Source organism: Halomonas llamarensis (genome assembly GCF_023555005.1).
GTDB lineage: Bacteria > Pseudomonadota > Gammaproteobacteria > Pseudomonadales > Halomonadaceae > Vreelandella > Vreelandella llamarensis.
The window spans coordinates 1-114901 of the sequence record NZ_JAMJPJ010000005.1; the positions used below are offsets into that span (position 1 = coordinate 1).

The 114901-nt window shown below is 56.5% G+C and carries 109 protein-coding genes and 1 tRNA gene; 70 read left to right on the forward strand and 40 right to left on the reverse strand.

Annotated features, from left to right (window positions below):
• Positions 1-94 precede the first annotated feature (94 nt).
• Positions 95-502: a hypothetical protein gene (locus tag M8006_RS04800; RefSeq protein WP_250080329.1), complete on the reverse strand. Its 408-nt coding sequence runs from the start codon at positions 500-502 to the stop codon at positions 95-97.
• A 275-nt stretch (positions 503-777) separates the two neighbouring features.
• Entirely contained in the window at positions 778-969 is a 192-nt protein-coding gene (locus tag M8006_RS04805; RefSeq protein WP_250080330.1) for a hypothetical protein, read from the reverse strand.
• A gap of 491 nt (positions 970-1460) precedes the next feature.
• Here M8006_RS04805 and M8006_RS04810 point away from each other — a divergent pair, with 491 nt between their 5' ends.
• From M8006_RS04810 to M8006_RS04825, 4 genes are all read left to right on the forward strand, one after another.
• Complete coding sequence (locus M8006_RS04810) at positions 1461-2198, forward strand: Crp/Fnr family transcriptional regulator (protein ID WP_250080331.1); 738 nt, start codon at positions 1461-1463, stop codon at positions 2196-2198.
• 136 nt (positions 2199-2334) lie between these two features.
• Positions 2335-2910, forward strand: coding sequence for a molybdenum cofactor biosynthesis protein B (gene moaB / locus M8006_RS04815; protein ID WP_250080332.1), 576 nt, complete (start codon positions 2335-2337; stop codon positions 2908-2910).
• Positions 2907-3995, forward strand: a complete 1089-nt coding sequence (locus M8006_RS04820) for a molybdopterin molybdotransferase MoeA (protein WP_250080333.1) — start codon at positions 2907-2909, stop codon at positions 3993-3995. The genes moaB and M8006_RS04820 overlap by 4 nt, the downstream gene beginning before the upstream one ends.
• Before the next feature lie 9 nt (positions 3996-4004).
• On the forward strand, positions 4005-4154 hold the full coding sequence (locus M8006_RS04825) for a hypothetical protein (RefSeq protein WP_347709741.1): 150 nt from the start codon (positions 4005-4007) through the stop codon (positions 4152-4154).
• A gap of 270 nt (positions 4155-4424) precedes the next feature.
• Here the strand turns inward: M8006_RS04825 and M8006_RS04830 are convergent.
• A tRNA-Met gene (locus tag M8006_RS04830) sits at positions 4425-4501 on the reverse strand.
• Positions 4502-4788: 287 nt separating this feature from the next.
• On the opposite strand from M8006_RS04830, the gene phbB reads away from it, so the two are divergent.
• The gene (gene phbB, locus M8006_RS04835; protein ID WP_250080335.1) at positions 4789-5535 is read left to right on the forward strand and encodes an acetoacetyl-CoA reductase; all 747 of its coding nucleotides are present in this window, start codon (positions 4789-4791) and stop codon (positions 5533-5535) included.
• A gap of 135 nt (positions 5536-5670) precedes the next feature.
• Here the strand turns inward: phbB and M8006_RS04840 are convergent, their stop codons facing one another.
• Positions 5671-8487 (reverse strand): DUF349 domain-containing protein, encoded by a 2817-nt coding sequence (locus M8006_RS04840; RefSeq protein ID WP_250080336.1) that lies wholly within the window; start codon positions 8485-8487, stop codon positions 5671-5673.
• Positions 8488-8742: 255 nt separating this feature from the next.
• Between M8006_RS04840 and minC the strand changes: the two genes are divergently transcribed.
• From minC to sbcB, 4 genes are all read left to right on the forward strand, one after another.
• Positions 8743-9492, forward strand: a complete 750-nt coding sequence (minC, locus tag M8006_RS04845; protein WP_250080337.1) for a septum site-determining protein MinC — start codon at positions 8743-8745, stop codon at positions 9490-9492.
• 262 nt (positions 9493-9754) lie between these two features.
• A complete protein-coding gene (gene minD / locus M8006_RS04850) occupies positions 9755-10573 on the forward strand; it encodes a septum site-determining protein MinD (protein ID WP_250080338.1) in 819 nt (272 codons plus the stop codon).
• A complete protein-coding gene (minE, locus tag M8006_RS04855; protein ID WP_250080339.1) occupies positions 10570-10821 on the forward strand; it encodes a cell division topological specificity factor MinE in 252 nt (83 codons plus the stop codon). The genes minD and minE overlap by 4 nt, the downstream gene beginning before the upstream one ends.
• Positions 10822-10924: 103 nt before the next feature.
• Positions 10925-12424 carry an exodeoxyribonuclease I gene (gene sbcB, locus M8006_RS04860; RefSeq protein WP_250080340.1) on the forward strand — a complete coding sequence of 500 codons (1500 nt, stop codon included), beginning with the start codon at positions 10925-10927 and terminating at the stop codon, positions 12422-12424.
• Positions 12425-12455: 31 nt separating this feature from the next.
• Here sbcB and M8006_RS04865 read toward each other — a convergent pair whose 3' ends face one another.
• Together M8006_RS04865 and M8006_RS04870 are read right to left on the reverse strand one after the other, a co-directional pair.
• On the reverse strand, positions 12456-15350 hold the full coding sequence (locus tag M8006_RS04865) for an insulinase family protein (RefSeq protein WP_250080341.1): 2895 nt from the start codon (positions 15348-15350) through the stop codon (positions 12456-12458).
• Between the two features lie 9 nt (positions 15351-15359).
• On the reverse strand, positions 15360-16034 hold the full coding sequence (locus M8006_RS04870; RefSeq protein ID WP_250080342.1) for an SOS response-associated peptidase: 675 nt from the start codon (positions 16032-16034) through the stop codon (positions 15360-15362).
• Between the two features lie 188 nt (positions 16035-16222).
• Here M8006_RS04870 and M8006_RS04875 point away from each other — a divergent pair, with 188 nt between their 5' ends.
• Together M8006_RS04875 and M8006_RS04880 are read left to right on the forward strand one after the other, a co-directional pair.
• Positions 16223-16837: a TetR/AcrR family transcriptional regulator gene (locus M8006_RS04875; RefSeq protein WP_250080343.1), complete on the forward strand. Its 615-nt coding sequence runs from the start codon at positions 16223-16225 to the stop codon at positions 16835-16837.
• Between the two features lie 53 nt (positions 16838-16890).
• On the forward strand, positions 16891-17493 hold the full coding sequence (locus M8006_RS04880) for a 1-acyl-sn-glycerol-3-phosphate acyltransferase (protein ID WP_250080471.1): 603 nt from the start codon (positions 16891-16893) through the stop codon (positions 17491-17493).
• Positions 17494-17510: 17 nt separating this feature from the next.
• Here M8006_RS04880 and M8006_RS04885 read toward each other — a convergent pair whose 3' ends face one another.
• Positions 17511-18785 carry an HlyC/CorC family transporter gene (locus M8006_RS04885; protein ID WP_250080344.1) on the reverse strand — a complete coding sequence of 425 codons (1275 nt, stop codon included), beginning with the start codon at positions 18783-18785 and terminating at the stop codon, positions 17511-17513.
• A gap of 96 nt (positions 18786-18881) precedes the next feature.
• Positions 18882-19679 (reverse strand): cytochrome C assembly family protein, encoded by a 798-nt coding sequence (locus M8006_RS04890; RefSeq protein WP_250080345.1) that lies wholly within the window; start codon positions 19677-19679, stop codon positions 18882-18884.
• Between the two features lie 229 nt (positions 19680-19908).
• Between M8006_RS04890 and ffh the strand changes: the two genes are divergently transcribed.
• From ffh to M8006_RS04945, 11 genes are all read left to right on the forward strand, one after another.
• Positions 19909-21309 (forward strand): signal recognition particle protein, encoded by a 1401-nt coding sequence (gene ffh / locus M8006_RS04895; protein WP_250080346.1) that lies wholly within the window; start codon positions 19909-19911, stop codon positions 21307-21309.
• Between the two features lie 259 nt (positions 21310-21568).
• A complete protein-coding gene (gene rpsP, locus M8006_RS04900; RefSeq protein WP_250080347.1) occupies positions 21569-21817 on the forward strand; it encodes a 30S ribosomal protein S16 in 249 nt (82 codons plus the stop codon).
• 45 nt (positions 21818-21862) lie between these two features.
• Positions 21863-22408 carry a ribosome maturation factor RimM gene (gene rimM / locus M8006_RS04905; protein ID WP_250080348.1) on the forward strand — a complete coding sequence of 182 codons (546 nt, stop codon included), beginning with the start codon at positions 21863-21865 and terminating at the stop codon, positions 22406-22408.
• 77 nt (positions 22409-22485) lie between these two features.
• Complete coding sequence (gene trmD / locus M8006_RS04910) at positions 22486-23247, forward strand: tRNA (guanosine(37)-N1)-methyltransferase TrmD (protein ID WP_250080472.1); 762 nt, start codon at positions 22486-22488, stop codon at positions 23245-23247.
• A 169-nt stretch (positions 23248-23416) separates the two neighbouring features.
• Positions 23417-23773 (forward strand): 50S ribosomal protein L19, encoded by a 357-nt coding sequence (rplS, locus tag M8006_RS04915; protein ID WP_250080349.1) that lies wholly within the window; start codon positions 23417-23419, stop codon positions 23771-23773.
• A gap of 130 nt (positions 23774-23903) precedes the next feature.
• A complete protein-coding gene (gene xerD, locus M8006_RS04920; protein ID WP_250080350.1) occupies positions 23904-24785 on the forward strand; it encodes a site-specific tyrosine recombinase XerD in 882 nt (293 codons plus the stop codon).
• 7 nt (positions 24786-24792) lie between these two features.
• Positions 24793-25530 carry a DsbC family protein gene (locus M8006_RS04925; protein WP_250080351.1) on the forward strand — a complete coding sequence of 246 codons (738 nt, stop codon included), beginning with the start codon at positions 24793-24795 and terminating at the stop codon, positions 25528-25530.
• 98 nt (positions 25531-25628) lie between these two features.
• Positions 25629-26945, forward strand: coding sequence for a homoserine dehydrogenase (locus M8006_RS04930; protein ID WP_250080352.1), 1317 nt, complete (start codon positions 25629-25631; stop codon positions 26943-26945).
• A 15-nt stretch (positions 26946-26960) separates the two neighbouring features.
• Positions 26961-28349, forward strand: coding sequence for a threonine synthase (gene thrC, locus M8006_RS04935; protein WP_250080353.1), 1389 nt, complete (start codon positions 26961-26963; stop codon positions 28347-28349).
• Positions 28350-28359: 10 nt separating this feature from the next.
• The gene (locus tag M8006_RS04940; RefSeq protein WP_250080354.1) at positions 28360-30159 is read left to right on the forward strand and encodes a single-stranded-DNA-specific exonuclease RecJ; all 1800 of its coding nucleotides are present in this window, start codon (positions 28360-28362) and stop codon (positions 30157-30159) included.
• A 41-nt stretch (positions 30160-30200) separates the two neighbouring features.
• The gene (locus M8006_RS04945) at positions 30201-30818 is read left to right on the forward strand and encodes a YitT family protein (RefSeq protein ID WP_250080355.1); all 618 of its coding nucleotides are present in this window, start codon (positions 30201-30203) and stop codon (positions 30816-30818) included.
• 51 nt (positions 30819-30869) lie between these two features.
• Here M8006_RS04945 and M8006_RS04950 read toward each other — a convergent pair whose 3' ends face one another.
• From M8006_RS04950 to M8006_RS04965, 4 genes are all read right to left on the reverse strand, one after another.
• Entirely contained in the window at positions 30870-31259 is a 390-nt protein-coding gene (locus tag M8006_RS04950; RefSeq protein WP_250080356.1) for a type II toxin-antitoxin system VapC family toxin, read from the reverse strand.
• Positions 31256-31468, reverse strand: coding sequence for a type II toxin-antitoxin system VapB family antitoxin (locus M8006_RS04955; protein ID WP_250080357.1), 213 nt, complete (start codon positions 31466-31468; stop codon positions 31256-31258). The genes M8006_RS04950 and M8006_RS04955 overlap by 4 nt, the downstream gene beginning before the upstream one ends.
• Before the next feature lie 179 nt (positions 31469-31647).
• Positions 31648-34212: a heavy metal translocating P-type ATPase gene (locus M8006_RS04960; RefSeq protein ID WP_250080358.1), complete on the reverse strand. Its 2565-nt coding sequence runs from the start codon at positions 34210-34212 to the stop codon at positions 31648-31650.
• A complete protein-coding gene (locus M8006_RS04965) occupies positions 34209-34640 on the reverse strand; it encodes a MerR family transcriptional regulator (RefSeq protein WP_250080359.1) in 432 nt (143 codons plus the stop codon). The genes M8006_RS04960 and M8006_RS04965 overlap by 4 nt, the downstream gene beginning before the upstream one ends.
• Before the next feature lie 270 nt (positions 34641-34910).
• Here M8006_RS04965 and M8006_RS04970 point away from each other — a divergent pair, with 270 nt between their 5' ends.
• From M8006_RS04970 to M8006_RS05005, 8 genes are all read left to right on the forward strand, one after another.
• Positions 34911-36260: an OmpP1/FadL family transporter gene (locus tag M8006_RS04970; RefSeq protein WP_250080360.1), complete on the forward strand. Its 1350-nt coding sequence runs from the start codon at positions 34911-34913 to the stop codon at positions 36258-36260.
• A gap of 127 nt (positions 36261-36387) precedes the next feature.
• Positions 36388-37486, forward strand: a protein-coding gene (prfB, locus tag M8006_RS04975; protein WP_347709742.1) for a peptide chain release factor 2 whose coding sequence is annotated in 2 segments (ribosomal slippage) — positions 36388-36462 and positions 36464-37486 — 1098 coding nt in all. Because the reading frame shifts where the segments join, the coding sequence is not laid out codon by codon here.
• Positions 37487-37544: 58 nt separating this feature from the next.
• Positions 37545-39056 carry a lysine--tRNA ligase gene (lysS, locus tag M8006_RS04980; protein WP_250080361.1) on the forward strand — a complete coding sequence of 504 codons (1512 nt, stop codon included), beginning with the start codon at positions 37545-37547 and terminating at the stop codon, positions 39054-39056.
• A 72-nt stretch (positions 39057-39128) separates the two neighbouring features.
• The gene (locus M8006_RS04985) at positions 39129-39515 is read left to right on the forward strand and encodes a hypothetical protein (protein WP_250080362.1); all 387 of its coding nucleotides are present in this window, start codon (positions 39129-39131) and stop codon (positions 39513-39515) included.
• 94 nt (positions 39516-39609) lie between these two features.
• Positions 39610-41004 (forward strand): MFS transporter, encoded by a 1395-nt coding sequence (locus M8006_RS04990; RefSeq protein ID WP_250080363.1) that lies wholly within the window; start codon positions 39610-39612, stop codon positions 41002-41004.
• Positions 41005-41052: 48 nt separating this feature from the next.
• Positions 41053-41361 (forward strand): BolA family protein, encoded by a 309-nt coding sequence (locus M8006_RS04995; protein WP_250080364.1) that lies wholly within the window; start codon positions 41053-41055, stop codon positions 41359-41361.
• Entirely contained in the window at positions 41358-42149 is a 792-nt protein-coding gene (locus M8006_RS05000) for a hypothetical protein (protein WP_250080365.1), read from the forward strand. Before M8006_RS04995 ends, M8006_RS05000 begins: the two co-directional genes overlap by 4 nt.
• A 31-nt stretch (positions 42150-42180) precedes the next feature.
• Positions 42181-42681: a GNAT family N-acetyltransferase gene (locus M8006_RS05005; RefSeq protein WP_250080366.1), complete on the forward strand. Its 501-nt coding sequence runs from the start codon at positions 42181-42183 to the stop codon at positions 42679-42681.
• 23 nt (positions 42682-42704) lie between these two features.
• On the opposite strand, the gene zapB is transcribed toward M8006_RS05005, so the two are convergent.
• Together zapB and rsmD are read right to left on the reverse strand one after the other, a co-directional pair.
• Positions 42705-42899 (reverse strand): cell division protein ZapB, encoded by a 195-nt coding sequence (gene zapB, locus M8006_RS05010; protein ID WP_250080367.1) that lies wholly within the window; start codon positions 42897-42899, stop codon positions 42705-42707.
• Between the two features lie 58 nt (positions 42900-42957).
• Entirely contained in the window at positions 42958-43584 is a 627-nt protein-coding gene (gene rsmD, locus M8006_RS05015; RefSeq protein WP_250080368.1) for a 16S rRNA (guanine(966)-N(2))-methyltransferase RsmD, read from the reverse strand.
• 90 nt (positions 43585-43674) lie between these two features.
• On the opposite strand from rsmD, the gene ftsY reads away from it, so the two are divergent.
• The 4 genes from ftsY to rpoH all read left to right on the forward strand — a co-directional run bounded on the left by ftsY (position 43675) and on the right by rpoH (position 47637).
• Positions 43675-44949, forward strand: coding sequence for a signal recognition particle-docking protein FtsY (gene ftsY, locus M8006_RS05020; RefSeq protein WP_250080369.1), 1275 nt, complete (start codon positions 43675-43677; stop codon positions 44947-44949).
• Positions 44946-45614 (forward strand): cell division ATP-binding protein FtsE, encoded by a 669-nt coding sequence (ftsE, locus tag M8006_RS05025; protein WP_250080370.1) that lies wholly within the window; start codon positions 44946-44948, stop codon positions 45612-45614. Before ftsY ends, ftsE begins: the two co-directional genes overlap by 4 nt.
• Entirely contained in the window at positions 45611-46591 is a 981-nt protein-coding gene (ftsX, locus tag M8006_RS05030; RefSeq protein ID WP_250080371.1) for a permease-like cell division protein FtsX, read from the forward strand. Before ftsE ends, ftsX begins: the two co-directional genes overlap by 4 nt.
• Positions 46592-46767: 176 nt before the next feature.
• The gene (gene rpoH / locus M8006_RS05035) at positions 46768-47637 is read left to right on the forward strand and encodes an RNA polymerase sigma factor RpoH (protein WP_250080372.1); all 870 of its coding nucleotides are present in this window, start codon (positions 46768-46770) and stop codon (positions 47635-47637) included.
• A 52-nt stretch (positions 47638-47689) separates the two neighbouring features.
• Here the strand turns inward: rpoH and slmA are convergent, their stop codons facing one another.
• The 5 genes from slmA to coaBC all read right to left on the reverse strand — a co-directional run bounded on the left by slmA (position 47690) and on the right by coaBC (position 52450).
• Complete coding sequence (gene slmA, locus M8006_RS05040) at positions 47690-48298, reverse strand: nucleoid occlusion factor SlmA (RefSeq protein ID WP_250080373.1); 609 nt, start codon at positions 48296-48298, stop codon at positions 47690-47692.
• An 18-nt stretch (positions 48299-48316) separates the two neighbouring features.
• Positions 48317-49216, reverse strand: a complete 900-nt coding sequence (gene argB, locus M8006_RS05045) for an acetylglutamate kinase (RefSeq protein WP_250080374.1) — start codon at positions 49214-49216, stop codon at positions 48317-48319.
• A gap of 47 nt (positions 49217-49263) precedes the next feature.
• Complete coding sequence (locus M8006_RS05050; protein WP_250080375.1) at positions 49264-50652, reverse strand: phosphomannomutase/phosphoglucomutase; 1389 nt, start codon at positions 50650-50652, stop codon at positions 49264-49266.
• Positions 50653-50733: 81 nt separating this feature from the next.
• The gene (dut, locus tag M8006_RS05055) at positions 50734-51198 is read right to left on the reverse strand and encodes a dUTP diphosphatase (protein ID WP_250080376.1); all 465 of its coding nucleotides are present in this window, start codon (positions 51196-51198) and stop codon (positions 50734-50736) included.
• A 25-nt stretch (positions 51199-51223) separates the two neighbouring features.
• Entirely contained in the window at positions 51224-52450 is a 1227-nt protein-coding gene (gene coaBC / locus M8006_RS05060; protein ID WP_250080377.1) for a bifunctional phosphopantothenoylcysteine decarboxylase/phosphopantothenate--cysteine ligase CoaBC, read from the reverse strand.
• 144 nt (positions 52451-52594) lie between these two features.
• Here coaBC and radC point away from each other — a divergent pair, with 144 nt between their 5' ends.
• The 6 genes from radC to ald all read left to right on the forward strand — a co-directional run bounded on the left by radC (position 52595) and on the right by ald (position 57505).
• Complete coding sequence (gene radC, locus M8006_RS05065; protein ID WP_250080378.1) at positions 52595-53269, forward strand: RadC family protein; 675 nt, start codon at positions 52595-52597, stop codon at positions 53267-53269.
• 297 nt (positions 53270-53566) lie between these two features.
• Complete coding sequence (rpmB, locus tag M8006_RS05070; RefSeq protein ID WP_250080379.1) at positions 53567-53803, forward strand: 50S ribosomal protein L28; 237 nt, start codon at positions 53567-53569, stop codon at positions 53801-53803.
• A gap of 41 nt (positions 53804-53844) precedes the next feature.
• On the forward strand, positions 53845-54000 hold the full coding sequence (gene rpmG / locus M8006_RS05075; protein WP_009098622.1) for a 50S ribosomal protein L33: 156 nt from the start codon (positions 53845-53847) through the stop codon (positions 53998-54000).
• Positions 54001-54146: 146 nt separating this feature from the next.
• Positions 54147-54974, forward strand: coding sequence for a bifunctional DNA-formamidopyrimidine glycosylase/DNA-(apurinic or apyrimidinic site) lyase (mutM, locus tag M8006_RS05080; RefSeq protein WP_250080380.1), 828 nt, complete (start codon positions 54147-54149; stop codon positions 54972-54974).
• A 37-nt stretch (positions 54975-55011) separates the two neighbouring features.
• Complete coding sequence (locus M8006_RS05085; protein ID WP_250080381.1) at positions 55012-56202, forward strand: class I SAM-dependent rRNA methyltransferase; 1191 nt, start codon at positions 55012-55014, stop codon at positions 56200-56202.
• Between the two features lie 187 nt (positions 56203-56389).
• Positions 56390-57505, forward strand: a complete 1116-nt coding sequence (gene ald / locus M8006_RS05090; protein ID WP_250080382.1) for an alanine dehydrogenase — start codon at positions 56390-56392, stop codon at positions 57503-57505.
• Between the two features lie 22 nt (positions 57506-57527).
• On the opposite strand, the gene M8006_RS05095 is transcribed toward ald, so the two are convergent.
• On the reverse strand, positions 57528-57776 hold the full coding sequence (locus M8006_RS05095; protein WP_250080383.1) for a SlyX family protein: 249 nt from the start codon (positions 57774-57776) through the stop codon (positions 57528-57530).
• Positions 57777-57911: 135 nt separating this feature from the next.
• Between M8006_RS05095 and M8006_RS18140 the strand changes: the two genes are divergently transcribed.
• Positions 57912-58463 carry a cold-shock protein gene (locus tag M8006_RS18140; RefSeq protein WP_284046936.1) on the forward strand — a complete coding sequence of 184 codons (552 nt, stop codon included), beginning with the start codon at positions 57912-57914 and terminating at the stop codon, positions 58461-58463.
• A gap of 88 nt (positions 58464-58551) precedes the next feature.
• On the opposite strand, the gene M8006_RS05105 is transcribed toward M8006_RS18140, so the two are convergent.
• From M8006_RS05105 to map, 7 genes are all read right to left on the reverse strand, one after another.
• Positions 58552-58938, reverse strand: a complete 387-nt coding sequence (locus M8006_RS05105; RefSeq protein WP_250080384.1) for a hypothetical protein — start codon at positions 58936-58938, stop codon at positions 58552-58554.
• Positions 58938-60122, reverse strand: coding sequence for a succinyl-diaminopimelate desuccinylase (gene dapE, locus M8006_RS05110; protein WP_250080385.1), 1185 nt, complete (start codon positions 60120-60122; stop codon positions 58938-58940). Before dapE ends, M8006_RS05105 begins: the two co-directional genes overlap by 1 nt.
• On the reverse strand, positions 60109-61134 hold the full coding sequence (gene dapD, locus M8006_RS05115; protein ID WP_250080386.1) for a 2,3,4,5-tetrahydropyridine-2,6-dicarboxylate N-succinyltransferase: 1026 nt from the start codon (positions 61132-61134) through the stop codon (positions 60109-60111). The genes dapE and dapD overlap by 14 nt, the downstream gene beginning before the upstream one ends.
• Positions 61135-61204: 70 nt before the next feature.
• Positions 61205-61543 carry a Spx/MgsR family RNA polymerase-binding regulatory protein gene (locus M8006_RS05120; protein WP_250080387.1) on the reverse strand — a complete coding sequence of 113 codons (339 nt, stop codon included), beginning with the start codon at positions 61541-61543 and terminating at the stop codon, positions 61205-61207.
• Positions 61544-61665: 122 nt separating this feature from the next.
• A complete protein-coding gene (dapC, locus tag M8006_RS05125; RefSeq protein ID WP_250080388.1) occupies positions 61666-62862 on the reverse strand; it encodes a succinyldiaminopimelate transaminase in 1197 nt (398 codons plus the stop codon).
• A 107-nt stretch (positions 62863-62969) separates the two neighbouring features.
• Positions 62970-65645, reverse strand: coding sequence for a [protein-PII] uridylyltransferase (locus tag M8006_RS05130; RefSeq protein ID WP_250080389.1), 2676 nt, complete (start codon positions 65643-65645; stop codon positions 62970-62972).
• Between the two features lie 34 nt (positions 65646-65679).
• On the reverse strand, positions 65680-66471 hold the full coding sequence (map, locus tag M8006_RS05135) for a type I methionyl aminopeptidase (RefSeq protein ID WP_250080390.1): 792 nt from the start codon (positions 66469-66471) through the stop codon (positions 65680-65682).
• A gap of 380 nt (positions 66472-66851) precedes the next feature.
• Here map and rpsB point away from each other — a divergent pair, with 380 nt between their 5' ends.
• The 19 genes from rpsB (at position 66852) to tilS (ending at position 88934) form a co-directional block, all read left to right on the forward strand.
• Complete coding sequence (gene rpsB / locus M8006_RS05140; RefSeq protein ID WP_250080391.1) at positions 66852-67601, forward strand: 30S ribosomal protein S2; 750 nt, start codon at positions 66852-66854, stop codon at positions 67599-67601.
• Positions 67602-67729: 128 nt separating this feature from the next.
• Entirely contained in the window at positions 67730-68599 is an 870-nt protein-coding gene (gene tsf, locus M8006_RS05145; RefSeq protein WP_250080392.1) for a translation elongation factor Ts, read from the forward strand.
• A gap of 202 nt (positions 68600-68801) precedes the next feature.
• On the forward strand, positions 68802-69587 hold the full coding sequence (gene pyrH, locus M8006_RS05150; RefSeq protein WP_250080393.1) for a UMP kinase: 786 nt from the start codon (positions 68802-68804) through the stop codon (positions 69585-69587).
• Between the two features lies 1 nt (position 69588).
• On the forward strand, positions 69589-70146 hold the full coding sequence (gene frr, locus M8006_RS05155; protein ID WP_250080394.1) for a ribosome recycling factor: 558 nt from the start codon (positions 69589-69591) through the stop codon (positions 70144-70146).
• Positions 70147-70230: 84 nt separating this feature from the next.
• Complete coding sequence (gene uppS, locus M8006_RS05160) at positions 70231-71085, forward strand: polyprenyl diphosphate synthase (protein WP_250080395.1); 855 nt, start codon at positions 70231-70233, stop codon at positions 71083-71085.
• Positions 71078-71884: a phosphatidate cytidylyltransferase gene (locus M8006_RS05165; protein ID WP_250080396.1), complete on the forward strand. Its 807-nt coding sequence runs from the start codon at positions 71078-71080 to the stop codon at positions 71882-71884. The genes uppS and M8006_RS05165 overlap by 8 nt, the downstream gene beginning before the upstream one ends.
• On the forward strand, positions 71881-73071 hold the full coding sequence (ispC, locus tag M8006_RS05170) for a 1-deoxy-D-xylulose-5-phosphate reductoisomerase (RefSeq protein WP_250080397.1): 1191 nt from the start codon (positions 71881-71883) through the stop codon (positions 73069-73071). Before M8006_RS05165 ends, ispC begins: the two co-directional genes overlap by 4 nt.
• Positions 73072-73156: 85 nt before the next feature.
• Entirely contained in the window at positions 73157-74515 is a 1359-nt protein-coding gene (gene rseP, locus M8006_RS05175; protein WP_250080398.1) for an RIP metalloprotease RseP, read from the forward strand.
• 99 nt (positions 74516-74614) lie between these two features.
• A complete protein-coding gene (gene bamA, locus M8006_RS05180; protein ID WP_284046937.1) occupies positions 74615-76966 on the forward strand; it encodes an outer membrane protein assembly factor BamA in 2352 nt (783 codons plus the stop codon).
• 112 nt (positions 76967-77078) lie between these two features.
• Entirely contained in the window at positions 77079-77579 is a 501-nt protein-coding gene (locus tag M8006_RS05185) for an OmpH/Skp family outer membrane protein (protein ID WP_250080399.1), read from the forward strand.
• 85 nt (positions 77580-77664) lie between these two features.
• Positions 77665-78702, forward strand: a complete 1038-nt coding sequence (gene lpxD / locus M8006_RS05190; RefSeq protein WP_250080400.1) for a UDP-3-O-(3-hydroxymyristoyl)glucosamine N-acyltransferase — start codon at positions 77665-77667, stop codon at positions 78700-78702.
• A gap of 133 nt (positions 78703-78835) precedes the next feature.
• The gene (gene fabZ / locus M8006_RS05195) at positions 78836-79279 is read left to right on the forward strand and encodes a 3-hydroxyacyl-ACP dehydratase FabZ (RefSeq protein WP_250080401.1); all 444 of its coding nucleotides are present in this window, start codon (positions 78836-78838) and stop codon (positions 79277-79279) included.
• Positions 79276-80043 carry an acyl-ACP--UDP-N-acetylglucosamine O-acyltransferase gene (lpxA, locus tag M8006_RS05200; protein ID WP_250080402.1) on the forward strand — a complete coding sequence of 256 codons (768 nt, stop codon included), beginning with the start codon at positions 79276-79278 and terminating at the stop codon, positions 80041-80043. The genes fabZ and lpxA overlap by 4 nt, the downstream gene beginning before the upstream one ends.
• Before the next feature lie 12 nt (positions 80044-80055).
• A complete protein-coding gene (gene lpxB, locus M8006_RS05205) occupies positions 80056-81225 on the forward strand; it encodes a lipid-A-disaccharide synthase (RefSeq protein WP_250080403.1) in 1170 nt (389 codons plus the stop codon).
• Complete coding sequence (gene rnhB / locus M8006_RS05210) at positions 81222-81839, forward strand: ribonuclease HII (RefSeq protein WP_250080404.1); 618 nt, start codon at positions 81222-81224, stop codon at positions 81837-81839. Before lpxB ends, rnhB begins: the two co-directional genes overlap by 4 nt.
• A 42-nt stretch (positions 81840-81881) precedes the next feature.
• Positions 81882-85382, forward strand: coding sequence for a DNA polymerase III subunit alpha (gene dnaE / locus M8006_RS05215; protein ID WP_250080405.1), 3501 nt, complete (start codon positions 81882-81884; stop codon positions 85380-85382).
• Positions 85383-85393: 11 nt separating this feature from the next.
• The gene (locus M8006_RS05220; protein WP_250080406.1) at positions 85394-86518 is read left to right on the forward strand and encodes a cyclic nucleotide-binding domain-containing protein; all 1125 of its coding nucleotides are present in this window, start codon (positions 85394-85396) and stop codon (positions 86516-86518) included.
• Between the two features lie 180 nt (positions 86519-86698).
• Positions 86699-87655, forward strand: coding sequence for an acetyl-CoA carboxylase carboxyl transferase subunit alpha (accA, locus tag M8006_RS05225; RefSeq protein WP_250080407.1), 957 nt, complete (start codon positions 86699-86701; stop codon positions 87653-87655).
• Complete coding sequence (tilS, locus tag M8006_RS05230) at positions 87636-88934, forward strand: tRNA lysidine(34) synthetase TilS (protein WP_250080408.1); 1299 nt, start codon at positions 87636-87638, stop codon at positions 88932-88934. Before accA ends, tilS begins: the two co-directional genes overlap by 20 nt.
• Before the next feature lie 17 nt (positions 88935-88951).
• Here tilS and ppx read toward each other — a convergent pair whose 3' ends face one another.
• The gene (gene ppx, locus M8006_RS05235) at positions 88952-90499 is read right to left on the reverse strand and encodes an exopolyphosphatase (RefSeq protein ID WP_250080409.1); all 1548 of its coding nucleotides are present in this window, start codon (positions 90497-90499) and stop codon (positions 88952-88954) included.
• A 449-nt stretch (positions 90500-90948) separates the two neighbouring features.
• Between ppx and rho the strand changes: the two genes are divergently transcribed.
• From rho to M8006_RS05275, 9 genes are all read left to right on the forward strand, one after another.
• On the forward strand, positions 90949-92208 hold the full coding sequence (gene rho / locus M8006_RS05240; protein ID WP_179929941.1) for a transcription termination factor Rho: 1260 nt from the start codon (positions 90949-90951) through the stop codon (positions 92206-92208).
• Positions 92209-92248: 40 nt separating this feature from the next.
• On the forward strand, positions 92249-93748 hold the full coding sequence (ubiD, locus tag M8006_RS05245) for a 4-hydroxy-3-polyprenylbenzoate decarboxylase (protein WP_250080410.1): 1500 nt from the start codon (positions 92249-92251) through the stop codon (positions 93746-93748).
• Between the two features lie 34 nt (positions 93749-93782).
• Positions 93783-94517, forward strand: coding sequence for an NAD(P)H-flavin reductase (locus M8006_RS05250; RefSeq protein WP_250080411.1), 735 nt, complete (start codon positions 93783-93785; stop codon positions 94515-94517).
• A gap of 148 nt (positions 94518-94665) precedes the next feature.
• Positions 94666-94791 (forward strand): hypothetical protein, encoded by a 126-nt coding sequence (locus tag M8006_RS18145; RefSeq protein WP_284046938.1) that lies wholly within the window; start codon positions 94666-94668, stop codon positions 94789-94791.
• Between the two features lie 603 nt (positions 94792-95394).
• Entirely contained in the window at positions 95395-96486 is a 1092-nt protein-coding gene (locus tag M8006_RS05255; protein ID WP_284046939.1) for a 3-deoxy-7-phosphoheptulonate synthase, read from the forward strand.
• A 110-nt stretch (positions 96487-96596) separates the two neighbouring features.
• Positions 96597-97112 carry a DUF3087 family protein gene (locus M8006_RS05260; RefSeq protein WP_250080412.1) on the forward strand — a complete coding sequence of 172 codons (516 nt, stop codon included), beginning with the start codon at positions 96597-96599 and terminating at the stop codon, positions 97110-97112.
• Positions 97113-97153: 41 nt separating this feature from the next.
• Entirely contained in the window at positions 97154-97885 is a 732-nt protein-coding gene (locus M8006_RS05265; RefSeq protein ID WP_250080413.1) for an MliC family protein, read from the forward strand.
• 404 nt (positions 97886-98289) lie between these two features.
• Positions 98290-98730, forward strand: a complete 441-nt coding sequence (gloA, locus tag M8006_RS05270) for a lactoylglutathione lyase (protein ID WP_250080414.1) — start codon at positions 98290-98292, stop codon at positions 98728-98730.
• A gap of 23 nt (positions 98731-98753) precedes the next feature.
• The gene (locus M8006_RS05275; RefSeq protein ID WP_250080415.1) at positions 98754-99215 is read left to right on the forward strand and encodes an META domain-containing protein; all 462 of its coding nucleotides are present in this window, start codon (positions 98754-98756) and stop codon (positions 99213-99215) included.
• A 19-nt stretch (positions 99216-99234) separates the two neighbouring features.
• On the opposite strand, the gene M8006_RS05280 is transcribed toward M8006_RS05275, so the two are convergent.
• Together M8006_RS05280 and M8006_RS05285 are read right to left on the reverse strand one after the other, a co-directional pair.
• Positions 99235-100374, reverse strand: a complete 1140-nt coding sequence (locus M8006_RS05280; RefSeq protein ID WP_250080416.1) for an FAD-dependent oxidoreductase — start codon at positions 100372-100374, stop codon at positions 99235-99237.
• A 30-nt stretch (positions 100375-100404) separates the two neighbouring features.
• Positions 100405-101799: a GGDEF domain-containing protein gene (locus M8006_RS05285; RefSeq protein ID WP_250080417.1), complete on the reverse strand. Its 1395-nt coding sequence runs from the start codon at positions 101797-101799 to the stop codon at positions 100405-100407.
• A 149-nt stretch (positions 101800-101948) separates the two neighbouring features.
• Between M8006_RS05285 and M8006_RS05290 the strand changes: the two genes are divergently transcribed.
• Positions 101949-102359: a transcriptional regulator gene (locus M8006_RS05290; protein WP_250080418.1), complete on the forward strand. Its 411-nt coding sequence runs from the start codon at positions 101949-101951 to the stop codon at positions 102357-102359.
• A 23-nt stretch (positions 102360-102382) separates the two neighbouring features.
• Here M8006_RS05290 and M8006_RS05295 read toward each other — a convergent pair whose 3' ends face one another.
• The 10 genes from M8006_RS05295 to M8006_RS05340 all read right to left on the reverse strand — a co-directional run bounded on the left by M8006_RS05295 (position 102383) and on the right by M8006_RS05340 (position 114860).
• On the reverse strand, positions 102383-104530 hold the full coding sequence (locus M8006_RS05295) for a dihydrolipoyl dehydrogenase family protein (RefSeq protein ID WP_250080419.1): 2148 nt from the start codon (positions 104528-104530) through the stop codon (positions 102383-102385).
• A 70-nt stretch (positions 104531-104600) separates the two neighbouring features.
• Positions 104601-105236: a TIGR04282 family arsenosugar biosynthesis glycosyltransferase gene (locus tag M8006_RS05300; protein ID WP_250080420.1), complete on the reverse strand. Its 636-nt coding sequence runs from the start codon at positions 105234-105236 to the stop codon at positions 104601-104603.
• On the reverse strand, positions 105226-105948 hold the full coding sequence (locus tag M8006_RS05305) for a TIGR04283 family arsenosugar biosynthesis glycosyltransferase (RefSeq protein WP_250080421.1): 723 nt from the start codon (positions 105946-105948) through the stop codon (positions 105226-105228). The genes M8006_RS05300 and M8006_RS05305 overlap by 11 nt, the downstream gene beginning before the upstream one ends.
• A complete protein-coding gene (locus M8006_RS05310) occupies positions 105935-106567 on the reverse strand; it encodes an ATP-binding cassette domain-containing protein (RefSeq protein WP_250080422.1) in 633 nt (210 codons plus the stop codon). The genes M8006_RS05305 and M8006_RS05310 overlap by 14 nt, the downstream gene beginning before the upstream one ends.
• Positions 106564-108246, reverse strand: a complete 1683-nt coding sequence (locus M8006_RS05315) for an ABC transporter permease (protein WP_250080423.1) — start codon at positions 108244-108246, stop codon at positions 106564-106566. Before M8006_RS05315 ends, M8006_RS05310 begins: the two co-directional genes overlap by 4 nt.
• Before the next feature lie 3 nt (positions 108247-108249).
• The gene (locus tag M8006_RS05320) at positions 108250-109467 is read right to left on the reverse strand and encodes an ABC transporter substrate-binding protein (RefSeq protein ID WP_250080424.1); all 1218 of its coding nucleotides are present in this window, start codon (positions 109465-109467) and stop codon (positions 108250-108252) included.
• 61 nt (positions 109468-109528) lie between these two features.
• Complete coding sequence (locus tag M8006_RS05325; protein ID WP_250080425.1) at positions 109529-110563, reverse strand: aminoglycoside phosphotransferase family protein; 1035 nt, start codon at positions 110561-110563, stop codon at positions 109529-109531.
• A 141-nt stretch (positions 110564-110704) separates the two neighbouring features.
• Positions 110705-111781: a TauD/TfdA dioxygenase family protein gene (locus tag M8006_RS05330; RefSeq protein ID WP_250080426.1), complete on the reverse strand. Its 1077-nt coding sequence runs from the start codon at positions 111779-111781 to the stop codon at positions 110705-110707.
• A gap of 234 nt (positions 111782-112015) precedes the next feature.
• Complete coding sequence (locus tag M8006_RS05335; protein ID WP_250080427.1) at positions 112016-113119, reverse strand: ABC transporter substrate-binding protein; 1104 nt, start codon at positions 113117-113119, stop codon at positions 112016-112018.
• A complete protein-coding gene (locus M8006_RS05340; protein WP_250080428.1) occupies positions 113109-114860 on the reverse strand; it encodes a chloride channel protein in 1752 nt (583 codons plus the stop codon). Before M8006_RS05340 ends, M8006_RS05335 begins: the two co-directional genes overlap by 11 nt.
• Positions 114861-114901: the final 41 nt, after the last annotated feature.

Here is a 114901-nt window from a genome sequence, read left to right on the forward strand (position 1 = left end):
TGAGGCTGGACATCTGCTGCAAGACCGTATTGACTATTTCCATGAAAGCCTGTGCTCGGGTGGTGATGTTGTCAGAGACCCCATTATCTGAGCATCAGGCTTTCTTTAAAACTGTCCGAACCATTGTTGGATGAAGCGTTATAAATTCTGCATTGCTTGGTTTATTCCCGGTGATGTACAAGGGCACACGTTCATAGCCGCCAGCAGGGTAGCGAGCACGCACCGCAGGCTGAGTATCTAAAGGCTCAATCAGGCGACGAAAGTGCGTATGCTCCGGTGGGTCCATTGCGTTAGGTACGGAGAGGTGGCGGCTAGCTGCGTTGCTGAACGTTTTATGATCATGAATCACCCGCACCATATCGTTATGACAAAAGAGCGACCATTGCAGATAGTCGCTGAATGCGACTGAAAAACGGTGGCGCATGGCGTCATAAGCAGCGATTTGATCACGTTGAACGTTATCATCACGAGGGTCCCAGTCTTGTGGTCTAGGGTCGGTCATGCTTGCTCCTTTGGCTATTTTATTGCGCCGGATAAGCAAACCAAATATCACCTCATGATATATTGATGCGAGTCACCGTATGTAAGAATCGCTATGATCGACCACAGTAAGGTATTCAATACGCTAACCGGAGACGGTGGCGCGCGTTAATACGCACCACATAGCCAATTTTTATCAAAGTGGGGCCAAGTATGACTAATACATGCGTAAACACTTGAAGTAGTAAGCCAAGATAGCTATTCCATACATAGCCCCCCCTAGCACACCTGTAGCCGTTACGCTAACTCTTCGACAGTAGCCCACTTACGTCCGTTTAAACCACGTAAATGGAGCAATAACTGATATTGCAACGAGGTAAGCGCGTGGCGCTGACAAATATCTTCACTGTGGCGTAAAAAACAGCGCAGTTGATAGCGAAACTGAGACAGTTGTTGGAAATCTTGCTTATGTAGGGAAGTCGTCTGCATTTTCGTCACTCCAATAAAGTTACCCATATAACTCGGCTGGTAGGAGGGCGCTCTCAAGCACTCTCTCAAGCTCTCTCTTAAAAGCTCTCTCGACGGATATTGTAAACGACCGTTGCAAAGTCTATCTCCTAAGGGGTAGCGAGGGGTTATATAGAGGTAACCAGGCAGAAATCGGGCGTTTAATCACCCAGAATTGATTTTCAAGATGCCTGTACTTGAAGTGATTACTTTCCTTCAAAAAGCCTGGATATCGACCATGTGTCATTTCATTGACCGGGTAGATTTGTTTCAGCAAAGCGCGCGAGTCCTTTGCATAATTTATGCGGACGTGGCCAATCAAGTCCGTCAAAGCCTCCACGAACAGGCAGCCTAGTGCGGCCTTCGCCACTACTTGCGGGTGTTTGAAGCTGATAGTGGCATTAAAGCGTAGCGCTTGACGATTAAAGTGGCGGGGCTTTGATGCAATGACTTTGCAGAAAAAGGATACGCTGATGAAGACGGCACAACCGCCCAGTTCCTCGCTTGAATTGCTCTGCCAGCCATACCAGCTTAATGAGCTGCTGGGTGGCGTCCCGTGGCTAAGTGACCTGACCAAGGCAGAGCGAACCGAACTGCTATCGCAAAGCAGAGTGGCGTGCATCGAAGATGACGAGTGGCTTTTTCACCAAGACACACCCGCCGAATGGCTCTATATCGTGATTAAGGGCTTGGTGCGCTTGGTGAGGGCCGCGCGGGACGGAAGCCAAGCCACTATCCGCCATGTCGAGCGCGGCGGCACGCTCGGTGAGCTGAGTATGGTCTCTAATCTCGGCAACTACCTGTACTCCGCAGAAGCGAAACGCATGACGCACGTGATCGTTCTTCCCGCTGCCGCGTGTCGTCAAGTGCTTGATGCGTATCCCGCCTGCCGCGCTGAGTTTATGAGCCGGCTGGCACTGGAGCTTACTGATCGTTTGGAGGATTTGGCGCTTGTCACTCAGTGCGATGCCATGGCACGTCTGGTGAGTTACCTTCTTCGACAAATGCCCCGTGGTCGGGTGCGAACGCCGTACACGCTGCGTCTTTCGTTGCCCAAAATCTGGTTAGCGGATCAGCTGTCGATGACGCCGGAAACGTTGTCGAGGATGCTAGCTAAGCTTCGCGATCAACAGATGATCGAGACAAGCCGACAACGTTTAACGGTTCTCGATGAGCCCGGCTTGCGACGTTTACTCGCCGCCAGCGAGTAAACGCTAGTCGACGTCACGCTCTTCAATTGGCAGATAGTACTTAAAGAGACAAGAGCAAAGTTTGGCTTTTGTATTAAACAACGTTCCCTTTATATGCCGCTACCCGACTTGCGGGTGGTGAGAAAGGAGTTATCTTATGGCTCACGCCAACACGCCCTTTATCCCCTTAGGCATTGCTCTGCTAACCGTCTCTGATACCCGTGGTTTTAATGAGGATGACAGCGGCGACCTACTGGCCAGTCGCCTCACCGAGGTAGGTCATGAATTGGTCGAGCGGCATATCGTGCCAGACGATGTCTATCGGATTCGCGCAGAGGTTTCAACGTGGGTAGTGCGTGATGATATCCATGTGGTGATGGTTAACGGTGGCACGGGCTTCACGCCTCGTGACACTACACCCGAAGCGTTGGCGCCATTGTTCGATAAAGTCATTGATGGCTATGGTGAGCTATTTCGGCAACTATCGTGGTCAAGCATTGCCACCTCCACTATTCAATCTCGTGCTGTGGCTGGGCTAATTGATCGCACGCTGGTCTTTGCCATGCCAGGCTCCCCTAAGGCATGTGCTACCGCTTGGGATGGCATCCTAGCGGCTCAGCTTGATGCTAGCACCAGGCCCTGCAATTTCGTGGCCATGGTGATTCCGGATGCTGGACGCTGTGCTAGCCGTTTTCCGGCAGACAATTCTATTGCTTCTGAGGCTGAGGCATGAGCTGCTGCGCTGGTAGTATTTCCTCACCTCTTCTTGATTTCTTTGATGCCCGCGAGAGAATGGTAGCGGCAGCACGCCCTGTCTCCTGCAACGAAAAGGTGGAGCTGAGCCAAGCCGTCGGTAGGGTATTGGTTGACGACGTGTTCGCCACCCTCGATATGCCCGGTATCGACAACAGCGCCATGGACGGCTATGCCCTGCGTCTGAATGAGATCTGCGAGGATGGCTTACCGGTGGAGCTGCGCGTCCCTGCAGGAGCAGAGGTTTTGTCTCTACCAGCAATGAGCTGCGCCAGAATCTTCACAGGGGCACCGGTGCCACTTGGAGCCGATGTTGTCATACCGCAAGAGCGTGTCCGTCTGGATGCCGATGAGCGTGTGCACATTGAAGGTGAGTTCGCCAAAGGTGCTAACATTCGTCGTCGTGGAGAGGATACCTGTGAAGGCGATATACTGTTATCTGCTGGAACACGCTTAAATGCGGCAGCTATCGCTTTGCTGGCAAGTCACGGAATGGGTGAGGTTGACGTTTTACGACGCCTGAAAGTAGCGCTGATTTCTACGGGAAACGAGCTGATCGAGCCGGGCGCAACGCGTGTGCCGGGCCAAGTTTATGACAGTAACCGCGCCATGTTGAAAGCACTATTGATGCAGTCTTCCTGTGACGTGCTCGATTTGGGGGTGACCGCTGATAGTGTGACTGAACTCCAACAGACCTTTACCCAGGCTCGTGACGAAGCCGATTTGGTTGTATGTACTGGAGGCATTTCGGTGGGTGAAGAAGATCACGCCCGCCCAGTGTTGGAGAGGCTTGGTGGCGTTTCCTTTCATGGTGTCGCCATCAAACCCGGTAAGCCATTCACCCTAGGTTACCTGGGCGACTCTCCTGAAGCCGGTATCCCGTTCGTTGGTTTGCCGTGCAACCCCGTCGCTTCGCTGGTAGGCTGGCAATTGCTGGCTTTGCCGTTGGTGCACGGTTGCCAGGGACGTATCCCGGCCGAGTTACAGCAGTTTCCTGTCGCAGCGGGCTTTTCCAGGCAAGGACCTCAAGGGCGACGTGAGTTACTGCGCGTGGTGCTCGACTAGTATTCCGGGGTGCCGGTTGCCTATCTAGCGGGTGGGCAGGGGTCGCATATGCTCAGTGCTGCGAGTAAGTCCCAAGGATATCTGATGATTGATGCTAACCAGGATGTGGAAGAAGGCGATGCCTATTTATATTGCCCTGTCGCCCAGTTTCTTGATTAAGCTTAGGCGGCCAACGCTTTCGCGGTAGGTAATCAGTAACAAGCCGTTAAGTGGTGTCCTATCATGCTGGAGTTTCAAGATAAACGTGGGCAGGCGCAAAAAAGATTAAACGGCTAGTGCTAGTTGCTTGAAGGTCACAAGGAAAAATGGCGGAGGAAAGCAGAGATGTGCATGTGTCACATATACGTCAGATAGGTATCACAACAAATTAGCATGCTAAAGACGAAAAAAAGGCAGACCAGTAAATTACTGATCTGCCTCTTAAAATATTGGTAGCGGGGACCGGATTTGAACCGATGACCTTCGGGTTATGAGCCCGACGAGCTACCAGACTGCTCCACCCCGCATCAACGTGTTGCGTATACTACGCTTTTTTTACGTTGCGTCAAGACATAATTCGAAACCTTTGCCTTATATTCGTATGTGCCATCATGCTGCAACATGTCTGCATCGACGCTATGCTGATATAACAAAGGCATAGTGTTAGCTTACAGCAACACGTTTTGTTGACGGCATGTATGAGTAAATGCAAATACGCTTGCCGTTGATGCTTTGGCGCAGTCGCGCCTTTTCATAGATGGTTTGTGAAACACGAATGTGATCCAAGCCATGTGTCATATCAGGGAGGTAGTCTATGGCCAATCAAGCCCCCGTCGCCTGGGTAACTGGTGGAACTGGTGGTATCGGGACAGCAATTTGCCGCACGTTGGCGGATGCCGGTTACCAGGTTGTGGCGGGTTATCACAATCCCGACAAAGCCAAAACCTGGCTGGAAACGCAAAAAACCGACGGTTACGATAACATTGCGCTTTCCGGTGTTGAGCTATCTGACTTTGATGCGTGCCTTAACGGTGCGCGAGACATTGAGAGTCAGCATGGCCCAATCACTGTGCTGGTAAACTGTGCGGGGATTACCCGAGACGGCACATTGAAGAAAATGTCGCACGAACAGTGGAGCGAGGTAATCGATACCAACCTTAATAGTGTTTTCAATACCTGTCGCAGCGTCATTGAGAGCATGTTGGAGCACGGTTACGGTCGCATTATCAATATCTCTTCTATTAACGGTCGGAAAGGTCAGTTTGGACAGGTGAACTACGCCGCGGCCAAAGCGGGCATGCACGGCCTTACCATGTCGTTGGCACAAGAAACAGCGACAAAAGGCATTACCGTTAATACGGTCTCTCCCGGTTATATCGCAACTGATATGATCATGAACATTCCGGAGAAGGTCCGGGAAGCCATTCGTGAAACCATTCCGGTGAAGCGTTACGGCAAGCCAGAAGAAATCGGCCGCTTGGTAACATTCCTGGCAGATAAGGAGTCAGGCTTTATTACCGGTGCCAACATTGATATCAACGGTGGCCAATTTATGGGGTAACACCTCATCTAGTGGCGACTGTTTGTTAGCGATAGAAACGCAAAGCGGGAGGCTTAAAGCCTCCCGCTTTGCGTTTAGTGCTGTTATTGAGCACTGTTGTTTCGTGCCGGTGTTTAGCTAAAGGTGAGTGGCTTTTTATGGCGGTGGTAAGCGCGAAAGCCGTGAAAGCAGGTCATCGAGTTCGCCCACCTCTGCGTTCCACAGTGTTTCCGGCATTGGGCCGAGTGCAAGTAGCGCGGCGAGAATCGCTTCTAGCTCTTCGGCACGGCTGCGCGTTTGTTGTAGGCCCTCGTTTAAGCGCTTGACTTGAATCGCTAAACGAAGCGGTTCGTCGCTTTGCTTAACGCGCCCGAGCGCAAGGAGTGACAGGTGAACACGCAACCGTGCCAGCTCTTCGCGTATGGTTTCTTGCTGGGTTGTATCAAACGTGGCGGCGTTTGCACGCTTTGCATTGCGGGTTTCATGGGCCGGTATAAACGCGGCAGGTAGCGGCGTTTGGAGTGTTTCATCAGCATCGACGGGAGCCACTGCATCAGGGGTGTCCAGCGCGAGTTGGTCAGCGGCTAGATGCGCATTGACGAGCGGTAAGATGTCTTGCCACTGAGTGACTTGCGCCACAATGCCTACGCGGTTTAGGCGTTCCCGTCGAGTGCGAACAATGCCGCTTAAACGCTTTTGCATGCCGTCGCTCCGGCGGCTTTTGGAAAGCGGTTCTAATGCCTCTGCTTCACGCAAAAAACCTTCAAGCGTCGCGGCATCGTCAGGACTATTGGGCTGCCAAGCATCCATGCGTTCAATCAGTGCCTGCATGGCATCTAACTGTTGTTGCTGATGCGCGACGCGCTCTGATTGCTGAGCGTCACGCCGGGCAAATACCTGATCACACGCGTGGCGGAAGGTTTTCCACAGCGCTTGTTCTTCGCCTTTAGGCGCGCGGCCAAGTTGACGCCATTGCTGCTGCAACTGCTTTGCCTGTTGCGTGCGTGCGCTGATGGGTGTGTCGTTCGCGTCAACGAGGGCGCGCGCTTGCTCTGCCAATTCTCGTTTTTGTTCAGCGATGACATGGGCGCGTTCGTCGATCAGTGCCTGCAGGCGGTGGCGCATGCGTCCAAAGCGGCGACCGATACTTTCGGCGTGCTCGCGCGGCACTGGCGAGTAATGGCGCCACTGGTGGCGAGCTTTATCGCGAATTTCGCGCAGCACGTCGGGGTCGGCGTCGGCGGAAGGCTGCTCTAACAGCGCTTCTAACTGCTCGCATAGCGCTTCCCGAGCCGCGAGGTTATCTTGCCGCTGCTGGGTGAGGCGCTCACGCCACGAGGCTAGGCGCTCATGAATGGCATTTGAGGCGGCGCGAAAGCGGGCGGAAAGTTCGCGGCTAGCGGCGGCGTCGCCTAGGGATTTCCACTCTTTGACGAGCTGCCGGTGACGGCGGTCTAACGCGGCCTCGGCGAGTGGCGAGTCGTTAGCAAGCGCTTCAATGCTTTCACATAGCTGCTCGCGTTTGGGGCCAGCCACAAAACCGCGCCAGTCGCGTAGTTCCGCAAGCCGGGCGCCCAGATGTTTGAACCGTGAGATAAGTGGCTTAGCCTGCTTGCTACTAAGTGATTCAACTTGCGGCTTAATCCGCTGATGCAGGCGACTAGCACTTTTAAACGCGCCGCGTTCAAGCAATTGCTCAAAGGCGTCGAGCTCTTGGTTTAGCGTCTCTAGTGTGGCGGATGAGGGAGCTGACGCCGTGTTCTCATCTTGCTGGGCGTTAAGGGCGGCTTGAGCCCGCTGCAGAAGCATCGGCGCGACGAGTTTTTTAGGCCAGCGGCAGGCGCTTACATGCGCCGAAAGGGCGGTGGAGTCGGCATTGTGTAATGCGTCTTCAAGGGCAGATTGCTCGGCAAGCCAACGCTCCCACGCGGCGCTGATTTCTTCGTAGCGTTGCATCGCGCGGTCGTAGCGTTCGCTGCTGGCTTCGCTTGGCAGGTGCGTATCCGAAAGCGCTTGCCAGCGTTGGGCCAGTAAGCGATGTTGAGCGCGTAAGCTCTCAATATCTTGGTCACTTATGCTATCGCCGTGCTGCAAACCGTCCAGGCTTTCTTCCAACCCTTCAAGAAGCTGCTCGCGGGTGGCTTCGGCAGCTTCTTGTTGCTGTTGGCGCTGTTGGCGCGCATGTTCTTGGGTTTCGTGGTCGTGAAGGGTCTTTCGGCACGCCAGCACCGCCTGTTGGTAGCGCACGTCTTGCTCAGCGGTAGGGGGCTTTTCAAGTGGCTCCCATTCGCGCTGTAGGTGGCGGAAACGGCCAGCGTAGAGCGGCTCCCAGGGCGATTTCGCATGTTGTTCTAATGCCTTCAGTAGCGTTTCGCGCCGCTCGTGCTGGTTTTTCCCCCACTCGGCATCGGCTTTGAGGCGGTTTAACCGCTCCCGTGCGAGGCGAGCCACTTGGCGATCACGGCGAGACTCTTTGAGTAGCCGCTTGAGGCCGGCTTCGCTTGCTACTTGCTCCGCGGCGCGGTGGCGCACTGCCACCACGGCGTTGTGGCACGCTTGGTGAATAAAATCGTCTTCTGCGTTGAGTCGTTCGAGTGCGCTCAAACGCAAGTTTAGATTGTCACCGCCTAGCGCCACAGCGTTGAGCAAGCGCGAATCTTTAAGCTCGCCCAGCTTGGCTTGGCGCTCGGCTAAATCGTGCTCGCCGGCCTGCCCGCACAGGCGTGCTAATATAGCGCTAAACCACGCCTCAATATCGTGGTGTTGCGGGTAGGCCGCGATTAGCCCGTCAAGATCGTCAAGGGAGGTTAAAGCCTCCAGGCGAATATCGGCTTGATCATCGGAAGCCAGCATTTTGAGCGCTTGATGCTGCTCAGGCTTTGTGGGGTCGAGCCGTGAAAGGGCCTGGCGACGCACCTCGGGGTCGGGATGTTGCCACCGAGGGGCGAACAGGCGTCGTAACAGTCCGTGCATGGGTCATCCTGCTGTGAGGGGCCTAGCGAAAAAAATATAGGTAAAAAATCGATCAGCGCCTTTTGACAGTTGCAGTTGCCTGCGCTGTCGCTTAGCTTTGGTCGATATAGCGTCGTTTGCGCTTCCTTATGCTGATGATGGTGCCTCCTTATAGAGCAGCGTCTTTATAGACAGAGAATGTTAAGCTCCACCGCCGTAGCGTATGAGAATGGGCTACCTTTATATTCTACCTGATCAAGACATGGAGTTTCGGCCATGAATCTAAAAGCAGATAGTGCCGATGTGGCCTTCACTTTTAAAGGCGGCATGTTGCCCATGACGGTCATGGAGCTTAACAGCGCCGATCCTGAACAAATCCGCCAGCAACTTGAGGGCAAACTCTCCCAATCGCCAGCGTTCTTTCAGCATACACCGGTTGTCCTGAGTGTGGAAAAGCTTGATACGCCACATCTGGCACTCGAGCGGATTTGCGCAGTGTGCCGTGACCATAAATTGTTGCCGGTAGCGGTGCGCGGTGGGACGGATCCAGTAAAGCAGTCGGCCTGGGCGCTGGGGCTAGGCTGGTTTGCCCCGGTGGAAGAGGAGCGTGCTCGTCGCTTAGCCAGCATTGCAGCAGAAAACGACAGCGCAGAGGAGCAAGTGCCTCAAAACGCGCCGGAGGAAGTGACCGAGTCAACCGGTGCGAGGTTATATCGCGGCACGGTACGCTCTGGGCAACAGGTAAGCGCGTCGAACGGGGATTTAGTGGTGATTGGCGCGGTTAACGCCGGGGCCGAAGTGCTGGCAGCGGGTAGTATTCACGTTTATGGCGCGTTGCGAGGGCGAGCGCTTGCGGGGATTCATGGCAATTTAGGCGCCGGTATTTATTGTCGCGAGCTTAATGCGGAGCTTTTATCGGTGGCGGGTAACTATAAGCGGTTGGAAGACATTGATGCGCGCCGCCTCGGAACACCCGCAGAAGTGCATTTTGAAAGTGAGCAGTTGGAGATTAAACCTCTAGCGTGAGCCCGTAAAAAGGCGCGGGCAATACCCTGTCATTCGGAGTCTTTGATAAAGTAACCTTAACGTTAGTGTTAGAGAACGAATTTTTCGAAACTGAGTTTTTCGACATTTAGCGTTAGCAACGGGTAAGCGCTCAACCATTCGCGGGATGCCAAGGCGCACGACGGAGGCGTATGATGTAGGGCAGTTAGCACAGTCATCCACGACTTAAGCGTGCGCGATGTACGCTGGCAGAACGTGCACAGTGTCAAAAAGGAAGAAGACCTTGGCCAAAATCATTGTAGTAACCTCAGGTAAAGGTGGGGTTGGCAAAACCACCAGCGCCGCCGCGATTTCGACGGGTCTTGCGCTGCGCGGTAAAAAAACCGTCGTGATCGACTTCGATGTGGGTTTGCGCAACCTGGATTTAATTATGGGGTGCGAGCGGCGCGTGGTGTACGACCTGGTCAACGTCATTCAAGGCGAAGCCGGGCTTAATCAAGCGCTGATTCGCGATAAGCGGGTTGAGAATTTGTTTATTCTCCCCGCCTCTCAAACCCGCGATAAAGATGCGTTAACCCAAGAGGGCGTAGAAGAGATTCTTGCTAAACTCAAAGAAGAGTTCGACTATATTCTTTGCGATTCACCGGCTGGCATTGAGCGCGGTGCACAGTTGGCGATGTATTTTGCCGATGAAGCGGTTGTGGTAACTAACCCCGAAGTGTCGTCGGTACGCGATTCCGACCGTATTTTAGGGTTATTGGCGTCCAAAACGCGCCGTGCTGAACGCAGCGATGCCCCAATTAAAGAGCACTTGCTGATCACGCGCTACAACCCGGATCGTGTCACTAGCGGTGATATGCTGACCTTGGACGATATCCGCGAAATTCTGGCCATTGATCTTTTGGGCTTGATTCCAGAATCGGAAGCGGTGCTGCGCGCCTCTAACCAAGGCGTCCCCGTGACCCACGATGCGGCGAGTGACGCCGGGCAGGCGTACACTGATACCGTGTCGCGCCTGCTAGGTGAAGACGTACCACTACGCTTTCATCAAGCTCAGAAAAAAGGAATTCTGACGCGCATGTTTGGGGGAAGTCGGCGATGAAACTTGCGGAATTCTTGAAACGCGAGCGCAAAAAGTCGGCCTCGGTGGCGAAAGAGCGCTTACAGATCATTGTGTCACACCAGCGTAGCCAGCGCGGTCAGCCCGACTATATGCCGATGCTTGAGCGCGAGCTTTTGGAAGTGATTCGCCGCTACGTCCACGTTGATGACGATGCGATTCAGATATCGCTGGATAGCGAAGACAACTGCTCGGTGCTGGAGCTGAACGTCACCCTACCCAAGGGCTAGTATTGGCTAAAGACGGCATTTTAATTAAATGCTTGGGTTTAGATTAGCGCCTGGTTTGAGTTAAATATCTCGTTTTTAATTAAAAAGTGGAGCACGGGTTTACATGGCGCCACCTAACGCGGCCCCGGCCAGCTTTCTCTGGCACGATTACGAAACGTTTGGCGCCGACTCGCGGCGCGACCGCCCGGCGCAATTTGCCGCACTGCGTACTGATGCCGAACTCAATGAGATCGGCGAGCCAGTAGCGCTTTACTGCAAGCCCGCCGATGATTTTCTGCCGCACCCGGCGGCGTGCCTTATCACCGGCATTACCCCGCAAAAAGCCCGCCGCAAAGGCTTGCCCGAGGCGGAGTTTGCCGGAGAAGTGCTGCGCTATATGAACGAGCCTGGCACGTGCGTGGTGGGCTATAACAGTTTGCGCTTTGACGATGAAATCTCGCGCCATCTCTTTTACCGCAATCTGCTCGATCCCTACGCTCGGGAGTGGCAAAACGGTAATTCCCGCTGGGATTTAATTGATGTGGTACGTGCGTTTTATGCGCTTCGTCCCATGGGGATTGAGTGGCCCTTGCGCGACGATGGTGCACCGAGTTTTAAGCTGGAAGACCTTACCGCTGCCAATGGCATTGAGCACGTCGGCGCCCACGATGCGCTTTCCGATGTGCGTGCCACCATTGCCCTGGCCCGGCTTCTTCGTGAGCGTAATGCCAATTTGTTTGACTACCTGCTGGGGCTTCGCGGTAAACGCGCGGTGGCCAAGCTGTTGGATCTCCCTCACGCTAAGCCGCTTTTGCATATTTCCCGGCGTTACCCAGCAAGTCGTGGCTGTAGCGCGTTGGTCATGCCGCTGGCGGAGCATCCCACCAACCCCAATGGGGTGATCGTTTACGATTTGAGCGTCGACCCGAATGAGCTTTTATCGCTGTCGGCTGCGCAAGTGCGTGACCGTGTATTTGTCAGCCAGCAGGATTTGGCCGAAGGCGAAACACGCATTCCGCTGAAAGTGATTCATATCAATCGTTGCCCAGTGGTGTTTCCGGCCAGCGCGTTGAAAGACGTTGCCGGACCGCATCAGGGCGAATATGGCGATATCGTTTCCCGCCTAGGGCTGGATTTACCGGCTTGCCGCGAGCACTGGAAAACACTGCATGACAATATCGTGCCGGTGGCCAGCAAAGTGGCAGACGTGTTTTCTGAGGGCTATGCTGAGGGCGTGCAAGACCCCGATTTGATGCTCTACTCCGGCGGCTTTTTCTCTGCGGCGGATCGCCAGCAAATGGATCGTGTGCGCAGCATGGAGCCGTGGGATCTGGTTGGGCAGCGCTTCGCCTTCCAAGACCCGCGCCTAGAGGAAATGTTATTTCGCTACCGGGCACGCAGCTATCCCGAAACCCTGGAAGGTGAGGAGTTAGCGCAGTGGGAGGCATTTCGCTGGTCGCGGCTCAATGACCCGGCTCTTGCGGGTTTTACGCTGAAGGATTTTGCCCGTGAGATTGAGCGTTACAACCAGCAATCACTCACTGATCGTGAACGGCAAATCCTCGAAGAGTTAGTGATGCATATTGAGGCGATTTTGCCGGCTCAAGCCTTTGATGCCGACTAACGGTAACCAGCGAAGGGGCACAATGCCCCTCCTAATGGTTGCTAGTGCCTGGGGTTATACGTAATGGCGTTGCGGGTGATTGGCGCGCAAAAGCCTCAAGCGACTCGCGGTAGGCTTTCACGTCACTTTGCTCATCTTCCGGGTCAAAGCGGATATCAAGCTGCCCCTCGCGCAGCGTGTTCCATAAGGCACGCAGCTCATCCGCACTTACCTCAAGGGCTAATTCGGCGCGCTGTTCGTGCCGATCAAACGCTACTTCATCCAATGCCGTGGCCTGCCAGTGGCGGTTAGCCAGTGCCTCCAAGCGGGTATCGCGCTGGGTTAGGCGCTCATAAACCGCCTGGCGGTAAGGCGCTAGCGCCTCGTCATCAAGCTCGTTCAATCGCGCTTTGGCATCTTGTAGAAAGGCGTCCATGCGCTCGGCAATCGCGGTGCTTTGTGTATCTGGTGACTGCACCACAAGTGCTATGCCAGGTGCTTCGAGTAGCGGCGAGTAGCCAGCATTGACGACATAGCCTAGCTGCTCTTCGGTGCGCAGGCGCTGATAGAACGGTGTCTGCAGCCATTGCGCGAGCACACTGGCGGCTGCTTGTTGTTCAAGCGTTGCCGCGTTCCCTTGCAGGTAGCGCAGCACTAATGACTCATCTCGCGTGCTATTGGGATGCAGCACCGGGGCATCCGCGCTGACGTTAAGGGGAGTCAGTTGGGTGATATCATGGCGAGATAGGCGCGGGCGCAGTTGGCCGCGAATCATCTCGGCCTGGGTGTTGGCTTTCGCCTCGCTCAGATTGCCGACGGCCATGGCATCAATATAAAGCGCGTCTAAAAAGCGCCGGCGGAAGTCCTCAAGATGGTGGCGCTGTAAGCGCTCACTCGCGGCCAAAAGCACTTCGCTTGAAAACTGCGGGGTAAGGAGCGCCTCACCGAGCGTTCGCTGCGCTTGGCGCATCAGTGAATCACCCGATGCGTTACGCCATCCTCGCTGCAGCTGGAATTTTACCCGTTCGAACGCACCGGCGGAGATCTCCGCCTCTGCAAGTTGCGTTAGCGTACGCTCGATCAGCGGGGTTTGGCCATCGCGCCAACCGGAAAACGCCAGTGTGATGCCGCGCGAGTGGGCATAGGAATTAAACGACTGCCCGGCAAGTCGCGCGGGGTAAAGCGATTCGTTAAGACTGTCGTTGAGCCATTGCGCCAATAGCCGGGTTAATACCGCCTCTTCCGCCGAGTCGCTGGTGCTAGGGTGCTGTAGGCTAACGCGCCACTCCACCTTGGGGGTGTTAAAGCGATCTTCTTGCATGTGCCAAGCACGAAAAGAGGGCGCCTCAATCAAGGGGCTTGGTTTTTCGTCGCTGCCCGCGAGAAGGGTTAAATCTTCGGCAACAAACGGGTTGGGAGCGGGCAGCGCTAAGACCGCAATCGGCGTGCTGGCAGCGGGCGAGGTTACCTTGCGCCATTGGGTGTTAAACCACGGCGAGACGCGCTCGCTTTCTACCTCGGGGCCGGAATATACGCGCAGCACTTTCTCCGGTGCCAGGTTATCGAGATAGGCGTGGTGCATCTCGGCGTCAAAGCCGTCCATGCGGTAGGGTGCATATTGCACGTCTTCGACCGGGTAGCGCGACAGGTTCATCGCAAGCCCTATGGCTTCTTGTTGTGGCGCGCCGTGCTGCTGAAAGCGAAAGGCCTGTTCACGCAGGTTAGCTTGCTCTTGGTAGCGCCATTCTTCTAGGCCTTGCTCGCGAATGTTATCGATGGCGGCAAAAAGCGTGGCTTCGATATCGTCGAGGCGCTCGGCGCCATCCGGTGTGAGGCTGATGGATACGCTAAATAGCGCGTGTTCGCCATCGCGGCGGCCACCACCGGCGGAGAGGCCATCAGCTAAGCCAGCATCGCGCAGCACGGCAAGCACGCTGCCATCGCTTTCATCGCCGATCAAATGAGCCAAAAGCTGGGTGGGTTGGTGGGTGTAGTCGTTTATCGGGTCAGGGATTGGGAAGTGAAAGCTGACCTGACGGCTGTCTTTCAGCGATTGGCGCTCTAAGTAAATCGGTAACGCCTGTTCATCGACGAGCGGCGCATCAATCTGTGGTACGTCTAGGCCACGATTGGGAATGTCGGCAAAACGTTCAGCAACCCACCCTTCCAGCGTATCCAGTGACTGCGGGGCGACAACGGCGAGCGTCATCACGTTGGCGCCGTAATGCTGATGATAAAAATCGATGACGCGCTCGCGCAGTGAGGGCTCTCCCTCCGGCCGGTCGGCCAGCGTCTCGCGGCTGCCGACGGAGAAGCGCGTCATTGGGTGGTCCGTATTTAAGACCTGATTCATCACGTCGTTTTCGCGGCGGCCTTCGTCGCGGATGCGCGCCATGTACTCGGAGTGGACAATATTCCGCTCGCTTTCGAGCTTTTCGGCGTTGAACAGCGGCGAGAGGAAAAACGCACTAAAGCGATCGAGCGCCCCCGATAGCGCGGAGGGCTCGATATCAAAGAAGTAGTTGGTATCTTGCGGCGCAGTAAAGGCGTTGTGCAAGCCAGCATTGCGGGAAATATAGCCTTGATAAGCATCCGATGCTGGGTAGGGCTCGGTGCCGAGAAATAGCATGTGCTCAAGAAAATGCGCCAATCCCTGAAGGTCTTCCGGGTCTTGCGCGCTGCCCACCCGTACATTCATTGAGGCGGCGGCTTTATCGGCGTCGGGGGCACTCACTAGCAGGGTTTGCAGCCCATTTTGCAGCGTGAGTACGCGGTAACTGCGCGCATCAAACGGGCTAACAATAGACGTGACGACCTCACTAACGCCTTCAGCGCTGTCGGCGTTAACAGTAGGGAATCCGATCAGGCTAAGCGAAAGCGCCGTGCCCACCGCCAGCGGGGTTCGGGCAAGTGGGCGGTACGTGTTCAACGTAATAACTCGTAACATTAACGACTCCTAGGACGAAGCCCATTGCAGCATCGGGCCGACAGGGTGTGCGCAAGCCGGTGACTGATAGGCGGGATTATTCACATGTTTTGATACCGGAAAAGCGCCCAACAGTTCCAGCGGTGCCGGGGTTAATTGCTGTTTTGCCTTTGCGACGTCGGTTTCCGGGTGGAGCCATTGTTCCATGTCGCTAGGCGCTATAAGAGCGGGTAAGCGATCTGTGAGTGGTGAAAGCCATAGGTTGGCGGGCACAGTTATCAGCGCCATGGAATCGGCAAACTCGGTAAGGGTGGTGTGATAGCGACACCAAATCCCCGCCAGGAAGAGAGGCGTGCGTTGTACGTGGGTAATCAAGTAGGGTTGTTTGCCCCGTGGCTTTATTTTCCACACGTAAAAACCGTTTACCGGAATGAGGCAGCGTCGCGATTGAAACGCATCACGAAACATCGGGCGGGCGTCTAGTGTTTCGGCGCGCGCGCAGTGGGGCGCGTGATCAAGAACTTCTAGCCACGGCGGTGTCAGGCCCCAAAAAAGTGTGTTAAGACGGCTTTTGCCTTGCTCCCAACGGATCGTTGACACGCCTTGGCGTGGGGCTAAATTAGGCGATGTCACGAGGGGGGTGGCGACGTTAATGGCGAGCGTGTCAGGCAAGGCGTTGTCGCGAACATAAAGGCGTCCGGTCACACGAGCCTCCCAAGAGGTGAGAAATGAAAAACGTGGGAAGAAATAGAGGTAGAAATGGAGCGCAACACAACATTCGTGCCGATATCGTATCGAAAACAGTGTTCGATATAGGGTATCCTACCGTATTCCCTTTCCACGCAACAGCGCAGAAAGGTTTCCCTCTTTAGCGGTAAACCCAAGAGATTGCCATGGCCCGTCCACGACAGCATGCGCCCGATGCCCTCCACGCGCAGGTAATGCACGCCTGTGATACGTGGTTGGAGGACAAGCCCGTTCATGGTTTATCGTTGCGTGCCATTGCTCGCGAGGTGGGTTGTGCGCCGAGTACGCTACTGAAACTTTATGGCAGCTTCAACAACTTGCTGCAATACGTCAACGTCGAAACCCTGGCGTGCTTGGAACACGCGATTACCACGCTAGCGGCGGACGACCCTGAACCCTGGCTGCGTTCGCTGGCCCATACTTACTGGCAATATGCCGAGCAGGCGTGCTACCGCTGGCAGCTGCTGTTTGATTACCCCCTTGCCCAGGAAGGGGAGCTTGATCAACGCCAGAGTGATTTGATTGAAGCGCTGTTCATCCAAGTTGAAACTTGCTTAAAACGCTACCAGCCCGCGCTTGATGATCTTGAGGCACGTCGCCTGGGGCGCACGCTATGGGGCAGTGTGCATGGGCTTGTACAATTAGGCTTGAACGAACGGCTGGGCTATTGGCAGGGCGAGCAACTAAAAGTCGACGAACTCTTAGAGCAGCTTTTGAGCACGGTGCTGGCCGGGCTTCGTCACCGAGGAGCTGCTGAGTGAGGCGGTCGCTTGTCAATGTGCGCCGTGGGTTGCGCTGGTTGATTTTGCTGGTAATGCGGATCTGTTACCGCTTAACGGTACGCGGCCGCCACCATGTGCCCATCACGGGGGCTGCGCTAATGGTGTGCAACCACGTCAGTTACATGGATGCGTTGGTGCTGGGTGGGGCTAGCCCACGGCCGGTGCGCTTTGTTATGGATCAGCCGATTTTTGAGTCGCCTTGGCTGAAGTGGTGGTTTCAGCTGGTAGGGGCGATTCCGATAGAGTCAGAGCGGCGCAATCCAGGTTCGTTGCGTCGCGCGCTGGAGGAAGTCAGCCAGGCATTAAAAAACGGCGAGATCGTGATGGTGTTTCCTGAAGGCAGGCTGTCTCCCGATGGAGAAATTCACACCTTTCGTCGTGGCTTAGAGAAGATACTTGCCCGCGACAATGTACCGGTGGTGCCGGCAGGGCTTGCCGGTCTTTGGGGGTCATGGACCTCCAACGAGGGTGGGCAGCCACTAAAAAAGTGGCCGAAACGCTTTCGCGCCAAGGTAAGCCTGCACTTCGGCCCGTCGGTTGATCCACGCATGACCCAGGACGTAGCTCTGCGTCGCTACCTTGAGGCGCGGGTGCGGGTATTAAAAGCTGCTGCGCTAGAGGATCTACGCCATTAAATTATCATACACAGTGGCTAGCGTCGGCTGATCCGTACCGCCTGCCAGCAGCGCGCCGATGTGATCAAATTGTCGCGCATCTCGAGAATTTCCATGCGCGTGGTGCCGATCTGTAGACATGCAGCACCATCCGGAAAGGACTCCAGGTGCTCGAGAATTAAACCGTTTAGGGTCTTGGGGCCATCGGTAGGTAAGTGCCATCCCAACAACCTATTGATATCACGGATATTGGCGGTGCCTTCGATGACGTGGCTGCCGTCCTCCTGCGCGTGAATCTCTTGGTTCTCTGATACATCGGTAGTGAATTCACCGACAATCTCTTCGAGAATATCCTCTAACGTTACCAACCCCTCTACGTCGCCGTACTCGTCGACGACAATGCCAATACGGCGCTTTTGCTTTTGAAAATTGAGTAGCTGTGTGTGCAGTGGCGTGGATTCAGGAATGAAATAGGGCTCGCGCGCTTCTTGGACGATGGCGGCTTTAGTGACTTCAGGGCGCGAGAGAAAACGTGCGGCGTTACGCAGGTGTAGCATGCCGATAATATTGTTGATATCGCCTTTGTAGATCGGAAGCCTGGTGTGCTGGCTGGTGCGAATCTGCTGCAAGATGTCATCGAGTGAGTCGTCAAGGTCAATCCCTAGTACTTCTTGGCGCGGCACGAGAATGTCGTTCACTGTGACGTTTTCAAGATCAAGGATCGACAAGAGCATGGCCTGGTGGCGATAAGGAATCATGCTGCCGGCTTCGTGCACCACCGTGCGGAGCTCGTCGCGGGTTAAGCTGTCGCCGCCGTTTTCCACGCTTTTCACGCCTGCCAAACGCAGCAACCCATTGGAAATTATGTTGACCAGCAACACTAGCGGGTAGAGCAGTTTTAACAGCGGAATTAGCACGCGGGAGGCGGGGTAAGCGATGCGTTCTGGCTTGATTGCGGCGTAGGTTTTGGGTGTGACCTCGGCAAAAATCAAAATCGTAATGGTCAGCAGGGCGGTAGCGACAGCAGGCCCAGTTACTTCGCCAAAAAAGTGAATGGCAATAATGGTCGCAATCGACGCCGCTAGGTTATTGACAAAGTTGTTGCCAATTAGAATGACGCCGATGAGCCGATCCGGGCGGGCTAACAAATGCAGCACGCGTTTGGCCCGGATGTCGCCGCTATTTGCCTGATGGCTCAGGCGGTAGCGGTTGATCGACATCATGCCAGTCTCAGAGCTTGAGAAAAATGCAGACAGTAAAATGAGTAGCGCTAGCAGGCTAAAGAGTAGTCCCAGAGGGAAGTCGTCGCTCAAGTTGGGCGTCCTTTATTACGTATCGAGCTCGATTTTCAGAAGTTAGGCTGGCGCGTATCAAGGCAACGTAAGTCAGAGAGGTACGTGTGGGCCAGCCTAGCGGTGTAACAATATCTCAAGCACAAACTTGCTGCCAAAATATGCCAGTACGAGAAAGGCGCAGCCTGCGAGTGTCCATTTAACCGCGCGCATGCCGCGCCAGCCGAAGCGGTAACGGCCCAGCAATAGCGTGGCAAACACCAGCCAAGCGATAAGTGAAAGCAGTGTTTTATGCACTAAGTGTTGGGCAAACAGGTTGTCTAAAAAAATAAAACCACTGACGATGGAGAGCGTCAATAACAGCACACCCGCCCAAACGAGTTCAAACAGCACCCGTTCCATGGTGGTTAGCGGTGGCAGTGACTGCACGATGCCGCGAATATGGTGATGGCGCAGCGCCTGGTTTTGTAGCCCCACCAATACGGCTTGAACCGCGGCAATAGCGAGCAAGGCAAAGGCCAGTGCCGAGCTAATAGCGTGAAGCAAAATACCTGGCGTTAGGCCGATTTCGCTGCCTTGGCTCGGCAGTCCCGTCGCCACAATGAGTACGATACCCGCGAGAGGGAAAAGTACTATGCCAGCGTTGAGCACTGGCTTGAACAGGCTAGCAACCAACACCACGTTAACCGCGACGGCCATAAAAAGTGTCGCGCTGGTCGTGAAACCGGGCAAAAGCCCTGGCGCCTGTCCCAGCAGTTTGACCACCATGGGGATATGCAGCAGTAACCCTAACGCCGCTATGATGCGCACTATGCCCGGGCGGGGCGGTACGCGGCGCAAAAGCGCCATGCCCTGCCAAGTTCCAGCGGCGATATAGAGAATTAAAGCCATCGTGGCGAAAGGGAGCGCCTGCATGATGCTATCCGTACGCTGTTAAGCGTGTTAATGAGAATGTATCGTGAAAATATACCCCTACTATAACCAATCCTTAGCGCCGCGCACAGACGCTTAGAGCGCAATAGCCGGTCTGTTTGGGCGCGTAAACGCGCCAGCCATGGAGACTCGCGGCGCCAGGGCGTATAATCACCCTATTCATGTCCGCGGCGCGTGCGCCTTGTGACCACGACGGAGGCAGAGAGGCCCCATGTTTCAGAATCTTAGCGAGCGTCTTTCGCAGACGCTGAAGTCTATCAAGGGTCAGGCGCGCCTGACTGACGATAATATCAAAGACACCCTGCGTGAAGTGCGGCGCGCCCTTTTGGAAGCGGACGTTGCGCTGCCGGTGGTGAAAGACTTTATCGAACGTGTGCGCGAGCGGGCAGTGGGCCAAGAGGTCTCGAAAAGCCTGTCGCCGGGTCAGCAGTTCGTCAAGATTGTCCAGCAAGAGCTGGAAGTCACCATGGGCGAGGCCAACGAGGGGCTTGTCCTTAAAGGCACGCCCGCCGTCGTGTTGATGGCTGGCTTGCAAGGCGCGGGTAAAACCACTTCCGTGGCGAAGTTGGCGCGCTACTTGCGCGAACGTGAAAAGAAAAAAGTGCTGGTCGTGTCAGCGGACGTCTACCGTCCGGCGGCGATTGATCAGCTAGAGACGCTGGCCAAAGAAGTCGAGGTGGATTTCTTCCCGTCGCGCTCGGATCAAAAGCCGGTCGATATTGCTAACGCCGCAATGAAGCATGCCAAGATTCAGTTCCATGATGTGGTGCTGGTCGATACGGCGGGGCGCTTGGCCATTGACGAAGCGATGATGACCGAGATTCAAGCGTTGCATCAGGCTCTGACGCCGGACGAAACGCTGTTTGTGGTCGATGCCATGACCGGCCAAGACGCGGTCAATACCGCCAAGGCATTCCACGAAGCGCTACCGCTGACCGGCGTAATCCTCACCAAAGCCGACGGTGACGCCCGCGGTGGCGCGGCGCTTTCGGTGCGCCATATCACGGGTAAGCCCATCAAGTTTATGGGGATGGGGGAGAAGGTTGATGCGCTAGAGCCTTTCCACCCTGACCGTGTTGCGTCGCGCATCCTCGGCATGGGCGATATGCTATCGCTGATTGAGGAAGCCGAGCGCACTGTCGATCAATCCAAAGCGGAGAAGTTGGCCAAAAAGGTCAAAAAAGGCGATGGCTTTGACCTAGAAGACTTTCGCGATCAACTGCAACAGCTCAAGAAAATGGGCGGCATGGGCGGTTTGCTCGGCAAAATGCCGGGCATGGGGCAGATGGCCGAGATGGCGCAAGGCCCCGGCCCTGAGAAGGAGTTGGGCAAGCTTGAAGCACTGATTAATTCCATGACGCCCAAAGAGCGCCATAGGCCCGATATCATCAATGGCTCGCGTAAGCGTCGCATTGCTAACGGTGCTGGATTGCAAGTGCCGGATCTTAATCGCCTGCTCAAGCAGCATAAACAGATGCAAAAGATGATGAAGAAAGCCGGCAAAAAAGGCGGTATGGAAAAAATGATGCGCGGTATGTCCGGCATGATGGGCGGCGGTGGTCCTGGCGGACCCGGAGGCCCGGGTGGCCCCGGTGGTTTCCCCCGTCGCTAGCGTTGTTGCAATGCTTTGCCTGCGGCAAAGCGTCATGGTAAAGCGTCGCGGCCAAAAGAGGCAGTTTTCCTGCGCCTAGGCTTTCCAAATTGGCCGTATTTGCGTAGAATACGGCCTCTTCATGCGTAGGGGTTGCGTCAGTGTGGCGCTGCTTGTTGCGGCATGAGGGGCTTAAAAAACACGATTTTGTATCGTCGATAGAGGCCTAAACCGTAAGTGGTTAGCTCTCTTGTAACCTCAACCGAAGGATAGTTATCGTATGGTTACCATTCGTTTGGCACGTGGTGGCGCCAAAAAGCGTCCCTTTTACCATCTGACCGTGACTGACTCGCGCAATGCTCGCGACGGTCGTTTCATTGAGCGCATTGGCTTTTTCAACCCGGTAGCCCGTGGTCAAGAAGAGCGCCTGCGCGTTGATCTCGACCGCGTTGCACACTGGCAGAATCACGGCGCGCAGCTTTCCGGCCGCGTTGCAGAGCTGGTTAAAGAAGCACGTAAGCAAGCCTAAGTCTGTCGTAGTCTTAAGGCCAATGCTGTCGAACCGAGGTCGTCAATGACGCGTTTTGCAACACATCACTTAGACGACACGCATGTAGTGCTCGGCAAGTTGACTAGCCCTCATGGGGTGAAAGGCTGGCTTAAGGTATATGCCTACACGAGCCCTATTGACAGTATTTTTGATTACCCTGAATGGTCGGTGCGTAAAGGTGAAAATCTGACGTGCTATACCGTGGCTCAGGGGCGTCGGCAGGGCAAAGGCTTGGTGGTTCAGCTTGAAGGCGTGAATGACCGTGACGCAGCAGAAATACTGGCGAACGCGGATATTCTGATGCCTAAAGAGGCGCTGCCAGCGCTTTCCGACGATGAGTATTATTGGCATGAGCTTGAAGGCTTGAGCGTCTTGACTCAGGTCGGCGAACGGCTAGGACAGGTTAGTTATCTGTTCGAAACCGGCGCCAACGATGTCATGGTGGTGCACGGCGATAATGAAGCCATCGACAAGCGCGAGCGCTTGCTACCGTTTCTCCCCGGCGATGTCATCATCGATGTGGACATAAAGGCAAAGCGCATGGTGGTGAATTGGGATTCAGCGTTTTGACAGAGCCGGTTTTAAAAGAGCCCGTTACGACAAAGCCTCTTGCGTTAAACGAGCAAGGCTCAAGTGAAACACCCGCTATGTGGATCGGGGTGGTATCGCTGTTTCCTGAAATGTTCGATGCGTTGACCTGTCATGGCGTGACGGGTCGAGCGGTGGAGCGAGACCGTATTGCGTTGGAGTTTTGGAATCCGCGCGATTACGCCACAGACCGCCATCGCAGTGTCGATGACCGCCCCTATGGCGGCGGGCCCGGCATGTTGATGAAAGTCGACACGCTGCGTAGTGCGATTGCGGATGCGCGTAAGCGTGCGTTTGACGCTACGGGTAAAACGCCGAAAGTGATCTATCTTTCGCCTCAGGGGCGCACGTTAGACCAGCAAGGCGTACAGGCACTGGCTAGCAAAAGCCCGCTAGTGGTGGTCGCTGGACGCTACGAAGGCATTGACGAACGTGTAGTGGAACATGACATTGATGAAGAGTGGTCGATTGGCGACTATGTGCTGAGCGGCGGTGAGTTGCCAGCGATGGTGCTAATTGACGCGGCGGCAAGGCTGGTTCCCGGTGTGCTGGGGCACCAGGATTCCGCCATCGAGGACTCATTTAACGACGGTTTGTTAGATTGTCCGCATTACACCCGTCCGGAAGTGATTGATGGGCGGCAAGTGCCGGATATCCTGCTAAGTGGCAACCACGCGGCGATCCGACGCTGGCGATTGAAACAATCGCTGGGCCGCACGTGGCAGCGGCGTCCCGATCTACTCGAAGGGCGAACGCTGAATCCCGAGCAGCGTAAATTGTTGGATGAGTTCATCGAGGAATACGTTCTGGCTACCCGGTAGGCCAGAGCGGCGGTGCAGGGCGAAGGCGGTCCACGTGTGTCGAACGTACACGCCGCGCACCTGTGTCACCCATCACGACTCCCGTGTGGCTCGTTTCGAGCGCCGGGATCACGGCTTCCGCCTTCCACAACTGAGCGGTTAAGCCACCAAGTTATTTAGGAGTGAGATAATGAGCAGTAAAAACAAGGTGATCCAGGCACTTGAAGCCGAGCAAATGGGCAAAGAAATTCCTCCTTTTGCTCCCGGCGACACAATTGTCGTCCAGGTAAAAGTGAAAGAAGGTAGCCGAGAGCGTTTGCAGGCCTTTGAAGGCGTCGTCATCGGCAAGCGTAACCGTGGTCTCAACTCAGCGTTTACCGTGCGTAAAATTTCCCACGGCGTCGGCGTTGAGCGTACTTTCCAAACCTACAGCCCGCTGGTTGACTCGATTCACGTTAAGCGTCGTGGTGACGTACGCCAGGCCAAACTCTACTATCTGCGTGAGCGCAGCGGTAAGTCGGCACGTATCAAGGAAAAGTTGGCGTAAGCCAGACTTTGCCACAGGCGCGGCTGCGGCGCAGCCGCGCCTGGATACCAAAACCCCGTCACCGCTTTGCGGGGCGGGGTTTTGTTTGTCGATTCATCACTGTCGTTAATAACTGTGAGACCGCTTGCCTATGGACCTCATTGACGCTTTTCTGGATAGCCTTTGGCTTGAGCGTGGCGCCAGTGAGCATACGCTAGCGGCCTATCGGCGTGATTTGAGCGCTTGGTGCGCGTACTTGGCGGAGCAGGGCAGTGAGTTGACCGCGCCACCGGACGACATGCTGATTGCCTGGTTTGATGAGCGTCGGGCACAGGGGTATCAACTGCGTAGCAATGCGCGGCTACTTTCCAGTTTGCGCAGTTTCTACCGTTGGGCGCGTCTGAATGGCAATGTTGAGCGTGACCCGCTGGCGACGATCAAGTTACCTCGCGTGCAGCCAGGTTTGCCCCATACGCTTGATGAAGATGAGGTGGGGCGCCTGCTTACCGCGCCCGATACCGCCACCGCCATGGGCGTGCGTGACCGTGCCATGCTGGAGCTTTTATACGCCTGTGGCTTGCGTGTTTCTGAGCTAGTAGGCTTAACGCTTGATGCGCTCAACCTGAAACAAGGGGTGGTGCGCGTGCGCGGCAAGGGCGATAAAGACCGCCTGGTGCCGCTTGGCGATGAAGCGGCGGATTGGCTTGAGCGCTACCTGCGCACCGCGCGTAATGAGATGATGACGGACCCGATGCGCCCGGCGCTATTTCCTGGGCGCAGTGACACATCCATGACGCGACAAACGTTTTGGCACCGCATCAAGGCACATGCGGTGACGGCGGGGATTAACAAACCGCTTTCGCCGCACACACTACGCCACGCGTTTGCCACGCACTTATTGAATCATGGTGCCAATTTACGGGTCGTACAGCTGCTATTAGGTCATAGCGATCTTTCCACTACCCAAATTTATACTCACGTGGCGCAGGCCCGATTAGAGAGCCTGCACGCACACCATCACCCACGAGGTTAAGCGGACGATGCGTCGATACTCAATGTTTACTCTGGCCCTGGCTGCCACGCTGTTGCCTTTTACAGCGATGGCGCAGAGCGTGCCTGAGCAGTTAACCGACTCCTTAAGCGTTAATGGTCAAGCCATGCCGGTGGAAGGTGTGACCGAAACGCCGCTAGACGGCATTTATCAGGTGCGTCTGACCAGTGGCGAATCCTTTTATTCTAACGCTGACGGCAGTCACTTTGTGGTCGGGGATCTGTACGAAAATAGCGACAACGGACTGGTGAATCTCACCGAGCAGGCACGCAACCAGGCGCGTATTGCCAGCATTGACGCCGTGCCCCAAAGCGAGCGAGTCATCTTTCGCGGTGTAGACGAACCTAAAGCGACCGTTGCGATCTTTACCGACACCAGCTGCCCTTACTGCTCGCGCTTGCATAAAACGGTGCCAGAGCTCAATGAGCGCGGTATTGCCGTTCATTACTTGGCGTTCCCCCGTGGCGGCATGCAAAGTGAGGCGGCCCGGGTGATGCAGCAGGTCTGGTGTGCCGATAACCCTACCGAGGCAATGACGGCGGCAAAGCAAGGTGAAGCGCTTTCGGGCAGCGCTAGCTGCGATAATCCGGTAGCATCGCAGTACGATTTGGGGCTTCAGGTCGGCGTGGAGGGCACGCCAGCGATTATTCTACCGGATGGTGAGATGGTGCCCGGCTTTGTGCCGCCAGAGCGTTTGACCGCCCTGCTGGGCTTGGACGACGAATAAGTCACCACCAAGCCAAATATCGATTTAGTAACTTTTAACGCTGAGACAAGCACTTTTGAGTACATATATTCGAGTGCAATACTGAGAGGGGATTTATTTTGAAACCGGTGAGAGTAGGCATTTGTGGGCTAGGTACGGTCGGTGGCGGTACCTTTAACGTGCTGACACGTAACGCGGACGATATCGCCCGTCGCGCCGGGCGCCCCATTGTGATTGAACAAGTGGCGCATCGTAGCATCCATCCTGATTGCGACATCACCGGTATTAAAGCCACCGCCGATGTGTTTGAAGTGGCGCGCAACCCCGATATCGACGTCGTCGTTGAACTGATCGGCGGCTACGATGTTGCTCGTGAGCTGGTGCTGACCGCGATTGATAACGGTAAGCACGTCGTTACCGCTAACAAAGCGCTTATCGCGGTGCACGGTAATGAAATCTTCCAGGCCGCTCACGAAAAAGGCGTGATTGTGGCGTTTGAAGCCGCCGTTGCTGGCGGTATTCCGGTGATCAAGTCGCTGCGTGAAGGCTTAGGCGCCAACCGTATTGAGTGGGTCGCGGGCATTATCAACGGCACGGGCAACTACATCCTGACGCACATGCGCGACGAAGGCCGTGCCTTTGAGGACGTGCTGGCCGAAGCGCAGGCGCTGGGCTATGCCGAATCCGACCCGACGTTTGATGTGGAGGGGATTGATGCCGCGCACAAGCTCACCATTCTCGCCTCTATTGCTTACGGTGTACCGCTGCAGTTCGATAAGGCCTTCACCGAAGGCATTGCGCGGATTACCGCTCAGGACGTCGAACAGGCGGATAACCTGGGCTACATTATCAAGCACTTGGGTATCTCCAAGCGCACCGAAGCAGGGCTTGAGCTACGCGTTCACCCGACACTGATTCCCAAAGAGCGCCTTCTCGCCAACGTCCACGGCGTCAAAAACGCCATCGAAGTGATGGGCGACGCCGTAGGCCCGACGCTTTATTACGGTGCTGGTGCCGGTGCGGAACCCACCGCTTCAGCCGTGGTCGCCGATTTGTTGGACGTGGCGCGCGATATCGCCACCGATCACCACTACCGCGTGCCGTATCTCGCCTTCAGCGGCGTGGGCCAAAGCGCTAACGCGCTGCCGATTATGCCGATGGAAGAGATTGTCACGGCATACTACCTGCGCTTGCTGGCGGTAGATCGCCCCGGCGTTCTGGCGCGGGTGGCCACGATTCTCTCCGAGCAGGGTATTTCGATTGAGGCACTGATCCAGAAAGAAGCCACTGAAGGTGAACTGGTGCCGATCATTCTGATGACACACCGCACTAAAGAGAAACAGATGAACGACGCGATTCGCGAAATTGAATCCATGGCGGACATTGCTGGCGCCGTGACTCGCATCCGCGTCGAAAGCCTGGACGAAGGCGAATAAAAGGAGCATAGCGCCATGCGTTATATCAGCACGCGCGGGCAGGCGCCCGCGTTGTCATTCGAAGAGGTGGTGCTCACCGGAATGGCGAGCGACGGTGGCCTTTACGTGCCGGAAACCTTGCCTTCGTTCTCGCACGACGAGCTTGCCGAAATGGCGGGACTGTCTTACGCCGAGATCGCGTTTCGCGTGATGAAGCCGTTCGTTAACGGTGAAATCGACGACGCGACGTTCCGCCAGCTTGTGCATGACGCCTACGCCACGTTCAACCACGATGCCGTGGTGCCGCTTAAGCAGCTCGACGCCAATCACTTTTTGTTGGAGCAGTTCCACGGCCCGACACTGGCATTCAAAGACGTTGCGCTGCAGCTGTTGGGCCGCATTCTTGATCACTTTCTGAAAAAGCGTGGCGAGCGTGCGGTGATCATGGGCGCCACCTCCGGCGATACCGGCTCGGCCGCGATTGAGGGCTGTCGCCATTGCGACAACCTGGATATCTTCATCCTGCACCCGTATAACCGCGTCTCCGAGGTGCAGCGCCGCCAGATGACCACGGTGTTAGCTAACAATGTGTTCAATATTGCCATCGAAGGCAACTTTGATGATGCCCAGGCGATGGTGAAAGCGAGCTTCGCTAATCAAGACTTTTTGAATGGCACGCGGCTGGTGGCGGTGAACTCAATCAATTGGGCGCGCATCATGGCCCAGATCGTCTATTACGTTGGCGCTGGCGTGGCGCTGGGCGCGCCCAAGCGCGAAGTGAGTTTTTGTGTGCCGTCGGCGAACTTTGGCAACGTCTTTGCCGGCTTTATGGCCTATAAAATGGGCCTGCCGGTGAAGCAGTTCATCATCGCCACCAATGCCAACGACATTCTCCACCGTACGCTGGCGGCCAATGATTTCTCCAAGCACGAGCTGGCCGCCACGTTGGCGCCGTCGATGGATATCGTTGTCTCGTCCAACTTCGAGCGTCTGCTGTTTGACGCCTACGAGCGCGATGGGGCAGCAGTGGCGGCTTTGCTGGAACGCTTCCAACAAGAGCCCACGGCGCTTGCCGACGCGCCGCTGGCTAAGCTGCGCGAGAAATTTGCCAGCCACAGCGTGGATGATGCGACGATTCTGGAAGTGATTCGCGAAGCGCACCACCGCACCGGCGAAATCCTCGATCCACACACCGCTACCGGTTACCGTGCCGCCGAGCGCGCTCGTGCCGATCAGTCCACACCGATCATTACGCTTGCCACCGCGCACCCGGCGAAATTCGCCGAGGCGGTGGTGAAAGCGGGCTTCCCCGGTGTGTCACTGCCCCCGCACATGGATGACCTGCTCGAACGCGAAGAGCGCTACACGGTGCTGCCGTCTGATCTTAGCGCGGTGCAGCAGTTCGTCGCCGAGCATCGGCGCTAAACGGAGCGATATGAACGCGCTGACCGATCTGTCCCCTAGCTTGACCCAGCCGCGCCTGGAGCCTCGTCCCCTTGACGAGGCCGTTTATGCGCGTGCCCAAACAGAAGGTATGAGCGAGCTGCAGGCGCGCCTGCTCGCCTCACGGCTGCCTGGGTATCAGGGCGAGCTTGCGCCGCTAGTGTCGCCGAGCCTGCGCTACCTGGCTCATCCTGAGAAGCTCAAAGACGGCCGCCTGGCCGCTGAGCGTATCGCCCAGGCGGTGGCCGAGGGTGAGTCGATCGGTATTCTGACCGATTACGACGTCGACGGGATCACCTCGCACGTGGTGATTCGGCGCACGCTGGTCGAACTTTTCGGTGTGCCTGCAAGTAAGCTTCACAGTTTGATTGGCCACCGCATTCACGATGGCTACGGTATCAGCCTGCCGCTGGTTGAGCGCACGCTCGCCCTGAAACCTGAGCCAACGCTTGTGATCACCGCCGACTGCGGAAGCTCTGATGAGCCGCGCATTGCACGGATGAAAGCGGCCGGGATCGACGTGGTAGTGAGCGATCACCACGCGTTGCCGTTGGAAGGCCCGCCAGCATCGGCTTTCGCCTGTGTGAATCCCACGCGTGACGATTGCGCCTATCCGGACAAAACTATCGCCGGCTGCATGGTGGCGTGGCTTTTAATGTCGCTTGCGCGTAGCGTGCTGATCGAATGGGGCGCACTGTCAGAAGCGACCCCCAAGCTCTCGCCGTGGCTCTCTTACGTGGCGCTAGGCACGGTGGCGGATTGTGTATCGCTGGGGGGCAGCCCTGCCAATCGCGCGGTGGTTAGTCACGGACTTACGCTAATTAACCGCATGGACGCCGCTTGCTGGCGCGCGATGGCCGCGCGCCTTGGGCAAGATAGCGTGCCGTTTAACGCTGAGACCTTAGCGTTTCAGATGGGGCCGCGCATCAACGCCCGCTCGCGGCTGGATGACCCTTATGCGGCACTGCATTTTATGCTCGCAGAAAGCGACGGGGTGGCAACGCGTCAACTCAACGTGCTGGATGACGACAATCAATCGCGCAAGGCGATTGAAGCCGACATGGCCGAAGAAGCCCGGGCGTTCGCCGCCGAGGAACTCGCCGCTAACGCGCCTGCCGTGGTAGTGCTGCTTGAAGATGGCCACCCTGGCGTACAAGGCATCGTCGCCTCGCGGCTGGTGCAAGCCTACGGGCGTCCGGCGTTGGTACTGACGCAAGCGGCGCAGCCGGGGATGCTCACCGGCTCTGGCCGTTCAATTGACGGCCTGCACCTGCGCGATGCGCTGCAGCGTACTTATGAGCTTGCACCTGAGGCGCTGCCGCGCTTTGGCGGCCACAGTGGCGCGGCGGGTGTTGGTGTCCCCCGCGAGCAGTTGGATGCGTTTAAAGCCGCGTTTTTACACGCCGTGAGCGAGCAGCTTGGCGACACGCCGCTTTACCCGCGGCTCTGGACCGACGGCGAGCTATCCATCGCGCAGTTAACGCTTAGCACGCTCAGCGAGATCGAAGCGCTAGGCCCTTATGGGCGCGAGTTTGACCCGCCGCTGTTTGAGGGACGTTTTATTGTTGAGGCACTGCGCCCGGTGGGAGCTGACGGCACGCATTTGATGCTGGAGCTCTCCATGGGGCCGGTCACCTGTAAGGCGATCTGGTTTCGCGCCCTCACGCCTGGCGAGCTGCCTTCATTTGGCGTGGGCGATACGTTGCACTGTGCTTATAAGCTGAATCGCAACCGCTGGCGCGGCCGCGACTCACTGCAGCTGATGGTCGAACACGCCAGCCCTTTAGCGTAAAAACGTTAGCGTAAAATACTTAACCCTAAGGACAATACGTCATGCGTATGGAAGACTTACCCCAAGATCCTCATAAGCTTTATGAGGATGTAATGGCGATGCTGCTTGGCACGCTATTTGTCGCCCTAGGGGTTACGTTTTATACCCATTCGGTACTGCTTACCGGCAGCACCGCGGGGATGGCGCTGCTGATAAACTACATCATCGGTGGCGGCTTTGGCGTTTGGTTTTTTGCCATCAACCTGCCGTTTTATTACTTGGCGATCAAGCGCATGGGCTGGAGCTTTACGCTGCGCACCTTTGCGGCCATTGGCTTGGTGTCGCTTTTCTCAGAGTTAACCCAGGGCTGGGTGCAGTTTGCCGAGGTGCCGTCGCTTTATGCCGCGCTGATGGGCGGTGCGCTAATCGGCATCGGCATGTTGATGCTGTTTCGCCATCGCACGAGCCTTGGCGGAATCAACATTCTGGCGCTTTATCTGCAAGAAAAGCACGACCTGCGGGCAGGCTACGTGCAGCTGGGTATCGACGGTTTGATTTTGCTCGTCGCGCTCACCCAACTGCCGCTGGACCGCGTCGGCTATTCGGTACTCGGCGCATTGACGCTCAACCTGATTATCGCCCTGAACCATAAGCCAGGGCGTTATATCGGGGTGAGCTGAAGAAACTTTTTCGTTTTTAGTGAGCAGCAGTGCTGGGTGGGTTCGCGACGCTTAATGTATAGCGACTTGGTAAGCGGCCCCCAACTGTTTTGCTAAACCAGCTAGCCGCTTATCTAGCGTCCATAACTTGGCCTCTGGCGTAATGAGTGTTGAGGCGAGCAAACATATATCGACTAGCCCGCAGCCTTGGCCATACAATGCTTCGCGCTCAATGAATGTCATCACCTCCCGCAAACTGGCTTGGTTGCAGGGTTTAAGAAGACTAATGTTACGTAGTGTTTGTTCACGCGGTGACGGTGGTGTGCCGCAGGCAAGCTCTGCCGTTACCATCGGATGACTTAAGGCGCAATCAGCTTCCAATAACTCGATCAGAGCCGTATTTCCATTTCGGAAATGCTCAACCCATACCGAAGAATCAATCAGCACGCTGAAAGTGCTCATTGAGGAAAAGACTCCTCTCGCCGACGGGGAATGTCTTGCATGTTGGGCGCCTTTCCGCTCAAGGCGGCAAGTCGCCTAGCTGCCTGCACGCGTACGTAGGTTTTCATCGCTTCTCTGCAGAGATCGGATGCATTCGACACGCTGCTAGGGTCAGCAAGCTCTAGAGCTTGCTGATACAGGTCATCGTTGATGGTTACCGTGGTTCGCATTGCCCTTTCCTCATCTTAAGTGATGCCTACAAGTATCAATATAGACATCAATCTGATGTATGCACAAGAATAGTCGCAATATTGCCAGCGATATGAGGGGAAACGTTACGTTTCACTCAGCCAGAACCACCATACGATAGCAGCGATCAGACCCAGGCCTGCGAGATTGACCAGTAAACTCATGCGTTATCTCCTTTGGATGCGTTTCCACTGGCTTGCCAGAGACGTAGACGGTTGGCGTTGCTGACCACGGTGATGGAGGAGAGCGACATTGCCGCCCCCGCGATCATGGGCGAAAGCAACATACCGGTGACGGGGTAGAGCACCCCGGCGGCAATCGGAATACACAGCACGTTGTAGCCAAAGGCACCGACCAAGTTCTGTTTGATGTTACGCAGAGTCACTTGGCTGATTTCGATGGCATCGGCCACGCCATGCAGCGAGCCGCGCATCAGCGTCATACCGGCGCTTTCAATGGCGACATCCGTGCCTTGGCCGATGGCGAAGCCGACATTGGCTCGCGCAAGCGCCGGGGCGTCGTTGATGCCGTCTCCGACCATCCCGACGACCTCGCCTTTATCTTGCAGCCGCTCGATTTCAGCGTGTTTATCCTCGGGTAAAAGCCCCGCGCGGAATTCGTCGATGCCGACTTCGTGGGCAATCGCACCAGCGGTGTGCTCGTTGTCGCCAGTGAGCATCACCACGTTGATGTTATCGGCCTGTAGGCGCTTGATGGCGTCGATGGTGTCTGAGCGCAGTGGGTCGCTGATGCCAAACAGTGCGGTAAGCTCACCGTCCACCGCGAGATACACAAGGGTACGGGCATTCTCTTCTAACTCGCGGGCTTTGTTCTGGCCAGCGCTGAGATCAACCCCCGCTTCTTCTAATAGACGCGCGTTGCCCAGCAGCAGCGGTTTACCGTCGTGGGTTTGCGCTTTAACGCCGCCGCCAGTGACGGTATCAAAGTCGCGTATCTCGGCGGGTTTGGCGTCACGCTCTTCGGCCTGTTCTTGACAGTAGTTCATTAGCGCTGCGGCCAGCGGGTGCTCCGAGCCACGCTCCAGCGCGGCCACCCATCCAAGCGCGCGGTTTTTGTCGCCGCTTAGCACTTCCGCCTCGGTGACGCGGGGCTTGCCTTCGGTGAGTGTGCCGGTCTTGTCCACCACCAGCGTTGTAAGCTTGCTTGCGGTTTGCAGCGCTTCGCCGCTTCTGACCAGTACGCCGTGTTCGGCCGCTTTGCCCACGCCGATCATAGTAGAAATCGGTGTCGCCAAGCCGAGCGCACAAGGGCAAGCGATAATCAGTACGGCGGTGGCGGTGACCAGCATGTGGATGATCCGCGGCTCGGCGCCGACGTTAAACCATGCCAGCGCCGTCAGCACGGCAATGATCATCACCGAGGGCACAAAGATGCTGGACACTTTATCCGCCAGCTCGCCAATTGGGGGGCGCGAGTTCTGAGCGCTGGCGACCTGCTCGGTAATTTGGCCGAGACGGGTGTCGGCGCCCACGCGGGTCGCGCGGTACACCAGCCCGCCTTTGCCATTGACGGTGCCGGCGCTGACCTCGTCGCCTTCGCCTTTTTTTACCGGCACGGGTTCGCCGGTGAGCATGGATTCATCGATATGGCTTGCGCCTTCGATGACCTCGCCATCCACCGGTAAACGCTCGCCGGGGCGCACGCGAATTTGGTCGTCTTCGCGCACGGCGTCAATCTCGATTTCTTCTTCCTTGCCGTCGCGAATCACCCGCGCGGTGCGGCTTTGTAGATCCAGCAAGCGCTTGAGTGCGTCGCTGGTGCGCCCGCGCGCTTTAAGCTCCATGGCGTTACCTAACAGAATCAGGCCGATCACCATGGCAGAGGCTTCAAAGTAAATCCCGAGCGCTACTTCGGGTAGCCAAGGGGCCAATATCACGACCACCATGGAGTAGAGCCAGGCGGTGCCGGTGCCCATGGCGACGAGCGTGTCCATGTTGGCTTGATGGTGTGTGAAATTTTTCCATGCGTTAACGAAGAAGTGGCGGCCAGGGAACGCCATAATCGCCAGCGTCAAAAGCCCGATGACCAGCCAGAATAGCCGACCGGTGCCCTCCGGGTGCGGGTGGTAGACAAACATGCTGAGCATTAGCGGAATGGCGAGCGCTAACGAATAGATGCCGCCTTTCAGCCGCCGTTTGTACTCACGGGCTTCCTGTTCGCCGCGAGTCTTCTCGGCTTCCCGCATGTCGAAAATCGGCTCGGCGCCGTAGCCAACCGATTCCACCGCGTCGACCAGCGCTTTTTCATCGGCACAGCCAAACACCTGCGCGGTGTGGGTGCCAAAATTAACGCTGGCGGTATCAACGCCTTCCGTGCGCTCCAGCGCTTTTTGCACGCTTTTCACGCAGCTAGCGCAGGTCATGCCGCTGATGGCGAGGCGGAACTGCTGGCCGCTGCTGCGTGCTTCGCTTTTGGCGTTTTGGCTGTTGGAAAGCTTCTCTTGTTCGTTGCGTTCTTCGTCATCGCCTTTGGCGTCAGTTGCTTCGCCATCATCCGCTAGCTTACCGGGTGGATAGCCCGCTTTTTCAAGCGCTTGGTCGAGTTCTGTCTCGTCGAGCGTGGTGGTTACCTCCAGGCGCTTCTCCGCCGGGGTACCGGCCACGTCAGCGCCGGTGTCGCGCGCTTGAATCGCCTCGCGCATGCGTTTGACGCAGCCCTGGCAGTTCATGCCGGGCACCGTGCGCGTCAGGGTGTGTTGGCTCATTGTGGCTCCTTTGTATCAGGAAAGCGCTCAGGAAAACTTTCGATCAAGCGGCACAGGCTATGGCCGTCTGGGGCGGCGTCGGGCATGTTCTGCCAGCTCTCTAGCGCCTGCTCCATGCGTTGTGCAAGCGCCTCCAGCTCCTGGATCTGGGTCCGGATTTGCGGCAGCCGGTGGGCGAGCAAGTCGCGTACCAGCGGGCAGGGCGAGTCGCCGTGGTCGGCGTGGGCGATAATGTCGCGAATCTCTGCCACGCTAAACCCCAGCTTGCGCGCTCGCTGAATAAACTGCAGTCGTTCAAGGTCTGTCGCGGAGTAAAGCTGGTAGCCGTTATCGGGATGTCGTTTAGGTGCAAGCAACTGCTCCCGTGTGTAATGACGTACCGTTTCGGAGGTAACGCCGCCACGTTTTGCCAGCTCGCTGACTTTCATTGTGCGCTCCAAAGGGAAGTACTAATGACGATTAAACAGTTTAAAACCTTTGGGTAACACAAAGGTCAAGGCTAGGCGAAAAAATAGGCTGGAATGCCTAAAACAATGATTTAAAACGATCGTGCGACTAATGTATAAGGCTTAAATGAAATAAAACGCTCGTTTGCCCTTGAACCAAACGCCAGTGTGCGAGAAAACAGTCATGTAAAAACAAATGGGCGGCCGCTAGCAGTAAGCGCCGCTGGATTATCGAGAATAAAGAGGCTCTCTATGTATAATAACTTTAAAAAGCTTACCTTAGCGGCAGCCGTTACCACAGCTGCCTTCGCCAGCCAAGCGCACGCTGGTGGCTATCAGGTCAACGAACAAAGCGTCAGCGGTCAGGGCTACGGTCACGCCGGGCGTAGTTCCAATGTGGAAGACGCGACCATTGTGTACGGCAACCCGGCGGGCATGTCGTTTCTTGACCGCGCGCAAATCACAGCAGGTGGGACGTATTTGAACGTTAATAGTGATATTGATAATGCAACATCTCAGCAGACTGGGGTGGTCATTGCAGGAGGTAATCCGGTGGGTGGTACATCGGCTTCAGTAACAGGCACCAACGAAGGAGATATGGTGCCGGGGACATTAGTTCCTTTCGCGTTTTATGCCCATCCCGTTAACGATAAGTTAGCCTTCGGCTTCGGTGTTTATGCGCCCTTTGGCTCGAAAGCTGACTATGAAGATGGTTTCATGGGACGCAACCAGGGTAACTATACGGAAGTAACGGTTAAAAGTGCCCAACCAACGATTTCCTATCGTTTCAACGACCAGTGGTCGGTAGGTGCGGGTATTACCTATAACCAAGTAGAAGGCGAGCTGCATCGTCAGGTGCCAGTTGCTATCCCGGATGGAGTAGGGGGGGCAAATTTAGTTGAAGTAGACTCTCGTGTTGATGGGGACGATGAAGCCTGGGGCTATAACCTCGGTGTGATTTATCAGCCAGTACCGGAGACTACATTAGGGTTAACCTATCGCTCTAAAGTTGACTATACCCTTACAGGCGATTTTAAGGCTGTTGCTCCCAGTATAAATGTTGACGTTACAGACGATGCTTCTCTTGATCTCACCAGCCCCGAAACGGTTAATTTTTCCCTTACGCAGCAAATGAGTGAGCGTCTAAAATTAATGTTCGGCGCATCGTGGACGCGTTGGAGTCGTTTTGAGCAAATTCGAGTGGATGGACGTGAACGTGGTGTTGTCACTCTTGAAAAGCAAGACTATGAAAATGCTTGGGCATTTGGGACAGGTGGCGAGTATCAACTGACACCTTCATTAGTACTGCGCGCTGGCGTAACGCTTGACTTCACGCCGACAAATGATGAGCACCGAAGCGTCCGCATTCCTTCTGATGACCGTCGCGTATTCTCTGTCGGTGCCGGTTGGACACCAACCGATAACCTTACGTTAGACTTTGCTTACTCTTACTTGACCGAGCGTAGTACGCAGGTAAATCAGAGTAAGCAGGATAATCGTGAGTTGCAGCCGGGTGTTGAGTCGCAAGTGACATCAACTTACTCTGCCGACTACAAAAACGAAGCTCATGGCTTCGGGGCGCAGTTGACCTACCGCTTCTAAGCAAAAGCTGTGTTTTGGCTCTTAAACCCGGCTTCGGCCGGGTTTTTGCGCTTCGTCACCTGCCTATTGGATGCGGTAGGCGCTGTGTTTCGTTACAATGTTCGCTTTACTTCACTAGGGCTGACCCATGCTGGAAACCAACCCGATTCATAGCCAAGTCAAGGACCTGTCGGAGCGGACAGAGGTTCTTAGGGGGTATCTTTGACTATGCCGAAAAGAAAGACCGGCTAGAAGAAGTGACCCGCGAACTTGAAGACCCTGATGTCTGGAGCGACCCGGATTATGCCCAGAAACTGGGCAAGGAGCGCTCCTCGCTAGAAACCATCGTCGCCACCATCGATGAGCTAGAACAGGGGCTGGGCGATAGCGGCGATTTGCTTGAGCTTGCCGAGATGGAGGATGACCAAGGCACAGTGGCAGAGGTCACCAAAGAGCTAAATGGTCTACAAGCGACGCTGGAAAAGCTCGAGTTCCGGCGCATGTTCTCCGGTGAGATGGACGAAAATAACGCCTATCTCGATATTCAATCCGGCTCTGGCGGTACTGAGGCGCAGGACTGGGCCAATATTTTGCTGCGCATGTACCTGCGCTGGGCCGAGCACCACGGCTTTAAGACCGATATTCTCGAAATCTCCGCAGGGGACGTTGCGGGGATTAAATCGGCGTCGTTACATATCCAAGGCGATTATGCCTTTGGCTGGTTGCGCACCGAAAACGGCGTACACCGTTTGGTGCGCAAAAGCCCGTTTGATTCCGGCGGACGTCGACATACGTCGTTTGCTTCTGTGTTCCTGTCACCGGAAATCGACGATAGCTTTGAAGTCGAGATTAACCCCTCTGATTTGCGCGTTGATACGTATCGCTCCAGCGGCGCAGGTGGCCAGCACGTTAACACCACCGATTCCGCCGTGCGGATTACCCACGAGCCCAGCGGCATTGTGGTGGCGTGCCAGGGTCAGCGCAGCCAGCACGCCAACCGCGACTTCGCCATGAAGCAATTGAGAGCGAAGCTTTGGGAGCTGGAGATGCAAAAGCGCAATGCGGCCAAGCAAGAGGCGGAAGATTCCAAGGCCGATATTGGGTGGGGCAGCCAAATTCGCTCTTACGTACTGGACGACCAGCGCATTAAAGACCTGCGCACCAACGTGCAGTCAAGCAACTGCGAAAAAGTGCTCGACGGCGATTTGGACCAATTTATCGTCGCTAGCCTTAAGCAGGGCCTGTAAATAGCGCCTGTCGTGCTAACGGTTATTTTAAGGGTTTTATCATTAAATAAGGTGCCACATGGCTAACCAAGACGCCTCTTCTGAGAACGAGAACCACCTGATTGCTGAGCGCCGTGCCAAGTTAGCGGCGCGGCGTGAACTTGCCGCCGAGCAGGGGAAAAGCGCCTTTCCCAATGATTTTCGCCGCGACAGCTTGACCGTCGAGCTGCAAAACACCTTCGGTGATAAAGAAAAAGCCGAGCTGGAAGCGTTGGATCACCACGCCTCGGTAGCAGGGCGCGTGATGCGTAAACGTGGCCCCTTTATCGTCATTCAGGATGTGGCTGGCCAGATTCAGCTCTATGTGGATAAAAAAGGCTTGCCCGCCGACGTGCTTGACGATGTCAAAGGCTGGGATATTGGCGATATCGTCGCCGCCCACGGCCCAGTGCATAAGTCAGGCAAGGGCGATTTGTACGTGATGATGAAAGAGGCGCAGCTGTTGACCAAAAGCCTGCGCCCACTGCCGGATAAATTTCACGGCCTGACCGATCAGGAAGCCCGCTACCGCCAACGCTATGTGGACCTGATTATGAACCCGCAGTCGCGCAAGGTCTTCGAGACGCGCGCGGCGGTGATCAGCGCTATGCGCCGTTTCTTTGAAGCGCGGGGATTCATGGAAGTGGAAACACCGATGCTGCAGCCGATTCCTGGCGGTGCGGCGGCGCGGCCGTTTATCACCCACCATAATGCGCTGGACATTGATATGTACCTGCGTATTGCCCCAGAGCTTTATCTTAAGCGCCTGGTGGTGGGTGGATTTGAAAAAGTCTTTGAGATTAACCGCAATTTCCGTAACGAAGGGCTTTCTACCCGGCATAACCCCGAGTTCACCATGGTCGAGTTTTACTGGGCCTACGCGGATTACAACGACCTTTTGGACCTCACCGAGGCGATGGTGCGCACCACCGCTGAAGAGGTGCTAGGGACGACAACCATTACGTATCAAGGCGCCGATTACGACGTCGGCAAGCCGTTTGTCCGGTTGACGCTGCGTCAGGCAATTCTGGATCATGGCGACGGGATCACGGGGGCGGATCTTGATAGCCTCGACGCCGCGCGGGCGCTGGCGAAAAAGCTCGGTATGCAGGTCAAAGAAAGCTGGGGCTTGGGCAAGCTGCAAACGGAAATCTTTGAGGAAGTGGCCGAATCGAAGCTCGATCAGCCGACTTTTATCACCGAGTACCCGGCAGAAGTTAGCCCGCTGGCGCGGCGCAACGACGCCAATCCGTTTGTCACCGACCGCTTTGAGTTCTTTGTGGGTGGCCGTGAGATCGCCAACGGTTTCTCGGAGCTTAACGACGCTGAAGATCAGGCCGAGCGCTTTCGTGAGCAGGCCGAGGAAAAAGACGCTGGCGATTTGGAAGCCATGTACTTCGACGCCGACTACGTGCGGGCGTTGGAATACGGCTTGCCGCCTACTGCGGGCGAAGGGATTGGCATCGACCGCTTGGTGATGCTATTCACTGATAGCCCCTCCATTCGTGACGTGTTGCTGTTCCCAGCGATGCGCCCGGAATCAAGCGAATAAGGCACCGCGAGCGCTGGCAAGTGGGCGCGTAAGCGCCCATAATGGTTGCGTTTCGACGGCGAGGAGAGACCTATGAAACTGCTAAACCGCTCCGCTCTAAGTGTTAGGCCGACCCAAGCCTTTGTGGATTGGATCAATGCGCTCGAACCCACCATGGGAGACGACGACCTAACCCTGGACGACGTCGAACGTGAAAGCACGATTTACCTGATTCCTGAGATGGACGCACCCGAAGCGCTGTATGCCTTCGTGCATGAACGCTATGCCGAAATTCTCGAAACCGAGTTGCGCGCGTGGGAAGAGGACGAGCGTCAGTGGCCCGAGATGTTGGATTGGTCACTTTTCCAGACGTTTTTGCGCTTCGAGCACAGTTATCTTGCCATCGATTTAGATGACGATACGGCGCTTGAGATCTCGGAAGTGGATGACGCGCTGCTGCTGGATAACGACGAAGCCTAGTGGCTGACCGAAATTTTCGACCGACGACACACGCGTATTGATGAAACCGGCCCAGGCCGGTTTTTTTAGCATTGAATTTTGCTGGAAAACCCGCATGCGACTGTTTGAAACTCGCTCAAATGATGACGGACTGCCTGGCCGTGAGCGTTTGCTCGCCGTGCTGGCACTCATCACCGGTACACTGATGGCGGTGGTCGATACCACCATGATTAACTTGGCGTTGCCCACGATTGCCGCCGATTTGGACATCCCCGGCTCGCGAGCGGTGTGGATCACCAACCTCTTTCAAGTGGTGTGTGCGGCATTTCTGCTGGTCTTTGCTGGGTTGAGTGAGCTGGTGACTCGGCGTCGGCTGTATCTTGTTGGTTTAAGCACGTTCGTACTAGCGGCTCTCGGGGCGGCGCTTTCGCGCAATCTGGAGACGCTGTTGGTATTTCGCGCCCTGCAGGGGCTCGGTGCAGCGGCAACGCTTTCTATCGGCCCGTCGATCTACCGCGCGATTTTTCCTTCCCGACTTCTTGGCAGCGCGCTAGGGCTTTCTGCGCTAGTGGTAGCAGGTGGCTACGCGGCGGGACCGACGCTTAGTGGCGTGATTCTATCCTTTGCCGACTGGCCGTGGTTGTTTGCTCTTAACGTGCCGCTTGGCGTGGTCTCGCTTTGGCTGGCCAAGCGCGCGTTGCCGCGAGAAATTCCCCGCCAAGGCAGTTTCGACATCCTCGGCGCGCTGTTATCGATGCTGATGTTGGCGAGCTTTTTTTTGGCCATGGACGCCGTGGGCCACGCCGCACCGTTGTGGCAAAGCGGCGGTTGGTTGGTCATGGCGGTGATGTCTTGCGCGGGCTTTATCCGTCGCCAACGCTGTGCGCCTTACCCTCTGCTTCCGCTCTCTGTGTTTGCCGAAAAGCGGTTTACCCTAGCGGTGTCGGCCTCGGGAATGGCATTTATTGGTCAAGGGTTAAGCTTTGTGGCGCTGTCGTTTTTCTACCAAGAGCAGATGGGCTTCTCGCCGCTTGAGACCGCGTGGCTGTTCACGCCCTGGCCGCTTGCGATCATGGTGGTCGGCCCGTTGGCCGGGCGCTTGGCGGATCGTATCAACCCTAGCGTGCTTTCAAGCATGGGGCTTTTACTGCTGATGGTCGGCCTGATATCACTGGGGTTAGTGGATGAGAGCACCGGTGTCGTGGGCAGCCTTTGGCGAACGGCGCTGTGCGGTATCGGCTTTGGGTTGTTTCAACCGCCCAATAACCGCGAAATGATGGCGAGCTTGCCGCCGGAGCGAAGCGCCAATGTCTCCGGTGTGATGAGCACGACGCGTACCGTTGGGCAATCGCTTGGGGTGGCGCTAGTGGGCGCGGCGCTAGCATTGGGGTTGCCAGTACAGCTAACGCTGTGGCTTGGTGCGCTGACCACGTTGTTATCGCTGGTGGCAAGCCTTGCGCGTGTGCCGCTGGCACGCGAGGCGAACCGTGTCCGTCGGGCATCGCCGTAGTCTGGCTGAGCGCGTACAATAGGGGGTATTTAGAGCGAGGAGTGAGGCATGACGCTGCAGACCCAAATCGAGCAAAAGCTCGCGGCGCTAGAACCCGAGGTGGTGCAGGTGGAGAACGAAAGCCATATGCACAACGTGCCGGCTAACTCAGAAACCCATTTCAAGGTCACGCTGGTAAGCGAAGGCTTTGAGGGCTTAATGCCGGTGAAGCGCCACCAGAAAATCTATGCGCTACTGGCCGATGAGCTTTCCGGCCCGGTTCACGCGCTGGCGCTGCATTTGTATACACCGCAGGAGTGGCAAGCGCGCGGCGGTGAGCGGCCCGATTCACCCAACTGCCGTGGCGGCGGGAAGTGAACACAGAGGTCGTTCGCCGACAGTATCTGGATGCCATGGGCATTACCGCCTGGGCATCCCGTTATCGCCTGCCTAATGCACTGGAAACACCCGCCTGCGAGTGGGAAGACGCCACACCGACGCCCGTGTCGCCTAGCCAGCGGCTACATACGCTGCTGGATGATGCCCAACAGGCGGAACAAGCACGCAAGAACGCTCCTCCAGCGGCGCAGTCGTCACCCGCCTCGGTGAGAGCGTTACTTGACGATGCGCCGGTCAAGACGGCATTAGCCGCACCGCCTTCGTCGGCGCCGCTAACAACACCCGTCACTGAAAGCACAGAACCCTCCCGCGAGCCGGTGACGTTCACGCTGTCGTGCTTTTGTTTATCGGAGCGCTGGTTAAGCCTGCACGTCGGGCAGCTAAGTGCTCAAGAACAGACGTTGCTTGCCAATCTTTATCGCGCAGCGGGCGTGTTGCTTTCGCATCCGCTGCAGCAGATGAGGTTTACTTGGCCGCCGATGGCAGGCGGCCCCGCACCTGAAGCGCCGTTGGAAGAAGCGCGCGACGGGATTCATGCATTTATCAGTGGTGCCGCTGGGCGCAACGAATGGACACTTGAGCGCGTGCTCTGGTGGGGCGATGCTGAGGCTTCCCCGCTTAGCGAGGTGCTGGATATCGCCGAAGGCAGAAGCCGCACCCTTGAACTCCCTGTGTGGCAAGGGCCATCGCTTGCGCCGCTTTTAGAAAGCGCTGACGCTAAGCGCGCGCTACTGCCCTCGCTTCTCGCGCTTGGCCAGCAGTGGTAGCGGCGATGAACCTGTCTCAATGGCCGTCTCAATGAACCCGTCAATCAGAACGCTGGGCAGCAACGATGCCGACGCGCTGTTGGTGGTGGAGGCGCAAGCGCAAAGTGGGATGTCGCCCGCCCAGCTCAGAGAGGCGCTAGTGGGTACGGAAACGGCCGTGCTGGGGAGCTTTAAGGAAGCATCGCTGGTGGGCTACGCGCTGGTTGCAAAGTTGCCGTTTGATGCTGAACTGCACGCGATTGGCGTTGTGCCAGGAGCGCGCGGTTGTGGCGTGGGGAGCGCGCTAATGCAGGCGGTACTGGTAGCCGCGCACCAATGGCAATGTGAGCGCTTACTACTAGAAGTGCGAGCAGGCAATCTAACGGCGGTTGCGCTCTACCAGCGTATGGGCTTTAAGGAAGATGGGCGGCGTAAAGGCTACTATCCGGCTGTTCAAAAGCATCCCCCACGGCTTCAAAACGGCCGCCCGGCAGCGCTGGGGGCTGCCGGGCGAGAAGATGCGCTGCTGATGTCGCGGGTATTAACGCCTTAGGCGTTTGTGTTTAGGTGATAAGGCTAAGGCGCGCTACTGGTATCGACGTCGTCAAACTTGCTTAGTAGGCCGTTCAAACGACGCTCCCACTCATCGCGGTCTTCCTTCAAGCGGCTGTTCTCTTCGCGCAGTTCCTCGTTTTCGAGTTTCATCATCTCTAGCGCTTCGACGGCGGCGGTGATTTTTTGCTCAAGCTGGTTAAACAGTTCCTGACTCATTGATGACTCCTTAAAAGGGGTGACGTAGCGGTTTCGTATGGCTTGAGCGAGCCTAACGCTACACGGAATCAGCGGCAAGCGCTGATGTGGCGTTTTGGCGTTGATAGAGCCGTGCGGTGCTTTCGCCCGCCGTGGTTTCGCGGTAGAGCGCCCAGTTAGCGGGCACGTCCGGGGTAAGTGCCGCTTCGGTCTCGACATAGATCATGGCACCCGGCGAGAGCCAGCCGTTTTCCTCAAGTGCTATGCAGCAGGGCGCAGCAAGCCCGTGGTGAAAGGGCGGGTCGAGAAACACGAGATCAAACGGCGCATCCGGTTTTACCAGAAACGCTAAGGCATCTTGCGTGCTGACCTCGGCATTTGTCGCTTTTAGCGTTTCCACGTTTGTGCGAATCTGTTCGGCCACTCCGCGATCTTGCTCAACAAACTGCACGCTTGCCGCCTCGCGAGAGAGCGCTTCGATGCCGAGCGCGCCGGTACCAGCGAATATATCTAACACGCGCTGGCCGTAAAGCGCTTGGCCGAGCCAGTTGAAAAGGGTTTCTCGCACGCGATCCGGCGTTGGGCGCAGCCCCTGGCGTTCGAGCACGGGCAGCTGGCGGCGGCGAAAATCACCGCCAATAATGCGCAGTTTGCCGCTGGCCGAGCGGCGCGACGCGTTTGGGGTGGGCTTACGTTTTCGTTTCATGGCGGTGATTGTAGCGGCCTGCGTATCCAAAGTCTTGAGGCGCAGTGGTAGGATGGCGCTAATGTTTCCCCGATTGGTTGGATGACACCCATGTTTGGTTTGTTTAAGCGTAAATCGAAGCAAGACAAAACGCCGCAGGATAATCCCCAGCAAGATCAAGATACAGCACAGCAGGAAGCTCAGCCCGATGAGGAGGTCGGCGGCGCGGCCACGGAAGAATACAAGCAACAGACTGACCACGCGTCGTCTCAAGCCCAGGAGCAGGAGGCGCCCGATGTCGAGACCCGTGAGCCGGTAGCTGAGCCCCAGCCCGAGCCAACTTCCACACCAGAACCTGAGCCAGAACCGACGCCTGAGCCCGAGCTTAAGCCCGCGCTGCAGGAAAAGCCGAAAGCGGCCGATAAAGGTAGTGAAAAGAAAGGCTGGTTCTCCCGCATCAAAGCTGGCCTGGGGAAAACCCGCGCCAATTTAACCGATGGCATTGCGGATCTGTTTTTGGGCAAAAAGCAGATCGACGATGAGCTGCTGGAAGATCTGGAAACGCAGCTGCTGATGGCCGATGTGGGCATTGAAGCGACCACCGATATTATTGAGCGGTTGCAAGCACGCGTTTCGCGTAAAGAGCTCAAAGACCCTGAAGCGCTCTACCATGGCCTGCAAGAAGAGCTTGCGGCGATGCTCGAACCGGTCGCTAAGCCTCTTACGCTTGAAAAAGAGGGGGATGGCCCCTTCGTGATTCTTGTCGTGGGGGTCAACGGGGTGGGCAAAACCACGACCATCGGCAAGCTTACCCAACGCTTCCAGCGTGAGGGCAAGAGCGTCATGCTTGCCGCGGGTGATACGTTCCGCGCAGCGGCTGTCGAACAGCTCAACGTGTGGGGGGAGCGCAACAGTGTGCCGGTTATTGCCCAGCATACCGGCGCTGATAGTGCGTCGGTCATTTACGATGCCGTGGCCGCTGCGAAATCCCGCGGCGTTGACGTGCTGATCGCCGATACCGCCGGGCGTTTGCATAATAAAGGCCACCTGATGGAGGAGCTTAAAAAGGTCCACCGGGTGATGCAGAAACTGGATACCACCGCGCCCCACGAAGTGATGCTGGTCCTTGATGCAGGCACCGGGCAGAACGCGATCTCCCAAGCCAGCACCTTTAACGAGGCGGTGCCGGTCAGCGGTATTACCCTGACCAAGCTCGACGGCACGGCCAAAGGCGGCATTATTTTTGCGCTGGCCAAGCAGCTGGAAACACCGATTCGCTTTATCGGCGTGGGCGAGAGTTTGGATGATTTGCGCCCGTTCGAGGCGGATGATTTTGTCGGCGCACTGTTTGATCGCCAGGGCCAGGGCGACGATACGCGCGCATGATCGCTTTCGAGCATGTAGGGAAACGCTACGGCGGGCGCTTTGAGGCGCTCGCCCACCTGAATTTTCGCGTGGCGCGCGGGGAAATGGTGTTTCTGACCGGCCATTCGGGCGCGGGGAAAAGCTCGCTATTACGCTTGGTAATGCGCCTAGAGCGCCCAACACGCGGGCGGATCGTGGTGGCAGGGCATGACATCGCTACGCTGCATTCAAGTCAGGTGCCGTTTTACCGCCGCCAGATTGGCGTGGTGTTTCAGGATCACCAGCTGCTGTTTGATCGCTCAATATTTCACAATATCGCCTTGCCGCTGGAAATTCAGGGGATGGAGCCGCGTGAGTCTGCACGCCGTGTACGCGCGGCACTCGATAAAGTGGGGCTTTTGCACCGTGAAAAGGCGCTACCCATTGAGCTTTCTGGTGGTGAACAGCAGCGGGTCGGCATTGCGCGCGCGGTAGTGAATAAGCCCGCGTTACTGCTCGCCGATGAGCCCACCGGTAACCTCGACCCGCAGCTTTCCGCCGATATCATGGCGCTATTTGAAGACTTTAACCGTATCGGCACGACGGTAATGGTCGCTAGCCACGATCTGGCGTTAATCGCCCGCCTGCGCCATCGCATTTTGCGCCTGCGTGATGGGCGCCTGGTGGGTGATGAGGGGGCACGATGAGCGCATCACGAACGGGACAAACGCCACTCCGCGGCGCACGCTCGCAACGGGCACGTTTGGTTAGCCGCTTGCGGGCTTGGGGGCGCCATCATCGCGCGATGGCATTGGATAGCCTTCACCGTCTGGTGCGCTACCCATTGGGTAATGTGTTGACGATGCTGGCCATCGCCATTGCCCTGGTGTTACCGGCCGCGCTTTGGTTGACGCTGGATAGCGCTCGCCTGTTAGATGCGGAACTTACCGAAAGCGCGACGTTGACCGTGTATCTGGCTAATGACGTTAATGTGGGGCAAGCGCAGCGTATCCATGAGGCCGTGACGGCGCAGCCAGCGGTGGAGCAGACCCGATTTATCACCGCTGAAGAAGGCATGGCGGAGTTTCAGCACTCGCTTGGCCTGGAGGATACCCTCGCCGGGCTTGAGACCAATCCGTTGCCCGCGAGTATCGTGATTCAGCCCGACGACGTTGCCCCGGCTGCCATGCAGACGCTAGCCGAGCGGTTAGGCAAGATGGTCGGCGTCGATGAAGTGCGTTTAGACCTTGCTTGGATCGAGCGGCTGCGCCATCTGGCGGATCTCGGTCGGCGTTTGGCCCTGGCGCTGGGCGTGCTGTTTGGGCTTGGGGTGCTGTTGGTGGTAGGCAATACCGTGCGTCTCTCGGTGGAAAGTCGGCGGCGCGAAATTGAGGTGGTCATGCTGATTGGGGCAACGCATGCCTTTGTGCGTCGACCCTTCTTATACAGCGGTGCCTGGTACGGCCTTGGCGGCGGTTTTTTAGCCCTCGTGCTATTGCGCCTTGGCGGGCAGTGGTTGGCGCTTCCCGTGGCGTCGCTGGCCGAAAGCTACGGGGCGGCGTTTTCGATACCGTCACTTGACGTGACAGGCTCTACAATTTTGCTATCTTGCAGTACACTACTCGGCTGGCTGGGCGCGTGGCTTGCGGTCACGCGGCATTTGGCCAGCATCAAGCCGGGGTAAGTAAAAACGTCAATGTCGCTGTCATAAATGCGTTTTTACTGATTTGCCCGGTCAATGCATTGCAATGTGGTGTGTTGGGGAAAGGCGAGAATGGCCAAGTTGGCGAACTTTTCCCGGCAGTCAGTGTCTATTAATCTAGTCAACCACAATGGGGTTACAAGGGAGACCACCTGCACATGAGCAACAGTCTTCTACCGGTGGGACAGCTTTCCCCAGGCCATGACCTGGGCGGCTATATTCATGCGGTCAACAGCATTCCGGTGCTTAGCGCTCAAGAAGAAAGTGACTTGGCATTTCGCCTATATGATGAAGGTGATTTAGAAGCGGCCCGTCGGCTCGTGCTTTCACACCTGCGTTTTGTGGTGCACATTGCTCGCAGCTATTCAGGCTATGGCCTTCAACAGGCTGACCTGATTCAAGAGGGTAACGTGGGGTTAATGAAGGCCGTAAAACGTTTTGACCCGAATCAAGGGGTTCGGCTGGTGTCGTTTGCGGTACACTGGATCAAAGCGGAAATTCATGAGTTTGTGTTGCGTAACTGGCGGATCGTTAAAATTGCCACGACCAAAGCCCAGCGCAAACTGTTCTTTAACTTGCGTAGCGCAAAAAAGCGTCTGGCATGGCTGAACAACGACGAAGTTAATGCCATTGCTAAGGACCTCAATGTGAAACCTGAGGTCGTGCGCGATATGGAAGGGCGGCTAACATCGTTCGATGCAGGCTTTGACGCGTCGCCAAGCGACGATGAAGACAGCGTCTATCAAGCGCCGGTGCACTATCTTGATGATGCAGCCTCTGATCCGGCAATGCAGCTTGAAGATAGCGATTTTGAGCAGGATTCCACGCGCCGTTTGCAAACGGCCCTGGAGAGCTTGGACGAGCGTTCGCGGGATATTCTACAGCGGCGCTGGCTTGGCGAGTATAAATCGACGCTGCACGATCTGGCGGATGTTTATGGCGTAAGCGCGGAGCGCATTCGTCAGTTGGAAAAAAACGCGATGAAAAAGCTGCGCCAAAAAATGGGTGAAGACGCCTTCGCGGCATAAGCGTTTTCTTGCGGTAATAAAAAAACCGGCTCAATGAGCCGGTTTTTGCGTATCAGGCAGGCTGGGGAATATCTCGTAAAAGTGGTCCAGAAAGAAATGCCCACTGATCCTCCCAATGTTCGGTTGGCAGGCGCTTGAAGTCACTGCGAACATATTGCGAAATGCGTCCTTCGGCTTGCGCGATGAGCAAATTCGCCGCAGCGGAAGCGGTAATCGTCGGGCGGCGACCCTCGTTGATTGCGGCTTCGCGTAGCACCTGCTTTAATTGCATCTCTAAGCGCTCAAAGAGCTGGTGTACGCGCTGTCGAAGGCGCGCGGTTTCGCCGGTGAGTACGTCGCCATGCATCACCCGAGCCAACCCTGGGTTTTTTTCCGCAAAGCCTAATACCAGCGTAAGAAGTGTGCCGCAACGGCCGATGGCATCGGGCACATCTTCGAGAATCCGTGTGATACGGGCAAACAGACTCTCTTCGATAAAATCGATCAAGCCCTCAAACATACGCGCTTTGCTTGGGAAATGGCGGTATAAGGCCGCTTCCGATACCCCCACTTGGCGTGCAAGCGCGGCGGTCGTAATGCGCTTGCCGCTATCCTCTTCCAGCATGAGTGCAAGCGCTTGCAGAATTTGTTCACGGCGATGCGGCTTTTGTGAATCGCTCATGGCCACCTCCCTTAGCTGTTAACCCGCATCGGTAATCAGTGTGCCCACCCCGGCATTGGTGAAGATTTCAAGCAGCACCGCGTGTGGGACGCGCCCGTCAATAATATGCGCGCTGTTGACGCCGCCTTTGACGGCATCTAAGGCGCAGCGAATCTTCGGCAGCATACCGCCGTGAATCGTACCGTCGGCAATCAGGTCGTCGACTTGCGTAGTGGTAAGCCCGGTTAGCACTTCGCTTTCCGCATTCATTAAGCCGGCCACGTTGGTTAGCAACATCAGTTTTTCAGCGCTTAGGGCTTCGGCTATTTTGCCCGCGACGAGGTCGGCGTTGATGTTAAAGCTGCGGCCATTTTCATCTACGCCGATGGGGGCAATCACGGGGATAAAGTCGCGAGCGGCGAGCATTTCAATCAAGTCGGTGGAAATAGACTCGACTTCGCCGACATGACCAATATCGATAATCTCCGGCGCGGTCATTTCGGGACTTTGATGCTCTACTTTGAGTTGGCGGGCACGAATTTGCCCGCCGTCTTTGCCGGTCAGGCCAATCGCCTTGCCGCCGCTTTGGTTGATCAGGTTAACGATGCTTTTGTTGACCAGCCCGCCGAGCACCATTTCCACGACGTCCATGGTTTCGGCGTCGGTGACGCGCATGCCGTTTATAAAACGCGACTCAATGTTGAGCTTGGTCAAAAGCTCGCCGATTTGCGGCCCGCCACCGTGTACGACCACTGGGTTGATGCCTACCTCCTTCATCAGCACGATATTGCGCGCGAAGGAGTCGATTAGGGTGGTTTCGGTCATGGCATTGCCGCCGTACTTCACCACCACGGTTTTTCCGGAGAATTGCTGGATGTACGGGAGGGCTTCGGAAAGCACCTCCACGACGACCTGAGGGTCGCGACTGGCTGAACTCATTGCGTTTCCCTTGCTGGATAATGCGTTTTGAACGCTTATTTTAGAGGTTACGTCTGCGGCAACGTCAGCGCCGGGTCGACCTGGGCGAGTGCTTCGGCAAAACGCGTTTGAATGCGCGCGAGCGCGTCGGCGTCTTTGCCCTCAAAGCGCAGCACCAGCATCGGCGTGGTGTTGGATGCACGACACAGCCCCCAGCCGTCCGGGTAATCAACGCGAATGCCGTCTATCGTGGTTTTGATACCTTCGCCGAAGTCGCCTTCGCGAGCAAGTTTCTCGACCAGCGTGAACTTGTTCTCATCGGTGACGTTAATGTTGATTTCCGGTGTGCCTACATCCAGCGGAAAGCGTTGGAAGTAGGCATCGGCATCGCCTTCCTGCTTGGCCAGAATTTCAATTAAGCGGGCGGCGGCGTAAATACCGTCGTCGAAGCCGTACCAGCGCTCCTTGAAGAAAATATGTCCGCTCATCTCGCCAGCAAGCTGCGCGCCGGTCTCTATCATTCGCGCTTTGATCAGCGAGTGCCCGGTGCGCCACATTTCCGGCTCACCGCCAGCTTGCTCGATCACTTGGGTGAGGTTACCGGTGCATTTGACATCGAAAATCACCTTGCCACCAGGGTTGCGCGAGAGCATGTCGGTGGCAAATGCCATCAAGAGATGATCCGGGTAGATCAGCTTGCCGCTGGGGGTGATCACTCCCAGGCGGTCGCCGTCGCCGTCAAATGCAAGGCCGATATCGGCACCGGTCTCCTGCACGGTAGCGATCAAGTCTTTGAGGTTTTCTGGTTTTCCGGGGTCTGGGTGGTGATTGGGGAAGGTGCCGTCGATCTCAGCAAAAAGCGGAATCGTTTCCACGCCCAAGCGCTCGATCAGCTTGGGGCCGAGCTCACCGGCGACGCCATTGCCGCAGTCGACCACGGCCTTAAACGGCCGACCAACGTTGATGTCACCGATGATGCGTTCAAGATAGGCATCGCGGACGTCTTCTTCGCGTACCGTGCCTTCGCCGCCTGAGAAGTCGTTATCCTGAATGCGCTGATAAAGGGCGGTAATCGCCTCGCCGGAGAGCGTTTCGCCGCCGAGTACCATTTTAAAGCCGTTGTAGTCAGGCGGGTTATGGCTGCCGGTGACCATCACGCCAGAGGCGGTGCCATCGAGCACGTGGGTGGCAAAATAAAGCACGGGGGTTGGCACCATGCCAACATCGATGACGTCTTGCCCAGCCGCGGTGAGCCCGCGAACTAACGCTGCTTGCAAACGCTCGCCGGAGAGGCGGCCATCTCGTGCCACTACTACGGTGGATTCCCCACGAGCGGCGGCTTCACTGCCAATGGCGCGGCCAATCTGCTCGACACCGGATTCTGTCAACGTGTCGTCGACGATGCCGCGGATGTCGTAGGCGCGAAAAATTGAGGCTGGAAGCGTTGTCGTAACCATGGAGTTCCCTATCGGTAGGTAATAAATCGATACATGAGTAAGCGTGCGTCGCTAAACAAGGTGTGTTGTCGGGAAGTCAGCTTACGCGGTGCCGGTGCTGCCAAAACCACCGCCACCGCGCGCGCTATCGGTAAATTGTTCCACCACGTCGAGCTCGGCCTGCACCACAGGCACCAACACGTATTGTGCTAAACGCTCAAACGGCTCGATGGAGAAAGCACGCTGACTGCGGTTCCACGCTGAGATCATCAGCTCGCCCTGATAGTCGGAATCGATGAGCCCGACGAGATTTCCCAGCACGATGCCGTGTTTATGCCCAAGCCCCGAGCGGGGCAGAATCATCCCTGCAAGCGTCGGGTCTTGGATATGAAGGGCAAGCCCTGTGCGGACCAGTTCGCACTCGCCGGGCGCTAGCGTTAATGGTGCATCAAGCATTGCGCGCAGATCCATTCCTGCTGAACCCTCAGTGGCGTAAGTGGGTAAGTAATCGCGTAGGCGCTCGTCGAGAATCTTGCACTGTAGCGAAGGGCGTGGACGGGCGGTCATGATGAGGTTCCTTAAACAATAGACGTTAAAACGGTAAAAGTGACAGCGCGCGCTGGATGATGGTGGCGGCTAGCTGGGTTTTGGCTTGCGGTGGCTGATGCTCAGCGTCTGTGCCGGTAGGTGTGCGCCACAAAAGCCAAGCGGCGTTGTCATCGCTGCCAAAGCCGAGTCCGGCGGTAGCCACGTCGTTGGCGACGATCATGTCCAGCCCCTTACGCGTCAGTTTCTCGTGTGCGTAGTGCTCGACGTCCTGCGTCTCGGCGGCAAATCCTACCACGATGGGGCGCTGATCGGCGGGGAGGGTGGCGATACCGGCGATGATGTCGGGGTTTTTGACCAGTGTAAGCGTGAGTGTATCGTTACCATCGCGTTTTTTGATCTTGTGCTCGGCGGCGGATTCGGCGCGGTAATCGGCCACCGCTGCGCAGCCGATAAACAGTGTAGCAGTCCTCGCGAGGCGCTGGGCTTCAGCGTTCATTTCGATGGCGGATTCTACGTCGATACGCTCGACCCCTTTTGGGGTGCGCAGATTTACTGGGCCACAGATCAGTGTGACGTTAGCGCCGCGTGAAGCTGCCGCCGCGGCGAGCGCGAAGCCCATTTTCCCCGAGCTGTGGTTGGAAAGGTAGCGCACGGGGTCGAGCGGTTCGCGGGTGGGGCCAGCGGTGATCACTACACGTAGCGCATCGTCTGCCATGGGGGGCGGGGTGAGTCGCGTGAATACGGCGTCAACGATGGCGTCGGGCTCGCTCATACGGCCAGGGCCGACATCGCCGCAGGCTTGATCGCCAGCATCAGGGCCAATCTGCTGCCAGCCGTCTTGCTCGAGCATCGCGATATTGCGTTGGGTCGAAGGGTGGCGCCACATGGCTTGGTTCATCGCCGGAGCGATGAGCTTGGGCGCCTCACAGGCTAAACACAACGTGGTAAGCAAATCATCTGCCATACCGTGCGCTATACGAGCGATAAGGTCTGCCGTTGCTGGCGCAATCAGTACCAGGTCGGCCCAGCGGGCGAGCTCGATATGTCCCATGCCTGCTTCGGCTTCAGGATCCAAAAGCGAGGTGCGCACAGGTTCGCCAGACAGCGCTTGGAGCGTCATCGGGGTGATAAACGCCTGGGCGCCATCTGTCATTACGACGCGTACCTCGCATCCTGCTTGTTTGAGCAGGCGGATAATCAGCGCACTTTTGTAAGCCGCAATGCCAGCGCTAACGCCAAGTAGCACGCGCTTTCCTGTCAATAACGCCATGTCGGGTGATCCCGTTTAACGGTTGTCGGTCAAAGACAATGATTGAAAAGGGTTACCATACCACTGGCGTGCATAGCTTGGCAGGCCTAAGCTAGATCCGCAGTGGCCGATATAAATGGATCGATAAAACCGCAAGGAGAGCGCATGGGGATCAATCACTGGCCTGAGGGTGAAAGGCCGCGCGAGAAGTTACTCACAATGGGGGCGGCAACGCTATCGGATGCCGAGTTATTAGCGATTTTTTTGCGCGTTGGGGTACAGGGGCGTTCAGCGGTGGATTTGGCGCGGGATTTGCTCGCGAGTTTCGGCGGATTGCGGCCACTTTTAGAGGCGGATCAAGACGCGTTTTGTGCCGCCAGAGGCCTGGGTAGCGCCAAGTTTGCCCAGCTTCAGGCGACACTCGAGCTTTCACGTCGGCATCTCGCTAGCCAGTTAGCGCGTGGCAACGCCCTCACCTCGCCGGCGCTAGTGCGTCATTATCTGACCTCGCAGATGCGCCATCTAGGCCATGAAGAGTTTGCAGTGCTGTTTTTGGATACGCAGCACCGCATCATTCGTTATGAGTCGCTGTTTCGCGGCACGCTAGATAGCGCCTCGGTGTATCCACGTGAAGTTGCGAAACGAGCGCTGGAGCTTGGGGCGGGGGCGATGATTTTGGCGCATAATCATCCTTCGGGCGTTGCCGAGCCAAGCGATGCTGACCGGCGCATCACCGAGCGCTTGAAAGAAGCACTCGGGCTTTTTGATATTCGCGTGCTGGATCATTTCGTGGTCGGTGACGGTGATGTGGTGTCATTTGCCGAACGTGGCTGGATATAGTGACCAAGTTATGTGATCATAATGGGCTGTCAGTGGCGTAAGTGACGCGCGACTGCTCCCGTATTTTTCAGGCCTTAGCCTCTGGATGCTGTGAAAAAACGAAGCAAATAGGCGTATTTTTGCTCTTTTAAGGCGGTTTGACTTGCCGCTTGTCAGGTCCTCTGGTATAAAGTGCCCCCTTTAACTTGGGTTGAATATCGGGCTTGGGAAACGTCAGGCGGTTCATCGCGCCAACTGCCTCCCTGCTCCGGTTTGCCCGACAGTTTTGAACAACTCGCCAAGCGGTTGGAGGCTCTCATGTCCAAAGTATGTCAGGTTACCGGCAAGCGCCCGGTATCCGGTAACAATGTATCTCACTCCCAGCGTAAGACGCGTCGTCGTTTTTTGCCGAACCTGCACACCCATCGTTTTTGGGTAGAAGCAGAAAGCCGCTTCGTCAAGCTGCGTGTTTCCACTAAGGGTATGCGCATCATCGACAAGAAAGGCATCGAAACGGTTCTGGCTGATATCCGCAAACGCGGCGAAGCTATCTAATAAAGCGCCATTCAAGGCAGTAAAAATGGGAGAGTTAAACCATGCGCGATAAGATCAAGTTGGTATCTAGCGCCGGTACCGGCCACTTCTACACCACTGATAAAAATAAGCGTAATACGCCGGATAAGTTCGAATTTAAAAAGTACGATCCGGTGGTTCGTAAGCACGTGATCTATAAGGAAGCTAAGATCAAGTAAGCGCCTTGCGCTGATCGGCTTTCACCGCAGGCGAGTGTGCCTGTTGAAAACCCGGCTACGGCCGGGTTTTTGCATGCTGGGTGGCTGAGACACTATCGCTGCGATACTTCCAAGTTCCAAGACGAAACTACCATTCGTGAACTGCTATGCCAGAATTACCGGAAGTTGAAACCACGCGGCGCGGTATTGCGCCCTACGTGGAAGGTCAGGAAGTAACCGAGGTGATGGTGCGTCAGTCGCGCCTGCGGGTGCCGGTACCTAAAGATTTAGCCGAGCGCTTAATCGGTGCCCGCATTGGCATGTTGCGCCGACGCGCCAAATACGTGCTTTTGCCCGTGGAGGGCGCAGACCAACCACAGGCGCTTATATGGCACCTTGGCATGTCGGGGAGCTTGCGCATTGCCCGCGTGGGCGATCTGCCCAAAAAGCACGACCATATTGATCTTGTGCTTGCAAGCTCGCATATTTTGCGCTATCACGACCCGCGCCGCTTTGGCTTTGTTGATTGGCTGCAAGATGATGAACAGCGCGACCCACGCCTGGCGCATTTAGGCCCGGAGCCGCTTTCCGATGCGTTTACGGGCGCGCACCTTTACCGCCTTTCACGCGGCAAACGCATGGCGGTAAAGCCGTTTTTGATGGATAACCAGGTAGTCGTGGGCGTGGGTAATATCTACGCCGCAGAGGCACTTTTTATGGCCGGCATTGACCCGCGCCGTGCCGCCGGGCGTATTTCGCTTGCACGCTATGAGCGTCTGGCCGCGGCGGCACGTGAGGTGCTTTCGGCGGCCATCACTCAGGGCGGCACCACGTTGCGCGATTTTGTTAGCGGCCAAGGTGAACCGGGTTACTTTGCCCAACGTCTTAATGTTTATGGCCGCCATGGCCAGCCGTGTCGGCGCTGTGGTGGCGAGTTAAAGCACATTACGCTCGGGCAGCGTGCCAGCGTTTACTGCCCCCGGTGTCAGCGTTAGAACGCTTACCCGACACTACCGTTTTTTGGAGAAAACCGTGACCCAACGCCTGCGACTGAATAAAAATGCCGACCGCCGTTTGAAAGCCGGTCACCTATGGATTTACTCCAACGAGGTGGATACCAAAGAGACGCCGCTGCAAAACTTTACCGGCGGCGAAACGGCCATTATCGAAGCATCGAACGGCAAGGCGCTGGGTGTGGCTTACGTTAACCCGCATTCGCTGATTTGCGCACGGGTGATGTCTCGTGATCCATCCATGCGTTTAGATCGATCGCTGTTTGTTCACCGCTTTAACCAGGCGCTGGCGCTGCGTGAGCGCCTGTTCGATAAGCCGTTTTACCGCTTGATTCACGGCGAAGGCGATTTATTGCCTGGTCTTGTTATCGACCGTTTTGGCGATGTTCTCGTGGTACAGCTCAATACCGCCGGTATGCAGGCGCTCAGTGAAGAAATTGTCGATGCGCTGGAAAAAGTGTTCAAACCGGACGTCATTGTCTTTCGTAACGATACGGGCGGGCGTCTGCAAGAAGGCTTGGAAGCCAATGTAGAAGTGGCCAAGGGTACGCTGCCTGACGACGTGTTGATCGAAGAGAACGGCGTGCGCTTTGTTGTGCCGGTACTCGACGGGCAAAAAACCGGCTGGTTCTTTGATCACCGCACAAACCGCGAATGGTTAAATCGCCAGGTGGCGGGTAAACGTGTACTGGATGTCTTTAGCTATGTGGGTGGCTGGGGTGTTCAGGCAGCCGCCAGCGGCGCCTCAAGTGTGTTGTGTGTTGATAGCTCCGGCCCGGCGCTTTCGCAAGTGGCGCGCAATGCCGAGCTTAACGGCCTCCATGAGCAGGTCGCCATTGGTGAAGGCGATGCCTTCGAGGCGCTGGCGGCGTTGAAAGCCGACGGTGAGGAGTTCGACGTGGTCATCCTTGACCCACCGGCGTTTATCAAAAAGCGCAAAGATATTCCCAGTGGCGAACGCGCCTATGCACGTTTGAATCGCGAGGCGATGCGCCTGCTGGGTCGTGATGGATTGTTGCTTTCCGCGTCGTGCTCAATGCATCTGGCACCGGAGCGGTTGATGGAGGTCGTGCGCAGTTCGGTGCGCCATCAAGATCGCCATGGTCAGGTGATTTTTCAAGGCCACCAGGCAGGCGATCACCCGGTGCACCCGGCGATTCCTGAAACGTCATACCTTAAAGCATTGGGTGTACGCGTCTTCCGTGATTAATGCGGCGTGTCGCAAATAAGCAGGTGATTTTTTTGTGCCTACGGCGTAATGATACGTTTTCCCTCCTAAAAAACGCCTTCACCGGCTTTTTTTTTGTTTTGTTGTTGAGGGGGTGGGAAATGCGTCGAGCTGTGCTGTAATGTCGCCGTAAACGTACTTCACACTTGTTGATATAAGGAATTTGCCCATGCGCGTCGCCGTCCCTAAAGAGATCAAAAACCATGAGTATCGCGTTGCGCTGACGCCTACCGGTGCGCGGGAATTGACCGCCCGGGGTCACGAAGTGAGTGTGCAAGCCAGCGCCGGGGAAGGCGCCGGTTTTAGCGATGCTAACTATGAAGCCGCCGGTGCGCGTATTGAAGCTGACGTGGACGCTTTATGGCAAAGCGCTGAACTGGTGCTGAAAGTCAAAGAGCCGCAGTCTGATGAGGTGGCTCGCTTGACGCCGCAGCATACGCTTTTTACCTACCTGCATTTGGCCGCTGAAGAAACATTAACGCGCGGCTTGATGAAAAGCGGTGCGACCTGTATTGCGTATGAAACCCTCACCGATGCCCACGGTGGTTTGCCGCTTCTGGCGCCGATGAGCACCGTTGCCGGGCGCATGGCTGTTCAAGCTGGCGCGCATAGTTTGGAAAAAGCCCAAGGCGGCGCTGGTGTGCTGCTACCTGGGGTGCCGGGTGTGGCGCCCGCCAGCGTGACCGTCATCGGCGGTGGTGTCGTGGGTGAAAACGCCGCCCGTATGGCGTTGGGGTTAGGCGCTGATGTCACTATCCTGGACAAATCGCTGGCGCGGCTTGAGGTGCTGGATGACCGTTACCAGGGCCGCATCAAAACGGTTTACTCCACTGCCGATGCGCTTGACAGTGCCGCGCGTGAATCCGACATGGTGATTGGCGCCGTGCTGATTCCAGGTGCCGCCGCGCCGAAGCTGATCACGCGCGATATGTTAAGTAATATGAAACCGGGTAGCGTGTTAGTCGATGTGGCGATTGACCAGGGCGGCTGCTTTGAAACAAGTAAGCCTACGACCCATGCCGAGCCAACGTATATCGTTGATGGCGTCGTGCATTACTGTGTCGCCAACATGCCGGGTGCTGTGGCGCGGACGTCCACCCAAGGCCTGACCAATGCAACCTTGCCGTTTGTGTTGGCGCTGGCCGACAAAGGTTGGAAGCAGGCGCTTAAGGATGACGCCCACTTTTTGCCGGGGCTCAACGTTCACGCCGGGCAAGTGACGTATCAGGCGGTTGCTGATGCCTTCGGTTTGGAAAGCGTCGACCCGGCGAGCGTGGTGGGTTAAAGCGCTAGCTGTTGAGCGTACTTTAATAGTGCGGCGGCACGTCGTCTTCGGGGCGGGGTGCCGCCGTGCTGTCGTTGTTAGATAGATTTTGATGCTGGTCGCGCAGACGCTCTCGCATTAAGGCGCTCATATGTTCGAGCGTTTCTAAGCGGCGCTCTTGCTGAGCAACCGCATGATCTAACGTATCCAGCCAGTGTTCTTGGTAAGCGAGGCGAGTTTCTAACGTTTCAAGACGTTGGTAGAGCTCGGCGGGCGATAATGCTTGGGTCATGGTAACATTGCAGCCTTGTAAGCGTGTGAACGGTAGTCACATGTGAATTAAGGCCGCTGCGCATTGGCAGTGGTTGGTAGGACGATGTATTGTCCTGTGTCTGTTACCCATACAACAAGAGAGCTTTTTGTATCCATGAACCCGAAAGTTGTAGTTCGTTGCATCTTAATCAGTCTTTTACTTGCCGCCCCCGCGCCATTGCTGTTGGCAGGGATCGTTCACCTATTCAACGCACCACTGGCAGCGCTTTTAATGACAGAGCTTGCCATCAGCGGTATCGCCAGCACTTATTTTGCCGTGGCGTTTGGTAGTTTTATTCTTCTGTGTGTCGGTACATTGGCCGCAGCGGGTCTTGCACCTCCGGTGGTTGTAACGCCTGAAGTCGCCCGCACTAAGCCAGCGTCGCGTCAGCCAGCGACCTCAGTCCCAGAGGAAGACGGTTGGGATGAGGAAGAAGATATTATCGATCCCAACGATGGCCGCGAAGAAGGCGAAGTGAAGTGGTTTAATACGAATAAAGGCTACGGCTTTATTACCCGTGAAAACGGCGAAGATGTGTTTGTGCATTTCCGCGCCATTCGTGGTCGTGGGCCGCGTATGCTAACGGAAGGGCAGATCGTGCGTTACTACGTGATCAAAAACGAGCGTGGTTTGCAGGCGGATGATGTCAGCATCATCGTCGAGTAGACGCGCTGACAACACAAGCCGTTAGTGTTCCCACTCAACCCCGCGTTTAGCGGGGTTGAGTGTGTTTGGGCGTTAAAAAAAGGGTGGCTTAACGCCCTGAGTCAGGCCAGTGGATAGCACGCTCTTCGCCGCCAGGTAATACTTGCCAGAAGCGATCAGGGTCGTCGCCTGGGTTCCAGCTGCCAAGTGAGCAGCGAATCTCTGTTTGCAGCGCTTCAGCCGCATACTGGGCGGCTTCTTGGTCGGTATGCCACGGTGTGTTATGGCTATCCATCCATAGACTGGCAAAGCCGTCGGCGGCTTTTTCGACCAGCAGTATCGGCACAGGCTGACCATTATAGTGGCCCTGGGTGCGCCACTTGCCTTTACCCGCAGGCACGAGCGGCGGCGCATCAAGTGCCTGCGCGAGCCAAGCATTGAGCGCGTCATGGGGTGCGTGCGCCAAGTAGATTTCAATATCCGGGTAATGCTCCATTAGCCGTGCTCCCTGGCGTGGCCGGTACCATCGACAAACAGCGCCTTGAGTGTTGCTTCGTAGATGCGGCTCAAATCATCCAGGTCTGCCGCACGGATTCGCTCGTTGACTTTGTGAATCGTGTCATTAAGCGGCCCGAGCTCCACCACTTGCGCGCCGAGGGTGGCGATAAAACGTCCGTCAGAGGTGCCGCCTGAGGTGGAGAGCGTCGGGCGTTTGCCGGTTACCGTTTCAACGCCTTGAATCGCGGCATCCACCAGTGCGCCTTCGGCGGTCAGAAACGGCTCGCCGTTGAGTGTCCAATCCAGTTCGTACTCAAGCCCGTGCGCGTCCAGAATGGCGTGGGTACGCGCCTTCAACTCGTCGTGGGTGACCTCGGTGGAAAAGCGCAAGTTGAACACCACTTCCACCTCACCGGGGATCACATTGGTCGCCCCAGTGCCTGCGCGGAAATTAGAGATCTGAAAGCGGGTAGCAGGGAAAAAATCGTTACCGTGATCCCAGTGCTCGTTGACTAGCGCATCCAAGGCAGGCATGGCCTGATGAATCGGGTTGCGTGCCAAATGTGGGTAGGCCACATGCCCCTGCACGCCTTTGATATGCAACACGCCGCCTAGCGAGCCACGTCGGCCGTTTTTGATCATGTCGCCCAAGTGTGTTGTCGACGAGGGCTCGCCAACGATGCAGTAATCCAGCCGGTCGTGGGATTCGCGCAAATGCTCGACTACCGCGCGGGTGCCATCAATGGCAGGTCCTTCTTCGTCGGAGGTGATTAAAAACGCGATGCGGCCGTCGTGGTCGGGATGGGCGACGACGAAGCGCTCTACCGCCGTCACCATGGCCGCGAGGCTGCCTTTCATATCCGAGGCACCGCGACCGCACAACATGCCGTACTCATCGATACACGGCTCAAACGGCGGGTATTCCCAGCGCGTAGGTGGGCCGCTGGGGACAACGTCGGTGTGTCCGGCAAAGGCGAGCACCGGGCCGTGATGACCGCGCACCGCCCAGAAGTTGTCCACGTCGCCAAATGGGAGTCGCTCAATGTGAAAATCGAGCGCTGTTAAGCGCTCGATCATGACATCTTGGCAGCCTTCGTCGTCCGGCGTCACCGACGCGCGGCTGAGCAGGTCAAAGGCGAGCTGTAGCGTCGGCGAGAGTGCCTTGGCCTCAGTTATGGGCATGCAGCGCCTCGTTTAGCGCAACGGCGCTTTTATTGGTCAAACACTCGATGCGGCCGTTTTGCGAGTTGCGGCGCAGCAGTAAGTCGTCCTGGCCGGCAAGCTCACGTGCGGCGACGGTGTCAACGTCTTGATTCTTCTCGTCAAGCAGCGTGACCTTGGCGCTGGCGGTTATATAGAGGCCCGCCTCGACCGTACAGCGATCGCCCAGCGGAATGCCGATACCGGCATTGGCGCCAATCAGGCAGCCATCGCCGACTTTGATGACAATATTGCCGCCGCCGGAAAGCGTGCCCATGGTGGAGCAGCCGCCGCCCAGATCTGAGCCTTTGCCAACCATCACACCAGCGGAGATGCGCCCTTCAATCATGCCCGGGCCTTCGGTGCCGGCATTGAAGTTGACAAAGCCTTCGTGCATGACGGTCGTGCCTTCACCGAGATAAGCGCCTAAACGCACGCGGGAGGTATCGCCGATGCGAATGCCACCCGGCACCACGTAATCGGTCATTTTGGGGAACTTGTCCACACAATCGACCGATAGCGCGCGACCGGCCAGACGCGCTTTTAGACGGCGAACGGGCAGCTCTTCAATATCGATGGCGCCTTCATTGGTCCAGGCGATGTTGCGCAACAGGCCGAACATGCCGGTAAGATCGAGCTCGTGAGGCTTGACCAAACGATGCGAGAGCAAATGCAGCTTGAGGTAGACCTCCGGTGCAGTTTGCGGCGGCTGGTCGTTTCCTATAAACATCGCCACTAACGGGCGCGTGCTTGTCGCAAAGGATTCAGCCAGCTCGGCCTGTGCCGCATGGCCAGTGTCTTCGAGCGCTTTTGCCAGGCGTGTGCAGTCTTCAGGTAGGAAGCTGATGGCAGCGTTGCCTTGTGGCGCGTCAAGCACTTCTTTCGCGGCGTTTACCAGGTTTTCATCAGGGTTTAATAGCGGCGCCGGGTAATAAATCTCCAGCCAGTCGCCCTGGGTATTTTGCGTGCCGATTCCAAGCGCAAAGCTCAGCATAGTTAAATTCCTTTGAGTCAATGTTCAGTCAAGCTGTTTAACGTTTGTCGCAATCTAGCGTTTGTGAAATCTAGAGCTTGTCGTAATCGCCGTCTTGGTAACCGACAAGAATGGTGTCGTCGTCGAGTTCCAGCAGAGGGCGCTTTAAAAGCGTTGGGTGTTTCAACATCAGTTGGCGGATAGAATTGGCGTCAAAATCTTTTTCTTCGTCGGAAAGCTCGCGCCAGGTTTTGCTGCGTTTATTGATCGCCTCGACCAGCGGGACGCGGTGCAGAATGTGCTCTAAAAGGGCCGCTGAAAGCCCGTCTTTACGGAGGTCGTGGGTCTTGTAGAGCAGGCTTTTTTCATCCAGTGCCTTACGCGCTTTGCGGCAGGTATCGCAGTTATCGATCATGTAAAGCGTGAGCATATGACCTCCTTTTGTCTATTAAGATGGGTCTCTATTAAGACAGACCTTGATTAAGACGAGTCATGGTTAGCGCTGGGTTGGCTAACGGGTTGGCTGTCATGGGCCCGTTTCGTCACTCTTAATTAGCCGCTTTCCATTAGCCGGCGAATCCGCTGGGCAGCCTCAAGCGTGGGGCCAAGCTCCACCACCAACGCTAAGCGCAGTCGCCCAGCGCCAGGATTTATGCCGTTTGTGCCTGGGCGCCCCATAAGGCTACCGGGCAAAACGCTAACGTGCGCCTGTTCAAACAAGCGCTGGGTGAAGGCGATATCGTCACCGTCCGGTACCGCTGGCCAGAGGTAAAAACTCGCTTCAGGGGTAGGAAAATCTAGCACCGAGGCGAGTTCCTGGGTCACGGCGGCGAATTTGTCCCGATAGGCGTCGCGGTTGACGCGCACGTGGCTTTCGTCCCGCCAAGCGGCAATAGAGGCGTGTTGCAACGGCAGCGACATCGCGCAGCCGTGGTACGTGCGGTAGCGTTTAAATGGCTCAATTAGCGCCGCGTCGCCGGCGACAAAGCCTGAGCGCAATCCCGGCAGATTGGAGCGCTTTGAGAGCGAATGAAACACCAGGCAGCGGCGGTAGTCGTGGCGGTTTAGCTTGGCGCAGGCTTGTAAAAGCCCGGGCGGCGGGTTGGTCTCATCCAAGTAGAGCTCGGAGTAGCACTCGTCGGAGGCGATGATGAAGTCAAACTCATCGGCCAGGGCGATTAGCTGTTTGAATTCTGCAAGCGGGGTCACCGCCCCGGTGGGGTTGCCTGGCGAGCAGACAAATACCATCTGAACGTCGCGCCAGGTATCGGCCGATACGGCGGAAAAATCGGGACGAAAGCCGTTTTCTGCGGTGCAATCGAGATATAGCGGTTCGCCACCAGCGAGTAGCGTCGCGCCTTCATATATCTGGTAGAAGGGGTTGGGCACCGCGACCTTTGCTGCCCGGGTACGGTCGAGCGCGGCCTGTACGAAAGCAAAAATAGCTTCACGCGTCCCATTGACTGGGAGTACCTGGGTCTCTGGGTCAAGCTCCTTCAGGGAGAAGCGTTGTGTCGCCCAATCGGCGATGGTTTGACGCAGTAAAGGCAACCCAGCAGTGGCGGGGTAGCGGGCGAATTCGGCCTGATGGGCATGCAGCGCGTCGAGCGCGGCAGCGAAAGGCGCGTGCTGTGGCTCGCCGATAGTCAGCGGGATATGGGCGAGATCCGTCGGCGCTGTGAGTGCTGCCTTCAGTGCGGCCAGTTTTTCGAACGGATAAGGGTGTAAGGCGTCAAGATCGGGGTTCATGAGCATCCAGAGTGCGTGTCCAGGGTGGCTGAGCGGCATCGTTGTCGGCGTTTGGCTAGCCGATTATAGGCAAGCCCCGAGGCAGGCTCAAATAAGCCGGGCTCAAATTAGACGCTCAATTCGTCCGTCAAGCGCTCGCGTAACTGCTGTTGGCGATCCGGGTCGGTCAGTGGTTTGCCTGCTTTGGTGGTGATGAAAAAGACGTCTTCTACGCGTTCACCCAGGGTGGCAATTTTAGCCGCCGAGAGGGCGATACCTTGCTCCATGAAAATGCGTCCGACGCGAGCCAAAAGGCCGGGGCGGTCCGGTGCGCTGAGTTCTAGCATAGTGCGGTCATTGGCCGGATCCTGTTCGATCAGCACTTCGGTGGGCACCTTAAAGTGCTTAAGTTGGCGCGGCGTGTGGCGGGAGACGATATCGGGGTAGTCGTCTGGGTCATCGAGCTCTTCGACTAGGTGACGGCGCATTTCTTCTATGCGTTCCGGTTCACAGATGGCCTGGCCTTGGTTGTCCAGTACTATAAAGGTGTTGAGTGTCCAGTTGTTGTGAGACGTGGCAATGCGCGCATCGTGAATCGAAAGCCCGAGCTGCTCCATGGCCGCAGCGGTAGCCGCAAAGAGGTCATCCACCGAGCGCGTGTGGATAAATACCTTGGTGCCACCTTCGGACATGCCCTTTGTGGGGGCGCTGATTAACACCAGTGGCAGGTGAATGTCGGTGTGGCCCATGATGCCTTGGGTTTGCCAGGCAATTTCGCTGGGCGCGTACTGCAAAAAGTAGTCTTCGCCGAGCGAATCCCATAGCGGGTCGATCTGTTCGGCGTCAATGCCGATGGTTTGCAAAAGCGAACGGGCTTCCATGCGGGTTTCGCGCACCCAGTCATCACGGTCGGGCGGGTTTTTTAGCCCGCGACGCAACGCGCGCTTGGTTTCGGAGTGGAGTTGGCGTAACAGCGATGCCCGCCAACCGTTCCATAGCGTGGGGTTGGTGGCGTTGATATCGGCAACCGTGAGCACATAAAGGTAATCCAAACGCGTTTCGCTGCGCACGACGAGGGCAAAATCGCGAATCACATCAGGGTCGGTGATATCGCGCTTTTGTGCCGTCATCGACATCAAAAGGTGCTGCTCAACCAGCCAGCTCACAAGGTTGGTGTCGTGGGTAGAGACGCGATGGCGTTTGCAGAAATGCGCGACATCTTCCGCGCCGATCAGCGAGTGGTCGCCGCCGCGACCCTTACCGACGTCGTGAAAGAGCCCGGCAATCCAGAGAAGGTCGAGCTTGGGCAGCTGCGGCATGATAGCCGCGGCGACTGGAAATTCTTCTTTGGCCTCCGGTTTGCGGAAGCCGTGGAGGAATTTGAGTAACCGCAGGGTGTGGGCGTCCACGGTGTAAATATGGAACAGATCGTGCTGCATCAGCCCCACTGCGCGACCAAATTCGGGCAGATATTTGCCTAAAATACCGTAGCGATTCATCCGCCGCAGCTGGCGCGGCACGTTGCCGGAGGAGCGTAATAGCGTCATAAAAAACCGCTGGTGAAGCGGATCTGCGCGGTAATGATCGTCGATCTGGTGGCGATGGTCACGGATAAGGCGGATGGTGTCGGCGCGCACGCCTTCGATCTCAGGGTGTTGCGCCATGAGCAGAAAAAGCTCCAACATCGCTGAGGGTTTATCTCGGAAAAGTGTCCGCGAGCGGACTTGAATATAGCCGCCCTTGGTCTCAAAGCGCTCGTTGAGCTTAGCGGTTTCCAAGGTCTCTTGGCCACGCAGGATCACTTCGTCAAAGTGCTGCAATAGCATGTCGTTGAGCTGCGCAAGGGCTGTTACATGGCGATAGTAGCGCTTCATGAACTGTTCGACCGCGAGGCGCTCAGGCGTGTCGCGAAAGCCGAACAGTTCGGCAATAGTGCGCTGGTGGTCAAATTGAAGTCGGTCTTCAGCGCGGCCGGTGAGCATATGTAAGGCGTAGCGGACTTGCCATAAGAATGCTTGGCCTTGGCTTAAAATACGCAGCTCCGCATCGTTCATAAAGCCATTGGCGACGATATCGGTGTACTGTTCGGTGCCGAAGTGGCGCTTGGCGACCCAGCCGATCATTTGGATATCACGCAAGCCCCCAGGGGAGCTTTTGAGGTTAGGCTCTAAATGATACTCGGAGTTGTTATAGCGGTAGTGGCGAGCGATTTGCTCTTGCCACTTGGCTTCAAAGAAGCGATCCGCTGGCCAAAGACGTTCGGGGCTAAGTCGCTCACGCATGGCGTCACGCAGGCGCTCGGGTCCCGCGATTAAGCGCGATTCCAGCAGGTTAGTGATTACCGTGACGTCAGCATCGGCCTCGCGTTCGCAGTCATTGAGCGAGCGCACGCTATGGCCGATTTCAAGTCCAATGTCCCATAAAAAGGTAATAAACGCGGTAAGCGGTTCGCGGTAGGGTGTGTCGTCGTCGTGTTCCAAAAGTAGCAGTAGGTCGATATCCGAGTGCGGGTGCAACTCACCGCGCCCATAGCCCCCCACGGCGACCAGGGCGACGCCATCATCGGGCCACTCGTGCTGCGCCCACGCCATTGCCAGCAGTTGATCAAGGTACCAGGCGCGCCCGCGTATCAAGTCGCGAATATCCGCGCCAGCGCGAAATTTTTCGTCCAGCCCCGCTTGCAAATCCTGTAGCGCCGCTTTAAACGGAACGATCGGTGAGCGAGAGCCGGCCAATTCGTCGCGAAAAACGTCGAGATCAAGGAGCGATGTGTCCGGCTCGAATCGGTAGTGGTGAAGTAGCATGGGCCGCCTAGAAGTTGTGCGTTCGGTGAATGCGTTAGGCGTTGAGAAAGCTGAAATCTTCATCGCTGCGCGCGGTGAGCACTTCTACGCCGTTGTCGGTAACCAGCAGTGTATGCTCCCACTGAGCGGAGAGGCTGCGATCTTTAGTGACCGCTGTCCAGCCGTCGCGCAATACCTTGGTTTTGTAGTCACCGACGTTGATCATGGGTTCGATGGTAAAGCACATGCCCGTCTTCAGGGTAATATCGGCATCCGCGGCGTAGCCGTCGTAGTGCAAAAACTGTGGCTCTTCGTGAAAGTCAGCACCAATCCCGTGGCCGCAGAAATCGCGTACTACCGAGTAGCCGTGGGTCTCTGCGTGGTGTTGAATCTCACGCGCTAACTCCGACAGGCGCACGCCTGGCTTTACGCGCGCAATGCTTTTATACAGGCTCTCCTGGGTCACGCGGCTCAAGCGTTCGCCCTGAATGGTATCGCCCAGCACAAACATGACGCTGGAATCGCCGTGGTAACCTTCAGCGGTTTTGACAGTGATATCCAAATTCATGATATCGCCGTTTTTGAGTTTTTTGCCGTCGTCGGGAATGCCGTGGCACACCACATGGTTGATGGAGGTGCAAGTTGCCTTGGGAAAGCCATGATAGTTTAGCGGTGCTGGTGTAGAGCCGAGTTCTTTGACGATGTAGTCGTGGCAGCGGCGGTCAATCTCACCGGTCGTAACGCCCGCTACAACGTAAGGGGTGATCATCTCAATGACGCTGGCGGCTTGACGGCCAGCGTTGCGCATTTTTTCGATTTCAGCGGGGGTCTTGATGGGAACGTTCATGAGCACTCGTTACCTTGGAAATGGGGCATCCGTTGCGCCAGTATAAAGGCTTGGCAGCAATAACGGGAATGCGGTGGTGAAAGTGGCGGTTAAAGTAGCAGTGAAAGTGGTGATAGCTTCATCTTGGCAGCGATCTATGGTATAAAGCCGCGCGCTTTCCTGCAATCGCCCAGCCGTTTTTGCTTGAGGTTAATGGAAAGGCACAAAGGCATGGCGCAATGGTGCGTGATGCTGCTAACAGAAAGCCTTAAATCACACATGCACCGTCACATGGTCCCGGGTGCCTTTGAACGCAACGTCTGAGCTTATATCAAGCGTCGTGTCTCTGGTCGGATCCATGGGGTGTGTGGAGGCCTAACCCGAGTTTTAGGAGTTTTACCATGGCACACGTGAATATGCGTGACCTGCTCAAAGCAGGCGCTCACTTCGGTCACCAAACCAAGTACTGGAACCCGAAGATGAGCAAGTTTATCTTCGGTGCGCGCAACAAAATCCATATTATCAACCTTGAGCACACGCTGCCGGCGCTGAATGAAGCAATCGACGTGGTTGAGAAAATGGCGGCATCCAACAACAAAATTTTGTTTGTTGGTACCAAGCGCAGCGCTAGCAAGATCATTAAAGAAGAAGCCAACCGCGTAAGCCAGCCGTTTGTCAATCACCGCTGGTTGGGCGGTATGCTGACCAACTTCAAGACCATTCGTGTGTCCATTAAGCGCCTGCGTGAACTCGAAGCGATGCATGAAGACGGCACGTTCGAGAAGTTGACCAAGAAAGAAGTCTTGATGGCAACACGCGAGCAGGACAAGCTTGAGCGCTCTGTGGGTGGTATTAAGAACATGGGCGGTCTTCCAGACGCACTGTTCGTGATTGACGTTGACCACGAGCGTATCGCGATCAACGAAGCCAATAAACTGGGCATTCCGGTCATCGGCGTTGTCGATACCAACTCCAACCCCGATGGCGTCGATTACGTGATTCCGGGCAACGATGATTCCATCCGCGCGATTCAGATTTACGTGAAAGCCATCGCGGATTCCTGCGGCCGCGCTAAAGAAGGCCATCCGGACGAGTTTGTTGAAGTCGCTGGGGACGCCGCGGATACCGAAAGCAGCGCTGCTGCCGAGTAATAGGCCGCATAAGATGGGGTGTGAATATATTCCATCGCGTTAGGAGGGGGCCTTATGCCCCCTTTTTTCCCGCTTTGGCGGGCCTTATCTCCAATTTCTAGACTCATTTAGATCAGAGGTGAATCCTTATGGCAGCTATCAGCGCCTCTCAGGTAAAGGAACTGCGCGAACGCACCGGTCTTGGCATGATGGAGTGCAAAAAAGCACTGACCGAAGTCGACGGTGACATCGAAGTTGCGATCGAAAACCTGCGCAAGAATTCTGGCCTTAAGGCCGCGAAAAAAGCCGGTCGTACCGCTGCAGAAGGTGCCGTGGTAACGCGTGTTTCTGAAAGCGGCGACTACGGCGTTATGGTTGAGATTAACTCCGAGACCGATTTCGTTGCTCGTGACGATAACTTCATTGCGTTTACTGACAAAATCGCGGATGCCTTTTTTACCGCGAAAAACGAAGATGTCGCTGCGGTAATGGAAGGCGACCTGGAAACCGCTCGCGAACAGCTGGTGCAAAAGATCGGTGAAAACATCGGCGTGCGCCGTGCTGTTGTCATCGAAGCGGGTGAAGGTAACCTCGTCGGTGCATACGTTCACGGTGGTCGTATTGGCGTTTTGACCGTGCTCAAAGGCGGCACTTCTCAAGCTGCAAAAGACGTTGCTATGCACGTTGCGGCAATCAACCCGACGGTAGCGCTTCCGGACGAAATGCCGCAAGAAAAGTTGGACGAGGAAAAAGCGATCATTCTGGCTCAACCGGACATGGCCGGTAAGCCGGAGCAGATTGCTGAGAAAATGGTTCAAGGTCGCTTGAAAAAGTATTTGGCCGAGAACAGTCTCACCGAACAGCCGTTCGTTAAAGACCCGAGTCAAACGGTAGCTGAGTACGTGAAAGCGGCCGGTGGCGAAGTTCTTGGCTTTACGCGCTTTGAAGTCGGCGAAGGCATTGAGAAAGAAGAAGTCGATTTTGCTAAAGAAGTGATGGAACAGGCTGGCCGCAGCTAAGGTCATAGGTTCCAAGCAAGTGGGCGTGCGCGCAAGCGCACGCCTTTGCGTATCCGGCACTTGTGCTTGCTTAGCGTGCGTTAACGCTATTGTGATGTGCGCCAACGCTTAAAAAGCAAGTGCAGGAGCCACCCGCCAATTCGGCGTAGGTCTGCCTTGTTGTTAAAGCCTTACGTGTGGTTAAAGCTTTAGGAGAGATGCCATGTCCCGCGATGCTGATGAGCCCCTTGCCTCGGTTTCCCCCAGCAAAAAAACGGAGGGTTCGAAATCGAAGTCGAAGTATAAACGTATTTTGCTCAAGCTTTCGGGTGAAGCCTTGATGGGCGAGCACGAATTTGGTATCGATCCGGCTGTACTGGATCGTATGGCGCTAGAAATTGGTCAGCTAGTTGGCATCGGCGTCCAGGTGGGGCTTGTGATTGGTGGTGGTAACCTGTTTCGCGGTGCTGCGCTTAATGAAGCGGGTATGGATCGCGTGACTGGCGACCATATGGGGATGTTGGCGACCGTAATGAATGCATTAGCGATGCGTGATGCGCTAGAACGCTCTAATATTCGCTCGCGGGTGATGTCGGCGATTCCCATGAGTGGGGTGGTGGAGCATTATGATCGTCGCACGGCGATTCGTTATTTGACGTCGGGCGATGTCGTGCTTTTCTCTGCCGGTACCGGCAACCCTTTTTTCACCACGGACTCCGCTGCCTGTCTGCGGGGTATCGAAGTGGATGTCGACGTCGTAATCAAAGCCACTAAAGTCGACGGTGTTTATAATAAAGACCCGGTGAAGTACACGGATGCGGTGAAGTATGAGCAACTCTCTTACGATGATGCGCTGGACCAAAAGCTTGGTGTGATGGATTTGACCGCTATCTGCCTGGTACGTGACCATGATATGCCAGTGCGGGTATTTGATATGAATAAGCCTGGTGCCCTGCTAAACCTGGTCGTTGGGGGCAAGGAAGGCACGCTGATTGATAGAGGGGAATAACGTGATTAAAGAGATTAAGAAAGACGCGCAGGCACGCATGAAGAAAAGCGTTGACGCGCTGCATACCAACTTTAACAAGATTCGCACTGGGCGCGCGCATCCGAGTATTCTCGATGCCGTGACCGTAGACTACTACGGCGGCCAAGTGCCGCTAAGCCAAGTGGCCTCTATCAACGTAGAAGACGCTCGCACGCTGTCCATCTCTCCGTGGGAGCAAGGCATGGTGCCCAAGATTGAAAAGGCGATCATGACCTCGGATCTAGGCCTCAACCCGGCAAGCGCCGGTACTGTCATTCGCGTGCCGATGCCGATGTTGACCGAAGAAACGCGGAAAGGTTACATCAAGCAAGCGCGTAGTGAAGCTGAACATGCCCGTGTGGCCGTGCGTAATGTGCGCCGCGACGCCAATGGCGATTTCAAGTCGCTGCTTAAAGATAAAGAGATCACCGAAGATGATCAGCGCCAAGGCGAGGAAGAAATTCAAAAGCTCACCGATCAGTATGTTGCTGAAATCGATAAAGCATTAGCTGCCAAAGAGCAGGACTTGATGCAGGTGTGATGTTGACGCCTTAGTCACGGGCAGCGTAGCTGCCCGTTCGGCTTTTTTTGCCGGTGAGATGAACGATCTTTGGTGCGATATTTTATGACGTTACCGCAGCCTCCGGATAAACAGCCGGCGAATGTAAATACGTGCTCATCGACTGAGTTTTCAGCGACACAATCTGCTCAGTTAGCGCTGCTTCCAACTCATGTTGCCATCATTATGGATGGCAACAACCGCTGGGCGCGTTCGCGTGGGCTTTCGGGTGTGCGAGGTCATCGGGCGGGGGTCGAGGCAGTAAGGGCGGTTATTCGCCGCGCGGTTGAGTGTAGGGTTGAAACGCTGAGTCTTTTTGCCTTTTCCAGTGAAAACTGGAAACGTCCTGCGGCTGAAGTCAACGCGCTGATGGAGCTCTTTTTGATGGCGCTCAAGCGTGAGGTAAAGAAACTTCACGAGCGCAATATTCGCCTCACCATATTAGGTGAGCGTGAAGGGTTCTCACACGCGATTCAAAAGCATATTCAGCGCGCGGAAACGCTGACGAGTGAAAACACGGGAATGCACTTGGTGATTGCAGCCAATTATGGCGGTCAGTGGGAAATTGCTCGTGCGGCACGGGAGCTGGCCCAGCAAGTGGCTGATGGTGAGTTGACAGTCGCCGAGGTGGATGAAGCACGTATGGATCAAGCCATCCACGTAAGCCAAATGCCGCCAGTCGACTTGTGCATTCGCACAAGTGGTGAACAGCGTTTATCCAACTTTATGCTTTGGCAGCTAGCGTATGCTGAGTTGTACTTTTCGCCTTTGCTTTGGCCAGATTTCGGTGCTGATGCATTTGATGCCGCGTTAGCGGATTTTAGCCAGCGTAAACGACGTTTTGGTATGACCGACGAGCAATTGTCTTCGGCTCCGTCGTCAGCATTGTCGCCAACAAAAACAGAGGCGCAGGGTGCTTAAACAACGAATTATCACCGCAGCTTGGCTGGCACCGCTGGTGTTGGCGGGGTTGTTCGGTCTTCACGGCGGTGCCTTCGCTTTTTTTACCGCTGCCATCGTGCTGATCGGCGCCTGGGAATGGAGTAACTTGGCGGGTGTTCAGCGTTTGACTCACCGGGCGATCCTTGTGGTCGGGGTTGGCATCTTGATGTTGCTGCTGTGGCGAAGCGATGCCGTTTTTTCGCCCTGGCCGTTATGGGTAGCCGCTGCTGGTTGGCTGGTGAATATTTATTGGGTGACGCGCTATCCAGAGGCGTTGGTACAGTGGCGCTCCACGCCGAGGCGTTTGTTGATGGGGCTGTGGGTGCTACTGCCGTGCTGGGTCGGTTTTAATGTGCTTCGCGAAAGCGGCGGTGTGTGGCTACTGTTTGTCTTGCTGCTGGTGTGGGCCGCGGATATGGGCGCCTATTTTGCCGGTCGAGCGTTGGGTAAACGTAAGCTTGCTCCTCACGTAAGCCCGGGCAAATCATGGGAGGGCGTTGCGGGTGGGCTTGCTGCCACGCTAGTGCTGGCGCTGGTATTCAGCGTTTGGCAAGGTTTAAGTTGGAGCGGTGGTCTTGTGCTCTTGATGATAACGCTCGTGGTTACAATGGTATCGGTGTTGGGGGACTTATTGGAAAGCATGCTGAAACGCTACCGCGCGATCAAAGATTCAAGCCAGCTGCTGCCTGGGCATGGTGGTGTGCTGGACCGTATCGATAGCCTGTCTGCCGCCATTCCGCTATTTGCCCTACTTTATACGTTGGTGCCTAACTTATGAGCCACCCTCAACGTGTCACCGTATTAGGAGCGACTGGCTCGATTGGTACCAGCACGTTAGATGTCATTGCCCGTCATCCAGAGCGTTACCAGGTGTATGCGCTGACGGCACATACCTCCCGCGATGCGCTGTTGGCTCAGTGTGTTGAGCATCGCCCCGAGGTCGCTGTCATAGCGCACGATACCGATGCACAGTGGCTGCGTGAGGCGCTTTCTAAAGCGCAGGTGAAAACGGAGGTGGCCGTTGGTGAGCAGGCGTTGGTAGACGTTGCCCGTGAAAGTGCCGTGGATGTTGTGATGGCTGCTATTGTCGGCGGTGCTGGCCTACTGCCTGCGCTTGCCGCTGCTAGAGCGGGCAAGCGTGTGCTGCTCGCCAATAAAGAAGCGCTGGTGATGAGCGGTGCGTTGTTTATGCAGGCAGTAGAAACAGCGCAGGCGACGCTTTTACCCATCGATTCTGAACATAATGCGATCTACCAGTGTCTACCTAGCGAGCATCGTGGAGGGCTCGCGCGTCACGGGGTCTCGCAACTTCTTCTTACGGCGTCTGGTGGGCCATTTCGTACCTGGAGTCGCACGGCACTGGCGGACGTCACACCTGAGCAGGCATGCGCCCATCCTAACTGGTCGATGGGGCGAAAAATTTCCGTCGATAGCGCCACGTTAATGAATAAAGGTTTAGAGTTGATTGAGGCGTGCTGGCTGTTTGATGCCGCGCCTGAACAGATTCAAGTCGTGGTGCACCCACAAAGTGTGATTCACTCCATGGCGGCTTATCACGATGGCTCGGTGCTGGCACAGCTAGGTAACCCGGATATGCGCACGCCGATTGCTTATGGCTTGGCTTGGCCGGAGCGTATTGATGCAGGCGTTGAGGCGCTAGATCTCTTTCAGGTCGCCCGACTCGACTTTGAAGCGCCGGATGAGGTGCGTTTTCCCTGCTTGCGGCTGGCGCGTGAAGCCATGCACCAAGGCGGGAGTGCGCCGGCAATTTTAAACGCAGCGAATGAAGTCGCCGTCGAGGCATTTCTGGCCAAGCGACTAGGTTTTAACGCTATTGGTGACGTCGTGGCAGCCGTCTTGGACGATCAGCCTGTTGAGCCAGTCCATCATCTAGAGACCGTGCTCAATGCCGATCAGCACGCGCGCCGCACTGCCGAGCAATGGGTTAGACGCTATACATGCTAAGGTCTGCGCATGCTAAATACCCTGCACGAGAGTATCGCTATGCGCGCAAACCAGCGGGCGACCAGCAAGAACTGAGGAGATAAGCGTGGGCCTGATACAAAATATATTAGCGGTTATCGTGGTGCTGGGCCTTTTGGTGACGTTTCACGAGTTTGGTCACTTCTGGGTGGCACGCCGCTGCGGTGTGAAAGTGCTGCGCTTTTCAGTCGGTTTTGGCAAACCTCTGTGGTCCCGCACCGATCGTCACGGCACGGAGTATGCCGTGGCGGCGATCCCGCTTGGCGGCTACGTCAAAATGCTGGATGAGCGCGAAGCCCCTGTGCCTGATGGGGAGCTTAAATACGCGTTCAACCGCAAAAATGTCTGGCAGCGTGTGGCCATTGTGGCGGCAGGCCCGTTGGCCAATTTTTTGTTGGCAATTGTTGCTTACTGGGCGCTTTTTGTGGCCGGTACGTCAGCCGTAGCGCCGCTTGTTGGTGACGTTTTATCGGGCTCTCCGGCGGAGCAGGCAGGTCTTGAGCGTGGCGCTGAAATTGTCGCGATTGAAGACGAGCCTGTACGCGCTTGGGACGAGATCAACCTTAAATTGGTGTCTTTGATCGGCCATAATGGTGCGCTGAGTATTGAAGCACGTCCTGAAAACGCCACTGCTTCGCAGCGCTATACGCTGCCAGTGGATGACTATCTGGTACGCCAAGAGCCACCGCAACCGCTGCAAAGCTTAGGGATTTTTCCGTGGCGGCCAGACTTTCCGGCGGTTTTGGGCCAAGTCATGGGCAGTGAAGCGGCGGCCGCGGCAGGGTTGCGTTTGGGGGATCGTATTGTCGCGGTGGATGATAAACCGGTCGATGACTGGATGGCGTTCGTTAATGTGGTGCGCGGTAATGCAGGAGAAACGCTTGATGTGCGTATTGAGCGCGACGATAGCGAACAAACTGTCTCGCTTACGCCAGGGCGCAACACGTTAGAAAACGGTGTTGAAGTAGGTTACATCGGCGCTGGGGTTGAGCCTGTTGAATGGCCGGAAGAGCTGCGCCGTGAAATACGCTATGGCCCCGTTGAAGCGGTGGGGCAAGCGTTTAATAAAACCGGTGACATGGTTATGTTGACCCTCGATGCCATCCGGAAAATGTTGGTGGGGCTGATTTCACCGTCGAACCTATCGGGGCCAATTACCATCGCGCAGATTTCGGGAGACTCCGCGCGCGCCGGCATGGAAGCATTCGTCGGCTTTCTCGCCTATCTTTCTATCAGCCTGGGTGTACTGAATCTGTTGCCAATCCCTGTTCTCGATGGCGGCCATTTGCTTTACTACCTAGTGGAAATTGTCCGCGGGCGCCCGGTATCAGAGCAGGCGCAAGCGATTGGGCTACGTATTGGCTTGGCGATGGTAGGAACGTTAATGATAATGGCGCTCTATTTTGATTTGATGCGCCTGTGGTGATCACGCGTGTAGCGAGCAGCTGGCTTGTCAGCTGCCTGCACAAATGTATAAGGTGCCTGTCGAGACACGAAGGCAGACTAACGCGAGCGAATTGACTGCATGAAAATTAAGACCCTGGGAGTGGCGGCATTCCTGTTGGCAACAGCGGGGAATGTCCAAGCAGAATCTTTTGACGTTTCCGACATTCGTGTAGAGGGGCTACAGCGGGTTTCTGCCGCCTCGGTCTTTAATGCATTCCCCGTGAATGCAAATGATCGTGTTGATGACCAAGCGCTTGCGAAAGCAGCGCGCGAACTATTTGCTACCGGCTTGTTTGATGACGTTTCATTAGCGCGTGAAGGTGATGTGCTGGTGGTTCAAGTTGTGGAACGCCCGACGATTGCGCGGCTGAATATTAGCGGGAATAAGCAGATTTCCGAGGACGACCTGCGTCAAGGGCTAGAACAATCCGGCCTGTCCGAAGGGCAAGTGTTGCAGCTGTCTACCCTCGAAGAGATGCAACGTGAACTCGAAGGCGTCTATCAATCGCAGGGCCGTTACAGCGCACGGATTGATGTTGACGTGAAAGAAGTCGATGAAGGCCGCGTTAAGGTCAATATCGATATCGACGAGGGGGGCGTGGCGAAAATTCGTCAAATCAATATCGTTGGCAATGAAGCATTTGATGATGAGACCTTGCGTGATCTGTTTGAGCTAGAAGACTCGCCGGGTCTGTTTTTCGGCTGGTTCTCAAGCGACGAGTATTCGCGTGAAGCGTTATCCGGTGATATTGAGCGGTTGCGCTCTTACTATCTTGATCGCGGCTATGTGAACTTTGAGATTGCCTCCACTCAGGTATCTATTGGGCCTGAGAAAAACGATATTTTTATTACCTTGAACGTTAATGAAGGTAGTCAGTTCCAGGTGGGTGATATCCGTTTCAATGGCGATCTGCAAATCGCTGAGAGCGAAGCGCGTGATCTTTTAGAAGTGCAAAGTGGTAACACCTTCTCGCGCAGTGATCTTAATGCCTCGACAGAAGCGTTACGTCAGCGTTTAGGTACTGAAGGGTTTGCCTTCGCCGACGTGGAGGGTATTCCACAGGTGTCTGATGATCGCAGTAAGGTGGATTTGGTCATTGGCGTTGATCCGGGGCAGCGCACGTATGTGCGGCGCATTGAGTTTGTCGGCAACACTACGACCCAGGATGAAGTGTTGCGCCGTGAGATGACTCAAATGGAAGGCGCGCCCGCGTCGACCGAAGCGATTACTCAGTCGCGACAGCGCCTGCAACGGCTGGGCTTTTTCAGTCAAGTGGAAGTCGACACCCGCCGGGTGCCGGGTGAGACAGACCAACTTGATGTGACCTATAACGTTGAAGAGCAACCTTCCGGTTCAATTTCTGCCAGCATTGGTTTTTCGCAAAGTGCCGGGGTTATTTACGGCGCATCGTTGTCGCAAAAAAACTTCCTCGGTACCGGTAACCGCGTCAATGTTGGCGCTCAGCGAAGCGATACCTTTACCAGTATCAACTTCGGCTTTACCGACCCTTACTGGACACTGGACGGAATTTCCCGTGGGTATAATGTCTTCTATCGTGAAACCGACTACGAAGACTCTGATGTTTCTACCTTTTCAACTGACGCGTACGGCGCGGGAATCAATGTTGGTTACCCGATTAGCGAGCTATCGCGATTAAACTTCGGTGCAAGTGCTGAAGATACCACGGTAAAAACGTTTTTCGATACGGCCTCAGAAATTGAACGCTATGTCATGGACGAAGGTGACAATGCCCAAAGCGTTAAGCTGACGGGAAGTTGGACACGCAATAACCTTAACCGTGGAATGATGCCAACTGCAGGCAGCTATCAGCGTGTTTCATTAGAAACGGCCGCCCCCGGCAGTGATGTTAGCTACTATAAAGCGCGCGTCCGCGCGCAGCAGCTATTCCCTATTGATGACGATCATCTGTGGGCCCTCAAGTTCAGTGGTAATTTAGGCTACGCTGACACGTTTGGCGGTAACGACCCTTATCCCTTCTATGAAAATTTCTATGCTGGCGGCTTAGGGTCGGTGCGCGGCTTTACCTCCAATACGTTGGGGCAGCGCACCACACCGCAGCGTGAGGGGGGGCGCGACCGTACCATGGGGGGGAATGTCCTGGTGGAAGGCAGTGCCGAGATGATTTTCCCAATGCCCTTTATTGAGGACCAAAGTGCACTGCAGTCATCTTTGTTTTTCGATGCGGGGAATACCTTCCTGACATCTTGCTACGACGTGCTAGAGGATGATGCGAATCGTCAGCGCTGCAACTCAGGTGTGGAACTGGGGGACTTGCGCTATAGCGTGGGTGTCGGTCTATCTTGGTTAACGCCTGTTGGGCCGCTGACCTTTAGCGTAGCAGAGCCGATGAATGACGAAAGCGACGATGATACGCAGTTCTTCCAGTTTTCTTTGGGGCAAACGTTTTAAGGCATAACTCAGAGTGAACCCAGTGGCAGCTGGGTTTGCTTACTCAGCGCCCCTTGGTAGAGACAAATGCTTTGGTTGCGATATATACCGATAAAATTCAGGAGTGAATAACATGCGTAAACTTATAGCGACAGTATGTTTGATGGGCGCGATGATTCTGCCAGCACATGCAGCCGAGGTCGCGGTGCTGGATTGGCGGGCCGCGCTGATGAACACCGAGGCGGCCCAGGTATCATTGAATCAATTAGAAAATGAAGTGGGCGAGCAACAGCGTGAAGCGCAAAGTTTAGGCCAAGAGCTGCAGTCACTCCAGCAACGCCTAGAGAGCGAGGGCGAGCTGATGTCTGATGCCGAGCGTGAGTCAATGATTCGTGAGCTGCAGCGAAAAGGTAGCCGCTTTGAGCAGCTACGCCAACACGTTGGTCAGGCTCAGCAGCGCTCAGAGCAGCAGTTTTTGCAGCAGGCGGAGCCCACCCTTGAACGAGCCGTGGATCAGGTCATTCAACGCCATGATATTGATATTTTGGTCGAGCCTCAGGGTGTGTTGCACTCATCAATGGATCTGCCCAACCTGACCGATGAAGTGACGCAAACCTTTAATTCGCTGAATTAATCACGCCAGAAAGGTTAATGTCGTTGAGAACGTCGCTGCGGTGTTTTAATACCGCACGCTTTTTGCGCTACGAGTTTGGGCTACCATGACGCACGCTGCTTACACCATTACTCTGACGGACATTGCCCGCCATCTAGGCGTCGCCTTTAGCGGCAACGGAGACTCGCCCATTCGTGGTTTAGCGACGCTTAAAGACGCTAAGCCGGATCAAGTGGCCTTTCTTGCCAATCGTGCTTATCTGAAAGATTTAGCCAAGACGCAGGCGGGCGCTGTGTTACTCCACCCAGAGCACGGCAAAAGCTGTCCAGTACCCCGCTTGGAAATGGACAACCCTTACCTTGGCTACGCTAAGCTTTCACAGTTATTCGATCCAATGGCCGTCTTAGATACGCCCGGTATCCACCCTTCGGCGGTGGTGGCGGAAGATGCCACGCTAGGCGCTGATGTTTCGATTCAACCTAACGCTGTCATCGCCTCTGGCGCGGTACTCGAAGACCGTGTAGTGGTCGGGCCGGGCAGCATCGTAGGGGCCGATAGCCATCTCGGTGAAGCGACGCGCTTACATGCCAACGTGACCGTTTGTCATGGCATTGTGGTGGGTAAGCGTGTGATTTTGCATAGCGGCTGCGTGATCGGTGGTGACGGCTTTGGTTTTGCCCACGATGGTGCCGGTTGGCTCAAGATTGCGCAGCTAGGCGGCGTGATTCTTGGAGATGACGTAGAAATTGGTAGCTGCTCAAGTATTGACCGAGGGGCGCTTGGGGATACGCTTATTGGTCATGACGTTAAAATCGATAGCCAAGTACAAATTGCGCATAACGTGCAAATTGGCGACCACAGCGCGCTAGCCGGATGTGTGGGGGTGGCGGGTTCCACCAAAGTGGGAAAGCACTGCATGCTTGGCGGCGGTGTGGGTCTCTCAGGGCACTTAACCTTGTGCGATGGCGTGCAAGTCACGGGAATGAGCTTAGTGACCAACTCCATCCATGAGCCGGGTGTCTACTCATCAGGAACGGGAGCGATGAATAATCTCCAGTGGAGAAAAAATGCCGTGCGTTTTAAGCAACTTGATGAAATAGCCAAGCGCCTGTCACGACTAGAAAAACAGCAGTTAAGTGAATAAAAGGCACGACGATATTTACGTTGGGTAGGTTGAGGCTAATGCGTCGCGCGTTATAATCCACTGCCTTCACCAGCAGGAAAGCTGGACGCTCCTGAGCTCAGCTCAGGATATATGTTATTTAGAGGTCGCCACGATGGTCATGGATATCAACGAAATTCGCGAATATTTACCCCACCGCTATCCGTTTTTGCTGGTGGACCGGGTGATTGAGCTCACCGAAGGCGAAACCATCGTTGCGTATAAAAATGTCAGCATTAATGAGCCGTTTTTTAATGGTCACTTTCCCCACCATCCGATTATGCCTGGCGTGTTGGTGGTTGAAGCGCTTGCACAGGCATGTGGAATTTTAGGGTTCAAAACCGTCAATAAGCGCCCGGCCGATGGCTACGTTTACTATCTGGTAGGTAGCGATAACGTTCGTTTTAAGCGCCCCGTCATGCCCGGTGATCAGCTGAGGCTGGAGGCAAACGTGATTCGTGGCAAACGCGGTATCTGGAAGTTTGCCTGCCGCGCTACGGTGGAAGGCGAACTGGCCTGCGAAGCAGAAATTATTTGTGCCGAGAGGAAGGTGGCTTGATTCATCCGACTGCACTGATTGATCCATCGGCCCAGTTGGCCGACGACGTCGAAGTAGGTCCGTATAGCATCATCGGGCCTCAAGTCGCGATTGGGGCGGGCTCGGTGATTGGCCCTCACGTGGTGGTGAAAGGGCCGACAACGCTGGGTGCGCGCACGCGTATTTTTCAGTTCGCCTCGGTCGGTGAGGATTGCCAGGATAAAAAATACGATGGCGAGCCTACGCGCTTAGTTGTGGGTGATGACAATGTCATCCGGGAAGGGGTGACGATCCATCGCGGTACTGTCCAAGACCGTAGCGAAACCACGATTGGTTCGCGTAACTTGTTAATGGCCTATGTGCACGTAGGTCATGATTGTATCATCGGTAATGACTGCATTCTTGCCAACCAAGTGACACTCGCGGGTCACGTCAATGTGGGTGACTGTGCCATTTTAGGCGGATTGGCGGCTGTGCATCAGTTTTGCCATTTTGGCGAGCACGCAATGGCAGGGGGTGGTTCCATCATTACCAAAGATACCCCTGCTTACACCATGATTAACGGTAATCCGGCGCAAGTGCACGGGCTCAACTTGGTCGGCTTGAAACGGCGTGGTTTTAGCAGCGAGGCGATCAAAGCGTTGACAGACGCCTATAAACTGCTTTATCGCCAAGGGCTAACCGTCGAGCAAGCGCTTGTGGAGATGCGTAAACGCTACGAGCTGCCGGAAGTTGAACGCTTTGCCGCCTCTATCGAGTGCTCGACCCGCGGTATCGTGCGGTAAACGAGGCCTGCCATGACGCTTAAGCGTATCTACATTGTTGCCGGTGAGTTATCAGGCGATACCCTCGGTGCGGGCCTAATGCGCGAGCTCAAAGTCCGCCACCCTGGGGTTGAGTTTCGTGGCATAGGTGGGCCGCGAATGATTGAGCTTGGCATGCAAAGTCGCTTTCCGTTGGAAACCTTATCAGTGATGGGGTTGGTCGAAGTGCTTAAACACTTGCCGGAACTGCTCCGTGTACGAAAAACACTCAAAGCCGACGCGCTCGCGTGGCAGCCGGACTTAATGCTAGGGGTTGATGCCCCAGATTTTAACTTAGGCCTAGAGCGTGCCCTGCACAATGCGGGCATCAAAACCGCGCACTATGTCAGCCCATCGGTTTGGGCATGGCGCCAAGGGCGGGTGAAAAAGATCGCTCGTGCGGTTGATGGCATGCTGGCGCTGTTGCCGTTCGAAGCCGAGTTTTACCGTGAGCATCGCGTGCCGGTTGCCTTTGTAGGTCATCCGCTTGCTGACGAGTTGCCGCTTGACACCGACCGCCGCGCTTCCCGAAAAACGCTGGGTTTGGCAACCGAAGGGCCGCTTGTGGCGCTACTGCCCGGTTCGCGAGCGAATGAAATCCGTTTCATGGGGCCGACGTTTTTAGCCGCCGCGGTAATGCTATGCGAGCGCTTTCCTGCGCTTCAGTTTGTCATCCCCGCCGCCACGCCCGCGCGTTACCAAGAGCTAAACGCCCTGCTAACCGAGTACCCTGAACTCGCCACACGGGTGACGTTACTTGACGGCCAATCGCGGGAGGCGATGGTGGCAAGCGACATTGTGCTGTTGACCTCGGGCACGGCCGCGCTGGAAGCGATGCTTTGCCATCGGCCGATGCTTGTTGCGTATAAAATGGCGCCGGTCACTCACTGGCTTGCTAAGCGGCTCGTGAAAGCGCGCTGGATCTCGCTACCCAACCTTATCGCCCAAGAAACATTGGTGCCGGAGCTGATTCAAGAGGCGGCAAGCGCCCAGGCGATTGCCAAGCAGCTAGAGCAGCTGTTGGATCACCCAGCCGAGCGCGAAGCGTTAGAAGTACGTTTTGCCGCCATGCATGCTGAATTGCAGCGTGATGCTAGCCGCCGCGCAGCGGAGGCGATTGAGGCGCTAGCCGCAGGGCAGCCGCTAGTTCAAGGGGATTCATGACCACGAAGGCATCGTCCTGGCCACCGCTGGAAATTGCCTACCAAGGCGAATGGTTGGCGGGCATTGATGAAGTGGGGCGTGGGCCCCTGGTGGGCAGCGTCGTCGCGGCAGCGGTGATATTAAACCCAGCGGTACCTATTGACGGGCTGACCGATTCCAAAAAACTGTCGGCGCGAAAGCGCGAAGCGCTGGACGGGGAAATTCGCCAGAAGGCTCTGGCGTTTTGTGTTGCCGAAGCGTCGGCGGCGGAGGTCGATGCGCTGAATATCTATCACGCCACGCACTTGGCCATGCGCCGCGCGATTGATGGGCTTACGCCTGCAGCAGAATACGTATTGGTCGATGGCAACCGCCTGCCGGGGCACGCGCTTCCAGGCCAGGCGGTGGTGAAAGGTGATTTGCGCCATAGCGCGATTGCCGCCGCGTCGATTTTGGCTAAAGTGGCGCGCGATGCGCAGATGGTCGCGCTGGATCAGCGCTATCCTGAGTACGGTTTCGCTCGCCATAAGGGCTACCCAACGACAGCGCATCTGTTAGCCCTAGACGCCCACGGCCCTTTGCTTGAGCATCGCAAAAGTTTTGCCCCGGTTAAGCGTCAGCTCGCTTTGCTATAAACCCGTTATCCATTCATGTTATTGCCCAGCGTCGAGACTCCTATGACGGTTCCGTTTGTCCATCTGCGTATACACAGCGAATACTCCCTGGTCGATGGCTTGGTCAAACTTAAGCCGCTGGTCAGCACCACTGAGGCGCACAATATGCCGGCGGTGGCGCTGACGGATGAAGCAAACCTTTTCGGTTTGGTGAAATTCTACACGGCCGCGCAAAGCGCCGGCATTAAGCCAATTATCGGCAGCGACCTATGGCTGCATAACCCTCACGATGAGGTGCACCCGTACCGGCTCACTCTTTTGGCCATGGACGAGACGGGCTATCGCAATCTTACCGAGTTGATTTCGAAAGGGTGGACCGATGGCCAGCGCCAAGGGCGGGCGATTCTCAACAAGCGCTGGGTGTTGGCGCAAAGCGAAGGGCTGATTGCGCTCTCGGGGGCGCGCGACGGCGAAATCGGCCGCCACTTGCTTGCCGAACACTACGCAGATGCCAAAGCGTTGTTGCATGAGTGGCAGGCGGCGTTTCCCGAGCGCTTTTATCTCGAACTTACCCGCACTGGGCGCGCGCTCGAAGAAGCCTGCGTGCACGAAAGCGTCAAACTTGCCATCGACACCGGTACGCCCGTGGTCGCGACCAACGATGTACGCTTTCTTGAGCGCGACGACTACTGGGCTCATGAAACCCGGGTCGCCATAGGGGAAGGCAAGGCTATAGACGATCCGCGGCGTGAGCGCAAATACGCTGAGGAGCAATACCTCAAAAGCCCCGACGAGATGGCTGAGCTCTTTGCGGATATCCCCGAAGCGTTGGAAAACAGCGTGATGATTGCCAAGCGCTGCAGTGTTGATGTGCGCCTAGGGGAAATCTTTCTGCCCGAGTTCGAAATCCCCGAGGGCATGACCCAGGATGATTTTTTTCGCAAGATTTCCCACGACGGCTTGACCGAGCGTTTGGACTTTCTTTTTCCGGCGCAGCAGTACCCTCGCGATGATCAAGCGTACCAGGCGATCGATCAGCGTTATCGTGAGCGGCTCGACTTCGAGCTCAACATCATCATCCAGATGGGGTTCCCCGGTTACTTTTTGATCGTGATGGACTTTATTCAGTGGGCCAAGGACAACGACGTGCCAGTGGGGCCGGGGCGTGGTTCGGGTGCCGGGTCGCTTGTTGCCTACGCGCAGAAAATCACCGACCTCGACCCGATTGGCTACGACCTGCTTTTTGAGCGCTTTTTGAACCCCGAGCGTGTGTCGATGCCCGACTTTGACGTCGACTTTTGCATGGAAAAACGCGACAAGGTCATCGAATACGTTGCCGAACGTTACGGTCGCGATGCGGTGTCGCAGATTGTCACTTTCGGCACCATGGCGGCGAAGGCGGTGGTGCGCGATGTCGCCCGTGCTCAGGGCAAACCCTATTCCTTGGGCGACAAGCTTTCCAAGCTGATTCCATTTGAAGTAGGAATGACGCTGGCTAAGGCGATTGACGCCGAGCCCGCCCTGCGAGAGTTTGTCGAAGCTGACGACGAAGCCAGCGAAATCTGGGAAATGGCGCGGAAACTTGAAGGCATTACCCGCGGTACCGGTAAGCACGCCGGTGGTGTGGTCATTGCCCCGACGAAGCTAACCGATTTTGCGCCGCTTTTGTGCGATGAAGACGGCTCGGGGCTTATGGTGCAATTCGATAAGAACGATATCGAAGAAGCGGGGCTGGTGAAGTTCGACTTCCTCGGTCTGCGCACCTTGACGATTATCGACTGGGCGCTGGAGATGGTCGATAAAGTGCGCGCTGTCGAAGGTGAAGGGCCGCTCAATATCGATGCCATCCCGCTGGATGACGCTCCGACGTTTGACATGCTCAAACGTGCCGAAACCACCGCGGTATTTCAGCTTGAATCCCGCGGAATGAAGGAGCTGATTAAACGGCTTTTGCCTGATTCGCTCGACGATATGATCGCGCTTGTCGCGTTGTTCCGCCCCGGCCCGCTTCAGTCGGGCATGGTCGATGATTTTATCAACCGCAAGCACGGCCGCGCGGAAGTGTCTTATCCCCACCCGGATTACCAGCACAAGCTGCTGGAGCCAGTGCTGGGCCCCACCTACGGCATTATTCTCTACCAAGAGCAGGTAATGCAGATCGCCCAGGTGATGGCGGGTTATAGCCTTGGCCAGGCAGATATGCTGCGCCGGGCCATGGGTAAGAAAAAGCCCGAGGAGATGGCCAAGCAGCGCGCTGGCTTTATGGAAGGTTGTGCAGCCAACGGGATCGATAAAGACCTCGCGGGCAATATCTTCGACTTGGTCGAGAAATTTGCCGGCTACGGCTTTAACAAGTCGCACTCGGCCGCTTACGCCCTCGTTTCTTACCAAACCGCGTGGCTCAAAGCGCACTATCCGGGGCCGTTTATGGCCGCGGTGATGTCCACCGAGATGGATAACCTGGATAAGGTCGTCCCGCTGATCGAGGAATGCCGCCACCTCAAACTTACCGTGACGCCGCCGGACGTCAACGTAGGTGGCTACAAGTTCACCGTCGATACCGATGGCCGCGTAGTCTATGGCCTCGGCGCGATTCGTGGCGTGGGCGAAGGGCCGATTGGCGCGATTGTCGAGGCGCGCGACGCCGAAGGACCGTTTGCCGATCTGTTCGACTTCTGCCGTCGCATCGATCCTAAACGCATAAACAAGCGCACGCTGGAAGCGCTGATTCGTTCCGGTGCGCTGGATAATCTTGGCCCTAATCGTGCCGTGTTATTTGCGTCGATGGAGGATGCCCTCAAGGCCGCCGCGCAAAACCATACCAACCAAAACCTCGGTATGCTGGATATGTTCGGCGATGCCTTTGAAGCCGCCGAAGATAACGATGTCTATGCTGAGTATTTGGGCGTGCGCGAATGGACTGACCGCGAGCGTTTGGCGGGCGAAAAAGAGACCTTGGGGCTTTACCTCACCGGTCACCCGATTGACGAGTACGAGCGCGAGTTGAAGCGTTTTGTCTCGACTCGGATCGTCGATTTATCGCCCTCCTGGGAGCCACAGCGTGTTGCCGGGCTTGTGGTGGGCGTGCGCACGATGAAGTCCAAGCGCGGTGACACCATGGCATTTATTACGCTTGATGACCGCACCGGGCGGATCGAAGCCTCGCTGTTTGGCGAGCTTTTTGATCAGCTTCGTGGTCAGATCGAGTCAGATCAGGTGCTGATCGTCGAAGGCGATGTCTCAAGCGATGACTATACGGGCGGGTTGAAGCTGCGCGGCAAAGACGTCACCCCGATGGTGGCGGCGCGCGCGCGTTACGGCGAATCAATCGACGTAGCGCTTGAAGCCGACAACATTAATGGCCGCCTGGTTGAGAACTTGCGCGATAGCTTGACGCCGTATCGCGATAGCGACGGCTTACCGGTACGGCTGCAGTATCGCCACCCGGACGCCACGGCATGGTTTGAACTTGCCGCCGAGTGGCGGGTGGCGCCGAGCGATGATTTGTTACTGGCGCTTAAAGACGTGCAAGGCCAGGTTGGCGTTCAACTTCGCTATCGCTAATGGGGGACAACATGCAGGTTGATCGGTCAGCTTTTGCTGATCTTTTATTGCAAGGAGCCCCTGAAAAGGAGCGTGCGCAACTGGCAGACGAGCTTGAAGTGCTTGCGGAGTGTGTCAGTAACCGACATTTTGCTGCGGGCGAATATCTGATCAAAGAAGGTGATATTGGTGACGCGGCGTACTTGATCAGCAAAGGGGATGTGGAAATCCTCAAGCAAGGCAAGCCGCATCCTGTTGGAACAGCGGGTGCTGGTAATCTATTGGGTGAGCTGGCGTTAGAGGCCCGCGGTCAGCGAGCGGCAAGCGTAAAAGCGGTAACGGATGTACACGCTTACCGCATTCGCGCAGAAGATTACCTGAAAGCTGTCAAAACGTGGCCGGAATTCAAGCGTTTGGTCACGCATAAGCTATATCAGCAACTGAGCGATAAACACCAAGACCTGCAGGCGAGACATCAACAGCTCCTTGAAGCTCAGAAAGAGAAAGACTCGCTGGGTTTTCTTTTGGTAACGCTTTTGCTGTTGTTGACCAGTTATGCGTTAGTCAATGGTTTTATGGTCAACCTTCTGGCGCTGCCTACCGATAGTTGGTTGATGTTTTCTTTTTCCAGAATCACCGAATTGATGGCGGTGATTATTCTCTGGCAGTTAGTACGTCGGTCCGGGCTGACAGCCAACGATATGGGATTGACGATGGCTAATGTGGGATCGTCACTTAAAGAATCCTTACTTCTCACTCTGATGGCCATGCTGTTGTTGTACGGGCTTGCCGTGTATTTGGCAGCCTATTGGGATAAACCCACAGGGTGGACCCTATCGCGCTTTGATTACAGCTATGCAACGTACTTGATAGTCGCTCCGTTACAGGAGTGGGTGGCGCGTGGCGTTTTTCAAACCAGTTTGGAAAAGCTTTTAGGCAAGGGTAAGGGGTTGGTAGCCGTGATACTGTCCTCTTTGGTTTTTGCTACATTGCATCTTCACGTTAACCCTATTTTATCCATTGTCAGCTTGGTCAGCGGCCTGATCTGGGGGTCGCTGTTCTTGAGGCACCGCAATCTTATCGGGATTTCGGTTTCGCATTTTTTGCTGGGCAATTGGGTCGCATTTCTCGGGCTCTGGGCTTTATGGGCCGGGTGAGCGGGTTTGCCATGCCCATAAGGGAGAAATGATCACCAAGAGGTGAGCCATGTCGGCAGCATCGCGCTTAGCGGTGATGATCAAGATGGCTCGGCTTAGCTTGCGTGACAAGGTCAAGGTGCGATAATGCGTTATCCTATTGCGCGATCCGAGAAGGCTTAATTTTTACAGGCTTAGCCGATGAATCCTAATTACCTCGATTTTGAACAGCCGATTGCCGAATTACAGGCAAAAATTGAAGAACTGCGTCTGGTTAGCTCCGATAGCCAAGTCAATCTCTCTGATGAAATTGGCCGCTTGGAGGAGAAGAGCCGCAGGCTCACCGAGTCAATCTTCAAAGACTTGACTCCTTGGCAAGTGTCCCAGCTTTCACGGCATCCTCAGCGCCCTTACACGCTGGACTACATTGAGCACATATTTACCGATTTTGACGAATTGCACGGGGACCGCCGTTTTGCCGATGACGCCGCTATCGTCGGCGGCGTTGCACGCCTTAACGACAAGCCCATGATGGTAATTGGCCATCAAAAAGGCCGTGATGTGAAAGAAAAGGTGCGGCGCAATTTTGGCATGCCCCGGCCCGAAGGTTATCGCAAAGCGTGTCGCTTGATGGAGATGGCCGAGCGCTTCAATATGCCCATCTTCACCTTTATCGACACACCCGGGGCCTACCCCGGCATTGACGCCGAAGAGCGCGGTCAATCTGAGGCGATTGCTCATAACCTTGCGGTCATGTCACGGCTCAAGACGCCAATTATCTCGACGGTCGTCGGTGAGGGTGGCTCTGGCGGTGCGCTCGCCATTGGCGTGTGCGACGAGTTGCACATGCTGCAGTACTCGACGTATGCCGTTATTTCGCCTGAAGGCTGCGCCTCGATTTTATGGAAGAGCGCCGAAAAAGCCTCTGATGCCGCTCAGGCCATGGGCATTACCGCTGAGCGCTTGAAAGAGCTGGGTTTTGTCGATGCGCTAGTGAAAGAGCCGCTTGGGGGCGCGCATCGCCACCCGATTAATACTGCTTCGCGGGTCAGCGAGGCGCTTAGCGCGAGCTTAGAGCGTTTGCAGTCGATGGATACCGACGCGCTGCTATCGCGCCGCTACGAACGGTTGATGAGCTATGGCGCCCCCGCCGCTTGATTCCCTTTTAACGCGACTGCACAGCGCCCTGGCGGAAACCCCGCCGGGGCGCTCTGTTTGGGTGGCAATCTCCGGCGGGCTGGACTCAACGCTGTTGCTGTCGCTGGCTGTCATCGCATGTAAAGAGACGCAGACATCGCTAAAAGCGATTCACGTCCATCACGGCCTGCAAGCGGCCGCAGAGACGTTCGAGCAGCACTGCCGCAAGCTTTGTGCGAGCCTGAGCGTACCGTTGACGGTGGCTCGTGTGAGTGTGAGTTCAAATGGGCAAGGGGTCGAGGGTGCGTCGCGCGAGGCTCGTTACGCCGCGTTTGCCGAGCACGTTTCCGCAGGCGACGATCTGTGGCTGGCGCAGCACCAAAACGATCAGGCGGAAACCTTTCTGCTTGCCGCCCTTCGCGGCAGTGGGCTGCGGGGCGTAAGCGCGATGCCCAAACAACGACCTTGGCGAGGGGGAAAAATCATTCGACCGTGGCTCGATGTTCCTCAAGACGACCTCACGTGTGCCGCAGAAGCGCTTGGGTTAACCTGGTGCGATGATCCTTCCAACGCCAAGACCCATTACAACCGTAACTTTCTACGTCACCGTGTTTTTCCGGTGCTTAGCGAGCGCTGGGTGCGCACGCATGCTTGTTTTGCCGCTGTCGCTGAACAGGCGGGCGATGCCGATGCGCTATTAACCGAGTACGCAGAGGAGGAGCTTGCCACACTGAGTGTTGGGGAAGGGCAGCTTGATGTGACAGCACTTGGGCGGCGCTCACTGGCGCGCCAGCGGCTTTTGGTGCGCACCTTATGTCAGCAATTGGGGATGGTAACACCGCCGCGCAAACGGCTAGAAAGCCTGCTTTCGCAGCTGGACGCCGGGGCTGGCGCTCAGGTGCGAGTCGCGTGGGGCAACGTTGAGGCCCGGGTTTGGCAACAACGGTTTTATTTAATCAAGCAGCGCGCGCCATTGCCCGCATGGTGCGCCACCTGGGACGGGCAAGCGAAGCTAGTGACACCTCTCGGTGAGGTGCCGCTTTCGCTGGTAAGTGAGTCATCGCTTACCGTAATGTGGCGCCAGGGCGGGGAGGTGTTAGAGATGCCTAAACGTGGTCGGCGGGATCTCAAGCGGTTACTGCAAGAGGCGAATATTCCGCCTTGGGAGCGCGAGCGCGTGGTGGTTATCTGGCGAGAAAATACGGACCGCACAATCCGCTGCATTGCTGCCGTGTACCCGCCCGACAGACTTTGCTGGCAGGCGGCGGGTGAAATGGTGATATGGCATAACGCGTTGTAGGCGAACGGATGGCTGGGTTAACGAATCACGAGCGAAAAGCCTGCGCTCTCCATGTAGGCCTGCTCCTGCTCTAAGTCCGTGCTCAGCAGGGTGGGCTCGTCGCTTTTGGGCAGCTCAATGCAAAGCGCATCGCCCTGAACGCTAAATGCAGGCAGTGGCGGTGGAGTCTCAGGGCGCGCATGATTCAGCAGCACGCTTAAACGCAGAAGTCTCGCCAGTCGGGCGCATATGGCTTGCTGCGCTTTTGGCAGCGCTTGCCACTCTTTTAGCGGAAACTTGCGCCGGTGGGCGCGCACTAAAAAGGCCAGTAGGCGTTGTTCTGGGCGTGAAAAACCCGAAAGATCCGAGTGCTCAAGAAGGTAGGCGCCGTGGCGGTGGAACTGGCTATGGGAAATAGCCAAGCCAATCTCGTGCACATCGCTTGCCCAGCATAAATAGCGCCCATGATCATCGCTTAACTGCCATTCCTCGCGTACCGCTTGAAACAGACGGTTTGCCGTATCAGCGACGTTTTCTGCCTGGCGGGTATCCACGTCGTAACAGCGCCTAAGCGACGCCAGGGTTTTTAGCCGTGAGTCCTCAGCGCTGTTGCGCCCGGCCATGTCAAAAAGTACCCCTTCCCGTAAGGCACCGTCGGCAAAGCGCATCTGCTCCAATTCAAAGGCTTCAAAGATGGCGCTTAAAATGGCGATACCGGCAGGGAATACCTTCGCACGGTCAGGTTTTAACCCTTCAAGGGCGACTTTATCGACGTGTTTGCATTTGATAATTCGCTCGCGCAGTTTTTTCAGCCCTGCCCGCGTAATGAGTCCTTCTTGCGGCGTATCGGCATATGCGTGTAATACGCTGGCGGCCGCTTTAATCGTGCCGCTAGAGCCGACCGGGTCTTCCCAACCCAGGCGCTGGTAAGGGCGCTGGATATTGGCAAGCTCAGAGAGCGCGGCGAGCTCTGCTTTGCGCATGCGTTTATCGCTGAGCTCGCCGTCTGGGAAAAACCGGCGGGAAAACGTGATACAGCCCATGCGCAAGCTCTCCAGCGCCATGGGCTCAAATGATTCGCCGATAATAAACTCGGTTGACCCTCCGCCAATATCGATAATTAGCCGGCGCCCGCTTTCCGCAAGTGCATGAGCTGCACCAAGATAGATCAGGCGCGCCTCTTCGCGTCCGGCAATAATCTCGATAGGGTGGCCGAGTTGTGCTTCAGCCAAGTCGATAAACGTTTGGCTATTGTGGGCATCACGCAAGGCGTTGGTGCCGACGATACGCAACTGTGACGCAGGAATGCCGCTAAGAAACGGGGCAAAGCGTCCCAGGCAATCGAGCGCGCGCTGCATGGCGGTGTCGCTAAGAAAGCCGTCTTCATTAAGACCGGCGGCAAGTTGGACCTTTTCACCCAGACGCGCGACGACCTGAAGTCGCTCATTTTGATAGTTGGCGACAAGCAGGTGGAAGCTGTTGGAGCCCATGTCAATGGCAGCGAGACGCTGTGGCTCGCCGCTGTCAGCGTCACTGCGGGTGGTGCCGGGCAGTGAATCGTAGGGGAGCAAGATGTCCTTGGGCATGAGCTGTCCTTGAGGTTGGCTATACAAAGGTTGAGGGGCACTATCTTGATTGTCAATTGCTGAGGGCTTGCGTTTGGGTCAGAGCTTGTCTACCATCCCGCTATTGGTTTGATTCGGATCGACATGTCATGTGTTTTTGGCAACGCTCGGTTTCGATCACCTCAGGCTTAGTCAGCTCAATGGCGAGCCGCCCCGATGTCCAAGTCGTCAGATTGCCCGCTGGTATAGTCGGTTCCATTGTGAATCAATATGCTTCTGGGATCAGTAAGTGTTAGCACCCTCGCGCTGAGCGAAGCCGATTACGCTCAGTAGTGTCTTTTTATTTCGAGCGCGTGCCCCCGGGATCTGAACGCACCCTGCGACGTGGCAGTTTAAAGCGTCGCTTCATGCCTCCTTTCTTATTTCCGGCGCCTGGCGCCAGCTTCCATGAGCAACGTTCTAACACACCGATGAATCTCACTGAACTTAAGCAAAAACCCGTTCCCGAGCTGCTCGATATTGCCCGCGAGATGGGAATCGACAACCTCGCCCGTTCGCGCAAGCAGGACATCATTTTCGCCATCCTTAAGAAACACGCCAAAAGTGGCGAGGATATCTACGGCGACGGTGTACTGGAAATTCTTCAGGATGGCTTTGGCTTCCTGCGCAGCGCCGACAGCTCGTATCTCGCTGGGCCAGACGATATTTACGTCTCGCCCTCACAAATCCGCCGCTTTAACCTGCGCAAAGGTGACTCCATTGCCGGGAAAATTCGTCCGCCGAAAGAAGGCGAACGCTATTTTGCCCTGCTGAAAGTCAGCCAGATCAACTTTGATCGGCCGGAGAACGCCAAGCACAAGATTCTCTTTGAGAACTTGACGCCGCTGTTCCCCGATGAGCGTATGTTCATGGAGATCGGTAACGGTTCGACGGAAGATCTAACGTCGCGCATTATCGATCTCACCGCGCCTATCGGCAAAGGCCAGCGTGGACTTTTGGTCTCCCCGCCCAAGGCGGGTAAGACGCTAATGCTGCAGAACATCGCCACGTCGATCACGCGCAACAACCCCGAGTGTCATTTGATCGTGCTGCTGATCGATGAGCGCCCGGAGGAAGTGACCGAAATGTCACGTACCGTGCGCGGTGAAGTGGTCGCATCGACCTTTGATGAGCCGCCGGCGCGCCACGTACAAGTTGCGGAAATGGTGATCGAGAAAGCCAAGCGTCTGGTCGAGCATAAAAAAGACGTGGTTATCCTGCTCGACTCTATTACCCGCTTGGCGCGCGCCTACAACACTGTGGTGCCAAGCTCCGGCAAAGTCTTAACCGGTGGCGTCGACGCGCATGCACTTGAGAAGCCCAAGCGGTTCTTCGGCGCGGCGCGTAATATCGAAGAAGGCGGCAGCCTGACCATTATTGCCACGGCGCTCGTGGATACCGGTTCGAAAATGGATGAAGTGATTTTCGAAGAGTTCAAGGGCACCGGTAACATGGAAGCGCACCTTGACCGCAAACTGGCCGAAAAGCGCGTTTTCCCTGCCATTAATATCCGCCGCAGTGGTACCCGCCGTGAAGATTTGATCGCCTCTGAGGATGAAATGCAGCGTATGTGGATTCTACGCAAGCTGCTCAACCCGATGGACGATATCGCGGCGACTGAGTTCTTGATCGACCGTCTTAAAGACACCAAAACTAACTTGGAGTTCTTTGAGGCCATGAAGCGCCGCTAAGGCGCTTTGGTCGTCTTACCCTTGAGCCGGGGAGCCAACAGTGAAGTACCATGACCTGCGGGATTTTATCGCCGCCCTGGAGGCACAAGGGGAGCTTAAGCGTATTAGCGCGGAAGTTGACCCCTACTTGGAAGTGACCGAAATTTGCGACCGCACGCTGCGTGCCGGCGGGCCTGCGCTGCTGTTTGAGAACGTCAAGGGTCACGACATGCCGCTGCTGGGGAACCTATTCGGCACGCCTAAGCGCGTGGCATTGGGCATGGGGGAAGACTCTGTCGAGGCGCTGCGCGAAGTGGGTAAATTGCTGGCGTTCTTAAAAGAGCCCGACCCACCCAAAGGCTTGAAAGACGCGTGGTCAAAGCTTCCGATCTTTAAGCAAGTACTGAGCATGGGGCCTAAGACGGTCAAGCGTGCGCCGGTGCAAGAGGTGGTGTTTGAGGACGACGATGTCGACTTGGGCCGCCTGCCGATTCAGCATTGCTGGCCAGGCGACGCCGCCCCCTTGGTGACCTGGGCGCTGGTAGTGACCCAGGGACCGCATAAAAAACGCCAAAATCTGGGTATTTATCGCCAGCAGAAAATCGGTAAAAACCGCCTGATTATGCGCTGGCTTTCCCATCGCGGTGGAGCGCTCGATTTTCAAGAGTTTCAAAAAGCCCATCCGGGCGAGCCTTTCCCCGTAGCGGTAGCGCTAGGGGCTGACCCTGCCACTATTCTTGGTGCAGTCACGCCGGTACCTGATACGCTTTCCGAATACGCCTTTGCCGGGCTGTTACGCGGTTCGCGCACGGAGCTGGTTAAATGCGGCCACGCTGAGCTTGAAGTGCCGGCATCAAGCGAAATCATTCTTGAAGGTTTTATCTACCCTGATGACATGGCGCCGGAAGGTCCGTTTGGCGACCATACCGGCTATTACAATGAAGTAGATTATTTCCCCGTTTTTACCGTGACGCGCATCACCCAGCGTCGCGATGCGATTTACCACTCTACCTACACCGGTCGCCCGCCGGATGAGCCCGCGATTCTGGGGGTGGCACTAAACGAAGTGTTCGTGCCGATCCTGCGTAAGCAGTTTCCTGAGATAGTCGACTTCTACTTGCCGCCTGAAGGCTGTTCCTACCGCATGGCGGTGGTGACGATGAAAAAGCAATACCCTGGCCACGCGAAACGCGTGATGATGGGGGTATGGAGCTTTTTGCGTCAGTTTATGTACACCAAGTTTGTGGTGGTGCTCGATGACGATGTCGATGCGCGCAATTGGGAAGATGTCATCTGGGCGATGACCACGCGGATGGACCCGGCACGCGATACGGTGATTATCGAAAATACGCCGATTGATTACCTGGACTTTGCCTCGCCAGTCTCGGGGTTGGGTTCCAAAATGGGTTGGGATGCGACCAATAAGTGGGCGGGTGAAACCGATCGCGAATGGGGCGTGCCCATTACCATGGATGAAGCAGTGAAAACGCGTGTCGACCAGCGCTGGGAAGAATTGGGTATTGGTATTCCACTGCCATCGGCACGCCAAGGGTGTGAGTAGGCAGTTCCCCTGTTTGAGATAATAAAGAGGTTTTATGAGCGCAAGGACGTTGACTTGCCAAGTCACCGAGGTTGAAGACTTAAACCCCGATGTATTCGGCGTGACCCTACAAGGGCGTGCAGAAGCGATGCAGCACGCGCCGGGACAGTATCTGGAAATGCATCTAGACGGTGATATTTGGGTGCCGTTCTCGATCGCCAGCGCCGAACGCGGCGACGGCCAGCTTGAGCTGCATATCCAACACTGGCCGGAGCGCGATAATTCTGCACGTCTGCGTGAGCTGCTACAGGTGGCGAACCAGTTGACAGTACGCCTGCCGGGTGGGGACTGCATTGTTGATCTTGAAAGTACGCGCCCACTGCTGCTCATCGCGGCGGGTACCGGGTTTGCACAAATGAAAGCGATCATTGAAGCGGTGCTTGCCCGTCAGCCTAATCGTCAGATTGATCTGTGGTGGGCCGCGCGTGAGCATCGAGATTTGTACCTAGAACCCTTGGCGTGTCAGTGGGCGCAGAAACACTCGACGGTTACGTTTCATGCCGTTACCGAAATGCCACTCAACGAGCCGATGAGCCAGGGCGAACGAATCTATCACCACTTAGGCCGTGTGGATGAAGCCTTGGAAGCAGCCTCTATTTTGCCTTCGGATTATAATGTTTATCTGTCTGGTTCGCCGGGGATGGTGTATGCCTGCGTGGATATTTTGCTGGAAAAAGGGCTCGAAAAGCGCCAAATGCTGTCCGATGTGTTTAGCTATGCACCGCGCTAGAGTTGGTTTAACCCATTGTTAATAAAGTGGGTTAGTAAAGTAGTCGTAGGTCTTTTGTCGATCTGTAACCTCGTCGTCGACGCAAAGATTGGGTAAAGTGGCTTTGTTGTTAACCCCTGGCAACGTCACATACGATAAGGAGGCTATCATGGCCCATGATGAAAACGTTAAAGATACGTCGGGACTTTTTTCCATCGTAATGGGATTGGTCGTGCTGGTTAGTATGAGTGCGCTTCCCGCTACTATTGGCTGGGTCCAATTTTTTAACGGCTAATGCCTAGAAACGATCTCGCTGATGACTAAAGTTGCACCACAAGGGCTTGTCAACAGTGGATAAAGCAGGCAGGATTCAAGCCATTGATGCGTTTCAGCATGACGTAATTGTAAAACGCGGTACACAGAACGCCCGCTCAACCAACGGAAATAGACAATGACCATGGCCTCGCTTAACCGCAATGTCGTAATCACTCCAGCGAATGCTGGTGTCTTTTTTGGGTATTGGTTTAGCCAAGGTGTGCCCGTGGCCGACGCTTAACGTCGCGCCAACAGGCACACCTCACGGGTTGCCTGCCGCATAGAAAGCCCCGGTTGGTAACCCCAGCCGGGGCTTTCGCGTTTTGTCATCTGTCTCAACGAGACTGACAGACCTCAATCTATCAACACGAACTATCAGAGGAGTAGCACTATGACCTACCGCGACGTTTATTTTGCCAGCGCAAACGACGATACATACAGAAACGATGTATACGCAGGCGATGGTTGGCGATTTAACGCCGCGCGATCGGTCACCGCTGCCACCTCCGAACGCGTTCAGCTAGGTGGTGAATCACGCACACGATGTTCTCTACACTGTCCCGCAAACACGGAGAGTTGATCCATGAATGCCCCTGCTAAAACGCTTAATACCGCCACAACACCTAAGGCGACTGGTCAGTCAGCCGCTTCACCGATGAGTGATGCTGCTACTGTTCCGCTCCCAACCCCAGCTGAGCTTCACGCCACCCATCCGCTGGATGCCGCGTTAACATCAAGCATTGCCGAACACCGAGACGCGATCAGCCGCATTCTTCGTGGCGAGGATGATCGCCTACTGGTCGTGGTGGGGCCATGTTCCATCCATGACCCCAGTGCAGCCCTTGAATACGCCGAGCGCTTGGCGGCACTGAGCGACGAGGTGAGCGAACAGGTCGTACCGGTAATGCGGGTTTACGTGGAAAAACCGCGCACGACCATTGGCTGGAAAGGACTGGCGTACGACCCGGACTTAAATGGCAACGGCGATATGGCCAAGGGGCTTACGCTTTCCCGTGAGCTAATGGGCCGTGTCGCCCGGCTGGGCCTTCCGGTGGCCACTGAGGTTCTTCAACCGATGCTGGCGCCTTACTTGGACGACCTGCTGAGCTGGGTGGCGATTGGTGCACGTACCACGGAGTCGCAGCTTCATCGCGAACTGGCCAGTGATTTAAGCGCGGCAGTGGGGTTTAAAAATGCCACCAGCGGGGATATGCAAGTTTCGATTGACGCCATGCAAGCGGCGACGCATCCGCATCAGCGCTTTGCGTTAGACGTTCACGGGCGCCCGGTAATGCAGCTGAGCAAGGGTAATCCACACACTCATTTGGTGCTACGCGGCGGTCACGGTGAACCCAACTATCAAGCAAGCCATGTACGTGCGGCAACAAAAGCGCTGCGCGACGCCGGACAAAACCCACGTTTGATGGTGGATTGCAGCCACGCCAATGCGCGCAAAGACCACCGACGTCAGAGCGAAGTGATGCTGGATGTATTGGCGCAGCGTCAGGCGGGCGAGAACAACCTTGTGGCGCTGATGCTCGAAAGCTACCTGCATGAAGGTAAGCAGCCGCTTAAACCCGGCGCGCTGCGCCACGGCGTCTCGGTCACCGATGCCTGTATTGGCTGGGAGTCCACGGAGCACTTGCTGAAAACAGCTGCCGAGCGCTTGGCTTAACGGTTTGCGTCAATGCTTGTGCGTTGTGGTCGGCCACGTATCATAGGGGCCAATACTCTCGCTAAGAAAGTCATTAATGAGAGTTAAATCGCCACGATAAGAGGTCGTCCATGGCAGTGTTTCAATTAGACAATTACGAGCCTGAAGTGTATCGCCGCAAAGCGCGGATGATCAGCTTTGCGATGGCAGGGCAGCTGATTATTTTCGGGATGCTGTTTGCCATGCTGCTTACCTCGGCCTTGGGTAATAGCATTTGGCTAAATGGCTTGGGCGTGTTTCTTGGTTTGCTTGCCACCAGTGCGCTTTTTGCCGTGTTGAAAGAGCGTCCCTGGATGGACGAAGTGCGTTACGTTTGGCAGCTTAAACATCACCTTTCGCAAATTAGCGGCTACCTGCCGACGCTGCGCAAAGCCGTAAAAGAAGACAACCGAGTCGCGCTAGATATCCTTACGTTTTACCATCAAGGCATGACCCAGCTGGCTGAGCTTAACGGACGGACGACCGATGACGACGCCGAACGATTGGCCGAGAAGATGGACGTCAAACTTAAGCGTGAAGCGCTAGAATTACCCGAAGCGGTAGACCGGTTTGATCCCCAGGATTTACAGGCGTTTAAGCGCCGTTAGCCTATCCGTTAGCTTATCGAAAAAATAACAGGGAGCGTGCTATGCGTCACTTACCAAAACTAAATATACTTTACCTAGGGCTTGTGACCTTGCTAGTGAGTGGATGTGCCGCGACGTCAGCGCCAATAGCGCCCTCAGATCAACGCGCGCCTGAGGGCAAAGCAACCGCGCCATTACTGCCCCCAGCTCTCTTTGCAGGCGGTGCCGACAAATTTGAGGCGTGGCGTTGTGAGCCGGCAAGCCAACATTTGGTGACAGCCTTTAATGACGAGACACTGCGCTTGTGGTCGCTACATGGCGCATGGCAATTACCTCAAGCGGTCGTGGCGAGCGGCGCGCGTTTTCAAGATGGTGAGATCAGCTTCTGGAACCGCGGCAACAAAGCACAGGTCGAGACGCCGCGTGGTCAGCTGCAGTGCCAGCAGACCATCACGCGTGAAACCTTAACCCGTGAAGCGCATCCGGGCGTTATGTTCTTAGGCCGCGGTAACGAGCCCGGCTGGTCAGTGGCGCTTTCCAGCAGCACGCCAACGCTTACGCTAACCACCGGCTACGGCCAGACCACCCAAACGCTGCCGTATATGATGAGCGTAATGGATAACGATGCTGGCCGTGTCGTGCTCGAAAATGCGAATGCAGGGCGTTTTTTCCGCGTGCGAATCGAAGCGGGCGCCTGCTTTGATGGCATGAGTGGGCACCCTTACCCGGCGCGAGTCACGCTGTCCATTGATGGCCAGCAGTATAGCGGCTGTGGCCAGGGCATTGCGCCCTAGTTGCCTTCCTAGTAAGCGGGCAGCGCCAAGCGCCAACGAGGCTCAGCAAGGGCGGTGGTCAAATCGAGCAAGGTGTCCCCAATACGCCAAGGATGACAACTTTACGGTCTAGCCGCCGCCCTAAAATGGCGCCCCAACGGCAGACCCCAGCACTGCCTGCGTGACTGAATCCACTGGTGTCTTTCCGCCAAAATTGAGCACGATATCAGCGGTACGACACTACCGTTAAAAACTATGGATATATAGATGTTGTATCGTTAAAAGCGATTGATCGTCGTTTGTTTCTATTTGTATAACCGGCCGCAAAAATGCCGTTGGAGTGCTAAGCTAGGTGCATTATTCGCGACACTGGGACGGGCGTGTTTGCCCCAATTCCATCACACGACGCAGCAAGGAGAAATAGCATGCAATACCTGCACACGATGGCACGCGTTAGTGATCTTGATGCATCGCTACGTTTCTACTGTGATCTCTTAGGTCTTAAAGAAGTGCGCCGCAAAGAAAACGATAAAGGCCGTTTTACGCTTGTTTTTCTCGCTGCGCCGGAAGATGAAACGCGCTCAGCTGAACTTCAAGCGCCAGAACTTGAGCTGACCTATAACTGGGACCCTGAAGAGTACGCCGGCGGGCGTAATTTTGGGCATTTGGCTTACCGGGTGGATGACATCTATGCGCTGTGTCAAAAGCTTCAGGATAACGGTGTGACCATCAATCGCCCACCCCACGACGGCCATATGGCGTTTGTGAAATCCCCCGACGGCATTTCCGTTGAGCTGCTGCAAAAAGGCGATGCCTTGGCGCCGCAAGAGCCCTGGGTCTCCATGGAAAATACCGGCAGCTGGTAATCACGCGATAAGGAAAGATCTCCATGACCATCAAAAACTGGCGGTTACTGCCATGGCTTGCCTCGGCAACGCTATTGCTGAGCGCCTGTAGCAGCGCGCCGGGCCCAGGCTCCGCGACAGACCCGGAACCAGTCGGAGGTTCGCTCTCCGGGCCGGTCATCGAACAGCGCTGGAACTTTTTGCTTAATGGTACAAATGAAAAGCTGGATTTTGACCAGACGCCTTATTTCCGTATTGCCTCGGATGGAAGCGTGAGCGGATATGACGGCTGCAACCGGTTCACCGGTCAGGTTGAACTCGGTGCCAACCAGCGCATTGCCTTTAATCAGTTGGCCTCAACGCGTATGGCTTGCCCTGGCATGGAGAATGCTCAGCATGTCACCAATATGCTGACCAATGCCTACCGTTATCTGATTGATCATGATCGATTGGTGTTTTTCGGCCCGGATAGTCGGGTTTTAGGCGGCTGGCGTGAAGCTGACTGATCAACGGCTATCCTGAGCGTTAATCTTTCACAGGCGGATTGAAGCGGGCAATAAAGCGCGCATCAATCCGGTTTTTCCATCGCCAGACCCATTTCCCAGAAAACCCTACCGCCCCTCGGCTGCCAATGGCGCGGCCATCGCCAGTGCCAATCAGTGCGAGCACTCGTTTAGGTGGCTGCCACTCATTCAGCGGTTGGCAACGACAGGCAGCGCGCAAGTTATCGGCCAAGTGCGGCCCCATGCGCACGGCGTAAACCCCAGCGTTTGGCAGAGCAGGCGTGAACGCCGCGCAGTCACCCGCCGCGAAGATGCCGGGCACTCCTTCCACCTCCAGTGTTTTTTCTACCTGAATAAAGCCGAGTGGATCGAGCGGCAGTACAGTATCGGCTAGCCAAGCGTGCCCGACGGCACCTGTTGCCCACAGCACGATATCCGCCGGGAAGTGATGGTTTGCGGTATCAAGCACGCCTCCCTCAGCCAGCGCTTTTCCTCGAACGTCGTTATGCACCGTGATGCTCGCCCGGCGTAACGCGCGCTTTGTTAGCCAACGCGGCAGCCGCCCTGCACCGGGAAGAAGCGTATCGGAGGCGCTTAAGATATCTCCCCGCCAGGTAATATCCGGGCGTTCATTGCGCAGTTGGGCCAGCACGCTCATCAGCGTTTCGCAGCTCGCAGCGCCCCCGCCAACGCTCACTACCCGTTGGGTACCATCGCTGGGTAAGTGGCTAATGTCATCCTGCAGCGCCTGCCAGCGTTGGTGTAGGCTGCTTAATGGGCGCATGGCGAGTAGCTTGGGGAGGTTTTCTCCATGCTGCTGGGGAAGCGCCAGGGTTGAGCCGATATTGAGTGAGGCAATATCGAACGCGAGCTTATCGCCGCTAGCCAACACGACATGACGCTTCTCAACGCTTAACGACGTAGCGGGTGAGGTGATTAAACGTGCCCCGGCGCGCTGGCATAGCGCCGCGATATCAATCTGTGTTTCACGCCGTGAGCACTCGCCTGCAAGCCAAGCGGGGACGCTGCCCGAGTACGCCGCATAGCGGCTATCGCTGACCACGGTGATCGCGATATTGGAGTCTGGTTGTTTGGCAAAGGCTTCCAGTACAAAGGCGTGGGCGTGGCCCGCACCCATCAGTAATAATTGCGGCATGGGCATCCTATAGAGAAGCAAGGTGCTGTAGGGTGTTTAACAGAGAAAAACTTGGTTTTTACCTGCCATTTTGGCGAGATACATGCTTTGATCCGCCCGCTCAAATAGCTGGCGGGGCTGGTCGTCAGGCTGGACAAGAGTCAGGCCGATACTGATCGTTAATGGGTCGGCGATGGAGAAAATATGTTGCTCCACGTTGTGGCAGAGCCGGTTAGCGAGTTGGAGACAGGCGTCTTGGCTCACTCTTTTCACAATAATAATAAACTCATCGCCACCCCAGCGGCCAAAGTGGTCATCGTCTCTCAAGGTTTTCTGCACTAGAAACGCCATATCACGCAAGATATCATCGCCGGTCGCATGCCCATAGGTATCGTTAATATTTTTAAAATCGTCAATATCAAACATTAACATCGCGAAGTTGACCGACGAATGGATTGCATCCTCAATTACCCGCTCTGTGTAGTAGCGGTTCCAGCATTTTGTTAAGGGGTCGATGCGCGTCAGGCTCTCAAGGCGTTGATTGGTCTTGGTTAACTGGCGATTGAGGTGAACGACCTCCAAAGCGGTTATGGCCACGGCTAAATCGTCGGCCAGCTCAATCGTCATAGAGGCTTCCAGCGGCGTCCAATAACTCAAGGAGCCCTGAAGCGTCGTATCAGCAGCCAAGGCGGGGAGTAGCGGCTGTTGGCGAAACAGCACTAACCAACCTAACGCGGCATTCGCGACGCGGAGCTGGGCCGCCATGCCGCCTTGGCAGCTGCCGTTCAATTCGGTCATTTCGTCATGGGCGTTGTGCTGGTTTAGCTGCTGTAACTGGTGAAATAGCGGGTGCCTGGAGGGGCATTTGCCAAAGCAGTGGAGATCGCCCTGATAAGCCAGCGCGATACCTTCGGTTTGAAAAATATCGCACCAGCTAGCGCCATGATGCTGCAAAATATCATCAATGGAAGTCGGTTGTTTAATATCTCTGTATAGCAACCTGCGGCGAGACTTTAAACCTAACTGGCGAGTGACCATACATTCTGCTTTTAACAAGCGTAAGCGTTGGGACGCACTATCAATGAGTAGCTGGATCCACTTGTCAGGCTCTGCGTAGGCGGCAGGTGGATGCCCAATATACCCCCACACCCCATGTTCGCCATTTAGCTCATAAAGTTGCAGTTTTGAGGCCGCTAAATCGTCGTAACAATGAATAGCGAGCAGCGCGTGATGAAAGGCTAGGTTATTTTCCAACGGATAGCAGTATGCCAAACGGAGGTTTCCTGTGCTCAAACGGCGATAAAGTGCAATGGGTTGGTTGTCCGCCAGTTTGTGTAGCGTTTTGGCGAGTCGCTCAAAAAGCTCCGGAGGCGTTTTCGATGAACTGATGAGGCCTAATGCGTGGCATAGGTCATCGAAAGTATTGGCTGGTGTAGAAGGTACGCCACTCATCCTGAATGACTCCTAAAGCACGGCGCCTGCGTAATAGCCAGGGCGTGCCTTGGTATGGGTGAAACGATGGATTGAAATTGAAGTAACGATTCAATCAAAAGGTTAATCACTATTCAACTATTATTGAATAATCGCTTCACATTGGCGGCATGAATGAAAAACAGATGTTCGCCGAGCGATTAAAAAACGCCATGCAAGCAGCCGGGTACGACGTGCGCTCCTCTGTTCTGGAGCGTGAATTCAACCTGCGTTATTGGGGAAAGCCGATTACGTATCAAGCGGTCAGGCGCTGGCTGCGCGGCGATTCAATTCCCAGCCAGGAAAAACTTCAGGTATTGGCACACTGGCTGGCAATTGATCCTCATCAATTACGCTATGGTCGTGTAGCAACGTCGTCCATCAGCGAGCCGTCGGCCGTTTGGGATATTTCTTCCAACAACGAAGAGCAGCGATTATTAGCGCTATACCGCCGCTTGCCTACTGAGCAGCGCAAGGTCGTGCTGGAGGTGATGGAGACATTTGCGAAAGCTTATTCAACGACAGATAGCCCCAATAAATAGATACCCTCTTGAGAGAGCTCCCGCTATGACCCACTGCGCCCGCGCCGCCAGGTAAAGTAACGCTTCAATAACGCCAGTATCCGTTCGGGTTTGTGAGCGTTTTTCCATACCCCGGCGGTGGCCTTGGCCGCTTCGCCCAAGGTGGGGTAAGGGTGAATGGTACCCAGCAGCTTGTTGAGGCCTAAGCCGTGTTTCATGGCGATGGTGAATTCACCCAGCCACTCGCCAGCATTCTCCGCCACGATGGTCGCGCCGAGAATTTTGTCTTTGCCTGGCACGGTAAGCACCTTGATAAACCCCTCGGTGGCGCCTTCGGCAATGGCGCGGTCACTGTCTGCCATGGCGTAGCGGGTGACCTCGAAGGCGATGTGCTTCTCCTTGGCTTCCTTCTCGTTGAGGCCGACCCGCGCGACTTCCGGCTGGACGTAGGTTACCGCGGGCATGTACCGATAATCCACGGCAAAGCTTTTCAGCTCGCCAAACAGCGCGTTAACCGCCGCATGCCAGGCCTGGTGAGCAGCAGCGTGGGTCAACTGATAAGGCCCGGCGAGATCCCCGCAGGCCCAGATATTGGGCAGGCGCGTTTGCAGTCGCTCGTTAAGCTCCAGCGTACCGGTGGGCGAAGTGGTTACCCCCAGCGCTTCAAGGCCCAGCCCTTCAATATTGGCTTGGCGGCCGACACTCACCAGCAGATAGTCGAAGGCCAGTTCAGAGCGCTCTCCGTGGTGCTCCACTACCAGCTGATAGCCTGACGCGTCGCTGATGACTTCCAGTGCCTTGGTGTCAGTCATTACCGTGACACCTTCGCCCGCCAGGGTGTTTTCGACGGCCTCGCCGACCTCCTGATCCTCCCGGCCCATCAGCTGAGGCATGCCTTCCACCAGCGTGACCTGGCTGCCCAGGCGGGCAAAGCTTTGGCCAAGCTCACAGCCGATGGCGCCGCCGCCGAGCACCACCAGGCGCTTGGGTAATTCTGTCAGTGACCATAGGTTTTCAGAGGTGAGCACGGGCGCGTGCTCAATGCCCGGCAGCGATGGCACCTTGGGGCGGGCGCCGGTGGCCAGCACGACATGGCGGGCAGTGAGGGTTTTGTCGCCTACTTGAACTTCCCAGGGTGAAATCAGGGTGGCGTGGTCCTGGTACACCTCAACGCCCAGTTGGGTGTAGCGCTCGACGCTGTCGTGGGGCTCGATATCGCTAATCGCCTGATGCACATGCCCCATGACCTTGGCGAAATCAATTTGCGGTTCGCTTGACGTCACGCCAAAGCGTGGCGCGGTACGAATCTCGTGGGCGGCACGGGCGGCGCGTATCAGTGCTTTTGACGGTACGCAGCCGGTATTCAGGCAGTCGCCACCCATCTTGTGCTTTTCGACCAATGCCACCTTGGCGTTGACGGCGCTGGCGATATAGCTGGTCACGAGCCCGGCGGAGCCACCGCCAATGACCAGAATGTCATAATCAAATGTGGTTGGGCGTTTAAAAGCTTGGTATGCCTTGCGCTTTTGTACCAGCAGCACGATGCGCCGGGCGATCCAAGGAAATACCGCGAGTAGGACAAATGAGGCAAGCAGTGACGGCGAGAGGATACCGCCTAAACTTTCTAACTCGCCGAGCTGACCGCCAGCATTAACGTAGACGGCGGTGCCGGGTAGCATCGCGACCTGGCTGACCCAATAAAACGTTACGGTTTTTATCCGGGTAAGCCCCATCACCAAGTTGATCATGAAAAAGGGGAAAATTGGCACCAAACGCAGGGTAAAAAGGTAGAGAGCACCGTCGCGCTCAACCCCGCGATTGATCCGTTCAAACTGGCGCGGGAAGCGTTTTTCAATCGGCTTGCGGAACAGAAAACGTGAGATCACAAAGGCTAGCGTAGCCCCTATCGTGCTGGCGAACGAGATGATCAAAAGCCCCCAACCAAGGCCAAACAGCGCCCCGCCCAGCAGGGTCATCAAGGCGGCGCCCGGTAGCGATAGCGCCGTGATGACAACGTACACAGCGAAGAAAATTCCCGCGACCTGCCAAGGCGATTGGCTAAACATGGCCTGAAAGTCACTGCGATACGCTTGCATCGTCTCAAGGGTAAAGTAATCCGCCGCACCGCTAAGATAAAACAGTGCTACCACAGCGGCCAAAAGGGCAATCAATAAAAGGCGTTGTCGGTTCACGTAAGGCTCCAGTGTTGACGGTCTTAAGTTCCATGCGTTGGGAGAGTCAGTGCGTTATGGTGCCAGTTCCTTACGCTTGCCTATGGCGGATGTGCCGCCAGCGTTGCCAATCTTCCGGGCGGTCAACGTCCCAAATGGTCTTAGGGTAACGAGCAGTTAACCTGCTAGCGGTAAGACGAGCGCAGGTCTCGGCGAATACGTGCTCGCTGCCCCACGGCATATCACTAAATAGCGTGGGGTAGTCGTCTTGAGTGCCAATCAGCCCATAGCCGCCGTCCTCGGCGGGAAGTATCACCACGTTATGGGTAGTGAGCTGCTGCGCGCAGGTGGTGATCAGGTCGCTGGTGATGCTCGGGCAGTCGCTGCCCATCACCATGGCGGGGCCGGGCGCGTCGCGAAGAGCGTGTCGCATTCGTGTGCCTAAATCGCCTTCTGGTTGAGGTTTCAGCGTGACGCCTAGCCGCGCACTTAGCGCGGTAAAGAGCCGGTGTTGGTGTTTCAGTGCGGTCCAGAGCGTCACGTGTTCTGCTGGGAGTGCCTGGCAGGCGTTGGTCACGCAGTGATGCACTAGCTCAGCGTGGGCATCGGCCGCGCCTTGTTCGCCTAGCAGCGGAATCAGCCGGGTTTTGACACAGCCGGGCAGCGGGGCTTTGGCAAGCACGTGCAGCGTGACAGGGGGGCGAGTGATAAAAGGCTCAGCGCACATGACGATATGCCTTCGCGAGCTCGTCGGCGCTAACGCCGCGCCAGTAGCGATAGCGCAGCCGCCACATGAGTAAAATAGTGCGCCAGACGCCGTGCTGATCCCAGCGCCTGCCCGAGCTTATTACGTGAGCACGTAAGCAAGCGGGGCGAGCAAGTCGCTTGAGCCGTTTAGTGATTTCGATGTCCTCCATCAAAGGTTGCTCGGGGAAACCCTCTACGGTGTCGAATACGTCGCGGCGCATAAACAAGGCTTGATCGCCGGTGGCGATTCCACTCAACCGTGAACGCAGATTGATCATCGCGCTGATAAGGGGTAGCCAACGGCTCTTGCCTTCCAAACGAATAGCAAACCGCCCCCAAGGGTGCTGCACTAGCGTCTGTGTGATCAGCTTAAGCGCATCGGGTGGCAAGTGTGTATCAGCATGCAGGAACAGCAGCGCCGGGGCGCTGGCATACTGCGCACCGAGATTCATTTGCCGTGCCCGGCCCGGTAGGCTGGTGATCACTCTACTTGCCAGTGGTTGGGCGATGCGCACGCTTGCGTCTACACTGCCGCCATCGACCACAATGATTTCGATGCCTTGGCTGCCCAACGATGTCAGTGCCGTTAAATGGTGCGCCAGGGCAGCTGCCTCGTTGAGCACCGTTATCACGATGCTGAGGTGAGGCGTCTTTTCAGCCGAGTTTTCAATTGAGTTTTCAACCGAGTTCAATCACCGGCCCTCCTGCTGCCTTGGTATCCGCGTGGTCGTGGGTGACCAGCAGTGCGGGGAGACCTGCGTCGCGCAGTTGGTTAAACACCAGCGTGCGCATTTCCTGGCGCAGCGCCGTATCCAGTTTGGAAAACGGCTCGTCGAGCAGCACCGCGCGCGGCTGGGAGAGCAGTAGACGCATTAACGCCACGCGCGCCTGCTGGCCGCCGGAAAGCGTGGCCGGGTCGCGGTCCTCGTAGCCTGAAAGCCCGACTTGGTGTAGCGCCTGGGCAAGCTGCGCCTGTTTGTTGGCCGTGCGCTGGGGGATGCCAAAGCGCAAATTGCCGCCCACGCTCAAGTGGGGAAACAGCAATGGATCCTGAAATAACAGCCCCAGACCGCGCTTTTCAGCAGGCAGGGTATCCAAGCGTGTATTCGCCAGAAAGACTTGCCCCTGGGCCTTGAAGACGGGCGACATAAACCCCGCCAGGTAGGCCAGCAGGGTTGATTTACCCGAGCCAGAGGGGCCCATGACGGTGAGCACTTCGCCGGGCGCAATGGCTCGATCGATAGCCAGCAGCGTTTCGCCATGCAGCGTGATCTGTACCTGCTGGATGAGCAGCGTCGGGTTCGGTGTCATGCAACTCCTCGCATCTGGCGACGTTTGGCCCAGGCTAGGCGCGGTATCAATAGCGCCAGACTAAAGCCGATAAAGGGAAGTAGGGCCTGGAGCAGTGCAAGGACGGCGATGAGGCGACGATTGCCTCCGGAAGCCATGGCCACCGCTTCGGTGGTGATGGTGGGGACGCGGCCACCGCCGAGTAACAGCGTGGGTAAATACTGGCCGATACTCACCGCCAAACTGACTGCGCAGGCGGTAAGCAGCGGCGCCAACAGCAGCGGCAGGCGCACCTGCCAGAAGGCCCGCCAGGGCGAGGCACCCAGCGAATGGGCAGCCTGCATCCAGCGCGGGTCCAGGCGTCGATAGGCTTCCGAAAGCGACAGGTAGAGATAAGGCGCCACAAACAGCAGGTGGGCGGCAATCACCAGCGCCATCTGGGGGCGAACGTTAATGCTTTCCGCGGCGACCACCAGGCCAAACAGAAAGGCGACCTGGGGCACAATCAGCGGCAGATACAGAAGCCACTGGGAGCGGCTCACCGGCAGATGATGACGTACTGCATTCTCAAGGGTTGCCACCACCATCACCGCGGCGCTCAGCGTGGCGGCTAGCCCCACGCTGAGCGTATTCAGCAGCGGGGTGGTGACGCTTGGCAAAATGCGCTGCCAGTGATCCAGGGTAAAGGTGCCGGGCAAGGCATCAGGAAAGCGCCAGAAACCGGCGACTGAAAAGATGACCAGCCCGCCAATCGCGCTGATGGCCAGCAACGTCGTGGTGGTCAGCAACAGTCGGCCGCCAACGGCGATCGCCATCGACCCCGTGTTTCTTGCTCCATTGATCAGCCAGCCTTGGCTGACCCGCTTGACGCACTGCTCCCCAAGCCACCAGGTTAAGAGTGCCGCAAGCGTGACACCGAGCTGCAATACCGCACCGGCGGAGGCCATGTAACGGTGGTCCAGGTCGGGGTCGTTGAACCAGCCAAGAATCGACACACTCAGTGTGGGCGGCAACGTCGGGCCGAGAATCATGGCCATATCGACCACCGAGGTGGCGTAGGCAATCACCGCGTAGACCGGCAGCCGAATCAATGGATACAGCACTGGAAAGACACTTTTCAGCCAGGCGATGTTCGCCGAGTAGCCCAGCGAGCGTGCCAGGGTGACGCGCCTCTCCGGGTCCAGTTGGGGCAACGCCGCCAGGCACATCAAGAGTAGAAAAGGCACTTCTTTGAGCACCAGCCCGGCCATTAGGGAAAGCCCCAACGGGTCGTTGACGATGAGGGCGTCTGGCGGGCGCTCCCAGCCGGTTAACCCAGGCGATACCCAGCGTACAAAAAGCCCCGAAGGGGCGATAAGAAAAGCCAGGCCAAAGGCGACTGCCGCATGGGGTATCGCCAGCAACGGCGAGACCAGCCGCCGAATGCCGCGATCCAGCCAGGTGCCTCGGCTGGCTGCCAGAAACAGTGCCACGATGGCGAGTGCCACCAGGGTGGTGATCAGCCCGCTCGCATAGCTCAACAGTATGGAGCGGTATAATCCAGGGCGCTGCCAAAGGGCCTGCCAGGCGTCAAAATGAAACGTCTCGCCGCCGAGTACCGGCAAGTAGCCAAACGCCGGGAGGATAACCATCAGCAGCCCCGCTGCTAATGGCACCACCAATACACTGATCAATATCCATGGGGCTAGACGAAGCAGCATCGACTAGTTCACGTAACGGGTTTGCCACGCCTCGGCCAGGGCATCGACCCAGCTGGGGTGGGGCTGGCCGAGCACCTTGCCAAGCTCGCTGGGCGGCAGTGTGGCGATGCCTAGATCAATATCATCGAACAAGGCGCGCTCTTCTGCGGAGAGCTGCTCCATGGAAAGAACGGTGTTACTGCCCCATACCTCAGGGTCCTGTTTTTCCGCCTGAGCCTCGGGGGACATCAGGTAGTTGGCCACCACCATGGCGCCCGCCTTGTGTTCGGCGTTGTAAGGAATTGCCATAAAACTGATATTGCCGATCATGCCGCTATCGTGAACGTAGCTGCGAACCGTGTCGGGAAGCTCATAGTTGGCGATAGCGCCAGACGCTTCCGTGGTGCTGAACGACAGTGCAATGCTGATTTCGCTATCGCCCATCAAGCTGCGCAGATCGGCACTGTTAGAGGGGAAAGCCCTGCCAGAGCGCCATAGATGGGGGTGCAGTTCATCCAGGTACGCCCAAAGCGGCGCGGTGGCTTCGTCAAACTCGTCTTCCTGCATCGGCGCGTAGAACACCTCGGTGTTATCGCTCAGCTCTAATAGCGCCTGGGTAATAAACGCATTGCCCAGGAAGTTGGGCACCTGTGGGTAGGTAAATTCGCCGGGGTTCTGCGCCGCCCAATCTAGCAGTTCCGGCATGTTGTCGGGGGGCTCTTCTACCAGCGCCGTATCGTAGTAAAACACCACCTGGGAGCTGCTCCAGGGCGACTCGAGCCCCTCGACCGGGATCGTCCAGTCGTAACGCACGGCGGGAGTGTTGTCCGGGTCGGTAAGCGGGTAGTTGGGCAGTGACTCTGCCCAGGGCCCAAACAGCAGATCGTTGTCTTTCATGGCGGCAAAGTTCTCGCCGTTAATCCAGATCATATCCACGCTGCCCGCGTCATCGTTACCCGCCTGCTTTTCGGCCAGCACGCGCGACACCGCTTCAGAGGTATCGCCGAGCTTGACGTGAACCAGTTCGATGCCATAACGCTCGTCCACCTGCTGTGCCACCCACTCAATATAAGCATTGGTGCGGGCTTCGCCGCCCCAGGCGTTCCAGTAAACGGTTTGGCCTTCGGCTTGTGCCAAGACGCTCTGCCAGTCGCTGGGGTCTGGGGCTGCCACGGCGGGAAGCGCCAGTGCCAGCAGGGGCGCTATCGACGCTAAGCGGCGGGTGTGACAGGGTTTCAGCATGGGATACCTCTTTTAGGATAAGCAAGGTCAGGGTGAGCAGGCGCTAACCGATTCGCGTGAATTAAAGTGTCACGCGTAGGCGCTGCAGTTCGTTTTGCACGTGATCGATAATGGGCGCCGATAGATAGTGCTCAACGCGGTCGCGCACGTGATCAATCAAGGCAGGGTCGGTGAGTTCCGCTGACCAGTCTTCGCCGCGCTGCTGGGCGTCCTTGGCCCGCAGGTGCTGGGCACGCCATTTAGCGCACCAGGTTAGCGACCACAACCAGGTCGCGCGACGGCAGGCCACCAGTGTTTCGGCGCTGGGTGATGGGGTCATGGCGGCTTGCCAGCGTCGGTAAAACCCGATGACCTCCTCCAATGTCAGCACCGCCTGGCTATTAAGGTCCCAGGTGGTAGAGGTGTAGAGGCTGGTATGGGCCAGGTCAATGCCTGGTAGACCGTAGCGACACTTCTCCAGATCGACCAGCACCGCGCGCCCCTGAGCCTCTATCAGGAAGTTGCCAGGGTGGGTATCAAAACTGATCAGGCAGCGCTCGGCGTCGGGCAGCTCCACCGGCAGGGCGGCCAGTTCATCGCGAATGCGGGAAATGACGGTGGCGCTTAAATCTGCCTGGTCCAGCCACTCTGCCTGACGGCCAACTTCCTCGCGCATGGCGCGCCATGGATCATTGGGGGCAAGCAGAGGAGCAGGTTGGTCTGGCAGCGGCAGCTGATGCAAGCTGGCTAATGTCTCGGCGATATACGGTAGATCTTCTGGTAGCTGAGCCAAGCGCCCCTTGATGGCATCCACCAACAGCCCGCCACGCGGCAGGGCACTGCTTACCTCAAGAAGGCCATGTAAACGCGGCACGTGGCCGCCCTGGCTGGCACGCTCGTAGCAGGCGGCTTCATAGGCGAGGTTGTCGGCTGGTGCTAGGTTCATCTGGCTTTGCTTGGGTAGCCGCGCCACCCAGTCGCCACCGTCACGGTGTATCCACACGTGGTCGTGGGCAAGCCCGGTATCCGCCATCGGTGATAGCGATTGATAGCTAATGTTGGCCTGTTGCAGCACTGTTTCCAGGGACTGCAGACGTGCCTCTAATGGTGTCGGCATGGCGTCATCCGTGTTGAACAAGTCTTTGTTGCCACGACTAAGTGGCTGTTCTAACGCCAACCTTACACGGTTTATGGTTAAAAATGATGCAGGCGTGGCGGAAGGGTGCCGTCAAGCAGCCTAGGTGTCATATCAAAAGCCCTAATTTTGCATGGGGATGTCATCTTTCCAGCGGAACCCTACACCACCGGCTTTCCAGACGCCGTCGCGATTGAAGGGGTGCGGGCCGGATAAATTGATGTACTGCGGCAGTTCAAAGTGGGGCGCCAGGTTCTGCGGGGACTTGATCGTCACGCGATCCATGATCCTAAGGCCTTGTTCTTCTACCGACATATGCGCTTCAGGCGCTGCCCGATGAGCCAGCGCCCAGTTATCAATGTAGAGCAAGTCGCCCGTGTCATAGTGATAACGTATGCCGTAGTTCTTTTCGAACGACGCATTCAACAGGTCGTTGTAGTCGTTGAAAAGCTGCTTCATTTCGTCTTCGTTGAGCAAGCGAAGCTGCTTGGTGGAAGCGGGTGTTTGCTGCAGTTCGTCGATGGAGACACCTTCCTCTGGTAGCCGCTCCAGCACTGCGCCGGTTATTCCCAGATGCAGCCATACGCTCTTGCGCCCCGAAATAGGGTGCGTGTGGACGACGGGGTGACTCACCCCTGACGCTGAGTTGACAGACACCAGTCGCTCCCAGAAGGCCTGCTTTTCCTCGGGCAGAACATCAAAGGCGGCCCCTTGGTGGGCAAAGTGAGTGCCGCCGCCTTGCTCAGGGGCACGCGCCATATAGTAGGCGGAGTGGGAGAACGTGGCGGCCTCAAAACTGCCATCGTTATGCCATTGCGGGCCCACGCCCAGGATACCGTAGCGGTTGTCATTGGAGCAGCGAAAGATATCCCGGTTCATGTCAGGCGTTGCCGGGTGGACGCCATGAGTGGAATGGATTTCACCCGCGCCCCACCATTTGCTTGCGTTGACCAGCTCATCGGCTGAGAGATCCGCCTGGTGCTTGAAGACGATGAAGCCCCGGTTCGCCATTTCCACCTCCAGCGCCTCAATAACAGGCTCGGGGAGTCGGTGACGAACATCAGCGCCGTATATCTCAACGCCAAGCGGTTCCAGCTGTTTGACCGTCAGGCCTGCTTTTTCAAACAGCGCCACACGGCCAGGGTCGAGCGGCGGTATGGTGGGTGGCGTGTTGCTAAATTTTTCGGAGGGTGTCCGCATAGTTGAAGCGACCTTAATGGGTGAATGTCGGACAGCTTCACTCAGCGAATGTCCGTGACAGGGTCCTGAGCGGCAGGAACAAACGGTCCTAATACATTGGTCAGGTGATGCTAGATTTTGTTCAAGATCCAATGAGTTCTCAGGCGGTAGGGTCAAACCATAACGCCTGAACCTTTCCAGTACCGTTATGGTTTCAGGCGTTATAGTCCGCATTATTTCCATCGTATCTCGCCCTCATTCCTGTGGCGTCAGGGCCTCATGAAACAGAGCTTCGACGCGCGCCTGGGTCCGCGCATACCAGGCCTCGTCCTTGGTCACTGCACCCTGGGCATTGATGGGGTGGGTGGGAATATGCAGGCGCATGTCCAGGCCCGTATCGCGGTGGGTAGTGACCTGCATCGAAGCAGAACGGCGCGCGGGGCCATAGGGAATATGCCGGGCCAGCGCCACTTGGTGCTCGCTGGTGGTGGCGAAACGGATGAACGCTCGGGCCGCCTCGGGGTTCGGGGCGCCGCGGGGGATCACCCAGGTCTCGTGTTCCTGGAGCTGGCCGTCCCAGAGGATCTCGATGGGCAGGTCACACTCGACCATGGCCGCGAAGAAGCGACCGTTGTAGCCGGACGCCATGACCACCTCGCCCTCCTCGAGCAGGCGCACCGGGGTGTCGCCGGCCTCCCACCAGTGGATATCGGCGATGCTTTGCAGCCGGGCGAAGGCCAAATCCAGGCCGCGGCGGGTACTGAGCAGACGGTAGAGTTCTTCCCGGGGTACCTGGTAGGAGAGCAGCGCCCACTCCAGATTAGCCGCCGGGGTGCGCTGCAAGGCCCGGGGGCCGGGGAAACGCTGTTGATCGAAGAGGTCGGCGATACGCGTAGGGCGCTCCCCGGGAAAGGCATCACGGCGATAGGCCACGACGGTGGCAAAGATCGAATGGCTGATAAAACAGCGCCCCAGGGCGCCAGCAAAGAAATCCTGAGATGCCGGCGTGCCGTCCGGCGCGGGGGCGGTCAGGTCGGGGGGCAGCGGCTCCAGCAGCCCCTCCTCGCAGGCCGCCATGGCCTCACTGCGGGTCATATCGATGACGTCCCAGCGGACGTCGTTCTGCGCCACGGCCTGGCGCAGCTTCGTCAGGCCGCCGTTATAGCTGTCCACTGCCACCGGTAGGTCGTGGGCGTCGGTGAAAGGGGTGAAGAGTGCGCGGCGCTGGGCTTGCTCGTAGGCACCACCCCAGCTCAGTACCGTCAGCGAATTGACAGCGTCGGGCACTTCCGCCCAGATGGGGGTTGCCAGGGCAAGCAGCCCGGCCAGAAGTCCCGGGATCCATCGTCTAGCCAGCACCGTGTTCCTCCCGTCTTAGAGCGTCGCTGTGATACAAGAAGGCGCGCGCAATGCTCGACTCATAGGTCACCCCCAGGAAACGCCGTTCGTTATCCACGACGGCGATGGCCTCGCCGGTGACCTTCTCTAACTGGTGCATTGCTTCCCAAAGTGATGAGTGCGGATCCAGCACGGGGCGAGGCGTCTCGGGACAGTCGGCCAGGGTTGTCGCCTGGCTGTTTTCGCGGAGGGTCTCCAGGCTCGCCAGGGTTACGCAGCCTTGGTAGCGCCCTCGGTCGTCCACCAGGTAAGCTTCTCCATGGCCCGCTTTGCTCAGGAACGAGATAGCCTTGGTCAGTGGGGTCGCGGGGTGCAGGGTGACGGCATCGTGGCTGATCAACTCGGTCAACCGCGTCTCCTGGAGCACGGCGCGACTTCGGCCAGCGGAGAGATCCAGGCCACGGCGGGCCAATTGAATATCGAACAGCGAGCGGCCAAACAACTGGGCGGCCAGCGGATTGGCGAGCGTCACGCTGGCCAGGGCGGCGGTGGTCAAGGCATAGCTGCCGGTGAGTTCGAAGACGATCAGCAGGGTGGTGAGAGGTGCGCCGAGTACCGGCGCGGTGACCGCGACCATGCCACACACGGCATAGAAGATGAACGTCTCCTGGCCGCCGCCCAGCTCGGCGACCAGGGTGCCCACCAGGGCGCCGAAAAGAGTGCCGATCACCAGCGCTGGGCTGAAGACGCCACCGGCGAAGCCCAGCCCCAGGCACAAAGCCGTCGCGGCCAGCTTGAGCAGCAGTACCATCAGCAGCTCGCCGCCGCCGTAGGCGCCGGGCAAGGTGGCGAAGCGCAGAGTTTCCTGGCCCATACCCAAGATATCGGGTACCCAAAGGGCGGTGAGGCCGAGCAAAGCCCCGGCTAGCGCGGGATGCAGGCTGACGGGCAGCGGTAGCCGCTTGGCTAGCTGCCCCACGGCAAGAACGGCATGCATATAGGCACCCGCCACCAAGGCACCCAGGCCACCCAGAACCAGGAAAAGGGCGAATTCCCAGGGTTGGGGCACGCCCGGCTCAGTGATATGGAACAGCGCCCCTTGATCCAACAACTGGGTGGCCAGCACATAGCCAACGATGGCGGCGGCCGCCACTGGCGCGAAGGCGCGCAGGGCATAGTGGCGCAGCACGACTTCGTGGGCGAAGACAATGCCTGCCAGTGGCGCATTGAAGGCTGCCGCAATGGCAGCGGCCACTCCGCAAGCGATGGTAATATTGTCTTCTGAGCGCCCCAGGTGCAGCAAGCGAGTGATCAGCGAACCGAGCGTCGCGCCAAGATGTACCAGCGGGCCGTACTGACCCACCGAAGCGCCGGCGCCCAACGATACCAAACTGCTTAACCCCGAGAGCGCACCCGCTTTGGCAGGTAGGCGACCCCGGCGGGTCTGGACAGCCGCGATGGCGTCGGCAGGGGTATGGGGGCGTCCCCCAGGAAGACCACGGTGCAGTTGGCCAACCAGCAGCCCCCCAAGGGTTGGTACCAGCAGGGTGGCGAGGATCACCAGGGTGGTGTTGGCCGCCATCATCTGGCCTCGGGGGGAGATCAGCAGCAGGTCGTTGAGCCCTACCACCGCATTGACGAAACCAACGGCGACCAGCGCCGCCACGCCCCCAACGATACTGCCCAATAGTACCAGGCCAAGAAAACGCAACACCTCCAGGGGGTGTCGGGCCGAAACGCTGTCTGTGCTGGGTGAGTCCATGTCCCAGTTATAGGCGTTATCGGACCGGCGGGCAAGGTAGC

Coding starts and splice junctions, on each gene's coding strand:
- M8006_RS04800 (WP_250080329.1), bottom strand. CDS start 502: ATGACCGACCCTAGACCACAAGACTGGGACCCTCGTGATGATAACGTT.
- M8006_RS04805 (WP_250080330.1), bottom strand. CDS start 969: ATGCAGACGACTTCCCTACATAAGCAAGATTTCCAACAACTGTCTCAG.
- M8006_RS04810 (WP_250080331.1), top strand. CDS start 1,461: ATGAAGACGGCACAACCGCCCAGTTCCTCGCTTGAATTGCTCTGCCAG.
- moaB (WP_250080332.1), top strand. CDS start 2,335: ATGGCTCACGCCAACACGCCCTTTATCCCCTTAGGCATTGCTCTGCTA.
- M8006_RS04820 (WP_250080333.1), top strand. CDS start 2,907: ATGAGCTGCTGCGCTGGTAGTATTTCCTCACCTCTTCTTGATTTCTTT.
- phbB (WP_250080335.1), top strand. CDS start 4,789: ATGGCCAATCAAGCCCCCGTCGCCTGGGTAACTGGTGGAACTGGTGGT.
- M8006_RS04840 (WP_250080336.1), bottom strand. CDS start 8,487: ATGCACGGACTGTTACGACGCCTGTTCGCCCCTCGGTGGCAACATCCC.
- minC (WP_250080337.1), top strand. CDS start 8,743: ATGAATCTAAAAGCAGATAGTGCCGATGTGGCCTTCACTTTTAAAGGC.
- minE (WP_250080339.1), top strand. CDS start 10,570: ATGAAACTTGCGGAATTCTTGAAACGCGAGCGCAAAAAGTCGGCCTCG.
- sbcB (WP_250080340.1), top strand. CDS start 10,925: ATGGCGCCACCTAACGCGGCCCCGGCCAGCTTTCTCTGGCACGATTAC.
- M8006_RS04865 (WP_250080341.1), bottom strand. CDS start 15,350: ATGTTACGAGTTATTACGTTGAACACGTACCGCCCACTTGCCCGAACC.
- M8006_RS04875 (WP_250080343.1), top strand. CDS start 16,223: ATGGCCCGTCCACGACAGCATGCGCCCGATGCCCTCCACGCGCAGGTA.
- M8006_RS04880 (WP_250080471.1), top strand. CDS start 16,891: ATGCGGATCTGTTACCGCTTAACGGTACGCGGCCGCCACCATGTGCCC.
- M8006_RS04890 (WP_250080345.1), bottom strand. CDS start 19,679: ATGCAGGCGCTCCCTTTCGCCACGATGGCTTTAATTCTCTATATCGCC.
- ffh (WP_250080346.1), top strand. CDS start 19,909: ATGTTTCAGAATCTTAGCGAGCGTCTTTCGCAGACGCTGAAGTCTATC.
- rpsP (WP_250080347.1), top strand. CDS start 21,569: ATGGTTACCATTCGTTTGGCACGTGGTGGCGCCAAAAAGCGTCCCTTT.
- rimM (WP_250080348.1), top strand. CDS start 21,863: ATGACGCGTTTTGCAACACATCACTTAGACGACACGCATGTAGTGCTC.
- trmD (WP_250080472.1), top strand. CDS start 22,486: ATGTGGATCGGGGTGGTATCGCTGTTTCCTGAAATGTTCGATGCGTTG.
- rplS (WP_250080349.1), top strand. CDS start 23,417: ATGAGCAGTAAAAACAAGGTGATCCAGGCACTTGAAGCCGAGCAAATG.
- xerD (WP_250080350.1), top strand. CDS start 23,904: ATGGACCTCATTGACGCTTTTCTGGATAGCCTTTGGCTTGAGCGTGGC.
- M8006_RS04925 (WP_250080351.1), top strand. CDS start 24,793: ATGCGTCGATACTCAATGTTTACTCTGGCCCTGGCTGCCACGCTGTTG.
- thrC (WP_250080353.1), top strand. CDS start 26,961: ATGCGTTATATCAGCACGCGCGGGCAGGCGCCCGCGTTGTCATTCGAA.
- M8006_RS04940 (WP_250080354.1), top strand. CDS start 28,360: ATGAACGCGCTGACCGATCTGTCCCCTAGCTTGACCCAGCCGCGCCTG.
- M8006_RS04945 (WP_250080355.1), top strand. CDS start 30,201: ATGCGTATGGAAGACTTACCCCAAGATCCTCATAAGCTTTATGAGGAT.
- M8006_RS04950 (WP_250080356.1), bottom strand. CDS start 31,259: ATGAGCACTTTCAGCGTGCTGATTGATTCTTCGGTATGGGTTGAGCAT.
- M8006_RS04955 (WP_250080357.1), bottom strand. CDS start 31,468: ATGCGAACCACGGTAACCATCAACGATGACCTGTATCAGCAAGCTCTA.
- M8006_RS04960 (WP_250080358.1), bottom strand. CDS start 34,212: ATGAGCCAACACACCCTGACGCGCACGGTGCCCGGCATGAACTGCCAG.
- M8006_RS04965 (WP_250080359.1), bottom strand. CDS start 34,640: ATGAAAGTCAGCGAGCTGGCAAAACGTGGCGGCGTTACCTCCGAAACG.
- M8006_RS04970 (WP_250080360.1), top strand. CDS start 34,911: ATGTATAATAACTTTAAAAAGCTTACCTTAGCGGCAGCCGTTACCACA.
- lysS (WP_250080361.1), top strand. CDS start 37,545: ATGGCTAACCAAGACGCCTCTTCTGAGAACGAGAACCACCTGATTGCT.
- M8006_RS04985 (WP_250080362.1), top strand. CDS start 39,129: ATGAAACTGCTAAACCGCTCCGCTCTAAGTGTTAGGCCGACCCAAGCC.
- M8006_RS04990 (WP_250080363.1), top strand. CDS start 39,610: ATGCGACTGTTTGAAACTCGCTCAAATGATGACGGACTGCCTGGCCGT.
- M8006_RS04995 (WP_250080364.1), top strand. CDS start 41,053: ATGACGCTGCAGACCCAAATCGAGCAAAAGCTCGCGGCGCTAGAACCC.
- M8006_RS05005 (WP_250080366.1), top strand. CDS start 42,181: ATGAACCCGTCAATCAGAACGCTGGGCAGCAACGATGCCGACGCGCTG.
- zapB (WP_250080367.1), bottom strand. CDS start 42,899: ATGAGTCAGGAACTGTTTAACCAGCTTGAGCAAAAAATCACCGCCGCC.
- rsmD (WP_250080368.1), bottom strand. CDS start 43,584: ATGAAACGAAAACGTAAGCCCACCCCAAACGCGTCGCGCCGCTCGGCC.
- ftsY (WP_250080369.1), top strand. CDS start 43,675: ATGTTTGGTTTGTTTAAGCGTAAATCGAAGCAAGACAAAACGCCGCAG.
- ftsE (WP_250080370.1), top strand. CDS start 44,946: ATGATCGCTTTCGAGCATGTAGGGAAACGCTACGGCGGGCGCTTTGAG.
- ftsX (WP_250080371.1), top strand. CDS start 45,611: ATGAGCGCATCACGAACGGGACAAACGCCACTCCGCGGCGCACGCTCG.
- rpoH (WP_250080372.1), top strand. CDS start 46,768: ATGAGCAACAGTCTTCTACCGGTGGGACAGCTTTCCCCAGGCCATGAC.
- slmA (WP_250080373.1), bottom strand. CDS start 48,298: ATGAGCGATTCACAAAAGCCGCATCGCCGTGAACAAATTCTGCAAGCG.
- argB (WP_250080374.1), bottom strand. CDS start 49,216: ATGAGTTCAGCCAGTCGCGACCCTCAGGTCGTCGTGGAGGTGCTTTCC.
- M8006_RS05050 (WP_250080375.1), bottom strand. CDS start 50,652: ATGGTTACGACAACGCTTCCAGCCTCAATTTTTCGCGCCTACGACATC.
- dut (WP_250080376.1), bottom strand. CDS start 51,198: ATGACCGCCCGTCCACGCCCTTCGCTACAGTGCAAGATTCTCGACGAG.
- coaBC (WP_250080377.1), bottom strand. CDS start 52,450: ATGGCGTTATTGACAGGAAAGCGCGTGCTACTTGGCGTTAGCGCTGGC.
- radC (WP_250080378.1), top strand. CDS start 52,595: ATGGGGATCAATCACTGGCCTGAGGGTGAAAGGCCGCGCGAGAAGTTA.
- rpmB (WP_250080379.1), top strand. CDS start 53,567: ATGTCCAAAGTATGTCAGGTTACCGGCAAGCGCCCGGTATCCGGTAAC.
- rpmG (WP_009098622.1), top strand. CDS start 53,845: ATGCGCGATAAGATCAAGTTGGTATCTAGCGCCGGTACCGGCCACTTC.
- mutM (WP_250080380.1), top strand. CDS start 54,147: ATGCCAGAATTACCGGAAGTTGAAACCACGCGGCGCGGTATTGCGCCC.
- ald (WP_250080382.1), top strand. CDS start 56,390: ATGCGCGTCGCCGTCCCTAAAGAGATCAAAAACCATGAGTATCGCGTT.
- M8006_RS05095 (WP_250080383.1), bottom strand. CDS start 57,776: ATGACCCAAGCATTATCGCCCGCCGAGCTCTACCAACGTCTTGAAACG.
- M8006_RS18140 (WP_284046936.1), top strand. CDS start 57,912: ATGAACCCGAAAGTTGTAGTTCGTTGCATCTTAATCAGTCTTTTACTT.
- M8006_RS05105 (WP_250080384.1), bottom strand. CDS start 58,938: ATGGAGCATTACCCGGATATTGAAATCTACTTGGCGCACGCACCCCAT.
- dapE (WP_250080385.1), bottom strand. CDS start 60,122: ATGCCCATAACTGAGGCCAAGGCACTCTCGCCGACGCTACAGCTCGCC.
- dapD (WP_250080386.1), bottom strand. CDS start 61,134: ATGCTGAGCTTTGCGCTTGGAATCGGCACGCAAAATACCCAGGGCGAC.
- M8006_RS05120 (WP_250080387.1), bottom strand. CDS start 61,543: ATGCTCACGCTTTACATGATCGATAACTGCGATACCTGCCGCAAAGCG.
- dapC (WP_250080388.1), bottom strand. CDS start 62,862: ATGAACCCCGATCTTGACGCCTTACACCCTTATCCGTTCGAAAAACTG.
- M8006_RS05130 (WP_250080389.1), bottom strand. CDS start 65,645: ATGCTACTTCACCACTACCGATTCGAGCCGGACACATCGCTCCTTGAT.
- map (WP_250080390.1), bottom strand. CDS start 66,471: ATGAACGTTCCCATCAAGACCCCCGCTGAAATCGAAAAAATGCGCAAC.
- rpsB (WP_250080391.1), top strand. CDS start 66,852: ATGGCACACGTGAATATGCGTGACCTGCTCAAAGCAGGCGCTCACTTC.
- tsf (WP_250080392.1), top strand. CDS start 67,730: ATGGCAGCTATCAGCGCCTCTCAGGTAAAGGAACTGCGCGAACGCACC.
- pyrH (WP_250080393.1), top strand. CDS start 68,802: ATGTCCCGCGATGCTGATGAGCCCCTTGCCTCGGTTTCCCCCAGCAAA.
- uppS (WP_250080395.1), top strand. CDS start 70,231: ATGACGTTACCGCAGCCTCCGGATAAACAGCCGGCGAATGTAAATACG.
- ispC (WP_250080397.1), top strand. CDS start 71,881: ATGAGCCACCCTCAACGTGTCACCGTATTAGGAGCGACTGGCTCGATT.
- bamA (WP_284046937.1), top strand. CDS start 74,615: ATGAAAATTAAGACCCTGGGAGTGGCGGCATTCCTGTTGGCAACAGCG.
- M8006_RS05185 (WP_250080399.1), top strand. CDS start 77,079: ATGCGTAAACTTATAGCGACAGTATGTTTGATGGGCGCGATGATTCTG.
- lpxD (WP_250080400.1), top strand. CDS start 77,665: ATGACGCACGCTGCTTACACCATTACTCTGACGGACATTGCCCGCCAT.
- fabZ (WP_250080401.1), top strand. CDS start 78,836: ATGGTCATGGATATCAACGAAATTCGCGAATATTTACCCCACCGCTAT.
- lpxB (WP_250080403.1), top strand. CDS start 80,056: ATGACGCTTAAGCGTATCTACATTGTTGCCGGTGAGTTATCAGGCGAT.
- rnhB (WP_250080404.1), top strand. CDS start 81,222: ATGACCACGAAGGCATCGTCCTGGCCACCGCTGGAAATTGCCTACCAA.
- dnaE (WP_250080405.1), top strand. CDS start 81,882: ATGACGGTTCCGTTTGTCCATCTGCGTATACACAGCGAATACTCCCTG.
- M8006_RS05220 (WP_250080406.1), top strand. CDS start 85,394: ATGCAGGTTGATCGGTCAGCTTTTGCTGATCTTTTATTGCAAGGAGCC.
- accA (WP_250080407.1), top strand. CDS start 86,699: ATGAATCCTAATTACCTCGATTTTGAACAGCCGATTGCCGAATTACAG.
- tilS (WP_250080408.1), top strand. CDS start 87,636: ATGGCGCCCCCGCCGCTTGATTCCCTTTTAACGCGACTGCACAGCGCC.
- ppx (WP_250080409.1), bottom strand. CDS start 90,499: ATGCCCAAGGACATCTTGCTCCCCTACGATTCACTGCCCGGCACCACC.
- rho (WP_179929941.1), top strand. CDS start 90,949: ATGAATCTCACTGAACTTAAGCAAAAACCCGTTCCCGAGCTGCTCGAT.
- M8006_RS05250 (WP_250080411.1), top strand. CDS start 93,783: ATGAGCGCAAGGACGTTGACTTGCCAAGTCACCGAGGTTGAAGACTTA.
- M8006_RS18145 (WP_284046938.1), top strand. CDS start 94,666: ATGGCCCATGATGAAAACGTTAAAGATACGTCGGGACTTTTTTCCATC.
- M8006_RS05255 (WP_284046939.1), top strand. CDS start 95,395: ATGAATGCCCCTGCTAAAACGCTTAATACCGCCACAACACCTAAGGCG.
- M8006_RS05260 (WP_250080412.1), top strand. CDS start 96,597: ATGGCAGTGTTTCAATTAGACAATTACGAGCCTGAAGTGTATCGCCGC.
- M8006_RS05265 (WP_250080413.1), top strand. CDS start 97,154: ATGCGTCACTTACCAAAACTAAATATACTTTACCTAGGGCTTGTGACC.
- gloA (WP_250080414.1), top strand. CDS start 98,290: ATGCAATACCTGCACACGATGGCACGCGTTAGTGATCTTGATGCATCG.
- M8006_RS05275 (WP_250080415.1), top strand. CDS start 98,754: ATGACCATCAAAAACTGGCGGTTACTGCCATGGCTTGCCTCGGCAACG.
- M8006_RS05280 (WP_250080416.1), bottom strand. CDS start 100,374: ATGCCCATGCCGCAATTATTACTGATGGGTGCGGGCCACGCCCACGCC.
- M8006_RS05285 (WP_250080417.1), bottom strand. CDS start 101,799: ATGAGTGGCGTACCTTCTACACCAGCCAATACTTTCGATGACCTATGC.
- M8006_RS05290 (WP_250080418.1), top strand. CDS start 101,949: ATGAATGAAAAACAGATGTTCGCCGAGCGATTAAAAAACGCCATGCAA.
- M8006_RS05300 (WP_250080420.1), bottom strand. CDS start 105,236: ATGTGCGCTGAGCCTTTTATCACTCGCCCCCCTGTCACGCTGCACGTG.
- M8006_RS05310 (WP_250080422.1), bottom strand. CDS start 106,567: ATGACACCGAACCCGACGCTGCTCATCCAGCAGGTACAGATCACGCTG.
- M8006_RS05315 (WP_250080423.1), bottom strand. CDS start 108,246: ATGCTGCTTCGTCTAGCCCCATGGATATTGATCAGTGTATTGGTGGTG.
- M8006_RS05320 (WP_250080424.1), bottom strand. CDS start 109,467: ATGCTGAAACCCTGTCACACCCGCCGCTTAGCGTCGATAGCGCCCCTG.
- M8006_RS05325 (WP_250080425.1), bottom strand. CDS start 110,563: ATGCCGACACCATTAGAGGCACGTCTGCAGTCCCTGGAAACAGTGCTG.
- M8006_RS05330 (WP_250080426.1), bottom strand. CDS start 111,781: ATGCGGACACCCTCCGAAAAATTTAGCAACACGCCACCCACCATACCG.
- M8006_RS05340 (WP_250080428.1), bottom strand. CDS start 114,860: ATGGACTCACCCAGCACAGACAGCGTTTCGGCCCGACACCCCCTGGAG.